The organism is Halioglobus japonicus, assembly GCF_001983995.1.
Taxonomy (GTDB): domain Bacteria; phylum Pseudomonadota; class Gammaproteobacteria; order Pseudomonadales; family Halieaceae; genus Halioglobus; species Halioglobus japonicus.
This window is the reverse complement of the sequence record NZ_CP019450.1, coordinates 2,820,214-2,935,556: the sequence shown is the minus strand read 5'-3', so window position 1 is coordinate 2,935,556 and position 115,343 is coordinate 2,820,214. Positions and strand designations below refer to the sequence as shown.

The 115,343-nt window shown below is 57.4% G+C and carries 109 protein-coding genes, 1 tRNA gene and 4 pseudogenes (1 of these 114 running past the window's edge); 60 read left to right on the top strand and 54 right to left on the bottom strand.

The features are described from left to right. Nucleotides 1-165 precede the first annotated feature (165 nt). Complete coding sequence (locus tag BST95_RS13820; protein WP_084200183.1) at nt 166-1,890, top strand: SLC13 family permease; 1,725 nt, start codon at nt 166-168, stop codon at nt 1,888-1,890. Here the strand turns inward: BST95_RS13820 and BST95_RS13815 are convergent. Continuing rightward, entirely contained in the window at nt 1,887-2,732 is an 846-nt protein-coding gene (locus BST95_RS13815) for an alpha/beta hydrolase family protein (RefSeq protein ID WP_084200182.1), read from the bottom strand. The two genes, BST95_RS13820 and BST95_RS13815, sit on opposite strands and share 4 nt — an antisense overlap. Before the next feature lie 162 nt (nt 2,733-2,894). Here BST95_RS13815 and BST95_RS13810 point away from each other — a divergent pair, with 162 nt between their 5' ends. From BST95_RS13810 to BST95_RS13800, 3 genes are all read left to right on the top strand, one after another. Beyond that, entirely contained in the window at nt 2,895-3,530 is a 636-nt protein-coding gene (locus BST95_RS13810) for a nuclear transport factor 2 family protein (RefSeq protein WP_102106137.1), read from the top strand. Between the two features lie 3 nt (nt 3,531-3,533). After that, a complete protein-coding gene (locus BST95_RS13805) occupies nt 3,534-4,598 on the top strand; it encodes an alkene reductase (RefSeq protein ID WP_084200181.1) in 1,065 nt (354 codons plus the stop codon). A 79-nt stretch (nt 4,599-4,677) separates the two neighbouring features. Next, complete coding sequence (locus tag BST95_RS13800; protein WP_205737276.1) at nt 4,678-5,604, top strand: NAD-dependent epimerase/dehydratase family protein; 927 nt, start codon at nt 4,678-4,680, stop codon at nt 5,602-5,604. Here the strand turns inward: BST95_RS13800 and BST95_RS13795 are convergent. Then, nucleotides 5,605-6,362, bottom strand: a pseudogene (locus BST95_RS13795) (SDR family NAD(P)-dependent oxidoreductase). Between the two features lie 122 nt (nt 6,363-6,484). Here BST95_RS13795 and BST95_RS13790 point away from each other — a divergent pair. The 15 genes from BST95_RS13790 (at nt 6,485) to BST95_RS13720 (ending at nt 24,285) form a co-directional block, all read left to right on the top strand. Further along, nucleotides 6,485-7,513, top strand: a complete 1,029-nt coding sequence (locus BST95_RS13790) for a helix-turn-helix domain-containing protein (protein WP_084200180.1) — start codon at nt 6,485-6,487, stop codon at nt 7,511-7,513. A 94-nt stretch (nt 7,514-7,607) separates the two neighbouring features. Then, nucleotides 7,608-8,360: an SDR family NAD(P)-dependent oxidoreductase gene (locus tag BST95_RS13785; RefSeq protein ID WP_084200179.1), complete on the top strand. Its 753-nt coding sequence runs from the start codon at nt 7,608-7,610 to the stop codon at nt 8,358-8,360. Between the two features lie 419 nt (nt 8,361-8,779). Continuing rightward, a complete protein-coding gene (locus BST95_RS13780) occupies nt 8,780-10,570 on the top strand; it encodes a DUF1302 domain-containing protein (protein ID WP_169843950.1) in 1,791 nt (596 codons plus the stop codon). Between the two features lie 50 nt (nt 10,571-10,620). Next, entirely contained in the window at nt 10,621-11,982 is a 1,362-nt protein-coding gene (locus BST95_RS13775; RefSeq protein ID WP_084200177.1) for a DUF1329 domain-containing protein, read from the top strand. Between the two features lie 84 nt (nt 11,983-12,066). After that, entirely contained in the window at nt 12,067-13,143 is a 1,077-nt protein-coding gene (locus BST95_RS13770) for a WD40/YVTN/BNR-like repeat-containing protein (protein ID WP_066051109.1), read from the top strand. 24 nt (nt 13,144-13,167) lie between these two features. Beyond that, nucleotides 13,168-15,564, top strand: coding sequence for an efflux RND transporter permease subunit (locus BST95_RS13765; protein ID WP_084200176.1), 2,397 nt, complete (start codon nt 13,168-13,170; stop codon nt 15,562-15,564). Further along, a complete protein-coding gene (locus tag BST95_RS13760) occupies nt 15,564-16,193 on the top strand; it encodes a DUF3313 domain-containing protein (protein ID WP_084200175.1) in 630 nt (209 codons plus the stop codon). The genes BST95_RS13765 and BST95_RS13760 overlap by 1 nt, the downstream gene beginning before the upstream one ends. Nucleotides 16,194-16,439: 246 nt before the next feature. Continuing rightward, nucleotides 16,440-17,426: a LysR family transcriptional regulator gene (locus tag BST95_RS13755; RefSeq protein ID WP_084200174.1), complete on the top strand. Its 987-nt coding sequence runs from the start codon at nt 16,440-16,442 to the stop codon at nt 17,424-17,426. An 8-nt stretch (nt 17,427-17,434) separates the two neighbouring features. Beyond that, complete coding sequence (locus BST95_RS13750) at nt 17,435-18,244, top strand: DUF3450 domain-containing protein (protein ID WP_084200173.1); 810 nt, start codon at nt 17,435-17,437, stop codon at nt 18,242-18,244. Then, nucleotides 18,241-19,575 carry a MotA/TolQ/ExbB proton channel family protein gene (locus BST95_RS13745; RefSeq protein WP_084200172.1) on the top strand — a complete coding sequence of 445 codons (1,335 nt, stop codon included), beginning with the start codon at nt 18,241-18,243 and terminating at the stop codon, nt 19,573-19,575. The genes BST95_RS13750 and BST95_RS13745 overlap by 4 nt, the downstream gene beginning before the upstream one ends. Nucleotide 19,576: 1 nt before the next feature. Then, the gene (locus BST95_RS13740; protein WP_084200171.1) at nt 19,577-20,098 is read left to right on the top strand and encodes a MotA/TolQ/ExbB proton channel family protein; all 522 of its coding nucleotides are present in this window, start codon (nt 19,577-19,579) and stop codon (nt 20,096-20,098) included. Continuing rightward, nucleotides 20,095-20,505, top strand: a complete 411-nt coding sequence (locus tag BST95_RS13735) for an ExbD/TolR family protein (protein ID WP_084200170.1) — start codon at nt 20,095-20,097, stop codon at nt 20,503-20,505. The genes BST95_RS13740 and BST95_RS13735 overlap by 4 nt, the downstream gene beginning before the upstream one ends. 397 nt (nt 20,506-20,902) lie before the next feature. Continuing rightward, nucleotides 20,903-21,199, top strand: a complete 297-nt coding sequence (locus tag BST95_RS13730; protein ID WP_169843949.1) for an energy transducer TonB — start codon at nt 20,903-20,905, stop codon at nt 21,197-21,199. Continuing rightward, complete coding sequence (locus BST95_RS13725; RefSeq protein WP_084200168.1) at nt 21,189-22,946, top strand: tetratricopeptide repeat protein; 1,758 nt, start codon at nt 21,189-21,191, stop codon at nt 22,944-22,946. Before BST95_RS13730 ends, BST95_RS13725 begins: the two co-directional genes overlap by 11 nt. 37 nt (nt 22,947-22,983) lie before the next feature. Further along, on the top strand, nt 22,984-24,285 hold the full coding sequence (locus BST95_RS13720) for a metal-dependent hydrolase family protein (protein WP_084200167.1): 1,302 nt from the start codon (nt 22,984-22,986) through the stop codon (nt 24,283-24,285). On the opposite strand, the gene BST95_RS13715 is transcribed toward BST95_RS13720, so the two are convergent. The 4 genes from BST95_RS13715 to BST95_RS13705 form a co-directional block, all read right to left on the bottom strand. Continuing rightward, entirely contained in the window at nt 24,282-25,376 is a 1,095-nt protein-coding gene (locus tag BST95_RS13715; RefSeq protein WP_169843948.1) for an FAD-dependent oxidoreductase, read from the bottom strand. The genes BST95_RS13720 and BST95_RS13715 overlap by 4 nt on opposite strands. A gap of 62 nt (nt 25,377-25,438) precedes the next feature. Further along, the gene (locus BST95_RS19960) at nt 25,439-25,615 is read right to left on the bottom strand and encodes a hypothetical protein (protein ID WP_169843947.1); all 177 of its coding nucleotides are present in this window, start codon (nt 25,613-25,615) and stop codon (nt 25,439-25,441) included. A 69-nt stretch (nt 25,616-25,684) separates the two neighbouring features. Then, nucleotides 25,685-26,491: an SDR family NAD(P)-dependent oxidoreductase gene (locus BST95_RS13710; protein WP_084200165.1), complete on the bottom strand. Its 807-nt coding sequence runs from the start codon at nt 26,489-26,491 to the stop codon at nt 25,685-25,687. A gap of 14 nt (nt 26,492-26,505) precedes the next feature. Next, nucleotides 26,506-27,507 carry an FAS1-like dehydratase domain-containing protein gene (locus BST95_RS13705; protein ID WP_084200164.1) on the bottom strand — a complete coding sequence of 334 codons (1,002 nt, stop codon included), beginning with the start codon at nt 27,505-27,507 and terminating at the stop codon, nt 26,506-26,508. Between the two features lie 272 nt (nt 27,508-27,779). Here BST95_RS13705 and BST95_RS13700 point away from each other — a divergent pair, with 272 nt between their 5' ends. From BST95_RS13700 to BST95_RS13685, 4 genes are all read left to right on the top strand, one after another. Further along, a complete protein-coding gene (locus tag BST95_RS13700; RefSeq protein WP_084200163.1) occupies nt 27,780-28,319 on the top strand; it encodes an FAS1-like dehydratase domain-containing protein in 540 nt (179 codons plus the stop codon). After that, nucleotides 28,309-28,734: a MaoC family dehydratase gene (locus tag BST95_RS13695; protein WP_229801572.1), complete on the top strand. Its 426-nt coding sequence runs from the start codon at nt 28,309-28,311 to the stop codon at nt 28,732-28,734. Before BST95_RS13700 ends, BST95_RS13695 begins: the two co-directional genes overlap by 11 nt. A gap of 175 nt (nt 28,735-28,909) precedes the next feature. Next, on the top strand, nt 28,910-29,617 hold the full coding sequence (locus BST95_RS13690) for a TIGR03619 family F420-dependent LLM class oxidoreductase (protein ID WP_084200162.1): 708 nt from the start codon (nt 28,910-28,912) through the stop codon (nt 29,615-29,617). A 1-nt stretch (nt 29,618) separates the two neighbouring features. After that, nucleotides 29,619-30,143 (top strand): nuclear transport factor 2 family protein, encoded by a 525-nt coding sequence (locus BST95_RS13685; RefSeq protein ID WP_084200161.1) that lies wholly within the window; start codon nt 29,619-29,621, stop codon nt 30,141-30,143. A 62-nt stretch (nt 30,144-30,205) separates the two neighbouring features. Here BST95_RS13685 and BST95_RS13680 read toward each other — a convergent pair whose 3' ends face one another. Together BST95_RS13680 and BST95_RS13675 are read right to left on the bottom strand one after the other, a co-directional pair. After that, nucleotides 30,206-31,120 carry an SDR family NAD(P)-dependent oxidoreductase gene (locus BST95_RS13680; RefSeq protein ID WP_084200160.1) on the bottom strand — a complete coding sequence of 305 codons (915 nt, stop codon included), beginning with the start codon at nt 31,118-31,120 and terminating at the stop codon, nt 30,206-30,208. An 11-nt stretch (nt 31,121-31,131) separates the two neighbouring features. After that, nucleotides 31,132-32,307 (bottom strand): steroid 3-ketoacyl-CoA thiolase, encoded by a 1,176-nt coding sequence (locus BST95_RS13675; protein ID WP_084200159.1) that lies wholly within the window; start codon nt 32,305-32,307, stop codon nt 31,132-31,134. A gap of 238 nt (nt 32,308-32,545) precedes the next feature. Here BST95_RS13675 and BST95_RS13670 point away from each other — a divergent pair, with 238 nt between their 5' ends. The 5 genes from BST95_RS13670 (at nt 32,546) to BST95_RS13650 (ending at nt 37,272) form a co-directional block, all read left to right on the top strand. After that, the gene (locus BST95_RS13670; protein WP_084200158.1) at nt 32,546-33,013 is read left to right on the top strand and encodes a MaoC family dehydratase; all 468 of its coding nucleotides are present in this window, start codon (nt 32,546-32,548) and stop codon (nt 33,011-33,013) included. Between the two features lie 63 nt (nt 33,014-33,076). Continuing rightward, complete coding sequence (locus BST95_RS13665) at nt 33,077-34,228, top strand: DUF819 family protein (RefSeq protein ID WP_084200157.1); 1,152 nt, start codon at nt 33,077-33,079, stop codon at nt 34,226-34,228. Between the two features lie 22 nt (nt 34,229-34,250). Then, entirely contained in the window at nt 34,251-35,684 is a 1,434-nt protein-coding gene (locus BST95_RS13660; RefSeq protein WP_084200156.1) for a pyridoxal phosphate-dependent decarboxylase family protein, read from the top strand. Nucleotides 35,685-35,750: 66 nt separating this feature from the next. Further along, entirely contained in the window at nt 35,751-36,152 is a 402-nt protein-coding gene (locus BST95_RS13655) for an MAPEG family protein (RefSeq protein ID WP_169843946.1), read from the top strand. Nucleotides 36,153-36,273: 121 nt separating this feature from the next. Continuing rightward, entirely contained in the window at nt 36,274-37,272 is a 999-nt protein-coding gene (locus BST95_RS13650) for a hypothetical protein (protein ID WP_084200154.1), read from the top strand. On the opposite strand, the gene BST95_RS13645 is transcribed toward BST95_RS13650, so the two are convergent. The 8 genes from BST95_RS13645 to BST95_RS13610 all read right to left on the bottom strand — a co-directional run bounded on the left by BST95_RS13645 (nt 37,250) and on the right by BST95_RS13610 (nt 44,045). After that, nucleotides 37,250-38,179, bottom strand: coding sequence for an FAD:protein FMN transferase (locus BST95_RS13645; protein WP_084200153.1), 930 nt, complete (start codon nt 38,177-38,179; stop codon nt 37,250-37,252). The two genes, BST95_RS13650 and BST95_RS13645, sit on opposite strands and share 23 nt — an antisense overlap. A 24-nt stretch (nt 38,180-38,203) precedes the next feature. Beyond that, a complete protein-coding gene (locus tag BST95_RS13640) occupies nt 38,204-39,355 on the bottom strand; it encodes a DUF3570 domain-containing protein (RefSeq protein WP_084200152.1) in 1,152 nt (383 codons plus the stop codon). A gap of 11 nt (nt 39,356-39,366) precedes the next feature. Continuing rightward, complete coding sequence (locus BST95_RS13635; protein WP_084200151.1) at nt 39,367-39,579, bottom strand: DUF4266 domain-containing protein; 213 nt, start codon at nt 39,577-39,579, stop codon at nt 39,367-39,369. Further along, nucleotides 39,576-40,004, bottom strand: a complete 429-nt coding sequence (locus tag BST95_RS13630; RefSeq protein ID WP_169843945.1) for a TlpA family protein disulfide reductase — start codon at nt 40,002-40,004, stop codon at nt 39,576-39,578. Before BST95_RS13630 ends, BST95_RS13635 begins: the two co-directional genes overlap by 4 nt. 240 nt (nt 40,005-40,244) lie before the next feature. After that, complete coding sequence (locus tag BST95_RS13625; RefSeq protein ID WP_084200149.1) at nt 40,245-41,420, bottom strand: thiolase C-terminal domain-containing protein; 1,176 nt, start codon at nt 41,418-41,420, stop codon at nt 40,245-40,247. Between the two features lie 3 nt (nt 41,421-41,423). Continuing rightward, nucleotides 41,424-41,855, bottom strand: a complete 432-nt coding sequence (locus tag BST95_RS13620; RefSeq protein ID WP_084200148.1) for a hotdog family protein — start codon at nt 41,853-41,855, stop codon at nt 41,424-41,426. A gap of 14 nt (nt 41,856-41,869) precedes the next feature. After that, on the bottom strand, nt 41,870-42,829 hold the full coding sequence (locus BST95_RS13615; protein WP_084200147.1) for a bifunctional MaoC family dehydratase N-terminal/OB-fold nucleic acid binding domain-containing protein: 960 nt from the start codon (nt 42,827-42,829) through the stop codon (nt 41,870-41,872). Nucleotides 42,830-42,857: 28 nt separating this feature from the next. Further along, on the bottom strand, nt 42,858-44,045 hold the full coding sequence (locus BST95_RS13610) for an acyl-CoA dehydrogenase family protein (protein ID WP_240500199.1): 1,188 nt from the start codon (nt 44,043-44,045) through the stop codon (nt 42,858-42,860). Nucleotides 44,046-44,099: 54 nt separating this feature from the next. On the opposite strand from BST95_RS13610, the gene BST95_RS13605 reads away from it, so the two are divergent. The 3 genes from BST95_RS13605 to BST95_RS13595 are packed head-to-tail and all read left to right on the top strand — an operon-like array spanning nt 44,100 to nt 45,963. Further along, nucleotides 44,100-44,804, top strand: a complete 705-nt coding sequence (locus BST95_RS13605) for a TetR/AcrR family transcriptional regulator (protein WP_084200145.1) — start codon at nt 44,100-44,102, stop codon at nt 44,802-44,804. 11 nt (nt 44,805-44,815) lie between these two features. Next, nucleotides 44,816-45,157, top strand: coding sequence for an acyl-CoA dehydrogenase family protein (locus BST95_RS13600; RefSeq protein ID WP_084200144.1), 342 nt, complete (start codon nt 44,816-44,818; stop codon nt 45,155-45,157). Beyond that, entirely contained in the window at nt 45,058-45,963 is a 906-nt protein-coding gene (locus tag BST95_RS13595) for an acyl-CoA dehydrogenase family protein (protein WP_169843943.1), read from the top strand. Before BST95_RS13600 ends, BST95_RS13595 begins: the two co-directional genes overlap by 100 nt. 21 nt (nt 45,964-45,984) lie before the next feature. Here BST95_RS13595 and BST95_RS13590 read toward each other — a convergent pair whose 3' ends face one another. The 7 genes from BST95_RS13590 to BST95_RS13560 form a co-directional block, all read right to left on the bottom strand. Continuing rightward, entirely contained in the window at nt 45,985-46,491 is a 507-nt protein-coding gene (locus tag BST95_RS13590) for a hypothetical protein (RefSeq protein ID WP_084200142.1), read from the bottom strand. Between the two features lie 52 nt (nt 46,492-46,543). Next, entirely contained in the window at nt 46,544-49,639 is a 3,096-nt protein-coding gene (locus BST95_RS13585) for an efflux RND transporter permease subunit (RefSeq protein WP_084200141.1), read from the bottom strand. Nucleotides 49,640-49,646: 7 nt separating this feature from the next. Continuing rightward, on the bottom strand, nt 49,647-50,774 hold the full coding sequence (locus BST95_RS13580; protein WP_084200140.1) for an efflux RND transporter periplasmic adaptor subunit: 1,128 nt from the start codon (nt 50,772-50,774) through the stop codon (nt 49,647-49,649). A gap of 125 nt (nt 50,775-50,899) precedes the next feature. After that, nucleotides 50,900-51,322: a YqaA family protein gene (locus BST95_RS13575; protein WP_084200139.1), complete on the bottom strand. Its 423-nt coding sequence runs from the start codon at nt 51,320-51,322 to the stop codon at nt 50,900-50,902. A 23-nt stretch (nt 51,323-51,345) separates the two neighbouring features. Continuing rightward, a complete protein-coding gene (locus BST95_RS13570; protein WP_084200138.1) occupies nt 51,346-52,170 on the bottom strand; it encodes a TauD/TfdA dioxygenase family protein in 825 nt (274 codons plus the stop codon). A 32-nt stretch (nt 52,171-52,202) separates the two neighbouring features. Further along, nucleotides 52,203-52,448 carry an ATP-binding protein gene (locus BST95_RS13565; protein ID WP_308428297.1) on the bottom strand — a complete coding sequence of 82 codons (246 nt, stop codon included), beginning with the start codon at nt 52,446-52,448 and terminating at the stop codon, nt 52,203-52,205. A 248-nt stretch (nt 52,449-52,696) separates the two neighbouring features. After that, nucleotides 52,697-52,969 carry a hypothetical protein gene (locus BST95_RS13560; RefSeq protein WP_205737275.1) on the bottom strand — a complete coding sequence of 91 codons (273 nt, stop codon included), beginning with the start codon at nt 52,967-52,969 and terminating at the stop codon, nt 52,697-52,699. Nucleotides 52,970-53,364: 395 nt separating this feature from the next. On the opposite strand from BST95_RS13560, the gene BST95_RS13555 reads away from it, so the two are divergent. The 8 genes and pseudogenes from BST95_RS13555 (at nt 53,365) to BST95_RS13520 (ending at nt 60,636) form a co-directional block, all read left to right on the top strand. Continuing rightward, entirely contained in the window at nt 53,365-54,198 is an 834-nt protein-coding gene (locus BST95_RS13555) for a nuclear transport factor 2 family protein (RefSeq protein ID WP_066050992.1), read from the top strand. After that, nucleotides 54,195-55,184, top strand: a complete 990-nt coding sequence (locus BST95_RS13550; protein WP_084200136.1) for a type II asparaginase — start codon at nt 54,195-54,197, stop codon at nt 55,182-55,184. Before BST95_RS13555 ends, BST95_RS13550 begins: the two co-directional genes overlap by 4 nt. Then, nucleotides 55,171-55,929, top strand: a complete 759-nt coding sequence (gene truC, locus BST95_RS13545) for a tRNA pseudouridine(65) synthase TruC (protein ID WP_180962007.1) — start codon at nt 55,171-55,173, stop codon at nt 55,927-55,929. Before BST95_RS13550 ends, truC begins: the two co-directional genes overlap by 14 nt. Nucleotides 55,930-55,993: 64 nt before the next feature. Continuing rightward, the gene (gene gltX / locus BST95_RS13540; protein ID WP_084200135.1) at nt 55,994-57,475 is read left to right on the top strand and encodes a glutamate--tRNA ligase; all 1,482 of its coding nucleotides are present in this window, start codon (nt 55,994-55,996) and stop codon (nt 57,473-57,475) included. 10 nt (nt 57,476-57,485) lie between these two features. Next, on the top strand, nt 57,486-58,229 hold the full coding sequence (locus tag BST95_RS13535; RefSeq protein WP_084200134.1) for a glutathione S-transferase N-terminal domain-containing protein: 744 nt from the start codon (nt 57,486-57,488) through the stop codon (nt 58,227-58,229). Nucleotides 58,230-58,240: 11 nt separating this feature from the next. Further along, nucleotides 58,241-59,640 (top strand): annotated as a pseudogene (locus BST95_RS13530) (L-serine ammonia-lyase). Next, nucleotides 59,640-60,257 (top strand): trimeric intracellular cation channel family protein, encoded by a 618-nt coding sequence (locus tag BST95_RS13525; RefSeq protein ID WP_240500198.1) that lies wholly within the window; start codon nt 59,640-59,642, stop codon nt 60,255-60,257. Before BST95_RS13530 ends, BST95_RS13525 begins: the two are co-directional and overlap by 1 nt. Continuing rightward, entirely contained in the window at nt 60,244-60,636 is a 393-nt protein-coding gene (locus BST95_RS13520; RefSeq protein WP_084200132.1) for a YchJ family protein, read from the top strand. The genes BST95_RS13525 and BST95_RS13520 overlap by 14 nt, the downstream gene beginning before the upstream one ends. Here the strand turns inward: BST95_RS13520 and BST95_RS13515 are convergent, their stop codons facing one another. Together BST95_RS13515 and BST95_RS13510 are read right to left on the bottom strand one after the other, a co-directional pair. Beyond that, nucleotides 60,637-61,119: an FKBP-type peptidyl-prolyl cis-trans isomerase gene (locus BST95_RS13515; RefSeq protein ID WP_084200131.1), complete on the bottom strand. Its 483-nt coding sequence runs from the start codon at nt 61,117-61,119 to the stop codon at nt 60,637-60,639. 13 nt (nt 61,120-61,132) lie between these two features. After that, a complete protein-coding gene (locus tag BST95_RS13510; RefSeq protein WP_066056279.1) occupies nt 61,133-61,504 on the bottom strand; it encodes a DUF4345 family protein in 372 nt (123 codons plus the stop codon). 35 nt (nt 61,505-61,539) lie between these two features. Between BST95_RS13510 and BST95_RS13505 the strand changes: the two genes are divergently transcribed. The 4 genes from BST95_RS13505 to BST95_RS13490 all read left to right on the top strand — a co-directional run bounded on the left by BST95_RS13505 (nt 61,540) and on the right by BST95_RS13490 (nt 67,635). Beyond that, nucleotides 61,540-62,787 carry a TauD/TfdA family dioxygenase gene (locus BST95_RS13505; RefSeq protein WP_084200130.1) on the top strand — a complete coding sequence of 416 codons (1,248 nt, stop codon included), beginning with the start codon at nt 61,540-61,542 and terminating at the stop codon, nt 62,785-62,787. Nucleotides 62,788-62,912: 125 nt separating this feature from the next. Further along, nucleotides 62,913-62,988, top strand: a tRNA-Ala gene (locus tag BST95_RS13500). Nucleotides 62,989-63,446: 458 nt separating this feature from the next. Continuing rightward, on the top strand, nt 63,447-64,490 hold the full coding sequence (locus BST95_RS13495) for a glucosaminidase domain-containing protein (protein ID WP_084200129.1): 1,044 nt from the start codon (nt 63,447-63,449) through the stop codon (nt 64,488-64,490). A 790-nt stretch (nt 64,491-65,280) separates the two neighbouring features. Then, the gene (locus BST95_RS13490; RefSeq protein WP_229801571.1) at nt 65,281-67,635 is read left to right on the top strand and encodes an arylsulfatase; all 2,355 of its coding nucleotides are present in this window, start codon (nt 65,281-65,283) and stop codon (nt 67,633-67,635) included. 377 nt (nt 67,636-68,012) lie between these two features. Here BST95_RS13490 and BST95_RS13485 read toward each other — a convergent pair whose 3' ends face one another. From BST95_RS13485 to BST95_RS13415, 16 genes and pseudogenes are all read right to left on the bottom strand, one after another. After that, a complete protein-coding gene (locus tag BST95_RS13485; RefSeq protein ID WP_205737274.1) occupies nt 68,013-68,660 on the bottom strand; it encodes a hypothetical protein in 648 nt (215 codons plus the stop codon). A gap of 513 nt (nt 68,661-69,173) precedes the next feature. Beyond that, complete coding sequence (locus BST95_RS13480; RefSeq protein ID WP_084200127.1) at nt 69,174-70,160, bottom strand: SGNH/GDSL hydrolase family protein; 987 nt, start codon at nt 70,158-70,160, stop codon at nt 69,174-69,176. A 959-nt stretch (nt 70,161-71,119) separates the two neighbouring features. Continuing rightward, a complete protein-coding gene (locus tag BST95_RS13475; protein WP_084200126.1) occupies nt 71,120-72,010 on the bottom strand; it encodes a TAXI family TRAP transporter solute-binding subunit in 891 nt (296 codons plus the stop codon). 576 nt (nt 72,011-72,586) lie between these two features. Next, complete coding sequence (locus BST95_RS13470) at nt 72,587-73,276, bottom strand: zinc metallopeptidase (RefSeq protein ID WP_084200125.1); 690 nt, start codon at nt 73,274-73,276, stop codon at nt 72,587-72,589. Nucleotides 73,277-73,299: 23 nt separating this feature from the next. After that, nucleotides 73,300-73,476, bottom strand: a complete 177-nt coding sequence (locus BST95_RS19770) for a DUF6435 family protein (protein ID WP_146004160.1) — start codon at nt 73,474-73,476, stop codon at nt 73,300-73,302. Nucleotides 73,477-74,041: 565 nt separating this feature from the next. Then, the gene (locus BST95_RS13465; RefSeq protein WP_084200124.1) at nt 74,042-76,579 is read right to left on the bottom strand and encodes a TonB-dependent receptor; all 2,538 of its coding nucleotides are present in this window, start codon (nt 76,577-76,579) and stop codon (nt 74,042-74,044) included. Nucleotides 76,580-76,604: 25 nt separating this feature from the next. Beyond that, nucleotides 76,605-78,206: a sigma 54-interacting transcriptional regulator gene (locus BST95_RS13460; protein ID WP_084200123.1), complete on the bottom strand. Its 1,602-nt coding sequence runs from the start codon at nt 78,204-78,206 to the stop codon at nt 76,605-76,607. Next, on the bottom strand, nt 78,206-80,074 hold the full coding sequence (locus BST95_RS13455; protein WP_084200122.1) for a hydantoinase B/oxoprolinase family protein: 1,869 nt from the start codon (nt 80,072-80,074) through the stop codon (nt 78,206-78,208). Before BST95_RS13455 ends, BST95_RS13460 begins: the two co-directional genes overlap by 1 nt. Nucleotides 80,075-80,086: 12 nt before the next feature. Beyond that, nucleotides 80,087-82,146, bottom strand: a pseudogene (locus tag BST95_RS13450) (hydantoinase/oxoprolinase family protein). Nucleotides 82,147-82,181: 35 nt separating this feature from the next. After that, nucleotides 82,182-83,084, bottom strand: a complete 903-nt coding sequence (locus BST95_RS13445) for a hydroxymethylglutaryl-CoA lyase (RefSeq protein ID WP_084200121.1) — start codon at nt 83,082-83,084, stop codon at nt 82,182-82,184. Next, nucleotides 83,081-84,283 carry a CaiB/BaiF CoA transferase family protein gene (locus tag BST95_RS13440; RefSeq protein ID WP_084200120.1) on the bottom strand — a complete coding sequence of 401 codons (1,203 nt, stop codon included), beginning with the start codon at nt 84,281-84,283 and terminating at the stop codon, nt 83,081-83,083. Before BST95_RS13440 ends, BST95_RS13445 begins: the two co-directional genes overlap by 4 nt. A gap of 234 nt (nt 84,284-84,517) precedes the next feature. Beyond that, nucleotides 84,518-84,925, bottom strand: coding sequence for a VOC family protein (locus BST95_RS13435; protein ID WP_084200119.1), 408 nt, complete (start codon nt 84,923-84,925; stop codon nt 84,518-84,520). Nucleotides 84,926-84,942: 17 nt separating this feature from the next. Further along, nucleotides 84,943-85,338, bottom strand: coding sequence for a DUF2147 domain-containing protein (locus tag BST95_RS13430; protein WP_084200118.1), 396 nt, complete (start codon nt 85,336-85,338; stop codon nt 84,943-84,945). 75 nt (nt 85,339-85,413) lie between these two features. Continuing rightward, on the bottom strand, nt 85,414-86,478 hold the full coding sequence (locus BST95_RS13425) for a TauD/TfdA family dioxygenase (protein WP_084200117.1): 1,065 nt from the start codon (nt 86,476-86,478) through the stop codon (nt 85,414-85,416). Between the two features lie 106 nt (nt 86,479-86,584). After that, a complete protein-coding gene (locus BST95_RS13420) occupies nt 86,585-87,004 on the bottom strand; it encodes an acyl-CoA thioesterase (protein WP_084200116.1) in 420 nt (139 codons plus the stop codon). Continuing rightward, the gene (locus BST95_RS13415; protein WP_240500301.1) at nt 87,004-87,819 is read right to left on the bottom strand and encodes a beta-keto acid cleavage family enzyme; all 816 of its coding nucleotides are present in this window, start codon (nt 87,817-87,819) and stop codon (nt 87,004-87,006) included. The genes BST95_RS13420 and BST95_RS13415 overlap by 1 nt, the downstream gene beginning before the upstream one ends. Before the next feature lie 304 nt (nt 87,820-88,123). Here BST95_RS13415 and BST95_RS13410 point away from each other — a divergent pair, with 304 nt between their 5' ends. Further along, nucleotides 88,124-88,945, top strand: a complete 822-nt coding sequence (locus BST95_RS13410; RefSeq protein WP_084200115.1) for a class I SAM-dependent methyltransferase — start codon at nt 88,124-88,126, stop codon at nt 88,943-88,945. 18 nt (nt 88,946-88,963) lie between these two features. Here BST95_RS13410 and BST95_RS21005 read toward each other — a convergent pair whose 3' ends face one another. The 4 genes from BST95_RS21005 to BST95_RS13395 form a co-directional block, all read right to left on the bottom strand. Then, nucleotides 88,964-89,836 (bottom strand): amidohydrolase, encoded by an 873-nt coding sequence (locus BST95_RS21005; protein ID WP_276205938.1) that lies wholly within the window; start codon nt 89,834-89,836, stop codon nt 88,964-88,966. Beyond that, complete coding sequence (locus tag BST95_RS21000) at nt 89,776-90,783, bottom strand: amidohydrolase (protein ID WP_276205891.1); 1,008 nt, start codon at nt 90,781-90,783, stop codon at nt 89,776-89,778. Before BST95_RS21000 ends, BST95_RS21005 begins: the two co-directional genes overlap by 61 nt. Nucleotides 90,784-90,869: 86 nt before the next feature. Beyond that, nucleotides 90,870-91,193, bottom strand: a complete 324-nt coding sequence (locus tag BST95_RS13400) for a hypothetical protein (protein ID WP_084200114.1) — start codon at nt 91,191-91,193, stop codon at nt 90,870-90,872. A gap of 2 nt (nt 91,194-91,195) precedes the next feature. Continuing rightward, nucleotides 91,196-91,570, bottom strand: a complete 375-nt coding sequence (locus tag BST95_RS13395; protein WP_084200113.1) for a Rap1a family protein — start codon at nt 91,568-91,570, stop codon at nt 91,196-91,198. A gap of 105 nt (nt 91,571-91,675) precedes the next feature. Between BST95_RS13395 and BST95_RS13390 the strand changes: the two genes are divergently transcribed. The 4 genes and pseudogenes from BST95_RS13390 (at nt 91,676) to BST95_RS20990 (ending at nt 94,768) form a co-directional block, all read left to right on the top strand. Continuing rightward, nucleotides 91,676-93,061 carry a M20/M25/M40 family metallo-hydrolase gene (locus tag BST95_RS13390; protein WP_084200112.1) on the top strand — a complete coding sequence of 462 codons (1,386 nt, stop codon included), beginning with the start codon at nt 91,676-91,678 and terminating at the stop codon, nt 93,059-93,061. An 18-nt stretch (nt 93,062-93,079) separates the two neighbouring features. Next, nucleotides 93,080-93,433, top strand: a complete 354-nt coding sequence (locus BST95_RS13385; protein ID WP_084200111.1) for a hypothetical protein — start codon at nt 93,080-93,082, stop codon at nt 93,431-93,433. A 292-nt stretch (nt 93,434-93,725) separates the two neighbouring features. Then, nucleotides 93,726-94,175: pseudogene (locus tag BST95_RS20995) on the top strand (LLM class flavin-dependent oxidoreductase); the annotation flags it as partial. 56 nt (nt 94,176-94,231) lie between these two features. After that, nucleotides 94,232-94,768: an LLM class flavin-dependent oxidoreductase gene (locus BST95_RS20990; RefSeq protein ID WP_276205890.1), complete on the top strand. Its 537-nt coding sequence runs from the start codon at nt 94,232-94,234 to the stop codon at nt 94,766-94,768. On the opposite strand, the gene BST95_RS13370 is transcribed toward BST95_RS20990, so the two are convergent. Beyond that, nucleotides 94,765-95,442, bottom strand: a complete 678-nt coding sequence (locus BST95_RS13370; RefSeq protein ID WP_084200108.1) for a nitroreductase family protein — start codon at nt 95,440-95,442, stop codon at nt 94,765-94,767. The two genes, BST95_RS20990 and BST95_RS13370, sit on opposite strands and share 4 nt — an antisense overlap. A 162-nt stretch (nt 95,443-95,604) precedes the next feature. Between BST95_RS13370 and BST95_RS13365 the strand changes: the two genes are divergently transcribed. From BST95_RS13365 to BST95_RS13345, 5 genes are all read left to right on the top strand, one after another. Further along, nucleotides 95,605-96,546: a fatty acid desaturase family protein gene (locus BST95_RS13365; protein WP_084200107.1), complete on the top strand. Its 942-nt coding sequence runs from the start codon at nt 95,605-95,607 to the stop codon at nt 96,544-96,546. Nucleotides 96,547-96,617: 71 nt separating this feature from the next. After that, complete coding sequence (locus tag BST95_RS13360) at nt 96,618-98,054, top strand: DUF3336 domain-containing protein (protein ID WP_229801570.1); 1,437 nt, start codon at nt 96,618-96,620, stop codon at nt 98,052-98,054. A 90-nt stretch (nt 98,055-98,144) separates the two neighbouring features. Then, complete coding sequence (locus BST95_RS13355; protein ID WP_084200106.1) at nt 98,145-99,263, top strand: NAD(P)H-dependent flavin oxidoreductase; 1,119 nt, start codon at nt 98,145-98,147, stop codon at nt 99,261-99,263. Nucleotides 99,264-99,405: 142 nt separating this feature from the next. Beyond that, entirely contained in the window at nt 99,406-99,843 is a 438-nt protein-coding gene (locus tag BST95_RS13350) for a hypothetical protein (RefSeq protein ID WP_084200105.1), read from the top strand. Between the two features lie 82 nt (nt 99,844-99,925). After that, on the top strand, nt 99,926-102,709 hold the full coding sequence (locus tag BST95_RS13345) for an immune inhibitor A domain-containing protein (RefSeq protein ID WP_229801569.1): 2,784 nt from the start codon (nt 99,926-99,928) through the stop codon (nt 102,707-102,709). A gap of 3 nt (nt 102,710-102,712) precedes the next feature. Here BST95_RS13345 and BST95_RS13340 read toward each other — a convergent pair whose 3' ends face one another. After that, nucleotides 102,713-103,441 carry a sulfotransferase-like domain-containing protein gene (locus BST95_RS13340; protein WP_229801568.1) on the bottom strand — a complete coding sequence of 243 codons (729 nt, stop codon included), beginning with the start codon at nt 103,439-103,441 and terminating at the stop codon, nt 102,713-102,715. After that, nucleotides 103,438-104,358 carry an aminotransferase class IV gene (locus BST95_RS13335; RefSeq protein WP_084200104.1) on the bottom strand — a complete coding sequence of 307 codons (921 nt, stop codon included), beginning with the start codon at nt 104,356-104,358 and terminating at the stop codon, nt 103,438-103,440. The genes BST95_RS13340 and BST95_RS13335 overlap by 4 nt, the downstream gene beginning before the upstream one ends. Nucleotides 104,359-104,483: 125 nt before the next feature. Here BST95_RS13335 and BST95_RS13330 point away from each other — a divergent pair, with 125 nt between their 5' ends. Then, on the top strand, nt 104,484-104,714 hold the full coding sequence (locus tag BST95_RS13330; protein WP_169843941.1) for a biotin/lipoyl-binding protein: 231 nt from the start codon (nt 104,484-104,486) through the stop codon (nt 104,712-104,714). 372 nt (nt 104,715-105,086) lie between these two features. Beyond that, complete coding sequence (locus tag BST95_RS21415) at nt 105,087-105,284, top strand: TerB family tellurite resistance protein (protein WP_084200102.1); 198 nt, start codon at nt 105,087-105,089, stop codon at nt 105,282-105,284. Here the strand turns inward: BST95_RS21415 and BST95_RS13320 are convergent. Beyond that, nucleotides 105,281-106,351 (bottom strand): BamA/TamA family outer membrane protein, encoded by a 1,071-nt coding sequence (locus BST95_RS13320; protein WP_146004161.1) that lies wholly within the window; start codon nt 106,349-106,351, stop codon nt 105,281-105,283. The genes BST95_RS21415 and BST95_RS13320 overlap by 4 nt on opposite strands. A gap of 66 nt (nt 106,352-106,417) precedes the next feature. On the opposite strand from BST95_RS13320, the gene BST95_RS13315 reads away from it, so the two are divergent. Continuing rightward, the gene (locus BST95_RS13315) at nt 106,418-107,161 is read left to right on the top strand and encodes a DUF975 family protein (RefSeq protein WP_084200100.1); all 744 of its coding nucleotides are present in this window, start codon (nt 106,418-106,420) and stop codon (nt 107,159-107,161) included. Between the two features lie 297 nt (nt 107,162-107,458). Here the strand turns inward: BST95_RS13315 and BST95_RS13310 are convergent, their stop codons facing one another. The 4 genes from BST95_RS13310 to BST95_RS13295 all read right to left on the bottom strand — a co-directional run bounded on the left by BST95_RS13310 (nt 107,459) and on the right by BST95_RS13295 (nt 111,827). Then, entirely contained in the window at nt 107,459-109,072 is a 1,614-nt protein-coding gene (locus tag BST95_RS13310; protein WP_084200099.1) for an AMP-binding protein, read from the bottom strand. A 9-nt stretch (nt 109,073-109,081) separates the two neighbouring features. Then, complete coding sequence (locus tag BST95_RS13305) at nt 109,082-110,785, bottom strand: class I adenylate-forming enzyme family protein (RefSeq protein WP_084200098.1); 1,704 nt, start codon at nt 110,783-110,785, stop codon at nt 109,082-109,084. A 143-nt stretch (nt 110,786-110,928) separates the two neighbouring features. Beyond that, the gene (locus BST95_RS13300) at nt 110,929-111,348 is read right to left on the bottom strand and encodes a nuclear transport factor 2 family protein (RefSeq protein ID WP_084200097.1); all 420 of its coding nucleotides are present in this window, start codon (nt 111,346-111,348) and stop codon (nt 110,929-110,931) included. Between the two features lie 11 nt (nt 111,349-111,359). After that, nucleotides 111,360-111,827: a type III secretion system chaperone family protein gene (locus BST95_RS13295; protein ID WP_240500196.1), complete on the bottom strand. Its 468-nt coding sequence runs from the start codon at nt 111,825-111,827 to the stop codon at nt 111,360-111,362. A gap of 121 nt (nt 111,828-111,948) precedes the next feature. Here BST95_RS13295 and BST95_RS13290 point away from each other — a divergent pair, with 121 nt between their 5' ends. Next, entirely contained in the window at nt 111,949-112,704 is a 756-nt protein-coding gene (locus BST95_RS13290) for an ABC transporter substrate-binding protein (RefSeq protein ID WP_084200095.1), read from the top strand. A gap of 55 nt (nt 112,705-112,759) precedes the next feature. On the opposite strand, the gene BST95_RS13285 is transcribed toward BST95_RS13290, so the two are convergent. Next, nucleotides 112,760-113,665: a VOC family protein gene (locus BST95_RS13285; RefSeq protein ID WP_084200094.1), complete on the bottom strand. Its 906-nt coding sequence runs from the start codon at nt 113,663-113,665 to the stop codon at nt 112,760-112,762. A gap of 204 nt (nt 113,666-113,869) precedes the next feature. Between BST95_RS13285 and BST95_RS13280 the strand changes: the two genes are divergently transcribed. The 3 genes in view from BST95_RS13280 to BST95_RS13270 are tightly spaced (at most 13 nt apart) and all read left to right on the top strand, a layout consistent with a single transcriptional unit that may run on beyond the window. Continuing rightward, nucleotides 113,870-114,310 carry a Zn-ribbon domain-containing OB-fold protein gene (locus tag BST95_RS13280; protein WP_084200093.1) on the top strand — a complete coding sequence of 147 codons (441 nt, stop codon included), beginning with the start codon at nt 113,870-113,872 and terminating at the stop codon, nt 114,308-114,310. Nucleotides 114,311-114,323: 13 nt separating this feature from the next. Next, entirely contained in the window at nt 114,324-114,842 is a 519-nt protein-coding gene (locus tag BST95_RS13275) for a Zn-ribbon domain-containing OB-fold protein (RefSeq protein WP_229801567.1), read from the top strand. A 2-nt stretch (nt 114,843-114,844) separates the two neighbouring features. Then, nucleotides 114,845-115,343: the start of a lipid-transfer protein gene (locus BST95_RS13270; RefSeq protein WP_084200092.1), read on the top strand. Its footprint extends 572 nt past the window's final position; 499 of the gene's 1,071 nt are visible here — the first part of the coding sequence; its start codon is at nt 114,845-114,847; its stop codon lies beyond the right edge, outside the window.

Sequence of the window (115,343 nt, the reverse complement as noted above, 5' to 3'; positions counted from 1 at the left end):
GGTTATTGTTAAGGCGCAGGTATTATTATCGCCAAGCGAGGTGTCGCGCCAGCGCTGACTGGCGATACCGCTCCGGGGTCTGCGACGTCATACCGCGCCCCGCCTGTTGTCGCCGACCACGACAAACGGATATGCTTGGCGTTTTATCCAAGGGCGTGTTGCTTAATGATTGACCAGCTGCTGATTGCCGGAGTGTTTATAGCTCTGCTGGCCAGTCTCATTTTCACCGATTGGCCGGCGGTATGGGTGTTTGTGTGCTCCATGCTTTCGGCATACTTTCTCGGTCTGGTTGAGACTGAACAGGTATTGGCGAAAGCGTCCAACATGGGGCTGATGACGCTGATTATCCTGCTGCTGGTCTCCGTGGGCCTGGAAAAGTTGTCCTGGCTCACTCGATTGTCCGGCAAGTTGATCACCCAGGGCTATGCGGCCAGCCTGTTGCGCCTCGGTGCTGTCACAGCGTTTTTCTCTGCCTTCGTCAACAATACGGCCGTCGTTGCAACGCTTGCGCATACCGTGCGCAGTAATCGGCACCACCCTGCGTCGCGTCTTCTCATCCCTCTGTCCTATGCCGCCATACTGGGCGGTACGATGACCCTCATAGGCACCTCAACCAACCTGATTGTCAGCAGTTTCCTGGAAGATGCTACCGGCGAAGGGCTGGCGTTTTTCGACTTCTTCCTGGTGGGTCTGCCTGTCACATTGATCGGATTAGTGGTCATTGTATTGAGTTCTAGATTGCTGCCGAGCAGCAGCGCCGAGCAAATCGATATCAATGAGTATCTCATCGAGGCCGAGGTCGAAGCCGACTCCGAACTTGTCGGTAAAAGCATTCTCGATAATGGCCTGCGTGAGCTCGACGATTTGTTCCTCGTGGAGATCGTGCGCGGAGAACATTTGATTTCACCGGTGGCGCCAACAGAGTTCATCGAGGCCGGCGACAAACTGATCTTCTCTGGTGATGTCAAGCAGGTGAACGCCTTGGAGGCGTTTCCGGGCTTGCGCCTGTTTGCGATAGAGGAGGGCTTGCTGCGTGAGAATATGACCGAGGTCATCGTCATGCCCAATGCCTCAATTGAGGGCAAGACCATCAAGGACAGCGGCTTCCGTTCACTGTTCGACGCGGCGGTGGTCGGTATACGTCGGGGTGGTAAGCGGCTGTCCGGTAAGCTCGGGAATATCACTATTCAGGCCGGTGACAATCTGATGCTGGCCGTGGGCGCCGACTTCAATGAGCGCAAGAATCTCGACAAAAATTTTGTGGTCATCGATAACACGGTCAGTGGCGCAGCAGCGACTCCCGCTCAGAACTACTTTATTACTGCGACCCTGGTAGCAGTGGTGGCGATGGCAACTGCGGGCCTGGTGCCACTCATTAAGGGCATGGCATTTCTGCTGGTGTGTATGCTGGTCATGGGCGTGGTGCGCGGTTCCGAATTGCGTCGCCGCTTCCCCTTTGAACTGTGGTTGATTATCACCTCGGCGCTGACGCTTTCCCAGGCGGCCACCAATGCCGGCGTTGTTGCGGGGCTGGCTGATTTGCTCCATGTGGCTCTGGGCGGATTGGGTCCCTGGGCGGCTATGGCGGGCATATACTTCGGCACCTTGCTGCTCACCGAATTAATGACGAACAACGCGGCCGCAGCCCTGGTCTTCCCGATTGCGTTCGGCCTGGCAGAGAGCTTTGGTATCGATGTCATGCCAATGGTGATGGCGGTGGCATTCGGCGCCAGCGCGAGCTTCCTGACGCCCTATGGTTACACGACCAATCTCATGGTCCAGAACATCGGTGGTTACAGCCTGCGCGATTATTTCCGCAGCGGTCTGCCATTGTCGATTTGCTATTCAGCTGCGGTGTTGGTGCTTATCCCGATGGTATTCCCGTTCTAGCTGACTAGTTTCGCCAGCCAGTCGACTATGCTGAGCCTGGCGCCGTCAGGTTGACGTGCCCACTGAGTGTGCCCCAGGTAGTCTCCCTGTTCAGCTTCTCCCAACCTTATGCGGGTAATACGATCCTGCTGAAAGGGCATGCGCGCTCGCATGAGCGCCGTTTCGGTGGTAAAGCTGTCGCGCTCCAACTCCAGCGCCAGCACGGGGCCAGTGTAGGCTCCGCGGGTGGCGAGATCTGTATGTTTGTCATAGTTGAAGTCGCCGCTCAGCGCCCACTGGCGCCACTGCGCCATCATGGCGGTGGACTCGCGCGACCCGAAGCCCAACAGGTCGCCTGGATAGTAGCCGGGAATGAACTTGAATACGGGAATCATTGCGCACAGAAATTTTAATAGCCGACGCTGTGCCGCCGGGAAATCGTCGCAATAGGGGAAAGCACAGGCCAGATGAACAACCCCGGCCAACTGACGGGGGTTACGGGCCGCGTAAATGGTGGTCAGGTGTCCGCCCAGGCTATGTCCTCCCATCACCAACGGTCGCCCCGGGCATTGTTGCTCCAGCCATTCAAGGGCAGCAGGTATGTCGTAGTCGAGCATGTCGTCGAGGGAGTAGCGGCACCGATAGCCCGGGCGCAACGAGCTTGTCCCGTGGCCGCGCTGTTCCATAATGGCAACCGGATGACCGGCAGCGGACAGCTGTGATGCCAGCGTCCTGTATAGCTTGGCCTGAATCCCAAGAGCAGGCAGGAGTAACAGGCATTGGCCCTCGCCGTCAGAGGGAAACCAGTGCAGGGGGATATCGCTGCCATCGGCAACGCGCAGTTGATGAATGATTACTTGCATAGTGGTGTCTTGTTGGGCTGGTTCGACACTATAACTATCTGAACCTCAGCGCCAGAAAATACGCGTGAGCGCTAAAGACAAGCTATGTGAGCGCAATGGTCGTTGACCCGATTCGGTCGGGGCTTCTATGCTCGGGTATCACGAATAAGCAAGGCGTATCCCATGGCATCATTGGAGCAGCGGATCGATCGACTGGAGTCGCTCGACGAGATCCGCCAATTGGCCGCCAAGTATTCTCTGTCGCTGGACATGCGCGATCTGGATGCGCATGTAAACCTGTTCGCCCCGGATATTCGGGTAAGCCGTGAGTTGTCTGGCCGCGCCCATCTGAAACGCTGGCTAGACGATACGCTGCGGCTGCAGTTCACCGGCACCTCGCACCATATTGGCAATCACATTATCGAGTTCGATAGCGCAGATTACGCCCGGGGTGTTGTGTATTCCAAGAACGAGCACGAGACGCCCCGTGGCGACGGCGGCACCGAGTGGGTCATCATGCAGATGCTGTACTGGGACAATTACGAGCGTATCGACGGCCGCTGGCTGTTTCGGCGTCGGCTGCCCTGTTACTGGTACGCGACCGACCTGAACAAGCCGCCGGTGGGTGACAATAAAATGCGCTGGCCGGATCGCGAACCCTATGCCGGGGCCTACCATGATCTATGGCCTTCCTGGCAAAGCTTCTGGGCGCATCCGCCCGGGGTCGATGAACCGCAGGTCGCTCCACCAGCGCCGCTGGATGCCTTTCTTACCACTATGCGCCGGTGCGCCCCGGAACCAAGAATTCGGGTACGTTGAACCATGCATGACGCCTTGTTTGAAGCTGCGCAGCTAGGTGACCTGAAGCTGCGCAATCGTATTGTGATGGCGCCGATGACGCGCAGCCGTGCCGGCGAAAACGGTATGCCGACTGATGTGATGGTGGACTACTACCGGCAGCGCGCCAGTGCCGGCCTCATCATCAGCGAGGGTATCGCTCCCAGCGCCAGTGGGCTGGGCTACTGTCGCACGCCGGGCATCTACAACGCGGAACATGTTCAGGCTTGGCGTCGGGTGACGGACGCTGTACATGCCGAGGGCGGGCTGATGGTGGCGCAGATCATGCACGTCGGTCGTGTTTCAAGCGCGTACAACAAGCCAGCAGGCAGTGCCACGATTGCACCATCGGCAATACAGGCCCGAGGTGAAATCTATACTGATCAGGCGGGTATGCAGCCCCTGGACGAACCCGTGGCGCTGGCACTCGATGATATTCCCAGGGTGATTGAGGAGTATCGACGGGCCACTATCATGGCGCGTGAGGCCGGATTCGATGGAGTTGAGCTGCACTGCACCAGCGGTTATCTGCCTGCGCAGTTTCTCTCGACGGGCAGCAATCAGCGGCAGGATGCCTACGGTGGTAGCGCCAGTCATCGCTGTCGATTTGTGCTGGAAGTGCTGGAGGCGATGACTTCGGTGGCGGGCGCGGGGCGGGTGGGCATGCGTATCTGTCCGGACAATCCCTTTAACGACCTGGCAGATGACGACCCTAAAGAGACCTTCGATACAATGCTGGCTGCCGCGGCCTCGCTGAAACTGGCCTATTTACACACCATCCGTTTGCCATCGGGGCGCGTAGATAACCTGCAACTCGGTCGGCAGTATTTTCCTGACAATCTACTCGCCAATGACGGCTACCGCGCCTCGGAAGCGGCCGCCGCGATTGCCGCCGGCGAAATGCAGGCGGTGTCATTTGGGCGCTATTTCATCGCCAACCCCGATTTACCGCGACGATTGCGAGAGGGTATTGAACTCGCCCGCTTCAACCCGGCAACACTGTATACGCCAGGGTCAGAGGGCTATTCCAGCTACTCGCCGCTGGCCTGAGTCGAAATAAGGCCAGGTGTGGAGAACAAGCTTTTATTACTAGTGTTATAGCGATCAATAACAACAATGAGGAGCAACAATGACAGCAACACCCGTAGACCTGACAGGACGTAAAATGCTCATTACCGGCCCCACCGGGCAGGTAGCGTTACCTGTGGTAGAGCATTTCGCCAAAATCGCCGATGTGTATGCGCTGGCCCGTTTTTCAAAGCAGGAGGACCGCGATCGCATTGAGGCGCTAGGTGCCAAAGTTATCGCTGCCGATCTCGCTGATCGCGATACGCTCACCGCCGTTCCTGAAGATATTGAATATGTACTGAACTTTGCCGTCGTGAAAACCGGCAATTTCGAATACGACCTGAAAGCCAATGGCGAGGGTGTGGGTAACCTGATGCTGCGCTGCCGCCGCGCCAAAGGCTTTCTGCATTTTTCATCGACGGCGGTTTACGACCATGAAGAAGGACAGAGGCCGCGCGTGGAAAATGCGCCGCTCGGTGATAGCCACCGCGATATGTTTCCGACCTATAGCATCTCCAAAATCGCCGCCGAAACCGTGTGTCGGTTTACCGCCAGGCAGTTTGATATTCCGGCGACAATCGCCAGGCTCAGTGTTCCCTATGGCGACAATGGCGGGTGGATGTATTTCCACTTGCTGATGATGCAGCAGGACATGGCCATTGATGTCCACCCAGAGCGACCGAATTATTTCAATCCATTGCACGCGGACGATTACATCGAGAAAATTCCCTATTTGCTCGGGACCGCTTCGACGGAGGTCACAACGGTCAATTTTGGCGGTTCAGAGAAAGTCTCGGTAGAAGAGTGGTGTGAGTATATTGGCGAGCTCACAGGGCTGACGCCGAACTTTAACGAAAACCCCAAGGCCTTTGGTTCGCTGGCGATCGACCCGACGTATATGCACGAACTTATTGGCCCCACCCGGGTGAGCTGGCGCGATGGTATCCGGCGCCAGATTGAAAACCTCGCACCAGAGGCACTGATCTAATCAGCGTATAGCGCCTCCGCCATCCACCGAGAGAATCTGTCCGGTGATGAACGAGGCGCGATCGCTGCACAGAAAGACCACCGCCTCGGCAATTTCGTCCGGTTCACCCAGTCGATTGAGCACGGCGGTTTTCTTCAGCCCTTCGGCCTTGTCCGGCTGTTCTTCAAAGTACTTCTCAACGCCGGGGGTTCGAATCACGCCGGGTGACACGGCGTTAATGCGAATGTTGTCCCGGCCGTATTCGCCGGCGGAGCTTTTGGTGAGCAGATTGACGCCACTTTTGGCCGCGGCGTAGGCAGTATTAAACGCCTGACCGCGCAGGGATGCATTGGAGGAAATGTTGACGATGGCACCGCCGCCTGCAGCCTGCATTGCAGGGATTTCGTACTTCATGCACAGCCAGGTGTTGGTCAGGCACATTTCCAGTGTCTGGTCGAAGACCTCGCGCTCGTAGAGGTGGATAGGGCCAGAGCCGGGCTCAGGGCAGCGCTGTTGCAGGCAATGTCCAGGCGGCCGAAGTGGCTGACGGCGGTGTCTACCATGGCGGCGACAGAGTCCTCTTTGGAGACATCACCAAATATGAACAGGGCTTCGCCGCCGGCTTCGTTTATCATAGCGGTGGTTTCTTTGCCCATATCGCGATTGAAGTCAGCGACAATGACGCGGGCTTTTTCGCGGGCGAACGCCAGCGCAATGGCTCGCCCAATACCCTGGCCGGCGCCGGTGACGAGACCGATTTTATCTGCAAGTAGAGTCATCAAATGTTCCGTTGTCAGGCTCTGGTGCAGTGATGATAACCTTGTTCGTTCAGAGCCGTAGGGCACAAAGAGTCACAATGATAGACATATTCAACCGGGATCGGGTATGGCCGAGATAACCGTTGCCGCGAAAAAGTTCACCCGGCGCGCTGGGGGAGCAGATCAATCTGGCGCCTGCAGCAGTCGCATCGCTGGCGGCAGACGAAGCGCTGCCTGCGCGACAGTATTCCCGTCTTTACGAACTGGCGGTGGGCGAGATGCAAACCCTGAAGCAGCCTATGCCCTGGGCGGCGGGGGTGGGCAGTGAAGCTTTTGCCCTGATGTGTCACTGTATGATTTCCGCGCGCACGCTGGGTGAGGCCCTGCGCCTGGCGGCGCGCTATGAAGCGATGCTTTATCCGATGATCGGCCACTGCGTTGAACTGCGGGAAGATGACGGACGGGCCTGGCTGGGATGCCACATTCGTTTCACCGAACACGGTGCGGTGCTCGCCCCGGAGGGGTGGGACCGCGCTGAATACCAGGATACGGTGGCCAAGGCCTCTGGCCTTCTGGTCTGGCAGGGGTTGTGTGGCCGGATGATCGGTCAGCCGCTGGAAAACAATGCGGTGATAATCGGTGCCGCGTTTCTCAATAGTGCCTATAGCCGCAGTCTGGCGGGTAGCTTAGACTGTGAGCCGGAATTTGATGCCAGTGACAACGGCTTTGTGTTTCCCGCTCATTGGCTGGATCGGCGTGTGGTTCACACGGCAGATTCGTTGCAGAATTTTCTGGACAATGCCATCTATGAGTTGCTGTCGTTTGAACAGCAATCGGCCAGTGCCAGTGCGGCCATCAAATCCCTGATTGCCATTGATCTTCCCTCGGGGTTGCCGTCTTTCACCCGCTTGGCCCAATACCTCAATATGTCTGAATCCAGTTTGCGACGGCGCCTGCAGCGCGAGGACACCACCTACCAGAAGCTCAAGGACGAAGTGCGCTGCGAAGTGGCCATAGACAAGCTGCTCAACGAAGACATTAAGGTGACCGATCTCTCGGATTATCTTGGCTTTACCGAACCCAGTTTCTTTGTGCGCTCCTTCAAGCACTGGACCGGAGAGGCGCCGCGGTCCTATCGCGAGCGCTTGAAGGGTTTTGCCCAGCAACACTGACCCCAGGAGTCTGCAAATTTGAACGCATGGGTTTAGCAGCCAGTCTGCTACCAGCGCATAATATGCAGCACCTATTCACCGAAGAGATTCCAACATGATGTTAAAAGACAAAGTTGCCCTCGTGACAGGCGCGGGGCAGGGCGTGGGGCAGGGCATAGCGCTGGCATTGGCCGCAGAGGGTGCCAGGGTTGCCGTCACGGGGCGTACCGAGAGCAAACTTGAGACCACCTGTGAGTTGATTCGCGAACGCGGTGGCGACGCACTGCCGGTCGTATGTCAGGTGAAAGACGAGGCATCGCTGGCTAACTGTGTCGAGGCGGTGGTCGATCATTTTGGCGGGTTGCAGATTCTGGTGAACAACGCCCAGGAGGTGCCGCTGGGTGAACTTCATCAGGTCACTGATAAAGCCTTTATAGCAGGGTTCGAGTCCGGGCCGCTCGCCACAATGCGTATGATGAAGCTGTGTTATCCGCACCTCAAAGGCGACGGATGCATCATCAATCTGGGGAGTTCTTCGGCCAAGCGCTGGGACATTAATGGTTTTGGTGCCTACGCCGCCACCAAGGAAGCCATCCGCGCTCTGAGCCGGGCCGCTGCCTGTGAATGGGGCCCGGAGGGCATCCGAACTAACGTCATACTGCCCCATGCCAAGTCTCCGGGCCTGGAATGGTGGACACGCGAGTATCCCGAGCAGGCCGAGGAATTCATCCAGAGCATTCCCCAGCGGCGCATCGGTGAATGTGAGGAAGATATTGGTCGATTCGTTGCCCTTTTGTGCAGCGAAGGCTCCTCCTATATCAACGGCCAGTCTATCGCCGTTGATGGTGGCCAGTCCCTGATCGGCTGAGGTCACTTCCCCCTGGGGCAGGCTTTGCCGGGCAGTGCAGGTTTACAAACCCCCGTATTGGCCTAAAATCACAAAAGCCTGTCCCATATCAATATCTTGGCGTTCTGTTATGTATTGTAATATCGTCCGCGGATAACGATCTGGTTTAACTTGTTGCCCTGTGTTCAGTTCTGGGGCGGAGTGACAGGTCAGTTTTGCCCCTGGGTATGGGGCTGTTGTCGATGGGTTTATAAAACGCACCGCAGGCACCGGGCGCAGAATCGTCCACAATAATCAGCCTATCCGACAACCCAAAGCGTATGAATGGCACCGGAGTAACGCCGCTCTTCAGGGCGTGAATGACGGGCCGAATAACAATACAGGCGGCTATGCCGTCACACGAATACACAATGCAATACCTACTCGCAGAGGGAAGTAACATGAAAAAGAAGCTGCTAGCACTGTCGGTTCTTACCGCCATCAGCACGCAGGCTCAGGCGTTCCAGTTCGATACATCAGATGATTGGGAAGTACGTTGGGATAACACCATCAAGGGTAACCTGATGGTGCGTACTGAGGATCAGGACAAGCAGATCACAACACCGCATTGTGCCTATAAGGGCTGTGCCTGGTGGCTTGCTGATGACAACACCCTGTCTGTCGACAAAGGCGATATCGTCAGCTCCCGTATCGACATCCTCTCCGAGTTCGATGTGATCTACAAAATGGATTACGGTTTCCGAATCAGTGCCGCTGGTTGGTACGACTATGCCTACAAGGACAGCGACCACCCGAGCGACCGCATTGCCACCTGGGCAAGCGCCAGCGTGTCACCCGGTGAATACACTGACGCCGCCGATGACTATCACTACTTTGGCGGCGAAATTCTTGACGCCTTTGTGTTTGGTAACTGGGACATCGGTGAGACCTCGCTGGGTGTTCGCGCCGGTCGCCACACCATTTACTGGGGTAACAGCCTTCTCGCCGTAGGTGCTATCAACGGCTTCGGTGGCTCCATGTCGCCCATCGACTTTAACAAGGCGCTGTCTGTACCGGGCTCCGAGGCCAAGGAGTTGTTCCTGCCCACCGCCAAGATCTCTGGCGTGTGGCAGCTCACAGACAACCTGACCGCCAACGCGTTCTACAATTTTGAGCACGAGCGTCACCGCCTGCCGGAAACGGGTACGTTCTTCAACCCGGCAGCCGGCCTCACCGAGAACACTGACTTTGTCGTATTTCCGCCCACTATCATTGGTGAAGACCTGACCAATCCGCTGCGTGCCGGTTACCGGGTAGACCACAAAGACCGCACTGAATCCGGGGACTGGGGTGTTAACTTCCAGTACTGGATAGATGCCTGGGCGCTGGAAACCAGCTTTATCTATATGAATGTGGTAGATCGCAACCTGCATGGCCTCGCCGCGGGTGCCGACTTTAACCGCACCTTCCCGCTGCTGGCTGGTGGTGTATACCCCGACCCCACGCCCGGCTGGGATGAAGGCGCCCGCGCCATCGGTGATGGCTACTGGGTGTTTACCGAAGATATGGACGTCATGGGTGTTTCCTTTGCCAAGGAAATCGCCGGCATCAGCTTCGGTCTGGATATTGTGTACCGCCCCGATACGGCTATGGCGCCTGAACTCGCCGCTGCTCTGACCCGCGCTTACAACGTCCCCGAGCCGCTGGAAGGCCTGGTGCAGGGCCTCGGCTTTGACGTGATTCGCAATGGCGACACCGAATTCCTGGATCTCTATACCTCCGACAACACAGTAGCGCCCCTGGGCGATACCTGGTCAGTGGTCTTAAACGGCGTAGGCCTGTTGGGCGACAATGGCCTGTGGGAAGGTGGTAGTTACATCTTCGAAGTGACTGCGGCTATGCTGGATGACTGTACAGAGAACTGCAAACTGCTGGATCAACGTATCAAGGAAGGTCGAGTAGTGACGAGCCTGGCGGGTGTGTTCCGTCCCACCTGGTATCAGGTGTGGCCCGGCATTGATCTGACCATTCCGATGAGCGTGAACTACACCATCGATGGCGAGAAGTCGCCCTTCACCTTTGGCGGTGACGAAGAGGGTGGAAGTGCCAGCCTGGGTGCTGAGCTGAGCATTAACCAGACCTGGACCGCGCGCGCAGCCTACAACTGGCGCTTCGGCCCGGTACTGGCTGGCATCGGTGGTCTGCTGACTGACCGCGATAACTTCGCTGTGACCGTTAAGCGTACTTTCTAATACTAATACTGAACTATAACGAACGAATAGCTGTAGACGAGGAATTCAACATGTTGCAGAAGAAAACCCTGGCAGCCCTGGGCCTGAGCGCCCTGATTTCCGGTGCTGCCTTTGCCGCAGTATCGCCTGAACAAGCTGCACGTCTGGGCCAGGACCTCACGCCCATGGGCGCTGAGGCCGCCGGCAATGCCGATGGCTCCATTCCTGCCTGGAACCCGCAAGGTTCACCGATCCCCGCAGGCTTCGTGGAAGGCTCAGACAATTACATCGATGCCTACCCTGATGACGAAGTGTTGTTCACTATCGATGTGAACAATTACAAGGACCACGCCGAGAACCTCACCGAGGGCACCGTGGCGATGTTCGAAAAGCTGGGTGCCGACGGCTTCAAGATGGATGTCTACCAGAGCCGTCGCGATTTCGTGACGCCTGACTGGGTGTACAACAACACCGAGAAAAACGCCACCGGTGCAACCCTGGAAGATGCCGGCCAGCGGGTAGCCAATTCCTATCCGGGCGTGCCTTTCCCGATTCCCCAGAGCGGCCTGGAAGTGCTCTGGAATCACCTGACGCGCTATCTGACCGACCACTCGGTGACGTATGACACCTACTACGTCAGCTCAAACGGTAAGCCGATTCTGTCGACGACCGGCTTCATGACCAACGTGATGCCCATGTACCGCACGCCGGACAAGATCATGGACGACACCCCGTGGTTGAAACTGCGCATCAACTACAAGGCACCTGCGCGCCGCGCAGGTGAGATTCTGCTGGTGCACGAACCGGGCGCTGACTTTACCAAGGGCAAGGGCCGCAAAGCCTGGCAGTATCTGACCGGCCAGCGTCGTGTGCGCCTGGCGCCAGCGGTATCGTTTGATACGCCTAACCCCGGTGTTGCCGGTACATCCACCTACGACGACTCGTTTATCATCAATGGATCTCCCGAGCGTTTTGACTGGAAACTGGTTGGCAAGAAAGAGATGTATGTGCCTTACAACTGCTACGACTTTGTCTTCCAGGCTGAGGTGAAAGACGCGCTGGGCGAGAAGTTCCTCGATCCGGCGCTGATCCGCTGGGAGAAGCACCGCGTGTGGATTGTGGAAGCCAACCTGAAAGACGGCAACCGCCACCTGTACTCCAAACGTCGTTTCTACATCGATGAAGACAGCTGGCAGGGTCTGGCGGCCGAGAACTACGACGGCCAGGGCAACATGTGGCGAGTACAGTACGCCTACGGCGCAAACCTGTATGACATCAAGTCAAACTACCACTTTGCCTATGGTGCCTACGATCTGCTGCAGGGCATCTATAATATCAACACCAAGCCGGCGCCTGGTGGCTTCAAGAATGGCGTAAGCCAGAACGACAAGTACTTCAGTCCCAAGGGCATGGCCCGCGGCGGTGTACGTTAAGTTGGTCTAGCCAAAAGGGGTGCCGTAGGTTGCGGCACCCCTTTTTTGTTTGGCACGCGAACAATTGGATATTCTGAGATGGGAATGAAACGAGCACTATTAGGTTGCTTTCTGGCCCTGGCCATCGCGCCGTGGTCCGGGGTTATGGCCAAGAGCTATGACGTCCTCGAACTGCCGGCGGTGAAGAGTGATTTGGCGGCCAAATCGCTGATCTTTACGATTCGCCAATATCACGGCACCTGGTACGCCACTGGCCATCATGGCCACATTCTCTTCTCGGAGGATGGCGGTGATAGCTGGACCCAGGCTGAAGTGCCGGTGCGCAGCGCACTGCTCGATATCCACTTCCCGACCCCGGAACTGGGTTGGGCCGTGGGCCACGAAGGGGTAATCCTGCATTCGAAGGACGGTGGTCGTACCTGGGAAAAACAGTACGACGGCCTGCGTTACGGTACCGAGGGACTGGAGTTTTATCGGCAGCTCGCGGAGCAGAATCCCGACGACGATCTCTACCCCTATCTCATGGATGAAATGCAGTTCGCTATCGATCAGGGCGCCGACAAACCCTTGTTCAAGGTGTACTTCCACGATGCGAATTACGGCCATGCGCTGGGTGCCTACGGCATGATTCTGCGCACCGAAGATGGCGGCCAGAACTGGATGCATGTGCTGCACAGCATGGAAAACGATTCGTTTTTCCACGTCTTTGACTTCGCTCCGCTGACGGAAGAGGGCAAGTTCTTCCTGGCCGGCGAAGCCGGATTGTTCATGATCGGCGATGCGGTCGCTCAGAAGGGCTCGCTGGTTGAGAATGTTCCCTGGGAGGGGAGTTTCTTTACCGCTGAATCAGCTGCTGACGGTGCCATTGTGCTGGGCGGGCTGCGGGGCAGAATGTTCCGCACGGTTGATGCAGGAGAGACCTGGGCAGAAGTACAGAAGCCACCGGGTAGTTCGCTGGTCGATTCCGTCACGCTCAAGGACGGGCGCATGATCTTCGCCGGCATTGCCGGGGATATGTTTTTTAGCAGCGACAATGGTCAGACCTTTAACTATCTGCCAGTGCGAGCCGGCGGTCGGATTTACACCGTAGAGGATGGGCCGCAAGGCTTCCTGCTAATCGGCGGCCCCGCCGGTATCCAGAAACTCGCACTGCCACAATAACGACGCAAGACCGGAGAGCACAACATGGCGCACGCTGAAAATTCAGACCTGCCGATTATTTCGGATCTCAGCGAATTTGATTTCAATTCGGGCACCTTCCTCGAGAAGTTGGTGTTCAACAACCGGGCGGCGGTCATGGTGCTGTGCGCCCTGGTCACCCTTGTCCTGGGTTTCTTTGCTGTTCAGATCGAGCTGAAAGCCGGGTTTGAGAAAACCCTGCCCAAGGCCCATGAATTCGTGATCAATTATCAGGCCAACAAGAATGACCTCAAGGGCCTGGGTAACAACCTGCGGGTAGTTGTCGCCGTTGAAGAGGGCACTATCTTCACCCGGGAAAACCTCAAGTTCCTGGAAGAGGTGAACGATGCGGTTTTCTTCATTCCCGGCGTTGACCGCAACGGCATGAAATCGCTATTTACGCCGAATACCCGCTGGCGGGTGGTCACCGAGTTGGGCTTTGAGGGCGGGCCGGTGATTCCCGGAGACTTCGATGGCTCGGACGAGTCCATTGCCGAGGTGAAACGCAATATTCTGCGCGCCGGTATCAGTGGCGACCTCGTAGCGAATGATGAAAAATCCGCGGCCATTATTATTCCGCTGCTGGACAACAATCCGGAGACGGGTGAGCGTCTGGACTACGCTGAACTGAGTGACAAACTCGAGGAGATTCGCGCCAAGTATACCGAGGGCGACGACAACCGCTCCATTCATATCATTGGCTTTGCCAAGCTGATTGGCGACCTTATCGACGGTCTGTTCTCGGTGATGATATTTTTTGCGATTGCCGTCGTCATCGCCACAGTACTGCTGTACTGGTATACCCGCTGTCTGCGTTCCACGATTATGGTGATCGCCTGTACCCTCGTGGCGGTGCTCTGGCAGCTGGGCATTCTGGCCATGCTTGGCTACGAACTGGATCCGTTCTCCATTCTGGTGCCGTTCCTCATCTTCGCCATCGGTGTGTCCCACGGTGCCCAGAAACTGAACGGCGTGCTGCAGGATATCGGCCGCGGCACTCACCGCTATATTGCTGCGCGCTATACCTTCCGCCGCCTGTTTCTGGCCGGTGTAACGGCACTGTTGTCTGACGGCGTCGGATTCGCGGTCATGATGATTATCCAGATTCAGGTGATTCAGGACCTGGCGGTAACCGCCAGTATCGGCGTGCTGGTGCTCATTTTTACCAACCTGATTTTGATCCCGATTGTCCTGTCCTACACCGGTGTGGGTAAGACCTGCGCCGAACGTGCCGCACGTCCGCCCAAGTCCATGGAAGAGATGCACGCGGTTTGGCGATTCCTGCTGCTGTTTACCAAGCGCGGACCCGCTACGGCTGCCATAGCCCTGAGTGTGGTGCTGGCGGGCATCGGCATTTACGTGGCCCAGGATTTACAGATCGGCGACCTGGACAAGGGTGCGCCGGAGCTGCGGCCAGATTCCCGGTATAACCAGGATGTGGCCTTCATGATTGAGAACTATTCGGTGAGTACCGATGTGTTCGCGGTTATCGTCAAGACGCCGCTGGACGGCTGTATTGATCACGAGGGCCTGAGCCTCGCCAATGAGCTTGAGTGGCGTCTGCGTCAGGTTGAGGGCGTTGAAGATGTGCGCGGGCTGAACGTGCGTACTCGTGAAATCATGATGGGCATTAACGAGGGCTTCCCCAAGTGGCAGGCGCTGTTCCGCAACCAGGATACCGTGAACTATGCGGTGAGCGAACTGGTAACGCTGGAATATGTGGATCCGGCCTGTTCCATCTGGCCTATGCTGGTGTACCTGGCTGACCACAAGGCGGCGACCTTGACCCGGGTGGTGGATGCTCTTGAACAGTTCAATGCCGACTGGGGCGATATCGAGAAGATTGAGTTCATGGGCGCTGCAGGCAGCTCCGGCTTTGAAGCGGCGACGAATATCGTGGTGAAAAAGGCCAACCGCGAGATGCTGTTTTATGTATACGGCGCCGTTACCCTGTTGTGTATGTTGACGTTCCGCTCCGTGCCCGGCGTCGTGTGCGCGGTATTGCCGCTAATGCTCACCTCCATCCTCTGTGAAGCACTGATGGTGTGGTTGGGTATGGGTGTGAAAGTAGCTACGTTGCCTGTGATTGCCCTCGGGGTGGGCATTGGTGTCGACTATGCCTTATACGTGTTAACGGTGATATTGGCGAAAGAAAAACAGGGGATGGACCTCACCACCGCCTACTACGAAACCCTCAACTTTACCGGGCGGGTAGTGGCTCTGATTGGTGTAACCCTGGCTGCCGGTGTCATCACCTGGGTGATGTCACCGATCAAGTTCCAGGCCGATATGGGCATTCTGCTGACCTTCATGTTCATCTGGAATATGTTTGGTGCGCTGATTTTGATGCCCGCACTGGCCTGCTTCCTGGTCAAACCCAAACCTGACGCGGAGCACGCCTGATGATACGTCGCCTCGCAATAGTGCTTTGCGCGCTCTGGCTTGCAGGGTGTGCGACGCCAGAGGTGGGGCAGGAGGTCGCTCCCGAATTCGCCAGTGAAGGGCTTGTGGCGGTCAGCAACAGCGGTTTTAACGAGGCGTATGTGCTGCCCGATGCCGGTTTGCCTGGCTATCGGGAGGTCGCATTTGACCCGCTCGATCTCAGTCGACTCGAAGTGACCCAAACCACAGTGACGGGCACCACCCGCAACCAGTGGCAATTGACACCCGAGCGCGAGCAGGCGCTTATTGCCTCCTGGCAGGGTGCCGCTACCCGGGCTTTCGATGACTACCCCCGTGAGGGCGACAAGGCTCGGCTGACGTTGTCAGCAGCGCTGCTACAGGTAGCTCCGGGCAGGGGTGTGGCCAGTGAAACAGCCGCCAGCGGGGCACCGATTTACGGTACGTCGGATGTTGTGGATATTAGTGCGGAATTTCGTGTGCACGATGCTGACAGCGGCCAGTTACTGGCGGTGATTCGCGATCGGCGCACGATCGCGTCGCTACAGTGGGGCAGGGCGGCCGGCCCGGATCTGGCCGACCTGTTTAATCGTTGGGCAGCGCTAATGCATACCCGGGTTTCGGGGCGCTAGTTCAGCGACCGTAGCGGTCCGATCCCAGATCCGCTTCCACGTGGCTGTTACCCAGTGCTTCCTGCAGCACGCCTGCGGCCAGAATGGCGACGCCCATAGAGACGATATAGGTCATGGTCTTTCCCTCGTAGGTTGCGCCGGCTTGTTCTGCCGGCCTCGAGACTTAATGTAGGGCCAGTTGCACTATTCCTCAAATGGCATATATTCATTGAATGCATGAATTTTGTTCATTATGCGGGACGGTAAATGAAACTTAGCGAGTTGGGTCGGCTCGACCTCAATCTTCTTGTGGCGCTGGAAGCCTTGCTCGAGGAACGCAGTGTCTCCCGGGCGGCTGAGCGTCTGTTCATTACCCAGTCGGCGATGAGCAAAACTCTGGGGCGTTTGCGCGACCTGTTTGACGATCCACTCTTTGTTCGCAGCGGTGCTGTCATGGTGCCTACGCCCCGTGCCGAACAGCTGGCAGAGCGCCTGCCTGAGGTGCTGCAGGCGGTGCAATCCATGGTTCAGCCGCAGGAGTTCGACCCTGGTACCTACGAAGGCGAGATCAACCTGCTGGTTCAGGGGCACATGGGCGCGTGGTTTGTGCCCCCGTTGGTGCAGCTGTTACAGGAGCGTGCGCCGCGCCTGCGTCTTAATACCGTCTCCGGCGACCAGGCATTTGAGGATAAGCTGGCGGACGGCACCCTGGACCTCGTCTTTCAGATCGAGCGTCTGTCCTACCCGTCAGAACTGGATTTGACGACCCTCGGTATCGCTGAACCGGTGATCCTCGCACGCAAGGCACATCCACTGGCGGGCAGGGCCACGGGTGTAGAGGAGCTTGCCCAATACCCGATGGTCAGCCTGCTGTCGACGGATATTGCCAATGCACGCTTCTATGAAGGTGCCAGCAGTGAGCTGCTTGAGTACGAACGCCAATACCCGCCTCAATACCATACCGACGATTTACAGACGGCCTTGCAAATCCTGCGTACCACAGACTGCGTTTTTCCAGCGCCACCGATGTTTACTACGCAGTTTGATCTCGATCGCTACGTCGTGGCGCTGCCCGTGGCCGGATTGGAGGAGTTGAGCATTCGCTATGTCGCCGTCAGGCATCGTCGGGTGTTGGGATCGCCAGTACATGACTGGATGTACACACTGGTGCTCGAACTGGTCGACAGCTTCCGCCAGGGCCTTGGATTGCCCGACCTCAAGACCTTGCGTTCAGAACTTGAGTTGGCCTACTGAGGTCTCGGTTGAACTGGTATGCTCGCGCTATTCTCGATAAGGAACTCATGGTGAAAAAGACGCTTATCCCGACGGTGCTGATCGCCGCCCTGGCCAGTGTAGCCCCGCTTGTGCAGGGGCAGGATATAGACACTCCCCTGGAGGTGGTGGCTGAAACCAACCGCGGGGCAGAAGCCTCACAGCGCAAGATTGATGAATTGTCGCGCCAGACCCGGATGCTGCTCGAAGAGTATCGCAGCCTGCGTGAAAGTTCCGAATATCAGGATGCCTATACGCGTGAACTGGAGCAGCTCGACGCTGCCCAGCAGGCCCGCATTGAATCCCTGAACCAGCAGATTGCCCAGGCGCGGATTACCCGTCAGCGCATCTTGCCGCTGATGCGCAGTATGGCGGATGCCCTGGAGAAATTCGTGGTTCTCGATCTGCCGTTTCATCAGGAGCAGCGCGTTACCGGGGTCTTGCAGCTTAAAGAGCGTCTCGATAATCCCCAGCTGTCCGTGGCGGTGCGCTTTCGCCTGTTGCTCGAGGCCTATCAGATAGAGCAGGGCTACGGCAACACGGTGGAAGCCTGGCGCGGCGCCTTGCAGCGCGATGGCGAGCGTCGCTCCGTCGAGTACCTGCGCATTGGCCGGGCCGCACTGTATTACCAGAGCCTGGATCGGGCCCACAGTGCTTACTGGGATCACGACAGCCAATCCTGGGTAGATCTGGACAGTACCGCCAATCGGAGCATCGCCCGTGCCATGCGCGTGGCGCGCAATCAGGCAGCGCCTGAATTACTCGAACTGCCGCTACTGCCAAGCGGAGGTGCGCTATGAGAATCACGCTATTGATTGCACTGCTCATTCTGGTGGCGCCTGCGTATGCCCAGATAGACAATCTGGATGCGCTGTTGCGCAGCGTCGAGGAGCAGCAGCAGGAACAGCGTCAGCTGAACCAGCAACGCGAACGCGAGTTTTTGGCGGACAAGCAACGTCAACAGCAATTGCTCATCGAGGCCCGGCGTGATTTTGAGCGCCAGCAACAGGAGAACCAGCCGTTGTTGCAGGTCACTGAGGCCAACGCTCGTGAGATAGAGCGACTCGAGCAAGAACTGGCATCGGTCGTGGAAGATATGGGCGATATTTCCAGTGGCTTTCGCGAGTTCGCAGGGGATTTCTCTGCCGTGCTGCAAGAGTCGATGCTGACTGCGCAGTTGCCGGCGCGCAGTGCTCAACTGCGTGAATTGGCCGATGCAACAACGCAGGTCACTATCGAAGAGATCCAGTCGCTGTGGTTGCTGGTGCAGGAGGAGATGACCAAGGCGGGCAAGGTCACCCGTTTCCCCGCAGAGATTGTCGAAACGTCAGGCGCGACGGTTCCAGCCGAGGTGTTAAGAGTGGGTGTGTTTACCGCCTGGGCAGGCGGCCTGTTTCTGCGCTATGTCCCTGAGACAGGTGAGCTTCTTGCGCTGAGCCAGCAGCCTCCCGCACGCTATCGGACCGCTGCGGCAGACTTTGGTAAGCAAACGACTCCGCAAATGATGGCGATCGATCCTACCCGAGGCAGCCTGCTTGGGGTGATGACCTACACGCCTGATCTGCGCGATCGGATAGAACAGGGCGGCACCATTGGCCTGATTATTATTGGCCTGGGTGTTTTCGGTGCGCTGCTGACACTCTGGCGATTGGCGGCGTTGACCCTGCTCACTCGAAAGATTCGCAAGCAGTTGGACAACATCGATACTCCCGTCGCTGACAACCCGCTGGGACGGGTGTTGATGTCGGTAAGTGAAGTTGCAGATCAGGAAGAAGAGTTACTGCAATTGAAACTGGACGAGGCTGTGCTGGCAGAAATGCCAGCTATTGAACGCGGCAACGGCCTTATCAAGCTGTTTGCCGCGATCTCACCGCTGCTGGGTCTGCTGGGCACCGTAACAGGAATGATTTTGACGTTTCAGGCGATCAGTCTTTTTGGAACCGGCGATCCCAAGCTCATGGCAGGCGGTATTTCCCAGGCCCTGATGACCACGGTGTTTGGTCTGGTGGTGGCCATCCCCCTCCTGTTCGGGCACAGCGTAGTGGCCTATTTGTCACGCGGCATGATTCAGCGTCTGGACGAGCAATGCGCGGGCGTGCTTGCCCGACACGCAGAGCAGCAGGACGGCTAAGATGAATCAGGTCTACCAGATCACCGATTTTATGGCCCAGGGGGGCGAAGTGCTGTGGCTGTTATTTGCGACCTGCCTGCTGTTGTGGTTTCTCATTCTTGAGCGGGCCATTTTTCTGCGCTTTGTCTGGCCGCGCCGTGCGGAGAAGGTGGTCAGTGCCTGGCAGGCTCGCATCGATCGGGATTCGTGGCGCGCCCGGCGCATCCGTGAGGCGCTGGTATCAGAGAACAGTATGGCGCTGCATGCGGGTATACCGTTGATCAAAGTGCTGGTGGTCCTGTGCCCCCTGCTGGGCTTACTGGGCACGGTAGTGGGTATGGTCGGCGTGTTTGAAGTGATTGCAGTCAGCGGTAACGATGATGCGCAGGCCATGGCCAGCGGCATTTATCGGGCGACGATCCCGACCATGGCGGGTCTGGTCGTTGCACTGACAGGGATTTATTTTACCGTGCGCCTCAGGCAGCTCGCCGATCGAGCGGCCAGTAAACTCCAGGGGCGCCTGGTACTGGAGGTGGCGGCATGAGTGCCCGTCGTCATATCCCCAGCGAGGATGAAGCCGAACTCGACATGACACCGATGCTGGACATCGTGTTTATCATGTTGATCTTTTTTATTGTCACCACGTCATTCGTCAAGGAGTCGGGTGTGGCGGTCAATTCGCCGCAGGCAGAAACCGCGTCCGCCCAGGAGAGCGCGAATATTTTCATCGCCATTACGGCCAGTGGTGAAGTCTGGGTCGACAGGCGACCGGTAGATCCTCGCAGTGTTCGCGCCATTGTGGCGCGCTTGCACGCGGATAATCCAGAAGGGTCGGTGATTATCCAGGCGGATGAGGCCTCTTCGACGCGGATGCTGGTCGAAGTCATGGACCAGGTGCGCCTGGCCGGTGTGCAGGGTATAGCCATTGCCGCCGACAAGGGCAGCCAGTGAGCGTGATCGCTTCCGAGAGAGTATTCCCTGCGGCCTTGGGAGCGCTGGCGATTACGCTGGCGGTGTTTGTCTTTATCCAGAGCCTGATCGAGGGCAGCCAGCGCGAGGACATAGAACTCGCGGTGTACGAGGAAGTGACCATACTGCGTGACCTGCCTGAGCCCGAGGATGATACCGAGCCCGAAGACAGCCCTGAAGACGCGCCCGTGGAGCCTGAACTGGAGCCGCTACAGGTAGCGACGCCTGCGGTGGCAGAAGTGACCCAGGAATTGCAGATGCCGGTGCTGGATCTGGCTATGGGCGATCTTGCTATCAATGCAGTCGGCGATACCTGGGCCGCCCCGCGGCTCAGGGGGCGGCCAGTTTTGGCAGCGGTGGCCAGGATGCCCGGGGCTTTGTGGAGGTGGTGCCGTACAACACGCGCAAACCCAACGTGCCTGAGGTTGCCTGGGAAAATAAGATCAGTGGCTGGGTGCTGGTGGCATTTACCGTCACACCCGAGGGCGCAACCCGCAATGTGCGCATCCTCGATGCAAGACCCCGCGGCGTCTTCGAGGAGAAAGTGATTGCCGCTGTGGAAGACTGGCGGTACACCCTTTCATTCAAAGGTAAACAGCGCAGTAATCTGGTGCTCACCCAGCGGGTAGAGGTGCACTGGGAAGACTATCCGCAGAATCTCCCCAATGTTGATTAAACCGCTTTTGCTCGCCCTGCTGCTGAGCCAGTTCGTGGCCGTGGCATTGGCCCAGGACACCGGTCAGTATCGCAGCCGGGTATTGCTCGACCCGCTGGGTGACATTGGCAAGGGCAGCGAGATGTCGCTGCAGGAGCTGGAGCAGAGCATAGACAGCATTCGCGATCCCTATGCGCGTTCCAGCGCAACGCGACACCTGGCCCGTCACTACGTGAACGAAGGCGACTACCCTGCGGCAATAGCATGGTATCGCGAGGCGCTGCGCAGCGATGGCCTGTCTGCGGTGGCCAATCGGGAAATGCGCCGTGAGCTCGCTCAGGTCTATCTCCAGGCGGAGGAATTCGCGGCAGCTGCCAGCCTGCTAGATGAGGTGTTGGCCATGGAACTCGTGCCAGCTACCGGGGATTTTCTGCTGCTGGCGCAAGCGCGCTACCGGTTGGGTGACTATGTGGCTGTGGTGGTTGCACTGGATGGTGTGCAAGCCGCAGGACTCACGCTGGATGAAGAGCAGAAACCCCAGGCATTGGCATTGTACTACCGCGCTGGCGCCTATCCGCAATGTGAAACCCTGCTCAGGGAGCTACTTGTGGCTGCGCCGCAGGAGGCGGATTACTGGCATCAGCTGGTCTCTGTCTATCTACAGCAGAACAAGCGCCAGGCTGCCCTGGACCAGCTGATGCTGGCGATGGAGCAAGGGGTGGACTTCGATCCATCCCAGTATGTGCTTCTGGTTGACCTGTTGGCGGTTAACGGCAATCCCTATGGCGCTGCGTCCCTGCTGGAGCAGCTTATGGCCGCCGGTGCATTACCCCGCAGCGGCGCGCATTTGCGCAAGGTCTTTGAATTATGGTTCCAGGCGCGAGAGCGCGATCGGGCACAGCAGGCCCTGGTAGCGGCCGCGCGGGAGACGGGCGACACCGAACTATACCTCTATCTTGCGCAGCTGCAATTGGAAGATGAGGCCTGGCCGGACGTGGAGCAAACGGTGCTGTCAGCCTGTCAGCGGCGCCTTGAAGATCGCTTTGTCAGTCGGGCCAACCTGCTGCTGGGTGTCAGTCTGCTCAAGCAGGGCCGAGATGCGCCGGCCCGGCAGGTGCTGATCAACGCTACACTGGTCGGCGGCGCTCATCAGCAAGCGGCGCAGTGGTTGAAGTTTATGGATGCGGTGCCACCCAATGAGGATGAGTTGCGACGCGTGCGCGGGCCCTGTGTCGGTAGTGAGGGTAAGCAGTTGGCTCTGATCGAATCAATGCCGCAGCAGCCAGCGCCTACCCAGCCTGAAATCGAGCTTGAATCTGCGGACGTCGACACCGTTACGGTGCTGGAAGTGCAGCGCGCTGCAGCTACCCGTTATTTCTTTGCGGCCAATGACGAACCACTGGAACAATTGCTGCCGCAGATGCGCACGCTCGCGGTGCGCCAGAGTGTCAGCCTGGTCAAAGCCAGTGGCACCGCGGACGGTGCGCCCCAGTTTCTCAACCTGCAGAATATCAGAGGCATAGGCATTCCATTGCGGGGCAATGCCCAGGCGAGAGGGCGCTATCGGGTCGTGTCGACTAAAGCCTTTGATTTTGTGTCATTTGCGGTGTTCCCGGAGGCAGGGGTCGAGGCGCAGTTGGCAGCTGCGCTGGCCAGCCTGGAGAAGGCCGGTATCATACCGTCGGGAGGCTGGCGTCTGGTACCGGATCAAGGGCAGAATGGGTCCCTGCAACTGCAACTGGGTGTAATGGCGCCGGTGACGCAGTAAGTCAATACTAATAATTTGCAGTATAAGGAGCGAAATCATGAAACGGATGTTGGGCGTTGTAGCAGCGATGGCACTCACTGGTGCCGGCGCGGTGCAGGCCGAGACCGTGGTTTATTGCGGGCAGTTGGTCCAGGTAGAGCCACTCAAAATGCTCGAGCGCCAGACGATCCGGCTCGAAGGCAATCGCATTTTGGCGGTTGAGAGTGGATATCAGGCGCCGGCACTGGACGACGATATCGTCGATCTCAAGAGCGCAACCTGTATGCCCGGCCTGATGGACATGCATGTGCATCTGGCGCATCAATTTTCCGCGCATGTGTACCTTGAAGACTTCAAACTCAACGCCGTCGATTATGGAATACGCGCGACGATTAACGCCGAGAAAACCCTGATGGCAGGCTTTACCCAGGTGCGGGAACTTGCCGACCAGAGCCACGGCTCATCCATTGCTGTGCGCAACGCCATTAATAAAGGTCTGGTGCCAGGCCCTCGGGTCATAGCATCCGGCCGTTCCATCGCCACCACAGGCGGCCATGCCGATGGCACCAATGGTCGCAAGCGCGAGCTGATGTTTGACCTCGGCCCGGTGGGCGGTGTGATTAATGGCCCCTATGAAGCACGTCATGCGGTTCGACAGCGTTATAAGAATGGCGCCGATATGATTAAGATCACAGCCACCGGTGGCGTGCTGTCCGCCGCCAAGTCCGGTCAGAATCCACAGTTTATGGCCGATGAACTCGAAGGCGTTATTGCAACAGCGCGCGACTACGGCATGCCCGTGGCGGCCCACGCGCATGGTACCGAGGGTATGTACCGTGCGGTGGTCGCCGGTGTCGATTCGATTGAACACGGCACCTACATGGACGAAAAAATCATGAAGCTTATGAAAAAGCAGGGCACTTACATGGTGCCCACGTTGCTGGCGGGTAAGTGGGTCGAAGACAAGGCCCAGACCAAGGGTTTTTTTCCGGAGATGGTGCGCACTAAAGCCGCCACAATTGGCCCGCTGATGATGGACACCTTTAACCGGGCGTACGAGTACGGTGTGCCCATTGCGTTCGGCACAGACACGGGTGTGTCGGCACATGGCGATAACGGCAAAGAGTTTGCCCTGATGGTGCAAGGGGGAATGAAACCCCTGGAGGCGGTTCGCAGCGCTACCTGGCATGGTGCCAAACTCACCCGGACCGATGATGAGCTCGGTAAGCTAGCCGCAGGCTACCTCGCCGATATTGTCGCTGTACAGGAAGACCCTCGGGACGACATCACCACCCTTGAGCGGGTGGCGTTCGTCATGAAGGATGGCGTGGTCTACAAAAATGAGGTGGTCAGCGACTAAATTAACTGGCTGATCCGGCGGGCGTCGGCAATAGCACCATCGATGTAACCGACGTCGCGGCAATCACCCACACGGTGGATGGTCGCGGGCAAATCGACAAGCTGGTCAGTCATGCTCGCATCTCCCTCGGCGCCCATAGCGATAATCACCTGTTTTGCGGGGACATCCTGCAATTCGCCTTTGTGTGCATAGACCACTGCGTCGCTGCGTATCTCTTTGACGGCGGCGCGATTCAGGGTTCTGACCCCGTGCTCGCGCAACTCGTGCAATACCCGGGCTCGGCGCACAATGGCCAGTTCCGCGCCCAGGGCAGTGCCGGGCTCAATGACGGTGATCTTGCGGCCCCGTTCGACCAGAAATTCGGCCAGCTCCAGACCTACCAGACCGCCGCCAATAATGACAACTTCATCGGCGATGGGCATCCAGATGCGCGATGCGAAACGCAGCAATTTGATCGAACGTAAGGCCTGCGAGAACCGCGCGATGCTGACAGCCATGCGTGCCAGGGGCGACAGTTTAGCGGCGGCGCGGGTGTCGGTGCCGAGTAAGATGCCTCGCAGTTCATCAACATCGAAGACGTGTCGCTGTTCCTTGCCCGTGATATCAGGCGCCCGACGCAGCGCGCCGGTTGCAACAATGACATGGTCTGCCCGGTACTGCGCGATAGTCACTGCTGACGCCTGCTTGCCCGTCTCAAGCGCGATCGGCAAACGACGCATTTCCTGTTGCAGATACTGGATGAGCCGACCGTTGGGTTCGTAGGCCAGCGCTGCGATTCTGGCGGTGCCGACGAGATCCTTGTCTTTTTCCCAGAGGGCGACCTGATGGCCACGTTCGGTAAGGATGCGAGCGGCTTCCATGCCTCCCGGGCCGCCGCCAATCACAAGTACGCGCTGCGGCCTGGCGGTGCTGGCGAGTATGTCGCCCTCGTGTTCCCGGCCGGTTGAGCTGTTCACGGCGCACATCATGGGCTGGTTGATGAAGATCTGGCTGACACAGCTATAGCAATAAATACAAGGGCGAATCGCCCCGGCGTGGTTGCCCACAAGCTTGTTGGGCAGGTCAGGGTCCGCCAGTAATTTGCGGCCCATGGCCAGGAAGTCAAAGTCGCCTTCTGCGATATGACGATCAGCGTTTTCGGGTTCTATGCGGCCTACGCCAATGACCGGGATACTGACGGCGCGTTTACCCGTTTGGCAAAGTCGACAAAGCCCCCTTGGGCGTGCACCAGCGGCGCCTCGGTAAATGCGATGGCGTGCGCGACATTGCCATAGGCACTCACATCTATTGCGTCGGCGCCTGCGGCTTCGCACGGTTGCGCAGTGACCACAACGTCGCAGGCCTAATACCGCCTTCAGTGCGATATTCCATCGCATCTAGGCGCACCAGGATGGGGAATTTATTTGGCAGTGCGATTATCCAGTGTTAGCTCCCAGTCCGGCACGTGCAGTTGTGGCGTCTTGCCGCCGTCAACCGGTAGCACTACTCCGGTGATAAATGTCGCCTCGTCGGAGGCCAGGAAGCAAATGGACTGGGCCAGGTCTTCTGGTGTGCCCAGGCGCTGGATGGGAATGGACGAGGCCATAAGGGCCTTCATTGCATCGTTCTTGTGCACGGAAGCGTCAAGCCCCGGTGTTTCCACCGCGCCGGGCGCAACGACATTCACGCGCACACCATAGGGTGCTGCTTCCATGGCGGCACACATGCTGAACTGGTTGACCGCAGCTTTAGCGGCGGAGTACGCACCGGCGGCGATACCAGCGCGCAGGCTGCTGACAGAGGAGATGTTGATGATGGCGCCGCTGCCCTGGGGCTGCATGATCTTAAGGGCGGCCTGTACGCCGATGAAGACACTCTCCACGCAGACCCCGAAGTTGGCGCGCCAGGCATCGATGTCCTGGTCGACGATCATGCCACCGATGACCGTTGGCGCATTGTTCACCAGAATATCCAGGCGTCCGAACTCATCCGCCGTATTCTGGATAAGCGCGGGGAAAGCATCGATGTCACCGATGTCCAGTTCAACGCCGCGGAATTTTCCGCCGAAGGCTGCGATTTCGTCCGCGAGACTATCGAGGCGCGGCCTGCGGCGCGCACAGGCAATGACCTGTGCGCCCTCGCGGGCCAGTTGCAGGGCGGTCGCTCTGCCAATACCCATGCTGCCGCCGGTAACGATGGCTACTTTGGTCTGGAAGCGGTTACTCATGTACTAACTCCTTGTTATTGGTCGGCGAGACGCACGGTGGCGCTGCCGGTCACGTGATATCCACGGCTGTTGCGGCCCCCGAAATCGACACAGACATGGTCGGCCTCGACACTGCTGACACGTCCTTGAAACACCATGGTGTCCCCTGGCGTGTTGGGTGCCATTAGCTTGAAGCGCAGCGTCTGCAAGCGGCCGCCGGGCCCGGCCCAGTCGCTAAGGTAACGGCCGGATAGGCCACAGGTGGTGAGAATATTCATGAAGATGTCGGGCATAGCAGCGTCTTGAGCAGCGCCGAGATTGTGATGGACATCGATAAAGTCCTGGCTGGCAACAGCGCCGCTGACTATCAGCTTGTGGGTAATGGGAATAGTCAATTCAGGCAACGCCTGGCCTTCCGATACCGCTGCGGTAGTGATATCACGATAGTCGGTTTGCCAGGTGTGGGAGGAGGCTGCCGGTTGGTCTGGCTCGCTGGAAGCTGCCGCTGTGCCACTGGCCGGTTCGGCCCGGGGTTGATACTGAAAATAGGTGATTCTGGCGATGGCAAAGGGCTGGTCGTCAGTGTCGAGGTATTCAACCTGCTCGGTGACAAAATAGCCCTTGCCCAGAGCGGTTTCCTTCAGTGGCGAGATATCGACAATGGTGGTGTAGTGGTGAGCGCGGTCGCCTTCTTGCAGGTAGCGTAAAAACTCCAGGTCATAGCTGACGGCGACATTGGCCGGGTAGCCCGCCTTCGTCAGGTCGTCAAATATCCGGTAGGGCGCCGCCTGTGTGGAACCGGGTGCGTAGCGCATATTGACGTCGCGCATGGTCCACATCTGCATCATGGTAGGTGGGGCAATAGCGTTTTCAATGCGGTGGCTGGCGTGATATTCCCGGTCAAGGTAAAGCGGATTGCTGTCACCCATGGCGCTGCACCATTGCCAGATCTGCACTCGCGAAACAGGATTAAAGCTGTGATATGGGCCCAGGCGTTTGCCCATTAACGATGCTCGGTCGAGAGTGTCTTCGCTCATAATCTGCCGCTCAGGAGAGATGTACACAAAGATAAGACCTGGGTAGCCACCGCGCCAGCACCGATGGCGTCAAAAACATTGTTCTCTGCGGTCAACCTGGGTGTTGTTCGCGGTACGACTGCTTGTACAACCGGGTGAAAACCGCGTTGTACGGTTCCCATTTCACCTGTCTCGTGGCTATAGTTTCTTTCTTGTGACCTCTCGCAATGCCGGCCATGGCTAATAAAGATAATGCCGCCCGCATTGCAGCCGAGTAAGCCCAGGAGCGCTGAATGACGAAAGCCGTGTTGGATACCACCTCTTTTCTCGGTGGTGACTGTGGACCTTATAACAGCTGGGACGCTGTCAACGCGCCGATGATTCGACACTGGTGTGAGGTCATGGGTGACAGTAACTCAATTTATACCGATGCCGAAGCCGCTCGCGCCCAGGGGTTTGCAGGTGTGGTCGCGCCCCCGGCCATGCTGCAGGCCTGGACGATGGCAGGCTATCAGGGAAAGGCGGCCCCTGGCTCAACCGATGCCAACCCCATGGCTGTGTTGCCGGAGTTGGAAGCGGCTGGCTTTCCCGCCATCGTTGCGGTGAATTGCGAACAGGAATACGAGCGTTATCTGGAGGAGGGTGATGAGGTTTATCATCGCTCCACGATTGAGTCGATCTCCGAAGAAAAGACCACGGCCCTGGGCGTCGGGTTTTTCGTGACGCAACTGTGTACGTACTTCAATCAGCGCGATGAGGTGGTGGCGACCATGCGTTTTAGGGTGTTCAAGTACCGCCCACACCAGGCACCGGAGAGCCGTGATGAGCAGTGAATCTCTCGCGGAAATGACCGTCGGTCACACTCTGCCGGAACTGGCCATTGAAATTACTCCTAAGCTGATTGTCGGCGGTGCCATTGCCTCTCGAGACTACCAGAACGTCCACCATGACAAAGACGCTGCACAGGCGTTGGGCTCACCGGATATCTTCATGAACATTCTGACTACCAATGGCCTTGTGGGCCGGTATATCACCGATTGGGCCGGGCAAAATGCGCGTGTGCAAAAAATTGCAATACGCCTGGGTGCGCCTAACTTCCCGGGTGATACCATGCGTTTGCAGGGTGAGGTCAGTGCCGTGGATAGCGCGGCGGGCCGGGTGGAACTGAGCATCCGCGGCGTTAACCGTATTGGCGACCACGTTACCGCCACGGCAGTGGTCGAATTCCCTCATCGGGCTCACAAATAACAAGAGTAAGGAGTGACAAGGATGCATCTCGCGTTCAGTTCAATGAATACCCCAATGATCCGCACCCGGCGGAACTGGCCAGGGCCCTGGAAGATCGCGGCTTTGAGTCGCTCTGGTATGGCGAACACAGCCATATTCCCTGTTCGCGTGCCACGCCGTATCCCCCGGCGGTGAAATGCCCGATCCTTATCGACAGATGATGGATCCCTATCTCTCTTTGATGACGGCAGCCAACGCGACGACAACCCTGAAATTGGGCACTGGAATTGCGCTGCTTATGGAGCGGGACATTTTCGCCCAGGCCAAGACGATTGCCACGCTCGATCGTCTTTCGGGTGGACGGGTAATGATTGGCACGGGCGTGGGCTGGAATCAGGAAGAATTCGAGAACGCCAGCCCGCATCCGTTCAAGAAGCGCTATACGCTGTTACGCGAAACCGTCGAAGCCACTCGGGCACTGTGGACGGAGGAACAAGCCGGTTACAAAGGCACTTTTGTGAAATTCGATCCCGTATGGAGTGATCCCAAGCCTCTGCAGGTCGGCGGGCCGAAGATTTTCCTGGGCGCGATGGGGCCTGTGGGCGTGAAGCACGCGGCAGCCTGGGCCGATGGCTGGTATCCCGTGGATGTCGCATTGGGTGATGTTGCCGCCAGTATTGCTGCTTTCAAGGAGCAGGTCCGGGAGGCAGGCCGCAACCCTGATGAGGTCGAAATCAATATTCAGATCATGGACACCAGCAATATGGATAAGCTCAAGGAATACCGTGACATGGGCATTCAGCGGGCTACTATTGGTGTGAATATGGAACTGTGGGACCAGCCCGAGGCGGCGCTGCCCATGATCGATGAATTTGCAAAAGTGATACCTGACCTGGCGGCCTGATATGGTTTACCCGACAGAGAAAGTAATGCGTGCAACGGCGGCAAAGCTGGTTGCAGCGCACCAGGAGGCTTCGCGTACTCAGGACTGGTTGTTTTTCGTTGATGAACTGTATGCCGAAGACTGCATCTACACCTGTGAATATGCCGGTGTGATGGAAGTTGTCGCCAACGGTATAGACGAGATCAAGGCTACGCACTACGGCCGCGATATGCAGGTTGGCTGGGAAGGCTGGACGTTTCCCTATGAGGGCGTTTATGTAGGCGGCGACAATCGCTTGGTGACTCACTGGTGGAACCGCGGCCCAGGCCAGCGCCCTGAGGGCGGCTACTACCAGACGCCCGGCGTGTCATTTATTACCTTGAATGATCAGGCGCGTATTTGCCGGCAATTCGATATGTTTGATCTGGCCCACCAGATGCGCTTGTGCGATGAGTTGGAAAGTGCCGGTTTGCTCTCCCTGCAGCTGAAGGAGGAGTGGGTTAAGCCGATGAAGGCACGCCTTGCAGTCGCGCTCGCTGGCGACTAGGCACAAAAAAAGCCCCGGGGTAAGGTCTCACCCCGAGGCTCTCTCTTCAGCAGATTATCCGCTTATACCGGCGGAACGGAGAAGCCACCCCAAACTGACATGTAGTCGTCGTTGTAGTGCTCAGCCAGTGTGTTGTGCAGGCCTTCCACATCCCACTTGGCAGCGCCTTTGGGGTTGACGAACGTTTCGCGCAGGGTGGGGCGCTGGGCGATCTGGACTTCATTGCCCCATACCACCATCACCTCGCCAGAGATCTTGCCTGCCTCGGGCGATGCCAGGTAACCCACCAGCGGGGCGACGTTGGCGGGATCAAACATATGGAAGCTACCGTCCTTGGGGGCCGCGAACATTTCAGCGGTTTGGCCGCCGGCGGTCATGTCGGTCAGAGCGCGTGGCATGATGACGTTGGCGGTAATGCCGTATTTGCCCAGTAGCTGCGCTGCGCCCATGGTCATTGCCACGATACCCGCCTTGGCGGCGGCGTAGTTGGGCTGGCCGGCAGAGCCGTAGAATGCCGCCTCAGAAGACGTGCTGACCAGGCGGCCATACACTTCCTCACCGGCTTTGGCTTTGTTGCGCCAGTAGGCGGTGGCGTTGCGCATGTTCACGAAATGGCCGCGCAGATGAACGCGTACGACGGAGTCGAACTCATCGTCGGACATACCGAAGATTGTCTTGTCGCGGCAGAAGCCAGCGTTGTTCACCATGATGTTGAGGTCACCGAAGGTGTCCAGGGTGGTTTTCATCAGGTTCTCAGCATCGGCCGAGTCGGCGCAGTCGCCGTATACCGCAATGGCTTCGCCGCCGAATCCCTTGATTTCCTCCACCGCAGCTTCAGCGGCTTCCTTGGCGTCAGGTAGGCCAATGTCGTTGATGACAACCCGTGCGCCCTGGCGGGCCAGCTGGATCGCTTCTTCGCGTCCCAGGCCGCGGCCTGCGCCGGTGATGACAGCTACCTTTCCGGTCAGGTCTCCCATGTGAATACTCCTTAGATTCGTTCGATGATGGTGCCGGTGCCCACGGAGGAGCCGCAGCACATAGAAATGAGAGCGGTGGTTTTGTCCGCTCGCTCGAGTTCATGCAGCGCCGTGGTGATGAGACGGGCGCCGGTTGAACCAACAGGGTGCCCCAGAGCAATCGCGCCTCCATTGACGTTAACTTTGTCGAGGTCAGCGTTGTATACGCTCGCCCATGACAGAACGACTGCGGCGAAGGCCTCGTTGATTTCAACCAGGTCGATATCGTCCATGGTCATGCCGCTGCGCTTGAGGAGGCGCGCGGTGGCGTCCACGGGGCCATCGAGCAGGTAATAGGGGTCTGTCCCCACAACACAGTCGGAGATGATGCGCGCACGGGGCTTGAGGCCGCGGGCCTTGGCCTCTTCTGCGGTCATCCACAGTACCGCCGCGGATCCGTCGGAAATCTGGGACGAGTTGCCGGCGGTGTGAATGTTGCCGTCCATGACCTGGCGCAGTTGGCCCAGGCCTTCGAGCGTTGTATCGCGCAGGCCCTGGTCTTTGATGACGGTTTTGGTTGCACCGGTGAGCTGGCCGTCTTCGCCCATAATTGGCGCCTCTACGGCAAAGGTCTCACGGTCAAAGCGACCCTCGTCCCAGGCGCGCTTGGCGCGCAGCTGGGAGTTGTAGCCGAGTTGGTCGGCCATTTCGCGGGTAATGCCGCGGTTGTCGGCGATACGCTGCGCGCTGGAGAACTGATCCGGGGTGGAATCCCAGGGCCAGTTTTCGGGGACAAAGTAACCCGGACCGTTCATGACGTTCATGCCCAGGCCGACGCGGCTCATGGATTCAACACCACAGGCGATACCGATATCGATGGTGCCGGAGCCAATCATCGAGGAGATCATGTGGTTGGCGGTCTGGGCCGAGCCACACTGGTTGTCCAGGGTGGTGCCACCGGCGGCGTAGTCCTTGCCGAGGTTGAGCCAGGCGTTGCGAGTAATGTTGCTGGATTGTTCACCGGCCTGGGTGACGCAGCCACCGGCGAGGTAGTCGACATCGCTGTATTCGAGGCCGCTGCGTTTCATGATTTCGGCCAGCGACAGCCCCAGTAGTTCCACCGCGTGGAATCCACTGAGATCGCCAACCACGGGTTTGCCGCGGCCAATGGGGGTTCGCACTGCCTCTACGATGACTGCTTCGCGCATGTTAAGTCCTTATTCGGGGGAGAATCTTGGGCCACACAGTCTACTGTAAGGCCGTGTGGGAGCAATGACAGATTGCGTCATTTAGATGGATCTATTCTGCCGCCAGAACGCGCATTGTCGCAAGCAGGTGAAATTCAAAAAATGCTTGCGGTATAGAGGTTTAGGCCCGATGTGTGACGAGCTGCGAGTACCATAGGCAGCCGTTGATAACTTTCCATGCCGCAAGGAGTAAAAGGCCATGAAACAGTATAGGCACGATGACGTAGAAGCCCTGCAGGAGCTGGTATCTGAAGAGTTTGGCAACTGGAGCCAGCCGGTTGAAGTCAGCCAGGATATGGTTAACCAGTTCGCTGAGTTAACCGGTGATGACTATTGGATTCACACCGACCCTGAGAAGGCCAAGACGGACAGCCCCTTTGGCTGCACCATCGCCCACGGTTTTCTAACCCTGGTGCTCATGCCGAAAATGCGCTCGGAGCCCACCTATGAAGTCGTTGGCTTTAACAACATGCTCAATTACGGCTCCGATAAGTTGCGTTTCACTGGCGCGGTGCCCGTAGGTAGTTCCATCCGCAGTCGCTCTCGCATTAAGGAGATCAGTGCTACTCCCAAGGGCACCAAGATGGTGATGGAACAGCATATTCACGTGGTGGGGCAGGACGAGCGGCCGGCGGTCATTTATGAGCTGGTGATCTTCTACATGTAGACCTCCCGCAACCCCTTCAAAGCGGTTAGACTCTGGGGCAAGTATTCCGCGTCTAAAACTATAATGCCCCTTCTTACATTCGGGTTGCTGTTCGCCGCCCCTGCGGCGGTTATCTGGCTGGTACATCATCAGGCCTGGGCTGCGCGCCTGGGCGTGGTGGTTATCTGCTATCTGGCTGGCCTGTTGGTCAGCACGCTTAATCTGTCCGACCAAAATCAGGTTGGGGCGGCTTCCACCGTCGGATGGCTGTCTATCGGCCTCGCGCTGCCGCTGCTGTTAATGGCGCTGGATTTACGCAGCTGGCGCTCGCTGGCGGGGAAGGCCATGCTCTCCATGTTTCTGGCCACTTCGGCGGTAGTGGCGGTGGCCACTGCGCTGTACTTCCTGTTCGCTGATGGCGTCAGTGCCAGGCATTCGCACCTGGCAGCCATGTCGGTAGGGGTCTACACCGGTGGCACACCGAATCTCGCCGCCATCAAGGCCGGGCTGGATATCGCCGATTCCGATTATCTGCTATTTCACAGCGTGGACACTGTCATCGGCGCAGCCTATATGTTGCTGATGCTAACCGTCGGTATTCCCTTGTTTCGGCGCCTGCTGCCGGGGCGCGCGCAAATGCAGGCTGAAGGTACCGTTGATAGCAGGCTCGAGGAAGACTTCAGCCTGTTGTTACAGCGGCAGACGATATGGCAGGTGCCCGTTGCACTTGCGGTGGCGGCGTCGGTGGCTGGCGCCGTATACGCGCTGGCGAGCTGGCTGGCCGCGACATTCACCGCGCTCCCCATGACGCCGCTACTTATCGTATTACTCACCACCGCCGGCGTCGCGCTGTCCTTTACACCGCTGCGGCAAAAGCTTACCCACGCGTATCGCATCGGTATGTATCTGATTTATGTATTCTGTTTTTCGATCGCTGCAACGACGACGCTGGAGACGCTGGCTGGCGCAGATCCCATGATTGGCCTGTTTGTGCTGGGTGCTGTACTCGGTAGCGTGGTCGTACATGCGGTGTTGTGCCGATTCGTGGGTGTCGATGCGGACACCTTTATGGTGACCTCGGTGGCGGCTGTATGCAGCCCCCCGTTTGTGCCGTTGATTGCGCGGGCGCTGGATAACCCCGGCCTGCTTATGTCCGGCATGATGACGGGCATTGTCGGTTATGCCCTGGGTAACTACCTTGGTATCTCCCTGGCGCTGGTGTTGTCGGGAATCTAGATTTTGAGCAGGAGTGAATAACATGCATAAACCTATGCCGGAAAGGGGCCGCGCCGGCCCGGAAGTGCTCGCAGAGCTCGATGCCTTCAAGGCGCAGGACCCCCGATTCAAGGAGGGCAGGGTGTGGAGCCTGGTGTATTACCTTGACGAAGAGCACTCCGGATTCATTAAGGATGCCTATCACAGCTACGCCAGCGAAAATGGGCTCAACCCGGGTGCGTTTAAAAGCCTGAAGAAAATCGAATCCGAAGTGATTGCTGCAACGGCGGAAATTCTCAACGGCACTGAGGATGTGTGTGGTGTGGTCACCTCCGGCGGTACCGAGAGCTGTCTCATGGCGGTAAAAACCTACCGCGACATGGCCAGGGACACGCGCGGCGTAAAGAAACCGGAAATGATTCTTCCGGAGACGGCGCACGTGGCCTGGTTCAAAGCCTCGGAGTATTTCGGTGTTAAGATTCGCCTGGTACCACTGACCGCTGACTTCACACCGGATTTAAAGAAGCTCAAGAGCCTGATCAACCGCAATACCGTGATGATTCTTGGCAGCGCCCCGGAATATCCCCACGGCACCATCGACCCCATTCAGGAGATGGGCGCTATCGCGGAGAAAAAGAACATCCCGTTACACGTCGATGCCTGTGTGGGCGGGTTTATTCTGCCATTTATCGAAGACAATGGCGGTGCTGTACCGCCCTGGGACTATCGTGTACCCGGCGTAACGTCGATCTCGGCGGACATTCACAAGTACGGCTATGCCGCCAAGGGCGCGTCGACGATTACCTATCGCAATCTCGATTATCTGCGTTATCAGATGTTCGTCTATGAAAACTGGGCTGGGGGCGTGTTTGCTTCACCGGCCTTGTTAGGTACTCGTCCGGGTGGGGGCTACTCAGCGGCCTGGAGCGTACTGCAGTACTTTGGCAAGGAGGGTTATCGTCAACTTGCCCGGGAAACGGTGGCCGCGGTCCATGCCCTGAAGGCAGGCGTGAACAGCATTCCTGAACTGGCGGTCATGGGGAATCCCATTGGACCGCTGTTTTCGTTCCGCTCTACCGATCCAACGTTGAGTATCTATGCCGTGGGCGACCAGATGGACGCGCGCGGCTGGCAGGTGAACCGCAATCAGTTTCCCGAGGGCTTGCATGCCATGGTCACCGCTCAGCATTTGAAGGTCGTCGACCAGTATATTGCCGATCTCAAGGCTTCAGTTGACGTGGTGCGCGCCAATCCAGCGCTGGCCAGGGAGGGCGGGGCTGCCACTTACGGTATGTTGGCGCATGTGCCGCTGCGGGGCATGGTGCGCAAAAAGGTCCTGGAGATGTTCAGCGAGCAGTATCGTGCCGGAGGGGGTGAGCTCGACCTTAGCTCGGGCGACGCAGCGGGCGGTCCGCCGGGACTGGTCGATAAACTGGTGAACTGGTATGTCCAGCGACAGCAGCGCAAGGGCCGCTAGGCTGGCGCTCGGTGATTGTTGCGGCGAATATCGTTCCCCAATTGGTTTTTGATGGAGTCTGAATTTATGGAAATCAGTGCAGCCTATGTTTCGACGATTCACGCCCTGGGCGTATTGGGTGCTGTGATGCTCTGTCAGCTACTGCTGGCGGATATCATCGGAATTCGTCGCGGACATGTTCCCGGAGCACTCGCGCCAGCCGATCACGACGACCTGTTATTTCGCGCCAGTCGCACCGTCGCCAATATCAACGAGAGTATTGCGATCTTCATTGTTGCGGTCGGGTTTTGTGTGGCCTCGGGTGCCTCGCCGAGTGCAACGGCGTATGCGGCCTGGGGGTTTGTCGGCGCGCGGGTTCTGTATGCCGTCTGCTACTACGCCAATCTGAAGCTGCCGCGCTCAGCGGTATTTGCATTGTCCCTAGTGGCTATTGCAGCGCTGCTAATCATCGGATTTACCGCGCATTGACCGACGATCGCGCCGCACTAGGGGCGTGACTGCAGCGGTTTGATCTACCCGCAGTGGGCGTAATCTGATTGAGGCGAACTGGCGTAAACATCGTATAAGCATTCGATTAAAAGGGGTAGTCATGGCCAGGTTTGCCAGTCGCTGGCTCACGGCGGCGCTAGTAGTGCTGCTAGCGGGTTGTTTTCAGGTGGAGATCGCGGGCCCAGTCAGCGGAAGCACAATCACCATTACCGAGCTGCGGTCACGGGCACAGGTGCTCGATCCGGTCGTCAGTGAAGATCAGACGTCGATCATCAGCAGGGTCGGCCAGGGTCGCTGGAATGGCTTCGACGATTTGCAGCGGCTGATCAATCTGGGCAACTTTTTTATCGATGCAGGCTCCCTGGTCGATACCCGTTTCTATCTCGTCACTGTCAGCGGCGGCGTCGATGTAGACGCCAATACCGATGGCCAGGTGGATGCTAACGGGACGCCAGTGGCAGGTGAGTGGCATGCCATCATGCGTGGTAGCGATCTCAAAGAGGGCGGCGGCAAGGTGTCAGTCTTGACTGAAGCCCTGTACCAGGTCGTGCGCGAGGAAATCCCCCAGCTTAACAACCCCCAGCTGCTGGCCCGTCTGGATGAGCTCGCCCGCACTATCATTACGGACACTACAGACGATGGCACGGTCGACTACGCGGATGTCCTCAACTGGACTGTGCTGTTCGATGTCGATAAATACCAGCTGGATTATGCCAGTGTGGAACAGCTGCAGGGTGTGATTACAGCTGGCTCGGGAAATGTCAGCAGAGCTGCGTTCCAGGTAATAGGCGAGGATGAGCTGGATGCCCTCGCGTTCTTCGAGGAAAAGATTGCAGACCAGATTATTCAGGCCCGCTGTGTGAACTGTCATGTGGATGGTGGCGTTGCCCGCAATACCGCGCTGGTGTTTGCGCGCAACAACAATCCAAATTATGTCGAGCAGAATCACCAGGTGTTTGTGCGTCTGGCGGCGGTGCGGGAAGTGACGGCGTTTGTCACCAGCAAAGCACAGGGCCAGAGCGGTCATCGCGGTGGGGTGCAGTTGCGAGCCGGTAGCGAGGATCTCGAGAACTTGTTCACTTACCTGCGCTTGCTCTAGTGTCAGGGGTGCCTAATGGGCCGTGAACCTGCAGTTCGCTGTCCACAGCGCACCATGGAAGGCCACTCTCCCGCAGCCATGTAAGTGCCGACTCCCTGTCAGGTGCGAGCATGGCCACGGTAGCAACACTGCCTGCAACCATACACTGCTCTCCCTGTACTGATGCGGCGATCAGGCCCCGCACGGGCAAACCGGTGGTTGGATTCAGGTGGTGGCTGTAGCGAACACCGTCAATGATCATGCAGCGTTCATAGTCACCGCTGCTCGCCAGGCGCAGATTGGTCATCGGCAGGGTCGCACAGGACGATCCAGGGGAGCGAGGATGGGTAATCGCTACGGACCATGGCAGACCATCACCCTGCGGGCCGAGCGCGGCCAGATCGCCGGCCATATCCAGTAGCGCATGCTGAACCCCTTGTTCGGCGAGATAGCGGATGCCGCAATCCACGGCATATTCCTTGACCAGCCCACCCAGGTCCAACTCCATGCCTGGCCGCGGTAGCCGTATGCCATGGTCATCCCATTCCACTGAGGGCCAGTCGATCAGCGGCAGTAGTGCTTCAACAGCGCTGGCCGCCGGTACAGTACCACTGCGAAAGTCCCAGGCGCGGCGCAAAATCCCTGACGTGGCATCGAACCGACCCCGACTCTGTTGGTAGAGTTGGTCGAGATAAGCGCATAGCCCTGCGGTTTCAGGGTCAATGGCGATGGGTGCGGGTTGGCCCGCCGCGGCGTTGATGGTAGACAACAGGCTGTCGGTTCGGTAGCGGGAATACTTTTGCTCCAGGCGTCCGATTTCCGCCTCCAGCCCGAGTAGGACTGATGTATGCAGGGGCGTATGGCTGTCTATGAAGACAGTGCAGGGGCCGCCCATGGCCTTGAAACGATGTTCGGTGCGAAAAGGCATATTGGCATTATACGCCCGGGGTGGTTACTCGAAACGGTAGTCCAGAGCCAGTGTCGCACGCCAGAAATCCACCAGCGCAGGTGCCTCCTCGCCACCATAGAGGCTCCAGCTATTGTCAGAGCGATAGCGTTCGCCGGCGACGGTGACGCGCCAGTTGTTCATACTGGCGACCAGTCTCGCTCCGAGGGTCACCGCGCCGAACGATGACAGTCGGTAGTCGTCGCTGAAGTAACGCTGAGCGGGATCTGCGATTACGCTGAAAAAATCGGCCTCACTTTGGCTGTAGTAGCGAACATAGGGCACGAGTGAGAATCGTCCCAGGGTCTGATGCCATTCACCGCGCAGCGTATGTGAATCGATATCCCAGTTGTCGCTGTAGTAGCGATAATCGATATGCAGTGCAGCGTCGGGTGCAATCAGGAATTTCCGCCAGGACGCGCTGGCAGTGGTTCTGCTGCGACGGTCGGGGCGCTGGTCAAGCAGCTTGTAGGGGTCGCTCAGGTAGCCATTGGATACGGAATAGCTCAGGCCGAGACGAACCAGTGCCGTCTGGCTGAGAATCTGGGTCATGCCAAACCAGGCTGAAGCGGTATCCTTTTGCTCATCTTCAACATTGGTGGGGATGGTGCCCTGGGTAGGGGAGATGTCGTCGTCTGCGTACGACACAGCGCCGCTCCAGGTGCGTGAGTTGTCGCTGTTGTTCCAGGCGCCGTCAAGGCCAATGGATTTGGAGCGATAATCGTCCTCATCGGAGTAGCCCAGCTGGAGACCCGCGTTGCCCCGCGGCATGTAGTAGCGCGTGGTGGTGCCTACGTAGGTGCGGGTATCGGAAATGCTGGCGCCGCTCATGAATACCGCTGCGCCGCCATCCGCGGTTTCGCCCACAAACCAGGGCGAGGCGCCGCTCATGTGTTCGCGCTGTACATCCAGGGCAAATGACCAGTCATCGGCAATCGGGGTCAGGAGATGGGCCTGATAGATGTCGATGTCATAGCGCTCATTGCTGCCAAGGATCACCTTGTTCCTGGACAGATCATCTTCCTGATATTTGCTATAGCGAATGCCGGCTTCCGCCACCTCTGGCGGCGCGTCGGCATTTGCGACGGGTGTATAAGCGGGGAGTAGCAGGGCACTGGACGTGAGTGCCAGTAGCCTGGGGTTGTCAGTGTCACGCATGCGCCGCAGTCCTAGTTGCAGCCACAGCCACCACCGGCTGCCCCGGCGCCGCCACTGGACGCTTCCTTGCTGTAGTGGATCTGCGCCTGGAGTGCTGACTCGCGCGGGTCGGCATTGAGCTGCATCTCAGGTTTGGCGAGATAACCCCGCTCCCAGGGTTGCACCTCACTGGTGGCGCAGCCCATGGGGAGAGGCAGAAGCAGTATCAGCAGCAGCCGTTTCATTCGTTGAGTAACTCCATTAGCGTGGCGCGTACCTTTTGTTCGTCGTTCTTGCGAAACCCGGTGTGCACGCCGCGCACAACGCCGTTGCGGTCAATGTAGAACGCGGTGGGCATTCCGAGGATCTCAAAGTCGGCCGGGCTGTTTCCCTCTGGATCGAGCAGGACTTCATAGTCCACCGGATAGCGCGCGAGAAATGCCTGCGCATCCTCTGTTTCGGCATCCACGTTCACGGCGACAACAACCAGCCCCTGGCTCTGCAGTTCGGCGTAGATGCGGTTGAGCGCAGGCAGGGAAACACGGCAGGGGCCGCACCAGGATGCCCAGAAATCCAGGTAAACAACCTTGCCGGAGAAATCATCAAGGGATACGATTTGTTGAGTGTCAGTCAGGGAGGGTAGCTGTAGCGAAGGAGGGCGTTGACCCACATCCACAGCCAGTAGAGCCCCTGGGCTCAGCAAGAGCAGGGCAACAAATATATGGGACAGAATCGGGGCGCGCATACAGTTAATTACGCAGGTGCAGCGAGGTTCAGATCAGTGGCGGCGTTTTGAGCGCTACGGGCATCGATAAACGTTGGTGGAGCGGCGATTTCAGCCCCCGGCCCACTAAGAAAAACGGCGCGGTTCTCACTGCGCCGTGTTCAGGTTGCGTTGCCTGCTAAGTTTTCAGTCCAGTTTGCCGAGGATGGCGCCACCGGTGGGAACGCCTACGCCGGAAGTGACCAGCACATGGTTCACGTCCTTGTTGGGCTGGTTGACCGATTGGCCGCGGGCCAGTCGCGTGGCCTCAACGATGCCGTTAACACCGTGGATATAGGCTTCAGAGAGCTGCCCACCGTGGGTGTTGGTGGGCAAGCGACCTTCCGGCCGCATGGCGCCGCCGAGGACAAAATCACCGGCACCGCCAAACTCACAGAATTGCCAGGCTTCCATCTGCAGTAGTACGTTGGGTGTGAAGGCGTCGTAAAACACCGCCGCATCGACGTCGTCTGCGGTCAGGTCGCTCATTTCATAGCACTTACGAGCCGCGATACGGTGCTCTTCGACGTTGGAGAATTCTTCGCGATAGAACGACGTCATCTGCTCCTGGTCAGCGCCGAACGCCGCCGCAACGCCTTTGACGACGACCGCGGGTTGCTTGAGGTCGCGAGCACGCTCTGGTGTAGTGACAATCACGGCAGAGGCACCATCGCTCTCCTGGCAGCAGTCAAACAACTGCAGCGGATCGGCAATCATGCGGGCGTTGTCATAATCTTCGCGAGTCAGCGCTTTGCCATGGAAAAACGCATTGGGATTGTTCACCGCGTAATCGCGGGTTGTTTTGGCGACCTCGAACAAAGCATCTTTGGTGACACCGGTGCGGTGCATCCAGCGCTTGGTAATCATGGCGGTCCACGATGCGGGCGTCAGCAGGCCATAGGGCATATACCAGCCCCAATGAATCGCATCTGCGGTGAGGATTTGACCGGATACACCCTCGGAATAGCGATGACCGGAGCGGCCGTTCAGGGCACGGAACACCGCGACACACTCAGCCATGCCAGTCGCAACTGCCATGACCGCCTGCTGCAGCGAACCGGTGGCGGCGCCGCCGCCGTAGTGCGCGCGACCCCAGAAGTTGATATCGCCGCAACCCAATGCTCGGGCAACCTCAACTTCGTCGTTGTTGTCCATAGTGAACGTCGCGAAGCCGTCGATGTCCGTGGGCTTGAGGCCCGCATCGTCGAGGGCGTTTTTGATCGCGGTCACTGCAAGGTTGAGTTCAGATACACCGGAGTCTTTGCTGAATTCGGTGTTGCCGACCCCAACGATGGCCGCTTTACCATTGATGTTTGCAACCATGTCTTATGCTCCCTGCGGCAATGCCAGTTGTACGGTGCCCGCCATGTGCATGCCCCAGATATTGTTTTCGCCGGTGACAGCGATATCAATCACGCCGCTGTCTCCGTCCTTTGCCGTTACCTGACCGGTGACTTTCATGACCATGCCGGGCACATTGGGCGCACCCAGTTTGATGTCCAGGGACTTGACCACGGCCTCGGGGCCGCTCCAGTCGGTGGCAAAGCGGGTCATGAGGGCCTGGCTGGTCAAGATGTTCATGAAAACATCTGGCAGGCCCGCCGCCTGCGCCACGGATTTGTCGTGATGCACCGGCTCGTAGTCGCGGGTCGCGAGGGCGCCGGACACCACCAGGCCAGAGGTAATGTCGATATCCTGCTCGGGCAGGGAGTCGCCGACACTGACGTCGGCGAAATTCAGTGTTTGATACTCACTCATTGTTTCGTCGCTCCTTATGCCGGGTAGAATTGGGGCAGCATGGTCTTTTCGTCGACCTGTTCAACTTTGCCCTTGAGACGCATGCCGATACTGACGTCGTCGTATTCGCAGCCCACGACGTTGGCGACCAGATGCGTGCCCTCATCAAGTTTGATGACGGCACAGATCGGATCCTTCGGGTAACCCGGAATGGCCGGGTGGCGCAGGCAGGTGAAAGAAAGCACTTCGCCATCCAGGGTCGACTCAATGGCATCCCACTCGGTGGACTGACACTCGCCACACATGGGGCGGGGAGGGTGACGCAGGGTCTGGCAACTCGTGCAGCGCTGGATCATAACGCGGCCCTCATCGCAGGCCTCCCACCACCACTTGTTGTCGTGGCCACGGGGCGAGGCGATACGGGTCGGTACTTCCAGGGCGCTGTCGCTCTTGGCTGCGGCAGGCTGCTCCTGAGGGATGAACTTGAGTACCCGGAACCGCTGGGTGCCGAGCTTGACACCATCCTGATTGCTGAAAGTGGCGAGAGTTTCGTAGAAATAACCGGTGCCGCGTGCGGTGGCCTTTCGCTCTGAAATGGTGTCTATCACCATTTCCATAACGATCTGGTCGCCGGGACTGGCCTCAGCGAAGTACTCCTGCTTGACGTTCGTGCCCAGTACGCCGGTATAGCCATTGTCGTTAAACAGCTGAACCAGATCAGATTGCGCGTCGGACGGGCGGCCGGTACTGGCCACCGCGTAGCCCTCCTGGTTCCACACGTACATCATCGCAGGAGGTGCGATAGTTTTACCGCGGGCGCTCTGGGCAGCCCACTCCGGGTTCGTATAGGCCGGGTTGGTGTCACCCATGACTTCGGTCCAATGGCGAATCATGGTGTCGTTAACGGCGTCCTTGGCCGGGGTTGCCGTGCAGACCCGCTTGCCTACATAGGCGTAGACCTGGTCTTCAAAGGCTTTTATTTCTTCAGGCGTCATAGTGCCGATCCTTGGGTGCTTTTTTTGTTTAGCGGTGCTGGGGCATGCCCAGACCGTGGGTGGCTACCAGACCGCGCAGTACTTCCACTACGCCGCCGCCAAAGGTGTTAATGGTGGCTCGGCGATGCTCGTGCTCGAGATTTCCGTGCAGTGCGGTGCCTTCGGCAGTGCCCGTCAGCAGGGCGTGCGGGCCGACGACTTCCATTAGCAGGCGGCAGATCTCGAGCATGATTTCGGTGGAATACACTTTGATAGCGGAGGGGAAAACCGGGTTCATCTCGTGCTGATCGAGCTGCCAGGACATACGCGCGTTCATCACTCGCATAGCCTCGAGATGTGAATAAACCTCTGCCAGATTGCGCTGCGCCAGCGGATCGTCGATGACACGCTGGCCATCCCTGCCTTTGGTCTCGCGCGCCCACTGCATGGCGTCCCGGAACAGCTTCCAGGCCTGAATGCCCCAGGCGGCCAGGCCGATACGTTCGTGATTCAGCTGTTCGGTAATCAGGCGCCAACCGCCGTTTTCCTTACCGATAATCATGTCCAGGGGCACTTTCACGTCTTCGTAGTAAGTCACGTTGGTGTGCACGCCACCCATGGTGTGAATCGATCCTCTGGAGAAGCCGGGGTCTGAAGTTTCTGAAATCAGAATGGAGATGCCTTTGTGCTTGGGCGCATCGGTGTCGGTGCGCGCCGCCAGCCAGACGTAGTCAGCACCCTCGGCGCCACTGGTAAAAATCTTGCTGCCGTTGACAAGGTAGTGGTCATCTTTCTTCACCGCAGATGTGGTCAGTGCGGCTAGATCGGTGCCGGCGCTGGGCTCGGTATAGCCAATCGCAAAGTGCATCTCTCCAGAGGCAATGCCCGGCAGGAAGCGCTTTTTCTGTTCTTCGGTGCCGCTGCTCATGATCGCCGGGCCGACGGTGTTCAAGGTAACGAAAGGGGTAGGGGCATTGGCGAGGAGGGCTTCTTCGTAGCGAATCAGCTGTTCCGATTCAGTCAGGCCACGGCCGCCATATTCTTCAGGCCAGCCTACGGCGAGCATTTGATCTTTACCCTGCTGCAGGATCAGCTCTTTGTAGAGGTCGCCGCTTTCGGCATTGCGTAACTCCTCGTGATATTCCGGCTTGATCAGGTCGGTGAAATAGGCGCGGAATTCGCGGCGAAGTTCTTTCTGGGAATCTGTGTAGTCGACAAACATCAAAAGTTCCTCCAATCGGATTGCCACAATAATATTGAATTTGAATTCAAATTCAACTATTTTGTACCCATGAATCGCAGGGCTAAACCAGAACAAGCTGAGGGCAAGCCGCTTAGTGCCAAGGGTGAGAAGGCGCGTGCGCGCCTGATGGACGCTTGCATGGCAGTGCTCGAGCGCGAGGGTTATCACAAGATGCGCATTGCGGATGTCACCCGCGAGGCGGGTATGGCCCAGGGCTTGTTCTATCACTATTTCAAGGACCTCAAGTCCCTGACTGTCGAAGTGCTGACCAATTTTGCGCGTGCTATTCACGACCCGGCACTGGTGGAGCAGGACGTAGAAAAGGGCGACTGGTATGGCCGTATCTACGCCTACAACCTGCTGATCGTGAAGAACTATGCCCGCCGCCCCGGCGTCATGCGCTGCTTGCTGCAAATGGCAGATGAAGATTCTGAATTCTCGCAAATGCTGCGCGAGCAATACCGAGAACAATTGATGTGGCTGGTGAACCTGATGCCGGGTCTCTTTCCCGAGGTGACGTTTAAACGCCATCAGGCGCTGATGGTGGCCTATTCACTGGCAGGCATTGGTGAAGGACTGATCCGCGAATACTTTATCAACGAGAGCAAGACGCTGCGGGCGGCGAAACTCAGCGAAGCGGAATTTGCTGAATTGTTGACCACTATGTTTTACCGGGCATTGTTCCTTGAGCAACCCAATCCAGACAAATTGACTTACACGAGCAACCTGGCCGGTATGGCCAGAACACACTGAGGCACCCAACCATGGATTTTCAGTTCAACGAAGATCAGAACGCCATTCGCGATCTGGCCCACCAGATTTTCACCGATCGTGCGACCGACGAATTCCTGTTGGAATTTTCGCGCACGGATGCGACCTACGATGACGACCTGTGGACGACTCTGGCTGAGCAGGGGTTGTTGGGTATCGCGGTACCGGAAGCAGCCGGCGGTACCGGTCTGGGCCTGACGGAGCTGTGCCTGATCCTCGAGGAACAGGGCGTCGCGTGGCGCCGGTTCCGGTTTACGCCAACCTGGTGCTGGCCGGCTTGCCGATTGCAGAGTTCGGCACGGAGTCGCAGCAGGCTGAACTGCTGGGCGCCATGAGCGCGGGGCAGGCCAAGTTCAGTGCCGCCATCGCTGAAATTGCCATGAACAGCGCTATCGCCACGCAGGTGACAGCAACCCGTGACGGTGACGGCTGGCGGCTCGATGGCAGCAAAGCCATGGTGCCGGATGGCGCTGTAGCAGACTTTATTCTGGTGCCGGCCGTCACCGGCGATAGCACCAGCGTGTTCATCGTGCCCACGGCAACTTCAGGTGTGACCGTGACCGCCGCCGAGGTTGGCATTAGCGGTGATCGCGCCGCACACCTGGCACTCGATGCGGTGGCTGTGGCAGGAGAAGCACTATTGGGTAGTGAAGGGCAGGGCGAAGAGATCCTGACATGGATTGAAGAGCGCGCCAATATCGGCCACTGCGCCATGCAACTGGGTGTTACTGAAGAGGCCATGAAGCGCACGGCCGAATATGTCAGCGAGCGCAAACAGTTTGGTATTTCCCTGGGCAGCTTTCAGGCCCTGGCCATGCGTATGGCCGACAGCTATATCGACGTCGAAGGTATTCGCTCAACTTACTGGCTGGCCCTGTGGCGTCTGAGCAATGGCCAGGATGCGCGGGCCGAAGTGCGCGCCGCCAAATGGTGGGCATGCGATGCAGCGCATCGCGTGGTCTGCACAGCGCAGCATCTGCACGGCGGTATGGGGGCAGACATCGAGTACCCGATTCATCGCTTCTATCTGCTGGCCAAGCAGATCAGCTTCATGCTGGGCAACGCCGGTCAGCAACTCGAACAGCTGGGTAAACTGCTGGCGGCAGACGACAGCCTGGGGTTCCGCGCGCTGGAGGTATAAGCGTGCTGTTTCCACACCACATCAAGCGCGGGGGACCCCGCGCTCATAGTCGCGGTATGTCCACGTAAATCGGCGAAGACCAGACGCGCTCCTGCGCCCGGGCCAGACTTCATCTTCAAACGCTGTCCGGTAATCCCCGTAGCAGGGGTCAATGCCAGTGACCTCACCTTGAGCATTGTGTACCGGCCGCAGATTATCTGCGTTAATCGCGGGAGTTGCCTGCTGTAGCGCGCGGACGTAGTAGACAGTGTCGCGCTGGTCACGGGTGTAATCCGGGTCCGTGAACTGGACGCTGCAGCCGGCAGCATTGGGCTCACACTTAAACCGGCGCCAGGGGTCTTCAATAAGATCTGCCACCGGTTCTCCTGGGTAGGCCTGGGGCCGGATTCTCACCACTTCGATGGCGGCAATGATGTCCCGCTCGTCGGCGGGATTAAAGCACTCGCCGGCACAGAGATATTCCAGGCGTTCCGCAGAGAGCGCCGCGGTGTCGGCAGCCAAGGCAGAGGCCGAGCAGTTAATGGGCATACTTAGTCAGGCTCTCGAGCTAGACTGATGGCAGATGAGTTAAGCAGCAAGGTTAGTGCGTTTTTGTGCCGCCGCCCAGACGCTGGCGTAGATCCTGCTCGACTGTGTAAATCGTCGGTAGCAGCACCAGTGATACCAGTCCGCCAAATACGACGCCCCAGGCCATGCTCATCACCATAGGGCGGATATAACTGTTGTCCCCCATAATGCCGTAGGCCGTTGGAAACAGGCCGACGGCGGTTGTGACAGACGTAATCAACACCGGCCGGAATCTCGCCGTGGCGACGTCGGCCACTTCATGGATGGTCAGATAGCGCTGGAGTTCGCCGCGTCGGCGGTTCAGTGAGTGCATCATGATCAGCGAGTCGTTCACCAGTACGCCCATCAGCCCGATGATACCTGTTATGGCCATCATGCCCATCGACAGCCCCTGTAGGCTGTAGCAGAGCACCACCCCGGTGAGGCCGAAGGGAATGCACAGGAAGATAAGCAGCGGTTGTGACAGCGAATTAAACAGGATGACGAGCGCCGCAAAGATCGTGATCAGGCAAATAAGTGCTGCCTGCCCCAGATCCGTTAATGACTCTTCCATGTCGAGTTGCTCGCCACCCTGGACGATGCGCAGATCCGGATACTGCTCGCCCCAGGCCTGGTCTGCCATCCATCGTTTGAGTTCGGCGTTGACCTGTGCCACGCCGGCTTTGCGTGTGTCGACAATACCGAACACCGTGGTGGTGCGACGGCCGAAGTGATGCTTAATGCTGGCATCGCCCGGGCGCACGACAAAGTTGGCCACGGCATTGAGGAACACAGGTTCGCCGCGCCCGTTAATAATGACCAGACGCTGCAACGTTTCCAGCTGGTTTGCAGTGCCTGGTGCCATATTCAGTCGGTAGCGAACGCGCTCATCCAGCGTCTGCAGTTCATCGATGAGCAGCCCGTCCATGGCGACCGCAATGGCCTGGCTGACCTGGGTCACCGTCAGCCCACGCGACGCCAGCAAGGCGTGATTAATGTCCATATCAATTGTGTCTTTTCCGGGCAGGTAGCTGTTCCATTGGCTGGAAACGGCCGGATGCTCAGCGAGCCATTGCTCAATCTCAGCGGCTACATCGTAGCGGTAGTCGGCATTGCTGATGACATCCACTTCGACCGGCTTGCCCGTGACGGGGAGGTCGGTCTGGGCCTCAACCTGGGCAGTGAAACCGTTTGCGCGCGGCGAAATTCGGGCCTGCAGTTGCTCCACCAGTACGTGGGTGCTGGTACCCGAGCTGCGCTGGCCCAGTGGCTGTAGCTGGATGGCGATTAGTGCCCAGGCTTCATTCATGCCCTCAACCGCACCGTAGAAATCGGTATTGTGATGACCGATGACTGACGTGATGTTGCGCAGATCGATGGGATCGACCTGGGCGCGCAAATCTTCCTCGAGTGTCTGGACCACGGCGACGGTTTCTTCAAAACGACTGCCGGTGGGTAGCTCGACCTTGACGTAAATGGTGTCGATATCAAGATCCGGGTAAAGGCTGAAAGGGATCGTCATGGCGCCGACCGCAACTATGGCGGAGAACGCGGACAAAAATACCGCCAGGGTGATGGCTCGCCGTTTCAGGCAGACATCGATCAGGCGCTGGTAGAGCTCGCGTAAACGATTAAACCCAGAACGTTCCACAGGTTTGATATGCGCGGGAATGTGGGCCAGGTGCCCCGGTAGAATACACAGCGATTCGAACAGGGAAGCCAGCAGCAGGACGATTACTGCCATGGGAAAGGGTTTGAGGAATTCACCATTGGCGTTACCAATGAATAGCAGCGGCGCAAAGGCCAGCATGGTGGTGAGCGCGCTGAATATCACCGGTTGGGCCATTTGTCCCGCGCCGTTCACCGCAGCGTCCAGAGGCGCGAGCCCGGCCTGTCGCAGGCGCTTGGTGTTTTCGCTGACCACCACCGCGTCGTCCACCAGTATGCCCAGCATCAGGATGATGGCCGTCAGGGTCATGACGTTAATCGTGACATCGATGGCCGACAGCAGTAGGAAGCTGAGGCACACGGCAAACGGCAGGCCGATAGCCGCCCAGATCGCAAACCGGATATGCAGGAAGTAGTAGAGCAGCCCGAAAACCATGATCAGGCCCAGTATGGCGTTGCCGGTGAGCACCTGCAGTACGTTCATGGTGAGCCGTGACACATCGGCTACCATGACGGCCTCAACACCCGGGGGCAGTGTCAGCGAATCAATATGAGCGCGCATGGCCGCGGCGGTATGAACCTCATCTGACCGCGCTTTCTTGAGTGCCTGCAGAGCGATGCTCATACGGCCATCGACCCGGGTCTGCACTTCCCAGTCTTCAAAGTCTTCGACGATGGTTGCAACGTCGCGCAAGTAGACAGCGTTGCCGGGCGAGCCTGCGCGTAACAATGTGTCGCGCACATCGACGGGGTTGTCGAACTGACCAACCACCACCACGTTCTTTTCCACCAGAAATGAATCGACAGCGCCGCCGCTCTGGCGCTGATTCCTGGCCTGGATTGCGGCAATAATTTCATCGTGGCTAATGCCCAGTGCCGCCAGTTTTTCAAGTAGTAGCTGGATGCGCACTTCCGGGCGGCGGTAGCCGATTTTCTTGACGCTGGCGATGCCCTCAACCACCCTCATCGACTCGGCGACATTGCGTGCTACTTCACGCAGGGTGACTTCCGGTACGTCACCCGTAATATGCACTTCCATGATGGGTGTGAGCAGGGTGGACACTTCTTCCAGTTGCGGTTTTTCCAACAGATCTTGCGGCAGCCGGGTTTCAGCGCGATCAACCGCGCGCTGAATGTCGCGCATAATCTGGTGCCGCTCGGCGTCCTCGAGATCCAGAGTGAGCGTAATCAGCGAGACGTTTTCCATCGAACGGGACGTCATCTTCTTGACGCCGTCGACCTCGAGCAGTTCTTCCTCCAGGGGTAGGGTGAGGGTGAGTTCGACTTCCTCCGCGCCCGCACCGGCCTTAATCGTGGTGATGTTGAGGATGCCCATATCGACCTTGGGGTTGTACTCGTACCGCATGTCGGCGATGGTGAGGAAGCCCAGCACGAACACCAGGCCCATGATCAGGTTGACCAGCAGTGGACGATGGGCGAACCAGCTAATAATGGCGACCATGTTCTACTTACCTTTGCCGGGCAGTGATTGCAGAACCTTCGACGACAAATGCGTGGCCGTCGACAATGACTTCTTCATTGGGGGCCAGTCCCGCCAGAATTTGCAGGTGATTGGCCAGGCCGGTTGCGAGAACCGGCTCCCGCATGCGGGCAACGCCTTCCTCGACGACGAACACTACTTTGCGCCGGGCCCTGTCCACGAGAGCCTGCTCTGGGAGAATCAATACATCGTCTACCGGTCGCGTCTGCATGGTGGCAGTGGCGGTCATGCCCGGACGTAGCTGGGCGTCCGGGCTATTGAGCAGCAGTTTGACGGGATAGTTGCCAGTATTCTTGTCCGCCGCAACCCCAAGCCACTCAATGGTTGCAGGATAGCTCTGTCCCGGCAGTGCAGAAGCAATGATGGTCGCAGCATTACCTGCATACAGCAGGAGTACGTCTGTTTCACTGACCCAGGTTTGCATGCGCAGACCGCCGCTGAGCTGCAGCGTGACCAGGGTCTCGCCGGCTCGAACCGGTTCGCCTGATTCCACGGCCTGAATATCGACCTGGCCATTGGCCGGACTATAGATGCGGGTGTCTTCGAGATGGCGTTGGGCCAATTCGTGCGCGGCAACGGCCCGCTGGTAGCGTGCCGAGGCGCTATCCAGAGCGACTTTGGCGCTGTCCAACGCTTCGACAGAGATGGTGTTGCTGGCGGCCAGGTTGGATCTTCTCGCGAGTTTCTGGCTGGCATCATCCAGTTGTGCCTTGGCTTCTTCCAGTGCCTTGCTGGCCTGGGTTAATGCCAGTTCGCTTTTTCGCGGGTCCAGTTCCAGCAGTAATTGACCGACGCTGACTTCATCCCCTTCATCGACATAGACAGCTTTGACGGTGCCGGATAGCTCCGCAGCAATGCTGACTTCCTCGAGTGCTTCGATCACGCCGAAGCTGGTCACATTGCCCTGCCATGTAGTGGGTTGCAGGGTCACTGTGCGTACCGTCACCTCGGTATCATCTGGCGTGTTGCTGGTGGCAGTCTCGTCCGCGCCGCAGGCTGCCAGCAACGCTGTGAGGCAGACCGTGATGAGGCGGATGGTGCCTGAGCATTGGCAGCTGTTATTCAGCTGCCGGCCGTGCTTGTTTGTTATTCGCATTCGCAATGATTCCGCTGGTGACAGTGTGCTGAGCCAATATACAGGCTACCTGCGCGCGCGTGAAATCGTACTGTCACCTGAGGCCATTTTTCATGGGGCCAGGTGTGCAGGCCTAACGATCGAGGCTAAACCAACGATAGGATTCCCAGTACAGTGGCGTAGCGCGCGGTTTTGCCCAGGGCAGTTAACGCAATAAAGAGCGGGAAAGGCACGCGCATCACGCCTGCGATAAAGGTCAGCGGGTCGCCGATAATCGGCAGCCAGGCCAGCAGCAGCGACCAGACGCCCCAGCGATTAAACCAGCGCTGGGCGCCGGACAAAGAGTCTGTCTTGAATGGAAACCAGCTGCGCTCCTTGAAGTGCAGCAGGTATCGCCCCAGCAACCAGTTGACGGCCGCCCCCAGCGTATTGCCCAGCGATGCCCAGAACAGGAGATGCCAGGGATTGTAGCCGGCGCTAAGCAAACCGGCGAACACAATTTCGGAATAGGCCGGCAGCAGAGTCGCGGCGATAAACGCACTGAAGAACAGGCCGAGATAAGCCGTCATGCCCTGGCCCCGCCGCGTCTAGCTCAGTAGGGCGCGTCGCCGTCTATGGTAATCCGTTCCATACGGCGGTGTGCCGGGAAGTAATCATTGATCGGCCGGTGCTGCGTGCAACGATTGTCCCAGATGGCGAGGCAGTCTGGCCCCCACTGGAAACGACAGGTGAATTCGTCGGTGGTGACGTGCGCAAATAGGAACGCCAGCAGTGCATCGCTTTCCGCCGGCCGCAATCCTTCAATGTGAGTGGTGAACAGCGAATTGACGAAGATGGCTTTGTTGCCAGTTTCAGGGTGCGTGCGAATCACGGGGTGCCGCACGGGCGGATGGGCAGCGATGGCGTCAGCAAGGCGCTCTGGGCCACCGGGCTCTGCCAGACTTTCTTTAAAGCCAAATCGAAAATCGTGTACCGCGGTGAGGCCGCCCAGGAAGTTCTGCATCACCGGCGACAGCGCATCATAGGCGGCAGTCATGCTGGACCACAGCGTGTCGCCGCCCTTGGGTGGTAGGATCACTGACTTCAGCATAGTCGCCATCGGCGGCGTGGGGCTGTAGGTCATGTCTGTGTGCCAGGCTTCGATTTTGGTGGGCTTGTCCGGCGTACTTTCCAGAATGGTGATCTCAGGGAAGCCCGCCACGGTTTCGTAGGCGGGGTGCGTCTGTACCGGACCAAATGACAAGGCCAGGGCTTTCATATTCTCCGGGGAGATGTTGCTGTCGCGGAAGAAGATCACCTGATACTCATTCAGCAGTTTGCGAATGCGCCGAAAATCCTCGTCGTTGAGGGTCACTGACAGGTCGATGCCGCAAATTTCGGCACCAATGGCACCTGCGCTCGGTTTGATGTCTAGCATGGGGTAGGGGTCTCGTAACAACAGCGCATATGTTAGCACCGCAGCAGGGTAGATGAGGAGGTCTCAGCTTGAACCGGGAAGGACATACGCACGCAAAGACCCTTTCGACCGGTGTGCGCGGAAATCTCACCGTCGTGCAATTCGACAGCGCGGCGCGCTATGGGCAGCCCCAGACCGTGGCCGCCACTTTCGCGCTGGCGTGCCTCGTCAACGCGATAGAACTCATCAAATATACGCTCCAGTTCGGTGTCGGGTAGCCCGGGTCCTTTGTCTTCGATAGCAATCAGGAAATTTTGGCCTTCTCGATGCAGATGGCACCGGTCTGGCCAACACGTTCACAGCAGAGGTATCGAGCTGGCCTAGCGCCGGTTGGTGTTGATTTGTCGCCTGGCTTGAAAACCACAATGTTTGCGGTGCGTGCGCCCGAAGGCGCGTGGCTGGAGTTTTCCCAGTTGGCCGGGGCTCATTGAGCGTGTCGACCAGCAGCGACTGCAGCTGGGTTTCAAAAAACGCCGAGGGGATTTCTTCAGGTTGACAACGTCCTTGTCGTGATCGATGTTGAGTCGATCGTCAAACTCGGAGCACTCAAGTTGAACTTGATGTTCTGTAGGGAATCCGGCGTATCTGTGCATGTGCCCCAGATGCCCGCGTCTTCCCCGGAATCCATGTAGGCAACATGGTCTTTCTTGGGGTCGATGTTTACCAGCACGGCCTTGTTGCCAAACCCGAAGCGCTTGCGCGCGAGGTTACTGATCACGTCGTGGTAAATTTCTCGGGCGGTCTTGTCCGATAGTTCCATGGGTGTTCCTGAGTCCCCGTCACCGCATTGGGTGACGAACGTGTTAAAGATCATAGCTATCAAGGCGACTTGTCGGCTCGCGCCATGTGTATGTCGATTGTGCACGACGATGTTGAGGGTTTGGCGGATGCATTCCGCCATGGCCACTCCTATCCGTCATAGCGCGAACATCTTGCTTATGAATGCAACAGCATGCAGCTCGATGAATTTGCATTCGCCCATAATGCGGCTCAGATCAGTGAGTATCTGGCGCCGAAGTTTGGTCGCCGGGGGCAGGTCACTATTGAGCAGGTAGGCAGCCTGGAGGATTAGGGCTGGCTTTGATTCGCACAGTACTGGCGCTGGGCGTGCCTCTCGGTGCATAGTGTTCCCCGCATTCCAGTGGGGAACATGCCGTGAGTACGTTCAGTTTTTCAGAACAGCAGTGTCTGGATTTTGTCGAGCTTTCGCCGCAGGCCGTCGGTGCGCATGACTGGCCGGCCTGGCGGGATCTTTTTGCCCGCTATAGCCTGGTAGAGGATCCTGTGGGGGCACTCCCTTGTGTGCGACGCCCCGGGGATGATCCGGAGCGCGAGCCGCTCGCACGCTTTTATCGCACGTTTATCGCTCCCAACGCGGTGTCTTTTGAGGTGCATCGCGACACGGTATGTGGCCAGCATGTCTGGCGCGACCTGGATATTCATATCACGCTGCCCTCCGGGGCGAGCGTGGTGACGCCGACTCATCTCTGCTATGAACTTGTCGAGGAAGCCGGCCAGCTGCGTATATTTCGTCTGGCCGCCTACTGGGAGCTACTAACAACCGCGCGCAGCCAGTCCGGCGGGGCTGGCGCACTGTGGCGCATGTTGCGCGAAATGGGTCCTCGGGGCGTCGCAGGTTATATGCGTGGCCTCGGTGGTGTTGGCGATAAGGGTAAGGGCAGGGTGACGGCTTTGCAGCGCCGCCTTGATGCGGGGCAACCGCTTGATGATCTCTTCACCGGCGCAGTTGATGCGCCCGTAACACTAGACGCTCAGGCCAAGCTGCTCAGCATCGACGCCTTTCGGGAGCAGGTGCGCGAGGTGCGATTGAGTAAGCTGCTCGCCGCTGGCCAGTATGTCTCGGCAACGGCTCAGATTAACTGGCGCGATCAGGAACTTCACGGCGTGGCTTTGTTTCGCTTGCATCCTGCTTCGTTGGCGGTAGAGTCGCTGGACTTTTACTGTCAGCCACGGCCTGCATCTGAATGAAACCCAATATTGTGATTGTCGCGACCGGCGGCACTATCGCCGGCGCCGGCGATTCAGGCACCCGCGCCGGTTATGCCTCCGGACAGCTCGGTGTGGAACAGCTGCTTGAGGCGGTGCCACAACTGTCCGAGCTGGCCGAGGTGCGCGGTGAACAGCTGATGAGCCTGGGCAGCCAGGACATGGACGACGCGTCCTGGTTAAAGCTCGCGCAGTGCGTTGCCGCGTTACAGGACGCACCGGATGTGGATGGCATCGTCATCACCCACGGGACCGATACCATCGAAGAGACGGCCTATTTTCTCAACCTGGTGATTCAGGGAAGCAAGCCTGTAGTGATGACGGCAGCGATGCGACCGGCGACCGCACTTTCAGCCGACGGTCCGCTCAACATTTTCAATGCCGTTGCCGTCGCTGCCGACCCCGCCAGTGCCGACCGCGGTGTGTTGGTGGTGATTAATGACAATATCCACGGTGCCAGGGGCATGACCAAGTCTTCAACCACCGATGTGCAGACGTTTGTTTCGCCGGGCCGCGGATTGATGGGCGAAACGCACTACGGCCAGAATCGCTACTTTCGCCAACCCTACAAGCGGCACACCCGGGAGTCGGAGTTTTCCGTCGCGGGGTTGGATACCTTGCCCCGGGTAGATGTGGTTTTCGTCAGTGCAGGTGCTTCGCCCGATCTGCTCGACGATGCTGTGGCTCGAGGCGCCAGGGGGTTGGTATTGGCAGGCGTGGGGAACGGCAACATGACCACCGCGATGTTGGGCGCCGTGGAGCGTGCTGTGCAACAGGGCGTGGTGGTGGTCAGGTCAACCCGGGTGAGTACCGGCGTCGTGGGTCGCAATATTGAGATTGACGATGATACCCTGGGTACGGTGGCCTCCGGTGAGCTTAATCCAGCCCAGGCGCGGGTGCTGCTGAAACTGGTGCTGTGTAAGACGTCAGATCCGGCGCAGGTACAACACTATTTTGACCACTACTGAACTCCCTGAAACGCTGCCCGTCCTCTTCCAGGATGAGTATGTGGTCGCCGTGGATAAGCCCAGCGGACTGCTGGTTCACCGCAGCCCGATAGACCGCCACGAAACCCGCTTTGCCCTGCAATTGGTGCGCGACCAGATCGGACAGCGCGTGTATCCCGTGCATCGCCTGGACAAGCCCACCTCCGGTGTTCTGTTATTTGCCTTGAACTCCGAGGTGGCTCGAGCATTGTCAGACCAGTTTGCTGCCCACAGTGTCGCTAAACGGTATCTGGCGGTGGTGCGCGGTTATTGCCCTGAATACGGTGAAATCGATCACCCGATTACCGACAAGCCCGACAAAATTGCCGACCGCAATCGCAGCCAACCGCGCCCGGCGCAACCGGCGCTGACTCGCTATGAGCGCCTCGCCACGGTTGAGATTCCCCACGTCGTTGAGCGCTATCCGCAAACGCGTTACTCGCTGGTGGCGCTCGATCCGGTTCAGGGGCGCAAGCACCAGTTGCGGCGCCATATGAAACACCTGGGCTATCCCATTATCGGCGACGCCAAATACGGTAAGGGTGTGCACAATCGCTTCTTTGCTAGCGAGTATGGCTGTGATCGCCTGCTGCTCGCCTGTACGACCATGGAGATACTGCATCCCGTGACCGATGATGCGCTGCTATTACGCGCCGGGCTGGGGCCACGCTTTAACCGGGTGTTGCAGGCGTTTGGCTGGGAGAAGGCGGCTCTGGCTTCACTGTAGAGAGTGGGATTTACCGTGGTGAGGCCGTATAATCGCGGCCTTTTCCCCAGATCCCGGATTCATCATGACTGTACGTACTCGTGTCGCCCCGTCGCCCACTGGCGATCCCCACGTAGGCACCGCCTATATTGCGCTGTTCAACATGTGCTTTGCCCGTGCCCATGGCGGCCAGTTTCTGTTGCGTATCGAAGATACCGACCAGACCCGCAGTACCCCTGAATCGGAGCAGGCCATTCTCGACTCCCTGCGCTGGCTGGGCCTGGAATGGGACGAAGGCCCCGATGTCGGTGGCGACAACGGCCCCTATCGCCAGAGTGAGCGCATGGAAATTTACGGTCAGTACGCCCACCAACTGGTGGACGATGGCAAGGCGTTTATCTGCTACCGCACTGCCGATGAGCTGAACGAATTGCGCGAGGCCAAGCGCGAGTCCGGCGATGTGAACGCGCTCAAGCCCTCTGACCTGATGCTGCCCGAAGACGAGGTGGTCCGCCGCCGCAACGCGGGTGAGCCCCATGTGATTCGCATGATCGTGCCTGAGGAAGAGGGCGCCTGCGAGGTCGACGATATGCTGCGTGGCACCATCGAGCTGGACTGGAGCATGATTGATGCGCAGATCCTGCTGAAGTCAGATGGTATGCCCACCTATCACCTGGCCAACGTGGTCGACGATCACCTCATGGGTATTACCCATGTGCTGCGCGGCGAGGAGTGGATTAACTCCGCGCCCAAGCACAAGCTGCTGTATGAGTACTTCGGTTGGGATATGCCACAACTGTGCCACCTGCCGCTGCTGCGCAACCCGGATAAGTCCAAGCTCTCCAAGCGCAAGAACCCCACCAGCATTCTCTACTACCAGCGCATGGGTTTCCTGCCTGAAGCGCTGCTGAATTATCTCGGCCGTATGGGTTGGTCCATGCCGGACGAAAGCGAGAAATTCTCACTGCAGCAAATGCAGGATAACTTCGATATTCAGCGTGTGTCGCTCGGTGGCCCCATTTTTGATGTGGAGAAACTATCGTGGCTCAACGGTATGTGGATCCGCGAAGACCTCAACGAGCAACAACTGGCTGAGCGCCTGGTGGCCTGGGCCTTCAACGAAGAGAACCTGCTCAAGGTGTTGCCTCACGCGCAGAAGCGCATGGAAACCCTCAGCGATTTCGCGCCGCTGGCGGCTTTCCTGGTATCCGGGACCTTGCCCATTAACGAAGAGAGCTTTGCCGGTGTGAAAGGCGAGCGCGAAGATGTGGTGAAAGGTCTACAATTTGCGCTGTGGAAGATGGAGGCGCTGCAGCAGTGGAATCGCGACAACATCTGGAACGAGCTCAAGGCTGTCGCCGACGCCCTGGGCGTGAAGGTAAAAGACTTTCTGGCGCCCATTTTCGTGGCGATTGCCGGCACCAGCGCTTCGTTCTCCGTTGTTGATTCTATGGAGCTGATTGGCCCCGACATGAGCCGCGCGCGTTTGCGTCAGGCCATTGGCGTGCTCGGCGGTGTGTCGAAGAAGGGCATGAAGCGCCTGGAAAAGGAATATCAAACCCTGTAACGGAGGCCCGATGCTGGCGACATCTTTTGTTTCTACCCTGATAAGGGCAACCAACGGTATTCAGAGCCGGCCAGCGCCGGCCAAGCCCGAGCAGCTTCTGCAGCTCTACGATATCGAGAATTGCCCTTACTGCCGGCTGGTGCGCGAGGCACTGACTGAGCTGGACCTGGATGTGCTGATACTGCCGTGCCCCAAGAACGGTGAGCGCTTCCGGCCTGAGTTGGTGGAGCGGGGTGGCAGAGCCCAGTTTCCCTACCTCGTCGACCCGAATACCGGTGTCGAAATGTATGAGTCACTGGACATCGTCAACTACCTGTTTGAAACCTATGGCGCAGGCAAGCGCCCCCTCAAGTGGAAGCTCGGTGGTTTGCAGACGTTTGGCTCCATGCTGGCCAGCGCGCCGCGCATCAGTAAGGGTATGCAGGCTCGCACCGGCGCGCTGCCCGCGGAACTTCTCGAACTCTACAGCTTCGAAAGCAGCCCCTATGCGCGGCTGGTGCGAGAAGAGCTTTGCGCACTGGAAATACCCTACATTGTGCGCAATTGCGGCCGTACCATGGCCAGCGAGTGGCTGTTACCGCCGGTGCGCAATGCGTTCAGTATCACCCCTGACAGCGAGCTCGAGAATCGCCGCAATCTACAGGCTCGTGAAGGTCGACTCTCGATTCCCTACCTGATGGATCCGAATACGGATAGCGGCTTGTTTGAGTCGGCAGATATTCTCAACCATCTGCAAGTCCACTACGGTCAGTAGCGACACCGCGCATGTCAATCAGCGTCTTTGATCTGTTCAAAATCGGTATTGGCCCTTCCAGTTCACACACGGTCGGCCCGATGCATGCGGCCCGTCACTTTGCACTGCGCCTCGCCGCCGAGCAGAGCCTGTCCCAGTGTCAGCGCATTAATGCCGAGCTCTATGGCTCCCTGGGCGCGACGGGCGCTGGCCACGGCTCACCCAAGGCCATTCTGATGGGGCTGGAGGGAGAAACACCCGAAGGCGTTGAAGTGGCGAGTATTGCCGAGCGCGTAGCGGCCATTCGTGAGGGTGGGCGACTCAATATTCTGGGCCAGCACGCCATTGACTTCAGCTACCGCGATGACCTGGTCATGCACCGCAATGAATTGCTGCCGTACCACGCTAATGGTATGCAGTTCTCCGCGTTTGATGGCGCCGGCGAGTTATTGAGCAGGGCGGTGTTCTATTCCGTGGGCGGGGCTTTGTTGTCGACGAGAGCGCTGCGGGCGAAGACGCGATTACTCAGGACCAGACGCCACTGCCATACCCCTTCAGTACCGCTGAGGAACTCCTGCAACAGTGCCGTGAGCACGGCCTGTCGATCAGCGCACTCATGATGGCCAATGAACTGGCCTGGCGCAGCGACGCGGAGATCAAAGAGCAGCTTTTGGGTATCTGGCGCGTCATGGACGCCTGTATTGCCACTGGTGTTGCCACCGAGGGTATTATGCCGGGTGGCCTCAAGGTGAAACGCCGGGCGGCGCAATTGCATCGCCAGCTCAAGAGCGAGCAGCAACCACTGGGCGATGCATCCCTGAACACCATGGATTGGGTCACGCTGTATGCGCTGGCCGTCAATGAGGAAAACGCCGCAGGTGGTCGCATTGTGACTGCGCCCACCAACGGCGCGGCCGGGATTATCCCCGCGGTGCTCAAGTATTATCTCGACCACTGCAGCGGCTCCTCCGAAGACGATGTTGTACGGTACCTGCTGACCGCTGCCGCCATTGGCATTTTGTACAAAACGAACGCCTCGATTTCAGGTGCCGAAGTAGGCTGCCAGGGCGAGGTGGGTTCCGCCTGTTCCATGGCAGCTGGTGCGCTTGCCGACGCGCTCGGAGGTACACCGGCGCAGGTAGAGAATGCCGCTGAAATCGCCATGGAACATAACCTCGGCCTGACCTGTGATCCGATTGGCGGCCTGGTACAGGTGCCGTGTATTGAACGCAATGCCATGGGCGCCATCAAGGCGATTAGTGCCGCGCGCATGGCCTTGCGCGGCAGCGGAGAACACTATGTGTCGCTGGACCAGGTCATCCGCACCATGCGCGATACCGGCCGGGATATGCAGGACAAATACAAGGAGACCGCCCGGGGTGGCCTCGCGGTTAATGTGCTTGAAGTGCCAGTGAATATCATCGAATGCTGATGAATGATGTGATTACAGTGGTCGACCTGGTGGCCACGGCGGTGTTTGCTATCTCCGGCGCCCTGGCGGCCGCGCAGGGGCGCCACGATATTCTCGGGTTTATTCTGTTCGGCACCATTACCGGCATTGGCGGTGGTACCTTGCGCGACCTGTTGCTGGGGACGGACGCGGTGTTCTGGTTCACCCGCACCGAATACCTGTGGATTTGTGTGGCAGCCTCGGTGGCAACCTGGTTTATGGCGCCACTGTTCGATTCCATCAGCCGCGTATTGTTGTGGGCCGATGCTGTTGGGCTGGCGTTATTCAGTGTGCTGGGTGCAGTAAAAGCACTGCAGTTCGATGCGCCGCCCATTGTGGCGGTGGGCATGGGGGTTATGACAGCCACCTTTGGCTCGATGATTCGCGATACGCTGCTGAACAAGGAACCGGTACTGCTGGGTCCGGAGATTTATGTCAGCGCCGCGCTGTTGGGCGCTGCGTCCTACACCGCGTTACATCCTTTTACAGAATGGGCGTTGCCAATTTCCATCGCGCTTGCCTTTGGCCTGCGGGCTTGCGCCATTCTATTCGATCTGCGCCTGCCCAAGTACGGACCCGCTGAGAATGACCAGAGCTGATATTGCGAGCTGCCCCTGTGGCAGTGCCAAGGTATTTGCCGCGTGTTGTGAGCCTTACATCAGCGGCGCACAGGTGGCACCGACGGCTGAAGCACTGATGCGATCCCGCTATACGGCCTTTGCGACACTGGCGGCGGATTATCTGCTGGCCTCCTGGCACCCGGATACGCGACCCACGCGGGTACGGCTGGATGAAGACCAGCGCTGGATTGGTTTATCCATCAAGGACACTGAAGCGGGCGGCGATAACGACAGCGAAGGCATCGTTGAGTTCGTCGCCCGATTTAAAGTGAATGGCCGCGGCCACCGTTTACACGAGCGCAGCCGCTTCGAAAAAATTGATGGCCGCTGGTACTACCTGAACGGCGACCACCTCTAGTTAGTGTTGATGACCACCGGGACCGTGGGCGTGCCCGTGGGCGATCTCTTCTTCGGTTGCCGCGCGAACCTCTAATATCTCGATATCAAAGCTCAGGCTCTGGCCAGCCAGGGGATGGTTGGTGTCAATGTCTGCGCTGTGGCGACCTGCCTTTGTCACGGTGACGGGTACACGGCCGTCGCTGGTATTGAGCTGCACAACCATGCCTGGTTTGAGCTTGCCCTTGAAAATGAGATGCTTTATGGGCACGCGCTGCTGACGCTCCGGATCTGGTGTGCCGTAGGCGTCTTCTGGAGCGACCGTGGCAGAAAACACATCCCCGGCCTCTTTGCCTTCCATGACGGTCTCCAGACCCGCGACAATATTGTTGCGGCCGTGGAGATAGGCGGTGGGTTGATCGCCGCGCGACGTCTCGAGTTCCTTGCCATTTTGATCACGCAGGGTGTAGTGGAAAATGCCGACGGCTTCGGGGCTGATTTTCACAGTTGGACTCCGATTAGCGCCACAGGCAGCGTGCAGCAATGAGGGCGATGACGCTTTCGAAGGCCAGTGCGCCCCAGGTATAGGTGCCTACCAGGAAGTCTGCCTGCCAGGCGGAGTAAAGGCGCGCGGCCGCCAGGCAGCCGATGGCGATGACAATCAGCATAAGGCCCGCCCGATACAGGCTGGGGCGGAAGGCGCAAATAATCAAATAGAGACCAAAGCCGAATTGCAGGCCCCCGTACATGGCACCCATTTCCGCATAGGCGTCGCCGTTGCCAATGCGCAGCCCTGCGTAGTTGGCGGGCAGATTCGGGTCGATGAAGCATGCAATACCGTAGGCGCAGAAGATGAGTCCAGCGGCCCAGAGCAATCCTTTACCCAACATGGAAATTCCCTCGCAAAAGTTGTTATGGTGAAACAATGGTTGGGCTGAGTTTACGTGAAATTTGCGGCTATGGTTTGCTTATCGTGTCATGTATTGCATGGGTGATACTGCCGGCTATTCCGTTCCTGGATATCTCTGGCCCGCAAAAGGCCGCCTGGGGCGGCAGCCTGTTTCTGTTTGCCGAGGTGACCTGGTGGGCGGCAATGCCGCTGCTTGGCCCCGAAGTGATTGAATGGTGGCGCAAGATGGTTGAGCGGGCCAAAGCGTCGTTACGCGGAGAGGAGGCGCCCATAGCGAGCCCGTACCTGAGCTTTATCGGACAAACACTACATTACTTTGATCGCCCCCACCAGGCCGCGATTCTGGAGCCGTTGGCCTGCGAAGCTGCCTGGATAGGGCGGGAGATGCCGTCCCTGGAAGCGCTGGCCTATCAGCTCAATGACGCCGAGGTGGCCGAGCTTCACCAGGCTATGGCGAGCGCCGAAGCGCTGGGCCGAGAAACACGCACACTGCAGGCAGAAGATTTCCCACTGCCGTTGTTGAGCGAGAAAATTCAAGGCTGGCGCGACACGCTCAGTAGCGGATTGGGTTTTCAGGTGATTCGCGGTGTGCCGGTACAAGACTGGAGTCAGGCCCAGAGCGAACGGTTCTTCTGGTGTTTTGGCCTGCACCTGGGGCGGCCCGGCGAGCAGAACCCCGATGGTGACTTGCTGGGGCATGTCATCGATACCGGCGCCCAGCGCGAGGATGACGCTGTGCGCCTGTACAAAACGGCTGCGAATATCGACTACCACTGCGATGCTGCGGATGTGGTGGGCCTGTTGTGCCTGAACAAGGCACGTCGCGGTGGCCATAGCCGAATCGTCAGCTCGGTGACGGTGTTCAATGAGTTGTGCAAGCGACGCCCTGAGCTAGTCGCCCGTCTGTACGAGCCTTTCAGCCTCGATATTCGCGACAAGGAAGTGAATGAGGCAGGCAGCACCTTGCCGATTCCTCCGTGCCGTTACGCCCAAGGTGTGCTGCGCACCTTTTACCACGCCGATTATTTCCGCTCCGCGATGCGTCACGACGATGTTCCGCCCCTGTCCGCCCGGGAGCAGGACCTGCTCGATACCTACGAGGCGATCGCTGCAGAGGAGGGCATTTACCTGGATATGGACCTGCAGCCAGGCGACATTCAGTTGCTTTCAAACCACACCAATCTGCACGCGCGAACCGAGTATGAAGATTGGGATGAGCCTGAGCGCAAGCGCCATTTGCTGCGCTTGTGGCTGTCGCTGTAGCGCAACTGCAATTTCTCGTCGCCAACGCCTTGACAGGGCCGGCCCGGGTAAATAAAATGCGCACCTCTTCGTTGATATTGCTTCGGCAAAAAACCAGATAGATCAACGGGTTAGCTACAAAATTTGGGGCTATAGCTCAGCTGGGAGAGCGCAACACTGGCAGTGTTGAGGTCAGCGGTTCGATCCCGCTTAGCTCCACCAATTAAACTAAGGGCTTACGATGATTCGTAAGCCCTTTTTTATTGCTCGGCTTAGCGGCTTAGCGGCTTAGCGGCTTGAGTAAAAACCCCTGACCTTTGAGTGTTTTGTTTCGCCAGCTCTTGGTCTCAAAGCTGCCGCTCACATTCATTGTAGTTCTTAAGCAATGTCTAGAGTCATCAAGTATCAGAAACCTCGAGGGAGTCGTATGTTTTCCCGCATTGAATAGGCTAATTCTGGCTATCGGTTGCGCCGTGTATCAGTAGGTCGATAACGGCAGCGAGCAGGTGACCCGTGGTTTATACAGACCGTAACGGTCGAACGGCCGGTTTCATCTATCGAGATAGTAAAAACGTGAACCTGGCCGTTGCTCAGAGCGGTTATTCGAGTGTTAGGTGCTTGATTTTTTCGCCCGAGGCGCCTACTTTTTTTGGTCTCTCTTCGGCTAGAGGTCACCTCATATGAGTAAGTACCGCAGTGGTTTCTTGGGCCTTTTCAACGGCCTGCTGTTTGTCATGTCTCTTAATATTGCACCTCTCGCTAGCGCTCAGGAGGTAATCGTTCTTTCCGGGTTCGACGAGATTACCCAATGGATGAAGGACGAAAACTGGTGGGGCGAGGATCAACGCGAAGAACAGCTGCAGGTGCCACGCATTCTCATCGCCGGCATTTCTCCTAGATGGGCGCTTGAGGCGAGCAACCTTTCGGTGGCGGATAAAAAAGAGCTGTTTTACCGAGCGATGCTTCCCATGGTTCTGCATGCCAATCAACTGGTGCTTGATCGGCGCGAGAAACTGCGGGCTATTTCCTCTGCACTCGACAGCGGCCAGGGGATGACGGCTGAGGAACTAACCTCTATGCGCCATTTAGCGAAGCTGTTACGGATCAAGGGCGAGGATCAATTAGCTTTGCTGGACGCTACAGACGCAGCCTGGCTTGGCATCATAGATACTGCTCTTTATCGCCTCGACATTATTCCAGCCGGATTGGTATTGGGGCAAGCGGCGTATGAAAGCGGGTATGGCACGTCGCGTTTCGCGTCACAGGGCAATGCGCTTTTTGGACAGTGGACCTATGGCGGGAATGGACTGTTGCCAGAGCAGCAACGTGTGGACTTAGGTGATCATCGTATCGCTGCCTACGAATGGCCTTTTGATAGTGTTAGAGCCTACTTCCTGAACCTAAATACTCATCCAGCCTACGAAGATTTTCGTCGCCTCAGGGCAGAACAGCGTGCAACTGCTAAGCAACTCAATTCCATGGCCCTGGCGGACGGCCTGATTGCCTACTCTGAGAGAGGCCAAGCTTATGTGGATACGCTCAAGGGGATCATGCGCGTTAACAACCTCACCATAGCCGATGATGCGGTTTTTCGTGATGAGCCCCTGCGCTTCTTTCTTGGGGCCGAAAGCCCCGAACAAGCGCTCGAGCTCAAAGCTGAACTCGCGAGAATGCGAGCGTCAGGCGAGCTGGAGGAGATCATCGAGCGAATGCGGCTGGACTGAATAGGGCCCAGACTAATCCACATTCTCGCGTGGTGTGTGCGAGCAGGAAACGTATCAAATAGCATGCTTGCGCACAGCTGAAGTTCGTTCGTGTAATCTGTGCAGCAATCCAGATACTGCCCGCGTCAAAGCATCAGATAGCAGTCTATCTTGTATTTAAATCACGTCGTGGCGTGTAAGTTACTCTACCCATCAGCGTTCCATGGCCTAGTCAGAGGTCTATTAAGCCCTGGTTACCCAGTACAGTTCAGCAGGGTGCACGACAGTGAAGTGCATGCCTGGGATTTTTATTGGTAAGTCGGTCTCTCAGCGCGACCAAGTGTATTGGCCGAAATGCATGCCAATAATTTTTGAGCATAACACCATTGCCGCGGAGGACGCGGCTCATCACAACCCTGACAGACCTCGTCTGTACTATCCCAAGCATAGTCTTCCAGTTGTTGTTTTGCCTATTCGTGGTGCACTAGTCGCGTGCCCCGGTGAAAAGGCGTCGCGGTGACGAGTTTCCTTAGAATGTATCTCCTCTTGAATTCGAATGTATTTGTACGTCAACGCGATTAGTCATGACGTAGGGCTATGAAGGACGATCGCGGTGCGGAGAAAACACAGCTCGCTCCATCTCTAGTGAAAACTAGTGGTCACAGATGAGGCTTTTGAAAAAAAGAACTTCAGGCAATATTTTTTTCTTCTACTACAATTCCCTTCAGGGAGTCTAGAAGGCGAGATCATCCGACCTTTTTGGACTTGTCATATTTCTGGAGGGAGCATACGAAAAATGACTCTATATTTCGTGAAGCGCGCACTGGCTGTTATCGTTACTTCAGTTTTCGCACAGGCGGTTTCTGCTGAACCGACGGCTTTGGATCGAAGTAGTATCCCTATAGCCGCTCCTGACTATCCCTCGATAACAGAAGTCGATGCAAACAAAGTTCAGCCGCCGCCCTTACAGGTAATTTCCCCACCTGAGAAAGCACCGAATATCGTTGTTATACTTACCGATGACGTAGGTTACGGTGTTCCCAGCACTTTCGGCGGGCCAGTCGACACGCCCACGCTGGATCGACTCGCTCAAAACGGACTAAGTTACACGCGATTTCATACTACGGCGTTATGCTCACCTACGCGGTCCGCGCTAAAAGCTGGTCGCAACCACCATATGGTCAATGTAGGCTCAGTCCAGGAGATCGCGACAGCGTTCCCGGGTAACACGGGGCAGATTCCCAATACAACAGCGCCCGTCGCAGAGATACTGCGCCTGAACGGTTACAACACAGCAGCTTTCGGCAAATGGCATGAGACCGCACTCACCGATACTAGTGTTTCAGGGCCCCAGCACAATTGGCCTAATCGCCAGGGGTTTGAGAAATTCTACGGTTTCATTGGCGCTGAAGTTAATTTCTTGCGTCCAAACATTCACGACGGATTCGCTTTGGTCGACACAGATAAAATTCGCGACCCAGATTACCATTTCGATGCGGACATAGCAGATCAGGCTGTCAACTGGATGCGGGCTCAGAAAACGATGACCCCTGAAAAGCCGTTCTTTGTATATTTTGCAACCGGGGGTGTTCATGCACCCCACATGGTACATAAGAAATGGGCTGACAAATACAGTGGGAAGTTTGATCAAGGGTGGGACAAGCTTCGTGAGGAAACTTTGGCTCGTCAGCTGGAAGCCGGAATTGTTCCTGAGGGCACTGTTTTAGCGCAAAAGCCAGATGAGGTTGATGACTGGGATAGTCATACTGCTGATGAAAGACGACTGTATGCTAGGCAGGCTGAGTTCTTCGCGGGGCTTGTAGAGCATACTGATTATCAGGCCGGCAGGGTTGTCGATGCGTTGGAGGACATGGGCATTCTTGATGACACACTGGTTATCTACATCTCGGGAGACAACGGAACCAGTGCGGAAGGAGAACGAGATGGTTACTTCAATTGGTACTCTATGATGAATCGCTATCCAGAGACCGTTGAATACCAGCTTTCGCGCCTCGATGAGTGGGGTACTATCACAAGTTATCCACACATGGCCGCGTCGTGGGCTGTAGCATTTGATGCGCCTTTTGCCTGGACAAAGCAGGAAGCTGGGGACTTCGGGGGTACTCGGAATGGCACCGTTATTCACTGGCCTAATATGATCAAGGCACGGGGTGAGAAGCGCACGCAATTTAGTCACGTTATCGATATAGCGCCAACGATTCTCGAGGTCGCCGGGATCCCCGAACCGGAGTATGTCAACGGTGTTAAACAGATTCCGATGCAGGGTACTAGCCTCGTATACACTTTCGATAATGCCGATGCCGAAGAGCGTCATAAAACTCAGTATTTCGAGATGGTAGGAAATCGCGGAATTTATCATGAAGGGTGGTTTGCTCGGGTGATTCAGACCACTCCCTGGAATCCCGAGTCACGCTATCCGATCACAAGCAAGGAGGGTTGGGAACTTTTCGATCTTCGCAATGACTTTTCCCTAAGCAACAACCTCGCAAAGGATAAGCCGAAAAAGTTGAACGAGATGATTAAGGTATTTATGGAGCAGGCCGTTGAGAACCATGTTCTACCACTCGATACGCGACTACTGGATCGTATGGATGCCAAAACCGCCGGGCGGATTGATTTAATGGATGGCAGGAAATCATTAACAGTCTTTCCTGGTATGATCGGCATGGCCGAGGACACGTTCCTAAACGTCAAGAACACCTCCAGCCGGATCACTGCTGCTGTTGGAGTTCGGGGAGATGAAGAGGCTAACGGTGTTATTTTGGCGCAGGGTGGAAGCCACTCTGGTTGGGCGCTTTATGTTACCGACGGTTATCCTGCTTTTACTTACAACTTTCTTCAGCATCAAATTACGTCTTTGAAGTCATCCGAACGACTTCCCGAAGGTGAATCTACAATCACCTATACGTTTGATTATGATGGCGACGGACGAGGCAAGGGAGGCACAGCGATTTTGGCAGTCAACGGCAAAGAAGTTGCCCGTGAGCGAATCGAGCGCACTATTATGAATGCGTATACTGTTGATGAGACAACCGATGTGGGTGTTGATTTATCGACCCAAGTTGCGCAAAGCGTTTTCCCCACGGCAAGGGATTCCTTGTTTACCGGTACGATTGAGGCTGTGACTGTAGAGATTTTGGAGTGATAGACTTTAGAGAGCACTCTCTGGCACAGCCTCACGGTTGAGGCAAAGGAAGCACCTAAATAAGCTACAAGATTCGTAATGAATGAAATGTAGTAAGCGCATGGTGCATTAGCTCAAGAAGCTGTGCTGGACTCGCAGCCAGCTGCTTTCCGCCAATGGGGGCGTTAGGCGTGGTTCATGCGATAAGGGCTAAATTTAGCCGATAGCTATAGTTTTGCCCGCGATTTTGCCTTTGCAGACTGGGCTCGCTTTTACCGAACCTACAAAACTGACTGGGTGAGCAGTCTCAGCACCCATGGCGACTTATACCGGTTTCAGTACGCAACTAAAAAACAGTCGCCCGGTTATCTAAACGGTTTCACGCGCTAAGGACGGCTTCAGGGTCTCGTCGCTATTACCGGACTCCGGGTTTTGGGGCATTTTTTGTTGGCTGTTTGCCAGCAAGATGGTGAGCCAGTACAGAATGGGGTCATCAGAAGCCAGGGGACCTGCCCCTGCAAGGTAATTGTTCGGCCACGAAACTCGAATAGCGTTGGGTTGTACCATGGACCAGTGGGTGCCAATGGTGCCCATGAAAGACGTTTTCCAATCGCCAGTTGGTCGTGATAAAGGTACATCTCCACGATAATATTTTGCCCTAAACAATACGCCATCATTATGGCAAAGGCAGGCCAGTGCCAGTGGCGAAAAATATCGCTGTTTTTGCCGGTGAGGGACCAGGCTAGCCAAAGGGCCACCAGTGCAATACTGCCGGCGTCTGCCAGCGAATTCATGGCCCAGTTGATGTGCTCGGGTATCCATTCATTCAGGGTAGTGGCGCGACGTACATTGACAGGGTCACCATCTAGCAAGCCGAAAGTAAACCATAGTTCCCAGCCGAGCGCGCAGAATAGGAAACTGACGAGATAAACCCGAAGTGACCAAGAGGGGATCTTCTTGCGCCAGTGAAGCAAGGGCACTATTACAAGGGGAAGCAAGGCGCTGGTATAGACGACGATAATTACTCGCAGATGTTCTTCAGTCATAGGTGGCACTTATAGTTTTTAGAATGATGTAGTGGCCGTTCAGCATCGAAGCGGGACTAGGATCTACATGTATGGTACTCATTCCGGTTTGCTCCTGCAAAAATAGATGGTCGTTACAGAATTACCTGGGATCACCGCTTATCGTGCGCTTGATGTCTTCGGTCGACGAATGACCGGCGCAGCAGTTTTATGGGCGGGGCCTGCAAAAGAATCAATTTGGCCTAGAATGAAGAAGTGTAAGCGTGTTCCGAGTCAATGAGTCTTAACACCTACATTCAAATTGCTAATGCATAGTGAAAGCATGCTCCTTCTTCATCTATTTTATAGCCTAGAAGTAGTGTTGCTTACCTTTCAGGTGAAAAACAGTTACTAGTCGAAGCAAAGAAGCATACTCTATGCTTCTTGTTGTTTTGAGCGCTTAGAGACAACTTTAAGCCCCAATCTTAAACCACAGCAGTCGAGGATGGTTCCCGAGACAAGCGAAGCCAGAAAGGACGCCATTGACGTGTGTCATCAGTCTGTCAGGTCTTTTCCTAGAGCCATCTCGAGTTTGATGTTGATGGAAAAAACTGTGTCGCGGTTGTCTTCGTATTCTTTGCGACGCCAGTTATAAGCTGGCTCTAGCTCCAGGAAAAGATAGTCTTTGTAGAACTGCCTGCGGAACCTTACCCCTAGTCGGTAATTCTTTGTGAAGTCTTCGTCCTGGGTTACACCGTTGACCGCGGCAAAGTAGCTCAAAGCAGTGGGCCTATCTGTATCTACCCCCAACCTTTGGCGAAGGGACAATTTTGAACGCCATTCAATGCCCTCTGTCTCTTCACCGTAGATGCCGCGGTTATCCCAACGAATGCCATAGTTCTCTCCGAAAGAGCGATTGAAATCAATCCGAGTGGTTGTATAGAAGCCGTCTTTATTGGTGTATTGCAATTGCTGTACCCATCGATAGCTTGAGTTACGAGTAAATGGCCCCTCGTTTCTGTACCTGACTCCGGGGCGCACACCGCGCGATGAGTATCCTATGGTTGCATCGAACTTCGACCGTGTGCCCTCATTGAGTTTGTATTCAAGTGCGACCGAGTCGTCGTAGCGTTCTAGCTCCTCGTCATCGTCTGATTCCTCACCCCGAAAAACCAGGTTCAGCTTCTTTGATATGTTCGGCAGTTGGACCTTACCGCGTACTCGAAATTTGAACTCGGTACCGTCTTCCTCATCCCAGTCGGTGATTGCTATTAATCTGACAACCGATTCTGGCTTGTCGAGGTCATACTGCGGATCACCAAAAAATCCATCAAGCCAGTAAGCGAGTTCCTGTGCGCGATTATCCAGCTTCGCCCTTCTCTCATCGAGGCTATCGCTACCTTCATCGGGTTCTGCCGCGTCCCAGCCCACCAGCGCATCTACAGCGTCGGTTTGCTCGATGGTCGTATCGTCGGCGACGGTATAGTCTGATGTAAACATTATTAACAGCAGACTTGTGGCAATGAGTTGAGTTAATCGCATCTGAGAATGCCTCGAGACTATTTCTTACAATCGTGCACTTGTCAGTTTGAATAGACCATTACCGCGTCAGTTTGCTTTCTATCCGATCTGTTCGTACTGGTGAGTGCCTGTGGTTAAAAAAAGTATAGGCAAGATTTGCACCAAACGCCTGTTTTGCGTCTACGGCTAGTGATAGAGGGTAATTAGATAGGCTGAGCGTTGCACTGACTTACACTAGAATAAGGAATTGTGAGGATTTTCGCGTTCTGCAACGCTTAGTGCATACGACTGGGAGAGACTGGGTGATGCTGTTTAGCTGGAAGCATTTTAAGCGGATAGTAAACCATGCAGTGAATCAGTATTGCTAACGTGTCTAAAGTGAGCTTTCTGCGTTTGGGAATGAGATCAAATATATCCCTCCACCACATTCATCGCGCAGTCAGGTAGCGCTGCCATACTAAGGTGGTATTTTTATTATAGATATAGTCTTAATGCCTAACGAGACGATTTTGCCTGTGATAGACAGCGGTAGATACGATTTCCCCAGTTGCCCCTGGCAAAACCACTCAAACTAGATCAAGGTGTGTCGGCACGCTTTTGTCTTGTATCTACCACTCTTTGCAGAACTCCGCCTATATGTGACTTCAATGCATATACTTTAGTTGCGTACGTAACGGGAACACGCAGCGTTGTTACTCTGTGCTGTAGACTCTCCAGCCGTTGCTGATTGCTTTCTAGTATGTCATCGCTAGCATCATTTATGCCTCGATCGATAGCCCTTAACTCTGTATATACGCGGTGAAACTGAAGGCGCATCAACCAGTGAAACGCAGATGGCATAGCTTTCAACATAGGGTATACGAGCCCGATCAATGGTATTGCCGCAGTCAATAACTGCATCACAAGCACGGCAACGGGGTAGGGCAGTAGCCTAAGTAAGAGGGGTCGACCATCGGCGTAATAGGCTTTTGCACTGTCGCTCAGCAGAATGAGTTGATCTCGGGCTTGAGGGAATTCACCCGCCCGATAAAAAAGTTCTGGGTCGCCGTGAATCCGTTCCGCCGCCTCAAGGAACAGGCTTTGTGTGATCGGGTGTAGCCCTTCCTGTACTGCAAGGATCGCCGTGAACGCGAGGACTCTCGTATCTCGGGGGGCAGGTTAAGGGCGAAGCTGCCAACGCCTGCAGGGACGACAAGCTTTGTTAGTTCCGGATAGAGCGCCATATAGGCATCGGCGCGCTCGAAATCTATAAGCGATATGCCATCCGCTCGAAGTAGCTCACTTATAACAGGTGAAATAGCGTTACTGACAACAAATTGGGCGTCGATGTCGGAGGACTTTAGTAGCGCCGCAGCGTGTGCCGGTTCATATTCAGAAATTTCCACCGTCTTCGGATCAACACCGTTTAGAGACAGCAGTGTCCTAGCAGCAGAGTTCGATCTGCTTTTCGGTGGTCCGATTGAAATCCGAAGATCACGTATCTTCTCTACGTTGCCGGCATCAAGTTCCGAGTTATTGCTAAAAACCCACAGGGGCTCGAAAAACATAGCTCCAAGTGAGCGCAGTTCTTCAGCGCCCTCACTTTCGGGAGATCCTAGAGTGGCGAAACCTACATCCGCTTGTCCATTTTTCAATATCTCTAGATTTTCAATGGCACCTCGACTACTTATCAGTTCAACCTTTACGCCATGTTCTGCGAGAGTCTCCTTATACAGCTCTCCCAATTTTTCGTAGGCGCTGCCCGCAGGTCCCGTCGCCATAGTCAGTAGTTTTGGAGGCGTAGGGCTGAGCAACCGAAAACTCCAATAGAGGCTCGTAAGAGTTATGATGACGGCCACGATGATGAATAATGCCCTGATTCTGTAAACCAATAGCAATGCCCTCGAACACTTAGTCTCTTTGGATTATAGCCGCACTCTAGCTTGTTGGGTAAACGCAGCATTTGTGCCATTAGCGCTGTCCATAGCTGCTTGGGTCAAGGGCGCTCGTGCATATGCTGACTTTATCGGTTCGCGCATGCAGAGCCGCGCAGGCTGTGCCAAGCCTATGGGGGATGTCTAGATGACCTATAAGGCTGCCCTAGAGATGGTATCGATGTTGATGCGGAATGAGATTGGGATGCATGAGCGACCCCCTCTTCAGGAGAAGTGAATATATCCAGGAATCATATGCTAGTGCGACCAGAACCTGGTCATTGCCAGCGTGAATATTATTGCATAGGTAACTCAACGAGTACCGGTCGAGAAGGCTGTTACCATAGTCAATAGCTCTAGTAGCAACGGTAGCGACCAGTAAGAGATTCATTGCGCAAGCAGGTCGACGATGGAGAGGCCTGCGCTGATCGTCTCCGTGATCTTTGCTACTCAAAGCTACCGGGCTTATTCTTATCAGTATTTTACAGCTTCGATTACAGGTGACGGGAAACCGTGTGAAGGGACATTTGTGCTTTATCTGCGAAATACCGCGATCCATCGGCCGAGGTTCAGCAGGCTCGCCAGGGAGCCCGCCACGTATGTCAGCGCGGCGGCCTTCAGAAGTCTCTGCGCATGCTCCAGGTCTCCATCATGGAGGTACTCGCCCTCCCGCAGGATCGGCAGGGCCTTGCCGTAACTTGCGTCGAATTCCACGGGCAGGGTGACCAGATGTACCAGGGTGCCCAGTGCCATTGAAAATACGCCGATAAGCAGTGTCAGTGCGCTTGCCTGCGGCACACGGGTGAGCACAAAGATGGCGGGAGCAGCCACCAGCAGTATGCCAGCTATACGTTCGCCCACGTAAGCCGCTTTCGCGAGTTTTTGTCGGGTCAGAAAGAGCGGTTCGCCGCGCTCGTGCTGGATAGCGTGGCCAACCTCGTGTGCGGCTATCGTAATGGCGGTCAGGGAGTGGCCGTCGAAGTTGTCGGGCGTCAGGCGGACGGCCTTGTCGGTCGGGTCGTAGTGGTCGCCGGCGGGCGTCTCTTCCACCTTTACATGCCCGAGTTGGAAGCGGTCGAGTAGATGCCGCGCGAGTTCAGCGCCGCTGCCTTGTTCCCGGTAGCGGTCTGTGGGACTGCTGTATTTGCGCATCACGTGTCTCACCCAGAGGCCGGGAAGGAAGACGCATGCCGCCGCAATGATGAAGATTATGACCCAGAGCATAAGACAACTATGCCACAGATAGCTCAGTGAGCCTGCTTTTCCATGGCCTCGATTTCTTCACGCAGGGCCTCCGCTTCGGCGGTAAGCAATGAATACTGCCGAATATCGCCGTTGCGCTGTGCCTGAAAGGCCTTGGTCAGCAGCATTTCGTGTTGTTTCTTCAGTTGCTTGACGGGGGAGCGCCGAAATATATCGAACACAGTGTGTTACCTCCATGAATCACTATATTTGATACGAAGTGGATCCTTGGAGAGATTAGTAAGCATCCGGAAACGCTCGCTGCCATATGTGGTCCGGGGAAATTATGTTGCCGTGCAAGAAAACTTTACGATTTTTTGTGGGATTCAGTCCCTGTTGCCGGATAACACGCTGCGATCGTGTCGACCGACCTGAACAACGACGAGCTTCCTGACCTGATTCTGTCTGTGTCGCGCACTTATGAAGGCGCCATTTGCAATATCCCAGCCCGGGTCTATCACGGCCTCAAGGGTGTGGTTGACGTCTGGCGTAGATGCATCAATCGATTAGGGGGCTCCATCGAAATATTATAGGCGTCATCCGTGGCGCCATTTCAAGTCCTGGAACATGAGCGCCCGCTCAGAAAGGGCTTCGCCCAAAAAGGCTAGCATTCGATACCCATAAGTTGGTTATGAAAATTTGTGCACAAGGACACCTCATATTCAGTTTTCTATCATAAATCACACAGCCAGATACAAAAACGCCCGGCGATCGCGAGATGGCCGGGCGTAGATGGGGCAGTTTGAGTTAGAACATGTAAGTGAAATCCACTCCGTAGGAGCGCAGGCCAGACTGGTGGTTGAAGCTGCCACCGAACTCGGGCGCGGGAATCACTTCCTGAAGGTACTCTTCGTCGGTGATGTTGCGTCCCCACGCGGTGACGGTCCAGTTCTCGGCTTCCAGACCCACGCGCAGGTTCAGCGTGTCGTAGGCATCGCGTGACGATCTGCTGAAGTCCTGGGCGAAGGCGCCGGGGGCCTGGAACAGGAAGTTCCAGATGGTTGGGGTCTGTTCACCCTGCAGAGTGTGGAACCAGGTCTCGCCCACGTACTGCCAGTCCAGGCGGGTCACCAGATCGACGCCACCAATGGGGAAGACCCACTCAGCGCCCAGGTTGCCGGTGGTGTCCGGTGCCTGGGGTACATCGTTGCCTTCAGACAGGGGGCGGTTCTTGTTTTTCTCGATCTCGGAATCGAGCAGGCCGATGCCGCCGTAGAAGGTCAGGCCTTCAGTGGCTAACCACTGGAAGTCGGCTTCAAAGCCCTGCACATACATCTCATCGATCGTGGTGACCGAGCGCAGCAGACCGAAGGGGCCGGCAAAGAACTCGAAGAACTGGTTGTCTTCCACCTCGTTGCGGAACACCGCTGCGTTCAAACGCAGGCGGTTGTCAAACAGCTCGGACTTGAAGCCCAGCTCGTAGGTGGTCGACACCTCTTTGTCGTAGTCATCGGTGACCGAAATCTGCGCGTCCACGAGTTCACCGGGGCCGCCAAAACCCGAGTTAAACCAGAAGTTCAGCAAGTCTTCGGTACCCACCGAGTTGAAACCACCGCTGCGGAAGCCGATGCCGTAGCTGGCGTACAGATTGATGTTGTCTGTGGTCGCCCAGTTCAATGTGACCTTCGGCTGGAACTGACTGAAGCTGTCGTCGCGGTCGGGGATACCGTTCGCGTTGTTCACGTAAGCCGGGTTGATTGGCACTGGGTTGCCGGAAAACGCGGGGTCATTCAGGTTTCCGTTCAAACCAGAGCCGTTTACATTCGGTACCTTGTTGCTGACCTCGCGATCTTCATAGTCGTAGCGACCGGCGATGGCGAGCTCCAGTGTCTCGGTGAGGTCGAACTCGAGCTGGCCATACACTGCGTAGACCGTGGTGTCGAAGTCATCCCAGAACAGCAGGTCAGTGGGGTTGGGGCCATCAGCAGGCACGTAGGGCTGGCGCAGGAAGCCCTGACCTTGATCGGCACCATAGGCCACCACAACCTCACGTTCAATCTCGGCCATGTATACACCGGCAATCCAGCGAAGGCTGTCCGTACCGGCAGAAACCAGGCGGGCATCGATACTCAGGTCTTCCTGGTTGCGTTCCTGATACTGGTAGCCATCGCAGCTAGTGGCCGTATAGGGGCCGTATACGCCCTGGAAGTCAGTGTCGGGGCCCGGAGGCAGTACACCGTATGGGTCGAAGAAGGGGCCGTAAAGGTCCGGTCGGGAGAAACTGTTGAGTTCCGCCCGGTCTGCCTGACAGCTGGGGTTGACCTCGTAGCCGTAGAACGTGGCACTGGTGCCGTCTGACAGCAGGTATTCCTCAAGGTCGTTGTAAGCGACGTAGGTCACCAAGTCAGCCCAGCCGAGGTCCCAGTCGAGCTTCACAGAGAGATCCATGGTCTCCTGTTCGTTTTCGCCGGGCGTGTTGGAGGTGTAGCGAAAATCCAGATCATTCACATCCTGAAAGTAGGCGGGCGCACCAAATGCTGCCTCGAAGGCGGGGATGGCGAAGGCAGCGTTAAAGTTGATCGCGCCGGCTTCTACCTCACTGTAGCCACCTCGGAAGTCCAGGCTCATGTCCTCGTTGACGTTCCAGACAATGCGACCTCGCATGCTGGTATCCTTTATAAAGTCCACGGCGTCATCTTTGTTGGTGAAGATGTTCTCGTAGTGGCCATCGGTCTCGCGGGTGGATATCGCGAAGCGACCGAGCACGTTTTCACCGGCAATTGGGCCGCTGACCATGGCATTGACTTTGTAGCTGTCGTTGTTGCCAACGCCGCCGCCAATCTTCGCCTCGAACTCGTCGCTGGGCATTTTGGTTGTGACGAGAATCGCGCCCGCGACGGCATTGCGGCCATACAGCGCACCCTGGGGGCCCTTCAATACTTCAATTTGCTGAACGTCGAACAGTTCCTCGTTAAAGCTGTTCGGGTTCGTGCTCAGTACGCCATCAACCACATAGGCGAAGGTGGATTCCGCGTCCCGCGTGGAGACCACACCGCGAATACTGACCTGGGTGTCGCCGACGTTAGCAGTGTCCACCAGAGTCACATTAGGGATTAGCGCAATGTAGTCTGAGGCGCGCTCAACACCGGCGCGGTTAATGGTGGTTTCGCTGATGGCACTGATGGCAATCGGTACATCCTGCAGGTTTTCCGTGCGTTTCCGCGCAGTCACTACCACCTCTTCGATGGTCATGGATTCCGATTGGGCCAATGCAGCCGGCCCCGTTGTAAGAGTGGCCAATACTGCCGCCAGCCCTGCTACCAATGGTTTTTTTCTTACATACATGGTGTTTCTCCTACCGTTTTTAGGATTAATTACCGCTTGAGATCTGGTTGATGGGGTTGTCGTTGTTCTGTTGCATGCGTCGAAGCCTGCGCCAAAGTGTGGTGGTGCTAATGCCCAGTGATTCAGCGACGCGAGCCTTGTCACCGTTAAATGTCTGCATGGCCTGGCGGATCGATGCTTCTTCCTGTTCGCGCAGGGAATTGGTTGGCCTGATAGCGTTATTGCGCTGGAGTTCAGGCAATATGCCGGCGATGAATTCGTCGCTGAGCTCACGGTCTGGACGGGCCGCAAGATTCACCACAATGCGCTCGACAAAATTCTGCAGTTCGCGCACGTTACCGGGCCAGCCATAGGCGCTGAAGCGCTTTTTCACCTGGGGTAAAACGGTCTTTGCACTTTGTTCGACGCCGTACTTCCTGCCGTAGTCGGCAAGGTAATAGCCCGCAATAGCGGCGATATCTTCAATGCGTTCTCTGAGTGGCGGAATGTGTAGCGAGAAAACGTTTAGGCGGTAGTAGAGGTCTTCGCGAAACTGACCGTCATTCACCGCCGTCATCAGGTCCCGATTGGTCGCGGCAATCAGTTTGAAATCTACTGGCACCTCGCGGTTGCTGCCCAGCGGTCGTACCCGCTTCTCCTGGAGTACGCGTAGCAGCTTTACCTGTTGCGAGAAGGGCATTTCGCCGACCTCGTCCAAATATAGCGTGCCGCCATTGGCCTGTTCTATAAGTCCAATACGGCCACCGCGTCGAGCGCTGGTAAATGCCCCCTCGACATGGCCGAACAGTTCGCTCTCAAACAGTTCGTCGGGGATGCTGCCGCAGTTCACCGCCACCATCGGGCCTTCGGAAAAGGGCCCTCGGTGATGGATCTCCTTGGCAATATGCTCTTTACCTGTGCCGCTTTCGCCCTGGATAAGTACCGCGCCGTTGCTTTGTGCATAAGTCTGAGCGAGGCGTGCGATCGCCGTCATGGTGTCGGAGCGGATCACAAATTCAGCAGATGAGCTCAGGCCAGTTGGCAAAAGCTGCCCCTGCTGCTGGCGCGCAATGTCGATGCACTTGCGCAACATGTCCCGGGCTGAATCCTTGCTGTAGACAAGAATAGTGGCTACGCCCTGTTTCTCTGCCTCGTGGCAGGTAAAGCTCGGCCCGACGATGACCTCTGGAGCCTCTTCGGCCATGACCAGCTGCAGCTTTTCGTTCGCCTCGTCAGAGGTGCTGTAGTTGTGGTGAATCAGCTCGGCGTCAATCAGCCCGGGCAGATTTTCCACCAGGCGAGATGGCAAGGAGCGCTCGGGCTGGTAGCTGAACAGGTGGATGCGCGAAGCGATGCGCCTGGCTTTCGCCAGCGCTTCAATAATGTCGGTGTCGGTCACCGCCTGGCTGATGACGGGTTGCGTCAAGGTGTTGGCCAGATAAGCCGCGTTCGATCCAGCGCTGGCCACCACGTCGGGCTCCAGCCGCGCGACCAGGCTATGGTATTCGGTGTTTCCGTGGGCCAGCGATTCGACGATGGTGATATCCGCCTGCTCAGCGAACTCAGGAATCACAGCCGTGATGAGTTCGCTGAACTTGCGGTACCCGACAATCAGAATCTTGACCTGGCTGGACACCGAATCGTTCATCAGCTCGCCTTGATGAAGCTCGGTGACACTGGGGCGAACAGGTGGGTTTCTTCCAGGCAGCGTGCTTTGAGCTCATCGATGCTGCCGCCGCGATTGAACACGGTCACCTCACCTCGCTCGCTACTGAGCCGGCTGCGCAAGGTGTTGGTGGCGGCTTCGTCTACTTCGCCGTCGCCGTCGATGACAACGCCATAGCGTCTCGCGCCTTCAGCAGTGACCAGACGGCGTTCCACATCCTGCTTCACCAGGAGCGGGTCGCGCTGGAATGGGTCGCCCCAACCTCCACCGCCCCAGGTGTTGAAATACAGCAGGTCGCCTTTCTTCACCTTAATGCCTTCGATTTTGGCCGGCAGCCATTCTTCGCTGCCGTCGCCACGTACCAGACGCTTGGTAGAGCGCTGGCCGGTCTCGCCGCCGAGCACGCCCCATGGATAGGTCAGCCAGCGTTCGTCGTGGATGCCGATTTCACCGTCGGCGAGAAAGCGATAGGCCACGCTCAGGCCATTGCCGCCACGGTGTAAACCTGCGCCGCCGGAATCGGGGATTGTCGCGTACTGCTCAATACGCAGCGGGAAATAGGACTCAATGAATTCATTGGGCACGTTAGTGAACCCGGGCCACAAGGAGTGACCGTCGGGTCCGTCGCCTACCGGCCGGCCGGGGATGCCGCCGAAACCGATCTGGAACAATTGGAACCATTCTCCCTGGTCGTCGTAGCCGGAGTAGAACAGGTGCGGTGAATCGGAGAAGCCTGCGGCGTTGAGCATTTGCTCCGGTGCACCCATACCCAGTAGCGCGCCGAGCAGGTCGAAGATGCGTCCCAGTGCATGGGTGCGGCCAGATAGCGCGGCCGGGAAGTTGGGCTTGAGCAGCGTACCCTGGGGAATGCGCACATCGACCAGGTCGTAGAAACCATCGTTGAACACGATTTGCGGGTCGACCACGTTAATCGTGAACGAGCCGAAGAACATCTTGAACATGTCTTCGTTGAGAAAGAAGTTTACCGAGCTTTGTGCCTGCGGATCGGTGCCATCAAAATCGAAGATGGCGGTTGAGCCTTCGCGCCACATCTTGCAGCGAATCCGGTACGGGCCCATGCCCATGCCGTCGTCACACAGATAGTCTTCAAACTCCCGAGGTTCTTCGGGAATAAACATCTCGATTATGTGCTTCATCGCGGCGTGATTGCGTTGCAGCATAGTGTCCATGGTGGACACGAGCACTTCGTCGCCAAAGCGTTCCGCCAGTTCCACGCAGCGCTTTGCCGCGGTATTACAAGCTGCTACCAGTGCGTTGAGGTCAAAGCGGTTCCACTGGGGCGTACGCACATTGTGCAGAATGAGTTCCAGCAGGTCGCTTTGCAGTACGCCTTTTTTGTATAGCTTGGTGGGCGGGATTCTAATCCCTTCCTGGTAAATCGAGGTCGCCCGAATCGGTATGGATCCCGGTACCATGCCGCCGTTGTCCGACATATGGCCAAACATTGCGGACCATGCAATGTGACGGCCATCCTTGAACACCGGCACCAGCACCACCCAGTCGGGCAGGTGGGACACAGCGGCATTACACATGTAGGGGTCGTTGGTGAGGATGATATCGCCTTCCTCGATTTCGTCATCGTAGGCGTCCAGGAAGGGGCCGATGAACGATCCGAACTGACCGACGACCATCTTGCCCTCGCGATTGGCGATCATCGGGAAGCAATCGCCCTGTTCGCGAATGCCTGGTGACATGGCTGTTCTGAATAACACCGCGTCCATTTCTTCGCGCGCGTTGCGCAGGGCATTTTCGATGATGTCGACGGTTACACCTTCAACGTCAACAGTGTTAAGCGGCGCGTTATTGGTTTCGATAATTGAGGCTGTCATGTTGTCCGCTCCTTAGGCCGCCGGGTTAATCAGTAGGTTGCCCACTACATCGACCTGTGCGACGTAGCCGGGAAGAATCACTGTGGTGGAGTCCATTTCGCTGACGATGGCAGGCCCGGGCACCTGGATGCCCTCGTGCAGTTGATTGCGGTCGACGATGGCAGCGTCATGCCAGGCGCCGGCGTAATAGAACTGGCTGTGGTGAATGATGCAGTCGGCGAGAGTGGTATCAGTGGCTGTCCGTGTAACTTCGGCGATGGCTTGGGTGCGGGCCTTGGCCACGGCGCGAATCATCAATATCTCGTGGCCGTCTTCCAGTTTGAACGTGAACAGCTGTTCGTGCTCGGCATCGAACTGATCGGTAATCAGAGCCAGTCCCTGGGCTTTGAGTTCTTCCTCAGTAAAGTCCACGGTAATCTGGAAGGCCTGGCCTGCGTAGCGGAGGTCGGCCTGATAGGTAATGTCGTGATCTTCAGCCGGAATGCCGTCGGCAATCAGGGACTCGCCCGCGCGCAATTGCAGGGCGTGCAAATCGGCAATCAGCTGGTCGTCACTGAGATCCTCGCTCATGGTCAGGTAGGTACGCGCCGCTTCATCCTGGACCTGAGTGGTGGCATCGCCGTAGGCACACAGGACGCCGGGCCCGGGGGCACAATGACCGGCCAGGCGTCTGTGAGAATACCCAGGGCATTGGCGTGCAGTGGGCCTGCACCGCCAAACCCGACGAGGGCGAAGTCACGGGGATCGTAACCCTGCTCAACAGAGACCAGACGCAGGGCGCCGAACATGGATTCATTGACGATTTTGATAATCCCTTCGGCGGCTTCCATTAGCTCAATACCCATGGCGTCGGCGACGCTTTGCACGGATTTCACAGAGGCATCGCGGTTAATCTCCATCTTACCGCCCAGCTGCACGTCTGAAGGCAGGTAGCCAAGCACTACATTGGCATCGCATACGGTTGGCGCCTCGCCGCCTTTCATATAACACGCGGGGCCAGGCACAGCGCCAGCGGATTCAGGGCCGACGCGCAGTGCTTTGGTGAGTTCCGGTACGAAGGCAATAGATCCACCGCCCGCGCCAACGGTTCTGACATCGACCGACGGCGCCCGCACGCGCACATCGCCTACAACGGTTTCGCGGCGAACGCGGGCTCGTGCGTCCTGTATCAGGGCTACATCGGTAGACGTGCCGCCCATATCGAAAGTGAGAATGTTGTCGAAGCCTGCGCGGCTGCAGAAGTAGATGGCGCCTGCGACACCTCCCGCGGGGCCTGACATCAACAGGTTGACCGGTGATTCAGCGGATGCCCTGGCGGAAGCAAGGCCACCATCGGAGCGGAGAATGGACAGCTGCAGGTCATCACCCATGCGCTCAGCCAGTGCTGCCTGCAGGTTGTTAACGTACTTAGCGACCTCGGGCTTGACGTAAGAATTGACCACGGTGGTTTCGGTGCGCTCGTATTCCTGCATCTCCGGTACCACCTCGCTGGAAATGGAGATGGGGACATCACTGAAAATCTCGCGCGCAATCTCTCTCGCGCGCTGCTCGTGGGCGCCGTTGATGTAGGCATTGATAAAGCAGATGGTAAGCGCCTCGACCGAGCCACGAGCGTGGAGTGTCTGCAGGTCGGTTCTGAGTTGCTTTTCGTCGAGATCGGCAATAACAGTGCCATCGGCACCGATACGTTCGCTGGCACCGATCGTCAGCTCCAGAGGCGCAAGCAGCGGTTTTTTGACGTAGCTGACCCAGCCGCCCAGGCCGCCGGGGCAAAAGGAGCGGGCCACCTGTAGCGTGTCTTCATAGCCGGCGGTGGTTACCAGGCCCACGGTGGAGCCCTTGCCGGTGAGAACGGCATTGGTAGCCACGGTGGTGCCGTGCATGACCAGTTTGATGTCCGACGGGGTAACACCGGACTCCTCGCAGATACGGGCAACACCATTGAGGACGCCAATCGAGGAGTCTTCCGGTGTTGAGGGAACCTTGGCTGTGTGAGTCGTGCCGTCTTGCTCGTTCATGAGCAGGAAGTCGGTAAACGTTCCCCCTACATCTACGCCCAATCGGTATGTCATGCTTGTTATCTCCTTGGTGTTTGCCTGAGTGCGTCTCAGGCAGCGTTATTTGTTAACCAGTAGTGGGCCCGCCCACCTTGAGGGTGGCCGGTCAGTTCGCTGGCGAGGCTGACGGCTTGCAGCAGCGCCGGCATTTTGATGCCGGTAATAAATCCCAGCCTTTCGCACAGCATGACCACATCCTCGGTGGCGACGTTGCCCTTTGCACCGGGAGCAAAGGGGCAGCCGCCGAGGCCACCGATGGAACTGTCGAAGCGTCGTACGCCACTTTCGATAGCGGCGTACACATTAGCCAGGCCCAGAGCGCGGGTGTCGTGGAAGTGGCAGGCGAGTCGCTCGGGTCCAATGTTTGCTGCCAGCGAGTCCATGAGGCGGCGCACGGCGCCGGGGTCAGCCGCGCCAATGGTGTCGGCGATGACAATCTCATCGGCACCCCAGGCCGCCAGCGATTCGGCCTGACGCTCTATCGTGGCGGGGGCGACCAGGCCTTCAAACGGACATTCGAAGGCCACCGACAGGTAGGCCTGAACACGAACCCCTTCGTTGTGTCCCCGGCTGATGATGTCGCGGGCCATGGCGAGTGTGTCGTCGAGGCTCTTGCCGATGTTTTTCTGGTTCATGGTTTCCGTTGCCGACACAACCACGGCCACGGTTTGCGCGCCTGCTTTACAGGCCAGTTCATAGCCTTTCATGTTCGGTACCAGCGCACTCAGCAGCGGGCGCACCGCCTCCGGCAATTGTGCAAAGAGCTGTCCGGTACCCGCCATCTGCGGTACGGCTTTCGGCGAGACAAAACTACCGGCTTCGATATGCGCTATTCCACAGTCGACGAGTGCTTCAATGAGCCGCTGGCGTTCTTCAACGCTCAGGTGGCGGTCCTGGCTTTGCAGGCCGTCGCGAGGACCGACTTCGTTAATCACGATGCTGTCCGCGTTCATGCAATCACTCCCTGTTGCTTCAATCGAGTAATGTGCGCCTGGTCGTAGCCCAGCAGCTCGGTGAATACATTGTCGGTGTGCTGGCCCAGCAGTGGTGCAGCGGTGAACACATCGTCGTCTGCGCGCGACAGCTTGATGGGGTTGCCGGGACCGTAGGTGCTGTCACCATCCGGGTGGTGCAGCTCCACCACCATATTGCGGTGCTTCACCTGGGGATCCCGCAGGGCCTGGCTGAGTTGATTGACCGGCGCGCAGGGAATGCGCTGCTGCTTAAGCTTCTCCAGCCAGTAGTCGCAGCTCTGCTCCTGAAGCATCGCGTTCAGGTTTTCTTCAATGACATCCTTGGCGGCCCATCGCCCGGGTTGCTCATCCAGAGCGGGATCGTCGAAAGCGGGGCAGGGCACCACCTGCTTCAGGTTTTGCCAGAAATTATCGGTAATCACGGCAATGACGATGAACCCATCGGCGCAGCGAAAGGTGTTGTAGGGCACGTGCACAAAGTGCGCATTGCCGATGGGGTAGGGGTCCTCACCTGACAGGAAGTGCATGGTGGCCATGTAGTTGAGCAGTGAGATCTGGCAATCGAGCATGGCAATATCCACGTGTTGCCCATGGCCGCTTTGTTCACGTTCATACAAGGCCGCGAGTATGCCCATTACGCCGAACATGCCACCGCCCAGATCGCCGATAGGAATACCGGCCCGCACCGGGTGATCGGTGTCGACGCCGGTAATCGACATACCGCCACCGGTGGCCTGTGCCACCTGGTCAAAGGCAGGATCCTTGCAGCTGGGGCCGTCCGAGCCAAAGCCCGTTACCGTGCAAGTAATTATGCGTGGGTTGATCTCGCTCAGGGTGGCATAGTCGATGCCGAGACGCTCGGGTACCCCTGCGCCGAAGTTGCTGATGACGATGTCGGATTGCTCCACCAGGCGATAGAACTCTGCCTTGCCCGCGGTGCTTTTGAGGTCGATGGCGACACTTTGTTTATTGCGGTTCAGGGTAATGAAGTAGGCGCCCATCCCGTCCAGGGAGTTGGCCGGATCGGTGGCCAGCAGTTTCCGGGTGCCTTCACCCTGTAGCGGCTCCACCTTGATCGTTTCAGCACCGAGATCTGCCAGAATCATGGCGCCATAGGGCCCTGACAGCATATGAGTCAGGTCCAGAACGCGCACCCCAGCGAGTGGTTTTTTCGTCATCATTGATTTCCTTTGCAGTCCTAGCGGCTTTAATATTATTCAAGCTAGAGAGCAGGGACCGTGCCAAAAAGCAGTTCCCAAAGTCCAAAAAGCTGGGAGCAGTGAGAAAAGCAATGAAAATCAGTCTGTTAGAGAATCATTGTTTTTCGTGACAGGCTTGTCACTACGAAAGGAAGTACGGCTATTGGAGGGGATTGGATTCACAGTGAAAAATAAATTTCAAAATGAATACAATCAGTCGTCGTTTTCCTCGGTCAATTGCAATACCGCACCATGGAATGTGGTGGGGGCGAGGTCGAGCACCTGCCAGCCTTCGAGGCCTGTGCGCTGCGGGGTGTCCGCCAGGCCTGAAACGGCGGTGTCAATCTGCGCTGCTGCGCTGTTCAGGTTGTCCACTTCGAAAGACAACATGAACAGGCCTTCGCCGTGTTCGTCAAGATGTCTGCCGGGAACGCCGTCGGGGTTGGTCGGCTCGATGAGCACGATCCAGGTTTCACCGGCTTTGAAGCGGGCGGTCTTGACGCCACGGCCGTCGAGCTCGCCGTACTCGATTGCATCGAGGGCAAAGGCCTGTTGATAAGTAAGGATGGCGCTGGCCAAATCCTTGACCAGCAGATTGATATGGTGAACTTTCTTGAGCATGCGCGGCGCAGGCGCGCTTACTCGACGAGTGTCCAGGTCTGGCCGTCGCAGAGGAACGCCACGCAGCCTTCTACGGTGAGCTTGTTACCTGAGCGGACCATGGTGGATTTGAATTCCTTGTCGCGCTCCGGGTCCCAAATGCGGCCGCCCGCATATTCGCCATCGCCCTTGTCCTTCATGTCCGCAATCATCACGCGGCCGAGGTGCGGGTAATCATCAGCTACGCCGTCTTCGGTGAGGGCGCGGGTGATAACGCCACAGGTTTTACTGTTATCGGATTCACAGGGGCCGACGGTCACTTCGAGGAACGCGTTTTCAGCATTGGCCTCGGTGCGCCAGATGCCATCGGCAGAGGCCGCCATTGCAGTGGGAGCGAGGGTGGACAGAAGCAGGATGGAAACAAGCTTGCGCATAACGTTAAGTCTCTAGTTGTTCAGCCACTTGCTGAGGTGTCGGTGAGGCGGCGCGAAAATCGTCCGCGCCGTCGGTTACCACTTGCCGTCTACATCTCCAATGCGGTCATAGCTGTCGCCAATCAACACGCCCAGATCGCGCTTTTCACCCGGCTTAAGGGCGATGGAAGGGCGACCATGAGCGAAGCGATAGTTGCAGACCAGTGCTACATCGCCCCGGCGCCAGTTGATCGGCATACCGAAGCGATCGTAGATATCGATAAACAGTTTCTTTTCGTCACGGGTCATTTCAGAGCCGTCACCGAAGGTCAGTTTGAGTGGTCGCTCATGCAGTGGTAATTGCATGACCATGGGCCAGGTATCGAACCACACGCCGTCGTCGGCCACGCTGGAGTAGAGCAGATTGCGATCCAGTGGCGCATAGTATTCAAAAGCCGAGATGTAGTAGCGGGTTTTGAGCAGTCGGTTCGGTCCCCATTCCACTTCCAGGCCCTTGGCTTTGGCCATTTCGACAGCCTGATCCGGGTCTTCAGTCATCATTGACTGTTGCCAGTGGTTGTAAACACCAATGGCTTCGCGATCGGCGAAGGCTTCACGGTCGGTGAGGTCGCGGTGATAGCAGAGCCCGAGGCGCTTCAGCTTCTGGCCAAAGTCTGTCGCTAGAATAGCGTCGGTGGCGGCGAGGTTGTCCGATACAAACGTCTGGCCACCTTCTTCCAGAGCGTGCTTGCACAGGAAGGCCAGCATTTCGGTGCTATGGCCGATATACGCCATTTCATGGTGGTAGTGCAGCCACGCACTCAGGGGCGCACCTACTTCATATACGTTGGGTTCCAGGGCATTGCGCGGGTTGGCGCCGCCCTCGTAGTCCACCTGTCCTGGCATGACCAGACGGGCAGCGGCGCGCATGGCCTGCAAATCGGTAAGCCCGGTGTTAACCAGGTGGACCAGGCCGATCTCGTTGTAAACGCGATTCATGCGCTCAGCGAGCTCGCTGCCGGCGGTCAGGTCGTCGGCATCCATGCGGTAATTGGAGCAGTCAATCGTAAACCGCTCAGGATCGATTGGTGGGGTTCCAGTCCACCAGCGCGGCTCAATAGTGTCCGGCAGTGGTGTGTGCAAGGCTTCTGCTACAGTCATCGGTCGTACGTTAGATCAATCCAAAGAGCGCGAAATAGTATCCCACCTCGGGCGCGGCGACAATACATGGATTGCACCTCAAACGGGCGCTTTAAGTGACTGATTTTTAGGGAGAAGCGGGGGCTAGGTAAGTGGATGCCTGATCGCGCATAGCATCGGTAATGGGAATCGCCTTGCGGGCTGTCAGGTCGAAGTAGACGCTGGTGCTCTGCAGTGTGGCCGCCAGATTATTACGACTAATGTTGAACATGGAGTAAGACACGGTAATCGACTTGCCGCCGATCTTTTCCAGTTGGGCACTGATTTCCAGGAGGTCACCCGCGCCAACTTCATCGGCATAGTCAATCACGTGCTTCACGTCAGCCCAGCCCACGCCCTCGGTTTGGGCGTGATCACCGGCCCAGCCAAAGGCCTTGAACAGGAAGTGGTAGGAGGCATCATCAAACATGGCCACGTAGTAGCGAGTGGTCATATGGCCCATGATGTCGCACATGTTTGGGTGCGCGACGCCCTGATGTACCACCATTAGGCAATCTTCACGTTGCGTTGCAGGTCCTGAAGCGTTTTCAGGCCAAAGCTCTCGCGGGCTTCCGCGGGCGACTGCATGCGTGCACCCATGTTTTCCAGTATGGTGACAGCGCGTTCGACCAGTTGGGCGTTGGTGGCCAGGACACCTTTCTCGAGATAAATGTTGTCTTCGAGTCCTACTCGCACATTACCGCCCAGCAGAGCGGCCTGTGCGACCATTGGCATTTCGTCGGCACCGATCGCGAATCCGCTCCAGTTGGCGCCTTCGGGCAGATTGTCTACCATGGACATAAAGTTGCGGCTGGTCGCCTGCGCACCCCAGCGAATACCCAGGCACACCTGATAGAGCGGGGGCGCATCGAGCAGGCCTTCTTCGAGCATCTGGTTGGCAAACCAGATATGGCCCATGTCGAAGACTTCGAGCTCGGGTTTGACGCCCAGGCGCTGCAGGCGCGAGGCTCCTGTGCGCAACATGTCCGGGGTCGACACATAGACATAGTTGCCCACGGGGTAGTTAAAGGAGCCGCAATCGAGTGTGCAGATCTCAGGCAGTAATTCCTCAACGTGTTCCATGCGCTCGACCTGGCCTACACAGTCGGTGGCTTCCATGTCGAAATCGAGAGGATTGTCGTCCGGTCCCAGGTAGAGATCACCCCCCATGCCGGTAGTGAGGTTGATGACCACATCGGTATCGGCACTGCGAATGCGATCTACAACCTCGCGATACAGATCTGGGCGGCGTGCCGGCGCGCCGGTATCGGGGTCGCGCACATGAATGTGGGCAATCGCCGCGCCGGCCTTGGCCGCGTCGATGGCTGCATCGGCAATCTGCTTGGGGGTAATGGGAAGATGGGGGTCTTGCTGGCGGCATCACCGGATCCGGTGACGGCACAGGTAAGAATAACGTTACGGTTAAACTTGCTCACGGGGCTTTAAGACAACGCCCGGTATTTGCAAGCGCCGAATCCTTTTAAAAATCATTGAGTTGCCCAGTCTACGCGGCTTGGGCTCAGATTTCAATTGAGTGCCGAGAGGGCGATAAGCGCGCTCAATGCTTGAACTGGGCCGCGCAACGCAGCTAAGCTCTGGCCACCCAATAACCACAGGAATACCTGATATGAAACGCGCCTTACTTGCTTCGCTTGCCCTGTTGATGACCGGCCAGACGGCCGTTGCCGACGACGCAGCTCTGCAAAGTGCCATCGACGGCAAACACCGTACAGAGGCTTATGCCGCACGCGACAACGCTCGCCATCCACTGCAAACGTTGAAGCTGTTTGATATACAGCCTCAGCACACGGTGGTGGAAATCTGGCCCGGCGGCGGTTGGTATACCGAAATCCTGGCCCCGTACCTCAAGGAAGATGGCAAGCTGATCGCCGCCCACTACGATGAAAGTGATGAGCAGGCGAGCTATCGGCCCGGTGCGCGCAAGAAGTTTGAAGAGAAGATGGCCGCCGACCCTGACGTTTATGGCAAGGTTGAAGTGACCTCACTCATGTTTGACGAAGCCAAGGGTGAGCTGGTGAAAGCACCGGCTGAAGACGGCACCGTGGATCGTATCGTCACTTTCCGCAATGCCCATGGTTGGGTGGCGCGCGGTATTGTCGAACCGATTTTTGAACACTTCTACGCCGCGCTTAAGCCTGGTGGCAAGCTGGGTATCGTGCAGCACATGGCTGACCCAGGGCAGGATTGGATGTCCGAGAATATCGGCTATGTGGGCCGCGACTACCTGATTGGCGAGGCGGCCCGCGCTGGCTTCGTGCTGGAGGCCGAAGGCTACTTCAATCTCAATCCGCTGGACAACAAGCGCTATGAGGTCGGTGTCTGGCAATTGCCGCCGACACTTTACAAGTTAGAAAGCGATGCCGAGAAAGCACCCTATCTGGCTATAGGTGAAAGCGAGCGGATGACGCTGGTCTTCCGCAAGCCATAACACTCCTGGCTCTGGCCGTCAGCGTTTCTCGCGGGCTGCCAGGGCCTCGTACACTACATCGAGCACATGGTGCGCGCCGTGCGGCGTACCGCCAAATGTCGGCACTCGATCACCCAGGGCGGCGGTGGCCGCATCCGTCTGCTGGTCGTAAACAACGGCGTCGGCCTTAATCGTTTTCAGGACGTTGATATCGGCAATGGTCAGAGGATCTACCGCGGTCGGGTCGGCGGACAGCACCACAAAGTCAGCTTTTTTACCCACCGTAATTGAGCCTTTCTCATCTTCCTCAAAGTGCTGCCAGGCTGGCCAGATGGTCATGGCTTTAAGGGCCGTGAGCACATCGACGCGCTGATCCGGCCCGAGAATTTTGCCGGAGCGAGTGCGGCGGGTGACGGTCGCTGAGAGCACCCGCATGCTATCTGGTAGCGCCACGGGGGCGTCGTGATGCGTACCGAAAATCATGTCGCGTTCCACCAGCCAGCCGGTGGGCGAAATATTCTGGGCAGCTACTGGTCCCACTGTATGAGCGGCATGCCAGTCACCCCAGTAAAACGTGTGCATGGGGAACAGTGAGGGGAATACGCCCAGCGCTTTTGCGCGATCGACCTGGTCCTCCCGCAGGAATTGGCCGTGGACCAGCACCGGGCGATTGTCGACGTCGGCGTGCTTGGCCTGGGCTTTCTCGATTGCGTTGAGCAGAATGTCAGACGCGCCTTCGCCATTGGAGTGCACAATGACTTGCAGACCCTGGCTAAAGCACCAGTCGATGGCTTTGTCCGCTTGCTCAGCAGTAATTGCTGAATACCCTTTGTAGCCCGGTGGATAGTTGCCTACCGGAGCGTAATAGGGGCGATCGCGAAGTGCGGTAAAGCCCTGGGGGGAACCGTCGATGGTGAGCTTGCAGCCCCCACGCGGAATCGGTTGACGTACTCTTGTGAGGCGTTGGCAGCGATATAGTCCTGGGCTTCGAGTACGTCAGGAAACGAGACGATATCAATGGGCAGGCCCTCGCTAGCAGCAACGGCTTTCACTGCTTCGCCGGCGGGGCCTGTGGCCCGGCCATCTTGGCCAGTCGTGTAACCAAAGCTGGCCCACATGCGACTGCCGGCACGGGTGAATTCCTGCATGCCATCGGGGCCGAGGCTGGCCAGGCTCTTCATCAACACCGGGAAGAAAGCGTATTCCTCGAGTACACCGTTGGGTGTGCCGTCGTCGTTACGCTGGATAACGCCGCCTGCGGGGTTCTCGGTGTCAGCGTCAATGTCAGCCATGGCCAGGGCGGCGCTATTGGCAACGCCGATATGGCCAGACTGATGGACAATGACGATGGGGATGTCGGCGCTCACGGCGTCCAGGTCGGCCCGAGTGGGGTGGCGGACCTCCTTCAACTGCGCATTGTCATAGCCAAAACCCACAATCAGGTTCAGCTTCTTGACTGAGTCAGCGTTCTGCTTGCGCCAGGTGTCAAGCGCGGCTTGCAGTGAAGCAATGTCAGTTACATTGCCGTCAGGTGGGGCGAGCAGATTGGCGGACAGGGCCTGTAAGCCGCCAAATACGACGTGCCCGTGGCTGTCCACAAAACCGGGCAGCATGGTGCCGCCAGCGAGATCAAAGTCGTTGGTCGCGTCGCCGCGCAAGGCCTTCATATCCTCGAGTGTGCCCACAGCGAGTATTCGGCCATTGCCTACCGCCACAGCTTCGGCGCGGGGCACGGTGTCGTCAATGGTAATGATGGGGCCGCCGCTGTAAATCGTGTCGGCGACTGGCGCTGCTGTTACTGAGGCAGAAAGACCCAGCGTCAGGGTGAGAAACGTGTTGGCAATTAAGGTGGTACGCACAGCATTGTCCTTGCAAGCATAGAGAACTGATTATTAAGGTAGTTTGTTCACGCATTTGTTCAAGACTGTTGGGATTAAATACGGCGCTACCAGTTTTTAGGCAGGCGCGGATCCTTTTCCCGGCGATATCGATAACGCTTGTCTCGTTCGCGGCGTTCGACCTCGGCACGGCGCTTGCGCGTACGCTTTTCCCAGATGTAATCACCCGGCTTGGCCGCCAGCACCGAGAAAATGTGGTGTAAGCCGGTGCGTATCAGTAGTGGACGCAAAAACAGACCGAGGAAAATCAGCATTGGGACATACCACATCAGATGCATGGGATAGAACCGTCCCACCAGTAGCGTGCACCACAGCAGCATAATGAAGATTCCGCGGGCCAGTGGCCCCCAGTAAAAGTCATCGTGCGCCATGGTTACTTACACGGGTAATTGCGCTGCAAGGCGTCAACCATGACCAGTGAGAAGGGCACTTGTATGCCCAGCTCTGAAAACTCCGTGTACTCGGCATTGCGGATTTTTAGTTCGCGCTTGAATAGCTCAAGGGCTAGCTCGAGGGTGATTTCTTCGCTGTCCGGAACGCACCAGCCGCGCTTGTCCTCGGGGAGGTCGCGGGAAATCATAAACAAACCATCGAGCAGGCCGTCGACGTACATGCCGACCTGGATTTCCAATACCTCGTTGTCTTTGCCGTGCTTCTCCTGCATTTGCCGATAGCCGTCTACGGTGAGGGCGGCCTGCGCTGTGCAGGTGGTGAGAACAGTCAATAAACAGACGAATAGTCGCAGCATCGGCAAGTGATCCCCGGCAGGTTTTTGCTAGAGCTTAGCATGCCGGCGTGGGGATTTGCGGCGGGAACTGGTACATTGTTGCTACAACAACAGTAGGGGTATGGCGTGAAAAAAGTCTTAGCGCTAGTGGCGACGCTTGTCTGTCAGGCTCATCTGGCGTGGTCAGCGCCAGAGGAACGACTTGCGCAGGCCGTCCAGTTTACAACCATTAGCCATCAGGACGCGTCCCGGGTGGATCGCGAGGCGTTTGGTGCCTTCAAACAATTTCTGCTCGATACGTATCCAAGGGTATTCTCTGAGTTGGAAGCAGAGTGGGTTAATGATTTTAGTCTGCTACTTGTCTGGCGAGGTAGTGAGGCGAGTGCCGAGGGTATTCTATTCACAGCGCACCATGATGTGGTGCCGATTGAGCCCGGCACCGAGGCTGACTGGACCCACCCGCCCTTTGCCGGTGTGATAGCAGATGGGCGTGTGTATGGGCGCGGTACGCTTGACGATAAGCTGGGTGTTATCGGCCTTCTTGAGGCGGTGGACCGTTTGTTGGAGGAGGGCTATGCGCCGCGCAAAACCATTGCGCTGGCATTTGGTCACGACGAGGAGGTCAGTGGCCGCAATGGCGCGAAAGCCCTGGCAGCGAGAATGCGCGAACGCGGTCTCACATTCGCCTGGATGGTGGATGAGGGCGGCTACCTTCTCACAAGCAATCCGCTGCTACCCGAACATACGATTGCGATGATTAATATCGCCGAAAAGGGCTACACTACGTTGACGCTGACAGCGCGGGGTGAGGGAGGTCATTCCTCTAATCCGCCCGCCGAATCGACTATTGGCCGGCTCTCCCGGGCGCTGGACAAACTGGAACAAAACCCCTTTCCAGCGAGAATATCGCCGCCGGTAGAAGCCATGTTTATCGCCCTGGCGCCGCATATGGGCCAGCCCCAGCAATTTCTGTTCAACAACCTGTGGCTGAGTGAGGGACTACTCGCCTGGCTGATGTCCAAGGATCGTCTCACCGCGCCGATGGTGCGCACGACCACTGCGCTGACCATGTTTAACGCGGGTGTTAAGGAAAATGTTGTGCCGCAGCGCGCTGAGGCCAAGGTGAATTTCCGTCTGCTGCCGGGTGATACGGTGGAGTCGGTCACTGCCTATGTGCGCGACGTGATTGATGACGAACTGGTAGAGATCAGTTCCAGCCCCTGGACGGGCATGCCGGGTACTGCCAGCACCGAGGGGGAGGGTTACGCCGCGATTACCCGTGCGGTGGCTGATGTTTATCCGGACGCATTGCCTGTACCGAGCCTGTTAATGGCCACGACAGATACTCGCCATTACGTGGAACTGGCGCGTGACCAATATCGATTCCACGGTGCGGTCATTGACTATACCCAGGCCTCGGGTATCCACGGTACTGACGAATGGGTATCTATTGAGAGCTTCCTGAAGTCGATTGATGTCGCGCAAGGCATGCTGCGCTACGGTGCAGAATAACCACCTGGGCTGAAGTTCGTGGTTCGCAAGCTACTGTTGGTCTCGCTATGCGCTGTCATCGCATTTCTGGCGTGGGGTTATTATACGGCACCCGTGTTCTGGAAGCGGATGACGGCGACGTTTTCGGCCAGTGGCAAAGGCGCCTATTCAGAGGTATTCGATAACCTCGAGCTAGTGCGCGGAGCACCGGCGCAGCGAGGTTTGCCGGCGGCGGAGGGTGAAGGTCGCACGGTGTCGGAGCGTGCGCTGGCCGATATGGTGGAGTACGCCGCTTATTTTGCTTCCTTCAGCCTGATGGTGCTGCATCGCGGTCAGATACAGCTGGAATGGTATCGCGACGATTACTCCGCAGAGAGCCTCACCCAGTCGTAGTCAATGCATAAGTCGATACAGGCGCCACTGATTGGTCATGCGATATCCGAGGGCCAGATTGAGTCGATCGAAGATCCTGTGGGAAGTATCTGCCGAGTGGCGCGATGAACCTCGCAGCGAAATTCGTATTGTCGATCTGTTGCAAATGAGCTTAGGGCTGGCAGTGTTCCAGTGGGGCTTCAATCCCTGGGTTGAGGCGTTCCGCTGGCTATTTTCCGAAAATCATCGAAGAGTGGGATAATAGTTTTTTGATAAATCGCGCCATCCAAGGTTTGCAGTAGGAACCCCTCTCATGGAAATACACACCACGCTGGTCCAGGATAATCTGGCCCGGGTGCCGGACGAAATTCGCCGTATCGAAAGCGCAGGTTATGACGGTGTCATGACCCAGGAAAACCGCCACGACCCGTTTCTGCCGCTGGCGGTGGCCGCGGTTAGCAGTGAGCGGGTAACGCTGGGCACCGGCGTGGCCATTTCGTTCCCGCGCTCGCCCATGGTGTTGGCAAACACCTGCTGGGATTTGCAATCGGCCAGCGGCGGGCGCTTTGTGCTGGGCATTGGCCCGCAGGTGAAAGGGCACAACGAGCGGCGTTTCTCGGTGCCCTGGACACCGCCGGCACCGCGGATGAAAGAGTATATTCAGGCGCTGCGCGCGATCTGGGCCTGTTGGAAGAGCGGCGGCAAGGAGCTGGACTTTCAGGGCGAGCATTACCAGTTCAGCCTGATGACACCGAACTTTACTCCGGAGCCCATGGCTTATGAGGCGCCCCCATTACCATGGCGGCCGTGGGGCCGGCCATGTTGCGCGTGGCGGGCGAGGTCGCCGATGGCGTGCGCCTGCACGCATTCTGCACGCGGCGCTATATCGAGAACGTTATTCTGCCCCAGTTGGAGACCGGGCTTGTACGCGGTCAGCGCCAACGATCTGATCTGCAGGTGACCGGTGGTGGATTTCTGGTGACCGGTGCCACCGATGAAGAGGTGGCGCAGAACCTGGAGTTTTACCGCTCACGGGTCGCCTTTTATGGCGCAACCCGCGCCTATTGGCCCGTGCTGGAGCAACACGACCTGCTCGATCTGGGCGCAAAGCTCAATCAGATGGCGCGCGATGGGCAGTGGCAAGCGATGCCCGCAGAGGTGTCCGATGACGTCATGCAACTGTTTGCGGCAATCGGCCGGCACGATGAAGTCGTTGCCGAGATCCAGCGGCAGTTTGGCGGTCTGTCTGACGCGATTGCGGACAGCACGTCCTATGACATGCCCGGAACACTGCCCGCCGATCTCATTCAAGAGATCCAGGCGCTGCCAACGCCCTGGGCAGGCTTTCGGTCCTAGTCCAGGAACGTCGCAATCTGCTCCAGGGGCTTTTTCTCCAGTGCGGCCGCTGGAACCTCTGCGTCGTCGGCCGGGTGCCCGGCCACTATCAGCATATAGGGGCGTTCGGTGGCTGGTCGCTTGAGTATCTGGCTCAGGAACTTCATCGGGTTGGGCGTATGGGTCAGCGTTGCCAGCCCGGCGCTGTGCAGGGCGTTCAGCAAAAAGCCGGTCGCGATGCCCACCGATTCAGACATGTAGTAGTTTTTGCGTTTTTTTCCTTCTTCATCAGCGCCGCTGCGCTCCAGGAATACGGCAATCAGCCAGGGAGCGATTTCCAGAAAGGGCTTGTGATGGTCGGTACCCAGTTTGTCCAGATCATCCAGCCATTCCTGGCTGGCTTTGCCGCCATAGAATTCTCCCTCTTCGTGTTCCGCTGCGATGCGGATACTGCGTTTGATGCCGGCATTACTGACACAGACAAAGTGCCACGGCTGGTGGTTGGCGCCTGACGGGGCGGTTCCCGCGGCGCGAATGCACTGTTCGATGATCTCTCTGGGTACGGGCTTGTCACTGAAGCTACGCACTGAGTGGCGGCGGGCAATGTGGGTCAGATAGTCGCCGGCGCGGCGGGCCATGTCGTCGTCTGAGTAGTTGTCGCGGTGGGGCAGGGGGACGGCTTCAAAATCGGCCATGAGTACGCTCTCGGGGGCTAAAAGGGGCCTATTATTACCTCCGTGCAATTGATTGCAAAGCCTGCTGTCAGTCACGCGGGTCAATTTTCCTGGCAGCTAGCGTCTACTTATCAGAGCCGGTCACAGGATATACTCAGGTATCGATGTGGAAGCGAGATAACGATGAAGGCCACTGACTTTTTGAGCAAGGAAGAGATTACTCAGTTTACCGCGCGCAGCGATGCCTGGGGTGCCTGGTTGGTAGTATTCAACTGGGCCATGATCATCGCCGTGTTTGCCATCGTCATCCATTGGACGAATATCGTGACGGTGTTGCTGGCCATTCCGTTGCTGGGCGGGCGCCAACTGGGGCTGGCGGTGCTCATGCACGAAGCCGGTCATAAGGCGTTGTTCAAAACCGCGTCGCTCAATCAATGGGTCGGGCAATGGTTCTGCGCGTATCCCATCATGGGCGATGTGAACGCCTACGGAGAGTCGCACCGCATACACCATCGGTTCGCCGGTACCGAGGACGATCCCGATCTGCCTAATTACAAGAATTATCCGGTGAGTAAGGCCAGCTTTAAACGTAAGATCAAGCGTGATCTCACCGGCCAGACCGGGCTGCTTCTGCTGCATTCATTGGTGGGATCGGCGCAGGGCAGAAATGTCATGTTGCGCGACGGCGAGGAAACCCACTCGGAAATGCGCGGGCTGGCGGTTAACGTCGCGATGTGGCTGGTGATGCTGGCCCTGGGCGTCGGCGCCTATTATCTGTTGTGGCTGGTGGCGTATTTCTTCGCTTACCCGCTGATCGCCAGAATTCGCCAGGTGGCGGAACACGGCAACGTGCCTGACCTGTACGACACTGACCCGCGCAAGAACACCCGCACGACATACGCCAATCCCTTGGAACGATTGTTGTTCTGCCCGAACAACGTCAACTATCACCTGGAGCATCACTTCCTTGCCAGTGTGCCCTGTTATCGGCTGCCAGCACTGCACCGGCTGTTGAGCCAGCGTGGTTTTTATGTGGGCCATGAAGATGCGCTGGCCAACGGTTACCTCGATGTCCTGCGTCGTGCGGTGCCAGAGTTACAGCCAGGTGGCAGTGCCGCTGCCTGAGCTTACTTGCACTGCAAGATCGCTTTCGGGCTAAATAGAGCAGAAATAATAAAGCAACGACAGGTGGATACGTGAGCAAGCGAGCGCTGCGCAAGATTGAAAAGGCCATGGCGGCCGCAGAGAGTTACGATGAGTGGCGTGAGGCGGCCTTGGATTATGACGCCACCTCTGGCGGACAGCGCTGGCGCGATCGCGACCAGTCTCACGACTACGATTTTGTATCCATCCGACGCAGACTCGACCGCCTGCGTGAACTGCGTGCCCGCCACGATTATCCGGGCCTGTTGTTCACCCTCAATGAAGGCATACACGGCAATATGGGTGGTATGGGTCGTGCCTCGCTATACAAGGTAGCGCGGTTGGGCACCAAGCAGGTCATTGAAGACTATGTCGGTGAAATCGCCGATTCACTGCGCTTGCTGGCCACTGTGGAGCATCCGGACATCAGCGACGAGGAGCGGCTCGACTTCTTCCGCCGCGCCAATCACTGCTTCGGTCGCTCTGCGCTGATGATGAGCGGTTCCGGCATGTTGTTGTACTTCCATGTCGGAGTGGTGAGGACTCTTAACGAGCACGGGCTGCTACCCAATATATTGTCGGGTTCCAGCGGCGGCTCCTTTGTCGGCAGTATGCTGGCCACCCGCGCTGAGCAGGAGCGACAGAAGTTTTTCGATCCCAGTTACTTACTGACCCAGATTGAACAGGAGAAAGAGGAGCTCAGTGCGCTGCACAAAATACGGCCGCAGCTCCTCCAGATACACGAGGTGTACGGAATCGTCGAGCGGCTGGTACCGGATCTCACTTTTCAGGAGGCCTTCGAAATCACCGGTATCCACATGAATGTGTCGATTGCACCGGCTGAGACCCACCAGACGTCGCGCTTGCTGAATGCGACCACGACGCCGAATATACTAATCCGCTCGGCCATCATGGCATCCACGGCTGTGCCTGGCGTCTTTCCTGCGGTGACTCTGATGGCCAGAGACAAGTACGGCGACAAGAAAGAATACCTGCCATCACGTAAGTGGGTGGACGGCGCCATGTCAGACGATTTGCCCGCCAAGCGCCTGGCCAGGCTGTACGGTGTGAATCACTACATCGTGAGCCAGACCAATCCACATATCATCCCGTTTGTGCGGGATTCAAACCGCCGCAATACGCGCGGCGATATCATCAAGACGGCGGCCACGCGCACGGCCCGGGAGTGGATTAACGCTTCCGCGGAAATCATGCAGAAGCCGCTCGCCAGGCGGCCGCGCCTGAATCGGCTGACCAATACTATGCTGTCGGTGATCAACCAGGACTACATGGGTGATATCAACATTATGCCGCCGTTTCGTTTCCACAATCCTGCACGAATCCTGGCGCACCTGTCAGAGCCTGAGATTCTCAAGCTGATCAAGGCCGGAGAGCGGGCCACCTGGTCGAAACTGGAAATGATCCGGGTGCAGACCGATATCAGCCGCACACTGGATGGGGTTTGCGACGAGCTGGGCATACTCGACTAAATAGTCCATAGCTTTCGGCCTTACTCGTCATTCTCTTTCGGCGCTTCAGGGCCGATCCTGTCAGCCTCGACCAATAACTGGATCAGGCTGATGCAAACCGATTTCTGCAAACAACTCGGCGTCGACGCGCCGATTTTCGCTTTTACCCACTGTCGCGACGTGGTCGTTGAAGTCTCCAAGGCTGGCGGCATTGGCGTCCTGGGCGCCGTGGGCTTTTCCGCCGAGCAGCTCAAGGAAGAACTGGACTGGATCGACGCCCATATCGGCGATCACATCTACGGTGTGGATACTGCCATTCCCCAGAAGTACGAGGGTATGGACAAGTCGACACCCGAGGAACTGGTGGCGATGATCCAGGCGGCGATTCCAGAGCAGCACCGGGATTTTGCCGCCAAGCTGCTCAATGATGCGGGTGTGCCCGAGTGGCCCGATGCTAATGATGGGATCAGCCTGAGCTTTTCTGCGGTGCAGGCACAGGCTCTCGTGGATGAGGCCCTTACACGCCCCAAGTGCAAGATGATTGTGAATGCACTGGGCACACCTCCACCCGAAATCGTCAAGCAGGTTCACGACGCTGGTCGCCTGATTGGGGCACTGGCCGGGCGCCTTAAGCACGGTATCGCCCACAAAGAAGCCGGGCTCGACTTTGTCGTGTGTCAGGGATCAGAGGGTGGCGGTCACGCGGGTGAAGTTACATCCATGGTGCTGTGGCCACAGATGATTGATGCGGTCGCGCCGCTGCCGGTGCTGGCAGCCGGTGGTATTGGCAATGGTCGTCAAATGTTGGCCGCCATGAGCATGGGCGCCGCAGGCGTCTGGATGGGGTCGCGCTGGCTGATTTCCACTGAAGCCCAGTCCGAGCCTGCACAGCGCGAATCCTACAAGTCTGCCAGCTCTGAAGACACCGTGCGTTCGCGTTCCTTTACTGGCAAGACTGCCCGTATGTTGAAGAACGAATGGACGGAGGCCTGGGAGCAGGAAGACACGCCTGACCCATTGCCCATGCCGCTTCAGGGTTATCTGACCTTCGATGCGGTGCGCCGCACGCATCGTTACGCCGGTGTGGAGGATTGTCAGAAAGTGGCCTTTAACCCGGTAGGCCAGGTGGTTGGCCAGATGAATACCGAGGAATCCTGCCGTGACATCATGTACTCGCTGCTGAACGAGTATGCCGAAGCCCTGGAAAACGTACAGGGGCTGTCTTCCTGATCGCACCACCATGACGCTCCGGTTCCGGAGCGTCAGCCTTGCGGCGGCTTGCTTTCAAGGCCTCCTCATTTCCTTGTCACACTACTCGCTTCACCCCGACTGCAACGCATGCTTGAATGCACGACGACAGGAGAGGGTAGCTATGAATCATTCTATGGGTTTATTGGTGGGAGGCGTTCTTCCCGCGTTTGCGTTCGGCATCGGTGCGCTGCTGCAAAAGCAGAGCAACGACATCGGTATAGGGCAGAGCCCCTATCTTGTCTATTTTGCCGCAGGTATTTTCATTGCGTCGCTGGTGGCGTATTTTGCTTTTCCCGAGAATAGCCATTCGCTTAAGGCTGGCGCCTACGCGACGGGACACGGCCTATTATTTGGAGCGGGTTTTGTCTGCCTGGCAATGGTGCTGACGGTGTATGCCGAGCCCATTTCCAAGCGGGTCCCCCTGGCCAACATGAGTACCCTGGTGTCGGTGGTTCTGGGGCTGATTGTCTTCAGCGAGTATACCCGAATGAATCTCGGTTACCTGCTCGGTGGTGCGGCGCTGATTGTCGTCGGCGGCATTCTGGTGGCGCGCGCCTGACGTTGCCCCGATTTCGCCGCGCTGTAGTCTTGGGACTCACGTTGCGGTTAGACTGGCGCAAAATCCTATAATGAGGCTTAGCATGTCACTACGAACTTTTATTGCCGCAGGAGTTGCTGCGACAATGGCTGTCGCTGTCCACGCCAAACCGGTGTCCCAGGACGCCATTGAGATGGTGGATAACCTCGCCGGCATGAAATTTGACCAGCTTGGTCACCCGCAGATCGCCAGTGACTCCATCCAGCCGGCGTTGGCTCCAGCGGACAAACCGCACAAGTTGTTGATTCTACCGGTGAGCTTTACCGATGTTGGCTACGATCGCTTTGCCGGTGACCCCCGTCAGGACGAAAAGAACCGCGCGTATTTTCAGGAGCTGCTGTTCGCCGCCGGCCCTGCAAACCCGGCTGAAGACACGCTCTCTCACTATTACCGCCACGCGTCCAAGGGGCGATACAACATTACCGGCGATATATTTCCGGTAGTGAAGCTCAAGCGGACCCTCAGCCACTATGGACGACCGGTGCAGACCAGCGACGGTCAGTGGCGCAGCGACGAGCGGGCCAGTGAACTCGTCGTGGACGCGCTCAAAACAGCGTATGCGGAACACCCCGACTTTCCCTGGTCTGACTACGACCAGTGGGACCCTCAGGATTTTGATGGCGACGGCAATCGCGACGAGCCGGATGGCTACATCGACCACTTCGTGATGATTGTGGCGGGTAAGGGGCAGTCATCCTGCCAGGGCTTGTACAAGCTCGGTGAGAAGCTCAACCCCAATGCCAGTGCAGACGCCTTTGATTCACTTACACCTGACGAACAAGCCTGCGCCGATCGAATCTGGCCGCATCGCTTTGCCCTGCAGTACAACCTCGACAGCGGCCCTGAGGTTGATGGCGTGATGAATGTGCGAGGTGGCATCGAGTTGGGCGATGGCCTGTGGGTGCTGGATTACAACATGCAGTCCGAATACACCGAAGTGGCAACCTTTATTCACGAGTTTGGCCACTCCCTGGGGTTGCCGGATATCTATGCGCGGGTTACCAACAACTCCACCGCGGGCTGGGACGTGATGTCTTCTACGGCGAGCCCTTCGCCCCAGGAGATGAGCGCCTGGAGTCGTATGGTGCTGGGCTGGATGGATCCCTGCGTGGTCCGTCCCCAGGGGTTTGGTGGCAAGTCGCAGGGCAGCCTGTACCTGCAGACGATGAACGACTGGTCGGGACAGCCCGGTGCGACGGGCGACGCCTGTGATGCGGCGATGGTAATTCTTCCCCCGAAGTATCGCGAGATCGAGTTGGGGCCGCTCACAGCAGCCAATGGCAAGCAGGCCGCGTATTCCGGTCAGGGCAACGATATGAATCGCAGTTTGTCGCGCGATTTCGATCTCACTTCCGTGTCGGTATCAGCACCGCTGCAACTATCGATGGACCTGTGGTTCGAAATCGAGGCGGAGTGGGATTACCTGTACGTGGAAATCGCGGCGGACGGCGGCGCCTTTGAGCGCATTATGCCAATGGACAAACAGGATGTGGGTGATAAGCAGAGTGTTATGCCGTCCAACAAGGGGCACGAGGGGCAGGGTAGTATTCCCGGCTTTACGGGTCTAAGCGGAGATCTCGATGGCGATAACAAGGTGGAGACCGCCCCCGCCTGTGACCCCGCCGCGGATCGGCGCAATGCCGAAGACAGCATAGGCGATGCCAGCGTTGATCCCTGCAGCGCCGCCCAGTGGGTGACTGCCAGTTTTGATCTCGAAGCCTATCGCGGCAAGAACGTCACTCTGCGCATTACCTATTTCACTGATATGGCCGCCGCGGAAAATGGCGCGTTGGTGGATAACGTGGCATTTGCAGCCGTTGATTTCAGCGATGACTTCGAAGCAGCTGAGTTAAACAGTGGCTGGAAGAGCAAGGGCTTTACCTTGTCCGGAGGTTCTCACAGCCTGACAGTACCGCACTTCTATGTGCTGGAATATCGTGACCCTTACGCCACCTTCGCCAAGGTGAAGAACTACGATCAGGGGTTGTCGCACCCCGGCTTTAGCTTCTTTCCTAATGAGAAAGGCGAGATGGAGGCAGTCTCGGCGAATTATCGCCCCGGTGTCGTCATGTGGTACTACAACGGCGAGTATCTGTGGAGCCAGAACGACCCCGCCGAATTCGGTCCGGGCAAAGGGTTCCTGCTGGTAGTGGATTCCACGCCCCAGGAATTCCGCATTCCGATGATGCCCGACAAATACTTCCAGGAGCAGGATGGCTGGACCTGGTGGGAGTTTGACGATGAGGCCCAGCCGCAGCTGGAAAAGGCGTTTGTCGACGTCATGTGTTTTCAGCGCCAGCCAGCGTTTTACTCCACCGACGTCAGCGAGCAACAGCGCAAGGCCTGCGCTGAGGAGCTCAATGGCAAGTTGCCACCGGTGGAGTCTATTAGCTGGGATGGGCGCAAGCTGATGTACAGCTATACCATCGTTAATTCGCTGCTGCCCGGCGAAGACCGGCGGGCACGCAAGTCGGCATCGTCGCTGTTTGACCTGCGCATTCGTCAGGGTAAGACCCAGTATCGTATTTACGACCGCCTGCTGCGTTCCGAGCATTCAGCGGATGCACCGTTTTCACTACAGCCGTACGAGCGGGGCATCGAGTACTACCATGCTGTTGATGGTGAGATGCAGGTCAAGCGCACCGAAGCTTTTGCGCCGGTGAGTGAGTTCACCGACGCGGCGCCCACTCGCTACCAGAACCCCAAGCTGCCTTTCGGTAGTGCAGCCATTCCTGAGGCAGGTTTCAGTTATCGACTGGTTGCCCCAGACGCCGACGCACCGAGTGGCACCCGGGTTCGTATCGATTATGAGTGGCGCAAGCAGTAAGCGTCAGGCCTGAATCCGTCGCTGCCACATGTGCTGGTAGGGTGCTTGCATTGCCTGCGCCAGATCAGCATGTGCGCCCTGCAGCGCTGGCTGGCTCGGTCGATAAGGCCCGAAGCCGGTTGATTGCTCGACGTTGTGATACCAATGGGGCGCCCAGGCGCCGTCAGAGTCGCGTCGCCCGGCAGGCCACTGCAGCATGTGTCGGGCGGTGAAGGGCAGCCCCAGCTGTTCAGACAGTACGGCTAAAACCCCCTCCGGATTGCGTAACACATCATTGGAATCGATCACTGCAGGGGCTTGCTCGCAGATGTCCGTGATTTCATCAAACAGTTCTGCCTGCCGGGTAATGCCAATGGCGTCTTCATCGACGCCGGGCATCTTTTGCACATAGGAAGCAATGACCTCGGCCGGGTCGCGAATCAGAAAACAGTGACGCAGGGGCTTGCACCACTGCATGTCCATTCCCCGCGGGATATGGTGCGTCATGTGCTTTTGGTACTGCAGCTCACTGGCGACGTTGGCTCCGGTCAACTGTTCGATCACGGTGTTGTAGTCGTTGCTCTGCGCGGCCAGGATGTCAGTACGCATGGGATGATCGAGCCCAGTCGCGGCGAGATATGCAGCGTAAAACGGTTCATCTACGACCTCGCAGTCAGGTCGGTTCTCCCAGGCGCGCATCATCGCAGTGGAAATGTTGCGCGGGCCCGACCACATGGCAATCCTGATTGTCATACGCGGCCCCGACCACATTCGGCAGCGATCATGTCTTTGTAGAGTGCCTGGAGGCGATCGACCATAGGGCCACGCTTGCCGTCACCGATGGTGCGGCCATCGATATCGAAAACCGGGGTAAGCCCGGCGAAGGTGCCAGTGACGAAGGCTTCGTCTGCGCCGTAGGCCTGCATCACCGAGAAGTTTTTCTCGTACACCGGAATGTCGTTGGCCTTACACAAATCGATAACGTTGCGGCGGGTAATGCCGTCGAGGCAGTAGTCGCCGCTACTGGTCCAGACCTCGCCGTCGCGCACGATAAAGAAGTGTGTGGAGTTACAGGTGGCGACATGGCCGTGAGGGTCGAGCATGAGGGCTTCGTCAGCGCCGGCCTTTGCCGCTTGGATGCAGCCGAAAATGCAGTTCAACTTGGAGTGGCTATTGATGCGCGGATCCTGCACATCCGCATAGCCCCGTCGCACATACACGGTGTACAGATTGACGCCGCGATCATTGAGAGTGGGGTCGGGGTTCTTGTACTCCGGGATAATTACGATTGTGGGGCCGCCAATGGTGACAGCGGGGTCCTGGTAGGGTGTTGCCTTAATGCCGCGGCTCACCATCAAGCGGATATGCACGTGGTCTTCCATGCCGTTGGCGTCCAGGGTGGCGTACAGCCGTTGCTTTAGCTCATCCTGCGATATCTGTAAGTCCAGGTCCAGGGCCTTGGCACCTTCCCAGAGGCGCTTCATATGTTTGTTCAGAAATGGAATGACCCCGTGGTGTTGGCGCAGCCCCTCCCAGATGCCATCACCGAGGATAAAGCCTGAGTCGAAAACGGATATAACAGCCTGATCGCGGTGGAAAAGTTCGCCGTTAATATTGATCTGAATGTCAGCGTTGCGAGGATCTTGCTGGAAGGTGTGGGTGCTGCCCATGGAGGTTATTCCTTGTAATGGTGTTTCTTGCGAGGAGGCGTAGTTTGCATCAGAACAAGCGCCTTGCCAAAGCACTTATCTTATCTATTCTTAGAGGCACAATAATACGTAGAGGGATCTCCGTTATGCGCCGCGCCAGCGCAATTTTTGCGGTACTCATGTTGCTTTTCATTCAGCATGCCATGGCTCAACCCAGGGTCGTCAGCAGCCTCGGCCGAATTGAGCCTGCGGGCGGTGTATTGCGCCTCGCGGGACCCTCAGGTCTGGGCTCGGTCATCATGGATTTACGGGTGGAAGAGGGGCAACAGGTCAAGGCCGGCGACGTTATCGCGACCCTCTTTGATTCTGGCGGATGAGCCAACGGCATCGCTGGACAAGGAGTCGGGTCGCAACGTGGTGGATTTGTTGCAGGTGCTGTGTCGCGAGCAGGGGGCCGCTGTGATACTCGTGACCCACGACAATCGCATTCTGGACGTGGCAGATCGTATTCTTCATCTGGAAGATGGTGAGATCAAATCCGTTAGCGAGGCGATGTCCGCCAATACCAGCCAGATGTTGCGCTTGCTTGATCAGCACGACCCGGAATCTTCGCTCTATCTATCGGCCTTCTCACTGGCGCTGACCCGCGTGGCGATGGCAGACAACCGCATGGATGATGCGGAGCGCGAGGCCATTCGCGAGGTATTGAACAATGTCTCAGGCCTTGCAGTGGCGAAGTTGATCTGGTCATGGAGCTGGCCATGTCGCAGGTGCGCTGCCGTACCGCCCTCAATGGCCACGGAACAGAACTCTTTACGACGGAGCAAGCGGCGCATTTTGTCGAGAGCATGCATGCGGTGGCTGCCGCCGACGGCGAGATCAGTGAAGAAGAGGTGGCCGAAATCCGGGTTGTCGCTGAGGAACTCGGGTTCCCGCAGTCTGCCTAAAAGGGTTGTCCCAGGCTGAGGTAGTAGCCCTCGTTGTCGTCCTTGCCTGCCGCATACTCCAGGCGCAGCACAATGCCGGCATCGGGCTTCAGGTCGAAAATAATGCCTGCGCCGAGCATGGGAAACAAATTGTCCGAGTCATCGCAGGCCGATACTTTGGAGTAGAGACAACCCAGCCCTCCAAACAACGACGCACCCCAGCGCCCCTTGATGTTGAAGCGGGCATCCAGGTTGATGTGTGAATAGTGTTCCCCCAGGTAGTTGCCCCGCGTATAGCCACGCATATTGAGGGATGAAAACCCGGAGGTTGGTGCATCGTGCGTCCAGCGGCCGCGCGCGTTGGTGGCGAGCACGTGTTCCTTGGCACCGAACTTTAAGTAATGCGAGTAATTCACCTGCAGGGAATCAAATGACTCTTCGCCACCGAGGCCCTCGCGGTAGGCCACATTGTGAGCCACCAGGTGTTGGCCGCTGCTGGGGTTGCGGTTGTGGTCACGGTCATCAAGCTCAGCCACCAGTCCGATGCCGTTGGATTGGAAGCCGGTAAGGCCGATCTGCTCAAGAATGCGGTCGAAGATGCCATCTGCTCCGACGACATAGTCGGACATGATGAGTTGGCCACCGATATACCAGTGGCTGTCGCCAATGCGGTTCAGGTAACGGGCAAACAGGCTTTCGATATTATCCTCGGTCTTTGCCGAGACGCCGGTGCCCAGGAAATCGTCGTATTCGTTGCGGATCTTGCCGTTGACGTAGCCAAACATGAGTTTGTGCTCATCGGCGCCAAAGTAGGTATCGCCATAGACGCCGCCGACGTAGGAATCAGTATCGCTATAGGTGCCAAAACTGGTAATCAGTGATGGCGCCGACTCCGCATCGAACTTGTGAATATAGCCAGCGACCGCGCCTAGCGTAGTACCCAGTTTCGGGTCGGCACTGACGGTAGGCGTGAGCAGCCAGGGTGATTCTTTCTCGCTGTCGCTGGTATCACTGTGGGCAGCGCCTGTGAAGCACAAGGCGATACCTGCAGATGCGATGATACGCATTGGTCGAGCGACAGAAAGCATTCTGTGTCCTTTTAAAGAGATGCTATATTTTGAGTATATCAATGTTACCCGGGAGCGGGACGGCGAATGGATATAATAATCGAAGAACAAGCTGAACAGGGAAGTTTGCAGGCGGGCCTCGAAGGTAACACTGAATTTCGTCTTGGCGCAGTGCTCACGGAGGCCTGGGAGCGGACGTCGGGAAACAAGGGCGCCGTGTGGATGGCGATGATGTTCTATATGGGCCTGGCCTTTCTTATGGGCGTGTTCTTTGGCCTGCTGGACGGCGCGGGCAGTGGCGAGGTGCCCGATCCGGGCAGTCCCGTCAAGTTCATCGGCGACCTGGTGACAACGCTTGTGCTCACGCCCATGGCCATCGGGCTGTGCTTTATCGGTGTGGCGATCGCGCGTGGATACACACCTAATCCCAAGAGCATCTTTGCCTGGTACGACCAAACCTTGAAGGTATTCCTGCTGGCCATACTGATGAATCTGCTGATTGTTCTGGGCTTGCTATTACTTGTGCTTCCGGGGATTTATCTCGCGGTGTCCTACCAGATTGCGCTGCCCCTGATGGTAGACAAAAAAATGGGCTTATGGGAGGCGCTGGAAAGTAGTCGAAAGATTATCGGCCATCACTGGTTTGCCGTATTCGGGTATGACCTGGTATTTCTATTGATTGTGGCTGGGTCGATGATGCTGCTGGGTATTCCCTTTATCTGGACAGTGCCGATGATGCTTATCGCCTACGGGATTCTCTACCGCAATCTGGTCGGCGTTGAGGCGGAGACCCTGCAACGGGCTGTGGCGACAGAGCAGGTGCCCTCATAGGTCGAGCAAGAGTGGTTGCTTATTTGAACCAGCTGAAAGAAGTGAGTGGCGATGCTGCCGTCACGGAAAAATAGATGCTCGCGCTTCATCGAAGCGCGACGAGCTTATCAGCCTGCTACCGGGCCCAGGCCTGTCATTACGAATACTGCAAATACTGCCATGGCAGCCCCAAAAGAGACTATTTGAGTCATTACTACACCCCGACTGTTAGATTTATACATCGAAAAAGTAGTACCACACTCCGAAGAGTGGTTCGAATATAACGCTAAAGGGTGCGCAGTAACAAGCGCTGAATGATTACCGTGACACCTTGAAGGATGAGTTCTTCAAATCCCAGGTGGATGCGCTGTTGCCCTGCTGCCGCAAGGCGAATTTCTGGACCTTCTGGGTGGGCGTATAGGGCAGGCTGGTCGCGAAATCGATGTAGCGCGGGACAAAAAAGTAAGGTGCATTGTCATTGATGAACTGACACAGCGCCTCAGGAGAAAGTTTGCTTTTCGGCTTCAGAATCAGGGCCAGCTTGAGCTCGTCTTCATTGCTGTTTTCCGCCGCGGGAATACCGAATGCAGCCACGTCGGCAATATCGGGATGGCGGCGCACCACACTCTCTACTTCCAGTGTTGAGATATTACGGCCCGCAAAACGCACGGCATCTTTCTTGCGATCGGCAAAAAAGTAAGCGCCGCTCTCGGGATCGAATCTGGCCAGGTCGCCAGTCATAAACCAGTCACCCCGAAAGCTCGCGGCATCCGCTTGTGGGTTGTCGAAGTAGCCATTGAACAGCGCGTTCGGTTGTTTGGCCCGAATACAAATTTCGCCGGGCGTGCCTGGTGCGACCTCGCGACCCTCTTCATCGCACAGTTTGAGGTCCAGATCGTCGGTGGGCAGCCCCAGCGCGTAGGAGGGCACGTCCGAATCGCAGTTATTGTGATTCATGATCAGCAGGCATTCGCTCATGCCCAGCCCCGAGGTTATCAGCTCGACGCCGAAGCGTTGCTCAAAGGCTGTCCACAGCTGCGGCGCCATGGGCACAATCTGGGCTTTGCGCAAGGTATTGCTGGCGTCGTCGGCGCTGGCTGGGGCGTTCATGAGAAAACTGCCCATGGCGCCGATGGCGAACACCTGGGTGGCACCGAAGTGATTAATACGCTCCCAGAATGTGCTGACGGAAAACCTCTGTTCCAGAACGCAGGGGATACCTTCAATCAGCGCGCGATAAACGCAGGTAATCCATGCTCCCGAGTTATAGAGGGGTAGGGGGCAGTAGATAACATCGTCCGGCGCGGAGTCGTAGGGAATGGAGGCTCCCTCCACAATGGCCCGAATCCAGTTGTTGTGACTCTGCATGACGCCTTTGGATTTACCGGTGGTGCCGGAAGTCCACAGAATGGCGCAGGTATCTGAGCAGTTCTGCTGGCTGTAGTCTGGTTGCAGCGGTGCGTGTCCCAGCAGTGATTGGTAGCTGACGGCGCCGGGGAGCAGCGATGCTGACGCATCCCCCAGCAGCGCATACTGAACGTCGCCCAGTGCGTCGCAAATATCCGCCAGTCTTGGCGCCAGGCCGGTGTCAGTAACAACCAGCGCCGGCTTACTGCCGACAATGGCGTCGGCCAGCCATTCGCCTTTGTAGTCCGTGTTAATCGGAACCCATATAGCTCCCAGCTTATTGATGGCCAGTGTCAGCAGTACCAGCTCGGGGCAGTTTGACAGCAGAAGCACTACCCGATCACCCGGGCCTATGCCAAGACTTCGCAGTCCATTCGCAAGGCAATTGGTCTGTGCATCCGCCTCGGCGAAGGTGATGGTGACGTCGTCGGTAACAAGGAAGCGCGTGTCGCCGTTGTGCTCAGCCTGGGTGCCCAGGATTTTGCCTAGCAGGCGATCGTCGCGGTTCTCCAGAGTGAGCTTCATACGATGTCCTCAGTTGCCGAGATAGGCCTCTTTGACCTTGAGTTTGTGCAGTTTCTCGCTGGCATTGCGAGGCAGGGCAGAATCGCTTAGGACAATGGTGCGTGGCACCTTATAGCCCGCGAGACGGCCTTTGAGGAAATCTCTCAATGTCGCCTCTTCCAGGCCGGAATCGGGTTCCGGGAAGGCGACCATGACCATTTCCTCACCCATGGCCTCATCGGGTTCGCCGAATACGACCACTTCTCGGACGGACGATAATTCATACGCGGCCTGCTCGATCTCGCCCGGGAAAATGTTCTCACCGCCGCGGATCACGATTTCTTTGATCCGTCCGGTTATGTACAGAAATCCCTCTTCATCGAGCTTGCCCACATCGCCGGTGCTCATCCAGCCGTCCTTGGAAAAGGTGTCGGCATTGGCGTCGGGTTTTTCCCAGTAGCCCTGGGTGCAGCAAATGCCCCGCATCTGAATTTCACCGGGTTCGCCGCTTGCCGTTTCTTCACCGTTCGCAGCCACGAAGCGCATCTCCATGATCGGGGAGATCACGCCGGCGCTGTCGGGACGAAAATCAAACAGGGCGCCGCTCATGGTCGCACCCACGGCCATGGTCTCGGTCATGCCATAGCCAGCTGAGCGGCTTGGATCTTCGATCCGGGCATCAATCAGCTCGGGCAGGCCTGCGGGTGTTGCTGCGCCCGCAGCGCTAATGCGCATCAGCGAGCTGGTGTCGTATCGTTCAAAGTCTGGGTTGTTCAATAGGTCCTGCAGAATAGCCGGAACGGTTGAAACACCCGTGACGCGCTCCTGCTCAATCAGCGCCAGTGCCTGACTGCTGTCCCACTTGTACATCATGACCACTTTCTGGCCCAGCATCATGGGCAGGTAGAAACCGCCCAGCAAGCCGGTGGCGTGGAACAGGGGCACTGTCAGCATGGGCGTCTCACGCTCGGCGCCACCGCGATACTCCCGTGGGCCTCCTTCGAACTCTGCGACAAGCAGACCGAGAAACATCATGTTCATCAGTGCCTGCCCAATGCTGCGGTGACGGTGGAGTACGCCTTTGGGGAAGCCAGTGCTACCGGAGGTATAGAGAATAATCGCACCATCGTCTGGCGAAATATTCGGCGCTGTATAGCTTTGGTCTTCCCCTGCGCTCACCACATCGTCGAACAGGGCTACCTCGCTGGGGCGCTGAAAGTCAGCGCTGGTCGGCACGACAATCGCAGAAATGTTCAGCGCTGCGTAGTCAGCTTCAATCAAGTGGAAGCGCGCTTCGTCGCACACCAGCAGTGAGGCCTTGCAATCAGAAATCGCGTATTCGAGTTCTTCGCGCTTACCCCAGCTGTTAATCGGCACAACAATGGCGCCAATCAGTGTGGCTGCGCAGTATGTGATCATCCACTCGGCGTTGTTGCGCATGGCGATTGCAACGCGGTCGCCTTTTTCGATTTCGTAGTCGCCCTGTAGCTGGGCGGCCAGCGCATCGGCCTCGGCAAAAAGACGTGTATAGGTGTAGCGGCTATCCTCATAGACCAGAAAGTCCAGGGCACCGTGGTTGCGGGCGTTGTTGAGCACTTCCAGCGCAGTGGCGGGGGCGTGCTTGTAGCCCTGGTATTCCCTACCTTCGACCTCGATAGGGCCTACCTCAAAAAAGGCGCCAGAGGCGGTGAGCTCCGCTTTTTTGGCGGAAACGGCAGCACCATTAACGGACATGATTTTTACTTCCACTTGTTCGACTTATCAAACGGGACTATAGCCTAGAAGTGAGGCACGGAGGGTGAATGCTCAGCGGGTAGTGACCGCCAATTCAAGCTATTAAACCCTGCCATGAGCAAAGTTGGGACAGGGGCGGGAGTCTAGCCGTAATCAGGCGGCTGAACGGCGAACAGCGTGGCGGTGTCGAAGAACTCGCGAACCTCGCTGATCAGGCCATCCTCGAAGCGGTACAGCAGGCAGTAGTCGTTCTCGTAGTCCTGGCCGTTGGCGGTCACTGCCTTGAGGGTGAACTGCATGACAACGAAATCCGCATCGGCGATGACGGCGTGATAGTCGTACTGCATGGAGCCAGGCTGGTAGTAATCGTCCACGGCGCCGCCAAACAAGCCGGCGATGGCTTCCAGTCCCTTGAGTTTGCCGTGCATAGGGCTGCTGCGGGGCAGGCGCCATTCGGCGTTCTCGCTGAAGTATTTGGCCATGGGCAGCGGGGTGTCTCCCTCGCGCTGGGCCACAGTCTGGTAGAAGGCGAATACGTGATTTTTATTATTTTCTGCGCTCATGGAAGTCTTCGTCAGTGAAGTGCGTTGGAGCCGGGCTGGGCATTGCCAGCCTGGGCAAAGAGGTAGTCAAGGCGCAGACACTCGTCGGCGATCTGTCGGGTTGCACCAATGACGATGGAGAGAAAGTTGGCGACCTGCTCGAGGGTGAGTCCCGCGCCAGCGGGCAGCACGCCGGCAACCACCAGCTGTGGTGTTGCATCGTCGACCACGTCCTGAAACAGTTTCAGTGTGGGGTACTCCATATTCAGGCGGCCCAGGTCGGCGGCCAGTGGCAACAGCGCCATCGGGCGTATTTCAAGCTCGCTGGTCAGCAATAAACCCCAGGGTTCCAGAAACAGCCGGCTATCGATCAAGCCCTCAATATCTCGCAGTGCCTCGATGTGCAGCCCTTCGCAGTTGCTGCAGACATGGAAATCAACTCTGGACTGGCGCAGCCAATCCTGGAGTAGATTGCGGTCGATTTTGCTGGTTTCACTCAACGTCATGGTTCCTTAGTCGTGTCCGAGCAGTGTAAGCGATCCGGGGATTTAGGTCAGCTTTTCGTTTGCCTGCCTCGGTGTCGGTGGTACATTCTCGCTCAGCATTCGACAGGGTATTACTATGTTCAGACAGATCTTCCTCAGCCTTCTTTTCGCACTCGTGGTGATTCCCGCCCAGGCAGCGGGCGTGCTCATAGTGGGCTTATCCGCAGACTACCCACCGCTGCATTTCAAACAGGATGGGAAAATCTATGGGGTGGAACCCGACAATGCGCGCGCTGTGGGCAAAATACTCAATATGCGCGTTGAACTGGTTGAGCTGCCCTTTGAGGAGCTGTTGCCAGCTCTCGACGCGGGCGACATTGACGTCATTATGTCTGGCATCAGCATCACCGACGCGCGTCTGGAGAAGATGCGCTTCAGCGAGCCGTACTTGAAGGTAGGGCAGATGCCCATTCTGCACCAGAGTAAGCTTGGGACGCACTCGCAGCCATGGGCGATCTACCGCGAGGGCGTGCGCGTGGGTGTTGAGCCCTATACCACCGGGGCCCGTTTTGCTGAAGCCAATCTCGAAAATGCCAAGCTTAAATACTTCGATAACCCGGACGCGGCGTTCGATGGCCTGCGCGCCGACGAGATTGACCTCTACCTACACGATGCCCCCACCAGTTGGCAGCTGGCCAATGCGCCGGAAAATGGTGACCTCATCAGTCTCTATACGCCATTGACGGAAGAGGTGCTGGCCTGGGTGGTGCAGAAGGATAATGCTGCGCTGGAGCAGGAGTTGAACCGCGCGCTTGAGTTAATGAGGGCCAACGGCAGCCTGCAGTACATTCTCAACCGCTGGATTCCGGTGAGTATTGAGGTTGCCAACTAGGCCGTAGCGCGAAAGCGTAAGCCCGGGGCAGATGCTCCCCGGGCTGGCAGAGAGTTTAGTCGTTCATGCCGGGGAAGTTGTATTCGTGTCCCCACAGATCGCCTTCGGTGCTGACCGTGGCCACGTGGGTCTCAGGATCGATCAGCATGCCTTCGCAGCCGAATTCCACGGCAATGCCACCCGGCGCCAGTAGATACACCGAGCACATGTTGTCATTGATGTGACGGCCCAGTGTAGCCAGGAAGTGCGAGCCCGCAGCTTTGGCGCGATCCATGGCGCGGCCCACTTCATCCATGGTTTCCACCTCTACCATAATGTGTACCACACCCAGTGGGTGAGGGCCGTTGAACAGGGCCAGGGAGTGTTGACGCGGATTGTTCGCGTGCATGAAGTGGATCTTCGCGCCGTCCATGCCGGGAGGGTAGAGGATGTCGGTAATGCCCATGCCGATGATCTCGGTATAGAAATCAGTGGTGGCATCGAATTCCAGTGCGGGTAACACCAGGTGGCCAAAGCCCAGGTCACCGGTTTGCTGATAGGTGGTGACGAAGTTGGCAATGCCCTGTGGTGATACGAGCGGGGTGTAATCCAGTTCGCGGCCCCAGTACAGCTCAAGCACATTGCCAGAGGGGTCCTGGGTGGTAGCGAAGGCGGTGACAGCGCGACGCTTGGCTTCCGCCTCTGAGCCAGGGGCTATATCGTGTCCCGCTGCCGTCAGGGCCGAGCAACAGGCGCGGAACGCATCTTCGTCTGGAAATTCCAGGCCTGTGGCGATCAGGCCATCGGCTTCGGCGGGCTCGATCATCAGCCGGAACGGGTGATCATCCAGGCGCAGGTAACGCGCGCCGCTGGCGTCATCGCGCTGGGCCTCCATCAGGCCCAGTACACCGGTGCCAAAGCCCATCCATGCATCCACCTCGGTGGCGCCGATTCGTAGGTATCCCGAAGCTGCTACAGCCATTTAATCTCTCCTAAAGAATTATGCGTGTCGTGCATTATCGTCGAATATGTGCGGCTGGCCATCCCTCAGGTCGGGTAATGCCCTTCTGGTTCATCATAATGATCTGAAAAGTCACTACAGGTTGATCAGCCGCGTCATTGAGCGCAAATGTCAGCTCGCTGATACTGATCGCTCAACTGAATCAGTCCAGAGGAGGGCTGCGGCGTGTCGCAACCAGAAATCCTGAACCAGGAATTTACTCTTGGTTACACCTATACCCGCTCAACCGGGCCAGTCGTAGGGCGCTTTCTCACCGCGCTCAAACTCAGAAGCATTGTCGGCATCAAGGCCACCGACGGTCGGGTCATTGTTCCGCCCATGGAATACGACCCCGATACAGCCGAGGAACTCAGTGAGTTTGTCGAAGTGGGCCAGGAAGGCGAGATCGTCAGCTTTGCCTGGGTTAAGCAACCACGCGAGGCACACCCCATGGATACGCCTTTTGCCTGGGCCATGATCAGGTTGGACGGCGCAGACGTGCCCATGATTCATCGTGTGGCAGCGCGCGATGAAGCAGATATTGCCACCGGCGCGCGTGTGCGGGCTGTTTGGGCTGAAGAAACACGCGGGTATATCGATGATATACGCCATTTCGAGCTTGTGTAGGAGGTAGCTGACAGTGAGTGAAGAAAACGAAATGATCACCGGCATCGAAGTTCCCATTTACCTGAAGTACAACTTTACCGCGGGAGCGGCGCCCGCTCGCTTTCTGAGTCAGCTGAAGAATGGCGTTCTAACCGGTCAGCGTCGGGCGGCGCCGGATGCGCAGGTCTATGTGCCCCCGCGTGGTTCCTGTCCCGCCACTGGCCTGCCAACTGAAGAGGAAGTGAATGTCGCAGACAAGGCCACTGTGCAGTCGTTCACGATCGTCCATATCCCGATTCCCGGCAATGCGATTGAACCGCCATTTGTAGTGGCAAACCTTGTCGCTGACGGTGCCAATATTTCGTTCATCCACTTGATGAGCGAGTGCGACAACGCAGAAGTACGCATCGGACAGCGTGTACAGGCAGTGTGGAAGCCAGAGGAAGAGTGGGATTATTCCATGGATAACATCAAGTATTTCAAACCTATCGAGGAGCCCGATGTGCCTGTAGATGAGATTGGCAAGCTGCCAGTGACCGGGCTGGAGGTTTGATCATGAAAGAAATTGCAATAGTAGGGTACCAACAGTCTGACGCCGTCTCCGATGCAGGGGCGTGCAACGAAGTAGAACTGATCATGCCAGTGCTGGGCCGCGTGTATGAACAGGTCGGTATCGGCAGTGCCCAGGACGTGGACTTCGTATGCTCGGGCTCCTGCGATTATATGCAGGGCGCAGCTTTCGCCTTTGTGATGGGTGTGGACGCCCTGGGCGCAGTGCCGCCTATCAAGGAATCCCATGTGGAGATGGATGCAGCCTGGGCATTGTATGAGTCCATCTTGAAAATCAAGATGGGGCACGCCGATTCCGCGCTCGTATACGGCTTTGGCAAGTCCTCTCCCGGCGAGCTGCCGATCGTGCTGTCACAGCAACTGGATCCCTATTACCTGGCGCCACAATGGATCGATACGATCTCCCTGGCGGCGATGCAGGCGCGCATGATGTTGGATCAGGGTCTTATCACTGAGCGCGATATGGCTGAGGTTGTGTCAGCCT

Bases quoted from the DNA above. Each gene is read 5' to 3' on its own strand.
- BST95_RS13820 (WP_084200183.1), top strand. From the start codon at position 166: ATGATTGACCAGCTGCTGATTGCCGGAGTGTTTATAGCTCTGCTGGCC.
- BST95_RS13815 (WP_084200182.1), bottom strand. From the start codon at position 2,732: ATGCAAGTAATCATTCATCAACTGCGCGTTGCCGATGGCAGCGATATC.
- BST95_RS13810 (WP_102106137.1), top strand. From the start codon at position 2,895: ATGGCATCATTGGAGCAGCGGATCGATCGACTGGAGTCGCTCGACGAG.
- BST95_RS13805 (WP_084200181.1), top strand. From the start codon at position 3,534: ATGCATGACGCCTTGTTTGAAGCTGCGCAGCTAGGTGACCTGAAGCTG.
- BST95_RS13800 (WP_205737276.1), top strand. From the start codon at position 4,678: ATGACAGCAACACCCGTAGACCTGACAGGACGTAAAATGCTCATTACC.
- BST95_RS13785 (WP_084200179.1), top strand. From the start codon at position 7,608: ATGATGTTAAAAGACAAAGTTGCCCTCGTGACAGGCGCGGGGCAGGGC.
- BST95_RS13780 (WP_169843950.1), top strand. From the start codon at position 8,780: ATGAAAAAGAAGCTGCTAGCACTGTCGGTTCTTACCGCCATCAGCACG.
- BST95_RS13775 (WP_084200177.1), top strand. From the start codon at position 10,621: ATGTTGCAGAAGAAAACCCTGGCAGCCCTGGGCCTGAGCGCCCTGATT.
- BST95_RS13770 (WP_066051109.1), top strand. From the start codon at position 12,067: ATGAAACGAGCACTATTAGGTTGCTTTCTGGCCCTGGCCATCGCGCCG.
- BST95_RS13765 (WP_084200176.1), top strand. From the start codon at position 13,168: ATGGCGCACGCTGAAAATTCAGACCTGCCGATTATTTCGGATCTCAGC.
- BST95_RS13760 (WP_084200175.1), top strand. From the start codon at position 15,564: ATGATACGTCGCCTCGCAATAGTGCTTTGCGCGCTCTGGCTTGCAGGG.
- BST95_RS13755 (WP_084200174.1), top strand. From the start codon at position 16,440: ATGAAACTTAGCGAGTTGGGTCGGCTCGACCTCAATCTTCTTGTGGCG.
- BST95_RS13745 (WP_084200172.1), top strand. From the start codon at position 18,241: ATGAGAATCACGCTATTGATTGCACTGCTCATTCTGGTGGCGCCTGCG.
- BST95_RS13740 (WP_084200171.1), top strand. From the start codon at position 19,577: ATGAATCAGGTCTACCAGATCACCGATTTTATGGCCCAGGGGGGCGAA.
- BST95_RS13735 (WP_084200170.1), top strand. From the start codon at position 20,095: ATGAGTGCCCGTCGTCATATCCCCAGCGAGGATGAAGCCGAACTCGAC.
- BST95_RS13725 (WP_084200168.1), top strand. From the start codon at position 21,189: ATGTTGATTAAACCGCTTTTGCTCGCCCTGCTGCTGAGCCAGTTCGTG.
- BST95_RS13720 (WP_084200167.1), top strand. From the start codon at position 22,984: ATGAAACGGATGTTGGGCGTTGTAGCAGCGATGGCACTCACTGGTGCC.
- BST95_RS13715 (WP_169843948.1), bottom strand. From the start codon at position 25,376: ATGGGCCGCAAATTACTGGCGGACCCTGACCTGCCCAACAAGCTTGTG.
- BST95_RS13710 (WP_084200165.1), bottom strand. From the start codon at position 26,491: ATGAGTAACCGCTTCCAGACCAAAGTAGCCATCGTTACCGGCGGCAGC.
- BST95_RS13705 (WP_084200164.1), bottom strand. From the start codon at position 27,507: ATGAGCGAAGACACTCTCGACCGAGCATCGTTAATGGGCAAACGCCTG.
- BST95_RS13700 (WP_084200163.1), top strand. From the start codon at position 27,780: ATGACGAAAGCCGTGTTGGATACCACCTCTTTTCTCGGTGGTGACTGT.
- BST95_RS13695 (WP_229801572.1), top strand. From the start codon at position 28,309: ATGAGCAGTGAATCTCTCGCGGAAATGACCGTCGGTCACACTCTGCCG.
- BST95_RS13690 (WP_084200162.1), top strand. From the start codon at position 28,910: ATGCCCGATCCTTATCGACAGATGATGGATCCCTATCTCTCTTTGATG.
- BST95_RS13685 (WP_084200161.1), top strand. From the start codon at position 29,619: ATGGTTTACCCGACAGAGAAAGTAATGCGTGCAACGGCGGCAAAGCTG.
- BST95_RS13680 (WP_084200160.1), bottom strand. From the start codon at position 31,120: ATGGGAGACCTGACCGGAAAGGTAGCTGTCATCACCGGCGCAGGCCGC.
- BST95_RS13675 (WP_084200159.1), bottom strand. From the start codon at position 32,307: ATGCGCGAAGCAGTCATCGTAGAGGCAGTGCGAACCCCCATTGGCCGC.
- BST95_RS13670 (WP_084200158.1), top strand. From the start codon at position 32,546: ATGAAACAGTATAGGCACGATGACGTAGAAGCCCTGCAGGAGCTGGTA.
- BST95_RS13665 (WP_084200157.1), top strand. From the start codon at position 33,077: ATGCCCCTTCTTACATTCGGGTTGCTGTTCGCCGCCCCTGCGGCGGTT.
- BST95_RS13660 (WP_084200156.1), top strand. From the start codon at position 34,251: ATGCATAAACCTATGCCGGAAAGGGGCCGCGCCGGCCCGGAAGTGCTC.
- BST95_RS13655 (WP_169843946.1), top strand. From the start codon at position 35,751: ATGGAAATCAGTGCAGCCTATGTTTCGACGATTCACGCCCTGGGCGTA.
- BST95_RS13650 (WP_084200154.1), top strand. From the start codon at position 36,274: ATGGCCAGGTTTGCCAGTCGCTGGCTCACGGCGGCGCTAGTAGTGCTG.
- BST95_RS13645 (WP_084200153.1), bottom strand. From the start codon at position 38,179: ATGCCTTTTCGCACCGAACATCGTTTCAAGGCCATGGGCGGCCCCTGC.
- BST95_RS13640 (WP_084200152.1), bottom strand. From the start codon at position 39,355: ATGCGTGACACTGACAACCCCAGGCTACTGGCACTCACGTCCAGTGCC.
- BST95_RS13635 (WP_084200151.1), bottom strand. From the start codon at position 39,579: ATGAAACGGCTGCTGCTGATACTGCTTCTGCCTCTCCCCATGGGCTGC.
- BST95_RS13625 (WP_084200149.1), bottom strand. From the start codon at position 41,420: ATGGTTGCAAACATCAATGGTAAAGCGGCCATCGTTGGGGTCGGCAAC.
- BST95_RS13620 (WP_084200148.1), bottom strand. From the start codon at position 41,855: ATGAGTGAGTATCAAACACTGAATTTCGCCGACGTCAGTGTCGGCGAC.
- BST95_RS13615 (WP_084200147.1), bottom strand. From the start codon at position 42,829: ATGACGCCTGAAGAAATAAAAGCCTTTGAAGACCAGGTCTACGCCTAT.
- BST95_RS13605 (WP_084200145.1), top strand. From the start codon at position 44,100: ATGAATCGCAGGGCTAAACCAGAACAAGCTGAGGGCAAGCCGCTTAGT.
- BST95_RS13600 (WP_084200144.1), top strand. From the start codon at position 44,816: ATGGATTTTCAGTTCAACGAAGATCAGAACGCCATTCGCGATCTGGCC.
- BST95_RS13590 (WP_084200142.1), bottom strand. From the start codon at position 46,491: ATGCCCATTAACTGCTCGGCCTCTGCCTTGGCTGCCGACACCGCGGCG.
- BST95_RS13585 (WP_084200141.1), bottom strand. From the start codon at position 49,639: ATGGTCGCCATTATTAGCTGGTTCGCCCATCGTCCACTGCTGGTCAAC.
- BST95_RS13580 (WP_084200140.1), bottom strand. From the start codon at position 50,774: ATGCGAATAACAAACAAGCACGGCCGGCAGCTGAATAACAGCTGCCAA.
- BST95_RS13575 (WP_084200139.1), bottom strand. From the start codon at position 51,322: ATGACGGCTTATCTCGGCCTGTTCTTCAGTGCGTTTATCGCCGCGACT.
- BST95_RS13570 (WP_084200138.1), bottom strand. From the start codon at position 52,170: ATGCTAGACATCAAACCGAGCGCAGGTGCCATTGGTGCCGAAATTTGC.
- BST95_RS13560 (WP_205737275.1), bottom strand. From the start codon at position 52,969: ATGGAACTATCGGACAAGACCGCCCGAGAAATTTACCACGACGTGATC.
- BST95_RS13550 (WP_084200136.1), top strand. From the start codon at position 54,195: ATGAAACCCAATATTGTGATTGTCGCGACCGGCGGCACTATCGCCGGC.
- gltX (WP_084200135.1), top strand. From the start codon at position 55,994: ATGACTGTACGTACTCGTGTCGCCCCGTCGCCCACTGGCGATCCCCAC.
- BST95_RS13535 (WP_084200134.1), top strand. From the start codon at position 57,486: ATGCTGGCGACATCTTTTGTTTCTACCCTGATAAGGGCAACCAACGGT.
- BST95_RS13525 (WP_240500198.1), top strand. From the start codon at position 59,640: ATGAATGATGTGATTACAGTGGTCGACCTGGTGGCCACGGCGGTGTTT.
- BST95_RS13520 (WP_084200132.1), top strand. From the start codon at position 60,244: ATGACCAGAGCTGATATTGCGAGCTGCCCCTGTGGCAGTGCCAAGGTA.
- BST95_RS13510 (WP_066056279.1), bottom strand. From the start codon at position 61,504: ATGTTGGGTAAAGGATTGCTCTGGGCCGCTGGACTCATCTTCTGCGCC.
- BST95_RS13505 (WP_084200130.1), top strand. From the start codon at position 61,540: ATGGTTGGGCTGAGTTTACGTGAAATTTGCGGCTATGGTTTGCTTATC.
- BST95_RS13495 (WP_084200129.1), top strand. From the start codon at position 63,447: ATGAGTAAGTACCGCAGTGGTTTCTTGGGCCTTTTCAACGGCCTGCTG.
- BST95_RS13485 (WP_205737274.1), bottom strand. From the start codon at position 68,660: ATGACTGAAGAACATCTGCGAGTAATTATCGTCGTCTATACCAGCGCC.
- BST95_RS13480 (WP_084200127.1), bottom strand. From the start codon at position 70,160: ATGCGATTAACTCAACTCATTGCCACAAGTCTGCTGTTAATAATGTTT.
- BST95_RS13470 (WP_084200125.1), bottom strand. From the start codon at position 73,276: ATGCTCTGGGTCATAATCTTCATCATTGCGGCGGCATGCGTCTTCCTT.
- BST95_RS13465 (WP_084200124.1), bottom strand. From the start codon at position 76,579: ATGTATGTAAGAAAAAAACCATTGGTAGCAGGGCTGGCGGCAGTATTG.
- BST95_RS13460 (WP_084200123.1), bottom strand. From the start codon at position 78,206: ATGAACGATTCGGTGTCCAGCCAGGTCAAGATTCTGATTGTCGGGTAC.
- BST95_RS13455 (WP_084200122.1), bottom strand. From the start codon at position 80,074: ATGACAGCCTCAATTATCGAAACCAATAACGCGCCGCTTAACACTGTT.
- BST95_RS13445 (WP_084200121.1), bottom strand. From the start codon at position 83,084: ATGAACGCGGACAGCATCGTGATTAACGAAGTCGGTCCTCGCGACGGC.
- BST95_RS13440 (WP_084200120.1), bottom strand. From the start codon at position 84,283: ATGACGAAAAAACCACTCGCTGGGGTGCGCGTTCTGGACCTGACTCAT.
- BST95_RS13435 (WP_084200119.1), bottom strand. From the start codon at position 84,925: ATGCTCAAGAAAGTTCACCATATCAATCTGCTGGTCAAGGATTTGGCC.
- BST95_RS13430 (WP_084200118.1), bottom strand. From the start codon at position 85,338: ATGCGCAAGCTTGTTTCCATCCTGCTTCTGTCCACCCTCGCTCCCACT.
- BST95_RS13425 (WP_084200117.1), bottom strand. From the start codon at position 86,478: ATGACTGTAGCAGAAGCCTTGCACACACCACTGCCGGACACTATTGAG.
- BST95_RS13420 (WP_084200116.1), bottom strand. From the start codon at position 87,004: ATGGTGGTACATCAGGGCGTCGCGCACCCAAACATGTGCGACATCATG.
- BST95_RS13410 (WP_084200115.1), top strand. From the start codon at position 88,124: ATGAAACGCGCCTTACTTGCTTCGCTTGCCCTGTTGATGACCGGCCAG.
- BST95_RS13400 (WP_084200114.1), bottom strand. From the start codon at position 91,193: ATGGCGCACGATGACTTTTACTGGGGGCCACTGGCCCGCGGAATCTTC.
- BST95_RS13395 (WP_084200113.1), bottom strand. From the start codon at position 91,570: ATGCTGCGACTATTCGTCTGTTTATTGACTGTTCTCACCACCTGCACA.
- BST95_RS20990 (WP_276205890.1), top strand. From the start codon at position 94,232: ATGTTGCGCGTGGCGGGCGAGGTCGCCGATGGCGTGCGCCTGCACGCA.
- BST95_RS13370 (WP_084200108.1), bottom strand. From the start codon at position 95,442: ATGGCCGATTTTGAAGCCGTCCCCCTGCCCCACCGCGACAACTACTCA.
- BST95_RS13365 (WP_084200107.1), top strand. From the start codon at position 95,605: ATGAAGGCCACTGACTTTTTGAGCAAGGAAGAGATTACTCAGTTTACC.
- BST95_RS13355 (WP_084200106.1), top strand. From the start codon at position 98,145: ATGCAAACCGATTTCTGCAAACAACTCGGCGTCGACGCGCCGATTTTC.
- BST95_RS13350 (WP_084200105.1), top strand. From the start codon at position 99,406: ATGAATCATTCTATGGGTTTATTGGTGGGAGGCGTTCTTCCCGCGTTT.
- BST95_RS13345 (WP_229801569.1), top strand. From the start codon at position 99,926: ATGTCACTACGAACTTTTATTGCCGCAGGAGTTGCTGCGACAATGGCT.
- BST95_RS13340 (WP_229801568.1), bottom strand. From the start codon at position 103,441: ATGACAATCAGGATTGCCATGTGGTCGGGCCCGCGCAACATTTCCACT.
- BST95_RS13335 (WP_084200104.1), bottom strand. From the start codon at position 104,358: ATGGGCAGCACCCACACCTTCCAGCAAGATCCTCGCAACGCTGACATT.
- BST95_RS13330 (WP_169843941.1), top strand. From the start codon at position 104,484: ATGCGCCGCGCCAGCGCAATTTTTGCGGTACTCATGTTGCTTTTCATT.
- BST95_RS21415 (WP_084200102.1), top strand. From the start codon at position 105,087: ATGGAGCTGGCCATGTCGCAGGTGCGCTGCCGTACCGCCCTCAATGGC.
- BST95_RS13320 (WP_146004161.1), bottom strand. From the start codon at position 106,351: ATGCTTTCTGTCGCTCGACCAATGCGTATCATCGCATCTGCAGGTATC.
- BST95_RS13315 (WP_084200100.1), top strand. From the start codon at position 106,418: ATGGATATAATAATCGAAGAACAAGCTGAACAGGGAAGTTTGCAGGCG.
- BST95_RS13310 (WP_084200099.1), bottom strand. From the start codon at position 109,072: ATGAAGCTCACTCTGGAGAACCGCGACGATCGCCTGCTAGGCAAAATC.
- BST95_RS13305 (WP_084200098.1), bottom strand. From the start codon at position 110,785: ATGTCCGTTAATGGTGCTGCCGTTTCCGCCAAAAAAGCGGAGCTCACC.
- BST95_RS13300 (WP_084200097.1), bottom strand. From the start codon at position 111,348: ATGAGCGCAGAAAATAATAAAAATCACGTATTCGCCTTCTACCAGACT.
- BST95_RS13290 (WP_084200095.1), top strand. From the start codon at position 111,949: ATGTTCAGACAGATCTTCCTCAGCCTTCTTTTCGCACTCGTGGTGATT.
- BST95_RS13285 (WP_084200094.1), bottom strand. From the start codon at position 113,665: ATGGCTGTAGCAGCTTCGGGATACCTACGAATCGGCGCCACCGAGGTG.